Genomic DNA, 114819 nt, shown 5'->3' with positions numbered 1-114819 from the left:
GAGCCCTACGCCCGCGTGCGGAAGAAGACTTCCGTCACCTTCGCGAGCCGGTAGGGGTCCTCCACGCCGCAAAGTTCACGGGCGGAGTGCATCGAGAGCAGGGGCACGCCGACGTCGACCGTCCTGATGCCGAGCCGGGTCGCGGTGAGCGGCCCGATCGTCGAACCGCAGGGCATCACGTTGTTGGAGACGAACTCCTGGTACGGGATGCCGGCGTCCGCACACAGCCGCGCCCAGAGGGCGGCGCCGGTGGCGTCCGTGGCGTAGCGCTGGTTGGCGTTGATCTTCAGCAGCGGGCCGCCGTTCAACACCGGCCGGTTGGCCGGATCGTGCCGCTCGGCGTAGTTGGGATGGACGGCGTGCCCGGCGTCGGCGGAGACACAGAACGACGCCGCGAACGCCTGCCGCCGCTGGCTCGCCGAGGCGCCCAGGCCGTCGGAAATTCGCACCAGCATGTCCTCGAGGATGGGTCCGCTCGCGCCGGAACGGGAGGCCGAGCCGATCTCCTCGTGGTCGAACGCGGCCAGCACGGCGATCGGAGCCCCGGCCGGCAGGGGCCCGGCGGCATGGTTGATCAGAGCGGCAAGCCCGGCGTGGGTTGCCGAGAGGTTGTCCAGCCGGCCGGAGGCGAAGAACTCGCCCTTCGCGCCGAACACGGCGGGGGCCTGGGTGTCCGCGATGACGACGTCGTAGCCGCCGATCTGCGCTGCGTCCACGTCCGCGCCCGCAACCCGGTCCGCCAGCAGCCCCAGCAGGTCCTCGCCCGCCGGATCCCCGAGCCCGTAAACCGGGTTCATGTGCTGCTGCTTGTCCAGGGCCAGCCCCTCGTTCACGGCGCGGTCCAGGTGGATGGCCAACTGCGGGAACCGCAGCAGCGGCCCCGTGGCGGTCAGGTGCTGGGTGCCGTCCCGCATCACCAGACGCCCGGCGAGCTGCAGTTCGCGGTCCAGCCAGGAGTTGAGCAGCGGACCGCCGTACACCTCGACGCCGGCCTGCAGCCAGCCGAACTTGCCGGTGGTGGGTTTGGGTTTGAGCTTGAACGACGGCGAATCCGTGTGGGCGCCCAGGATGTGGAAACCGGTGGTGGGACCGGCCGACGGCGGCGTCACCCAGGCGATGATCGCGCCGTCGCGGATCACGTAGAACTTCCCGCCGCCGTCGGCCGTGCCCCAGGGCTGCAGTTCATCGAGGGCGGTAAATCCTGCCCCGTCGAGCCGGCGGGCGGCCTCGTGGACGGCATGGAAGCTCGACGGCGACGCGGTGACGTACGCGCCGAGGTCCTGGATGTGGGCTGCGGCGCTGGGCTGTGAAGGCATGGCTCCGAGTCTAGCGCCGTGCCGCTGGCCGGTAGATCCCTACACGGTGACGTTGAGTCCGGCCGTGTACCCGCCGGACGCTGATCCGGTCATCGCGGCGAGCTGGTGGATGCCGCCGTCGTCGCGGAACACATTGTCCGACTTCAGCGTGGTCCGGGGGAAGTTCCGGGCGCTGGCTTCGTATCCGGCCGAGGCGTAGACGTCTTTGCAGGCGACGTCCGTCAGCGCGATCTGGGACACCGCGAGGACCTGGCCGGCCGCCGTCGCGTTGTCCATCGACTCGAAGACCTCGAAGTGGATGTGCGGCCAGCGCCCACTGTACGCGCCTGGAAAAACCGTCCGGAAGGTGACCTGGCCGTTGGCGTCGGCCTCCTGCACGCCGCGGAGGTAGTTCTCGTTCTTCAGCCCGGCGTCGTACATGGAGTATTTGCCGTCCTTGTCGCAGTGCCAGGCGTACACGGCGGCCCCGGCCAGGGGTGCGCAGCCACTGGCGTTGTCGAGCAGGGTCAGGGTGACGGTGAGCGGCACGCCGTCGGCCGTGGTGCTGGAGGTCCCGAAGCTGGAGGTGATGTCCTGCCGGACCACGCCCGAGGCGGCCAGCACATTGGGGCCGTTGGAGCCGTCGCCGGGATACGGTCCGGCGGTCTCTTGGGGGATTTCCACGCCGCACTCGGCGATCGCGCGGGTCAGCGTGGGCGAGGCGGAGGGTGTGCCCGTAGCCACCGCGCTGCCGGAGGCTGCCGGCGTCGATCCCTCCGTCGCCGCGGCCGTCGCAGACGCGGCGCCCGTGGACGAGCCGCCCGGGGTGCAGGCCGCGAGGGCGGCGGCCGTGCCGGCACCGAGGAACATGCCCAGCGAGCGGCGGCTCATGAGGGTGGAGAGGTCGAATTCGAGGCCGCGGTCGTGGTTGGGGTGTGGTTCGTGCGGCGGCTGCGGAGTAGAGGTCATGCGTCCATGGAACCGCGGCGCACTATGCCCTGGCTAGGGCCTTCCTGTGAGGGCGCTGTGGTTGGAGCGGGAGCAGTCCCAGCCGCCGGCCGGTCGCGGGACATGCCCTCCCCTGGCAGCGGCGAACGGACATAGTGGCATTCTGTCCAACGCTCCGCGGCAGGAATGGGCATGTCCCGCGGTGCGCCGGACGGTGCCTCCGGAAGCTACGACGCCGGTCCGGCACCCACGGTGGCGTCCTCGGCCGGTGCTTCCGCGGGAGACCCGGCGGGCGCCCCGGTTTCGCCGGTCTTGGTCCCGTTCTTGCGGTACCGCCAGAGGCCGACACCCACCACGACGGCGGCGAGGGCCAGGGAGAGCAGCAGCGATTCGCGGGTGGAATCCAGGACCAGCATGCCGACCAGCAGCGCGACGATGCTGACGATCGCCACCCAGGTCAGGTACGGGAAGAGCCACATCTTGAGCTGGAGGTCCTTGGCCGCGGCGCCCATGCGGCGGCGCAGAATCAGTTGCGAGCTGGCGATCACGAGCCATACGAACAGGGCGATGGCCCCTGAGGTGTTTACCAGGAACAGGAACACAGTGTCCGGGGCGATGTAGTTCAGGCCGACCGTAATGAAGCCCACCACGGTGGAGGCCAGGACGGCGGCAGCCGGAACGCCCCGTTTGGAGATCCGCATCCAGGACTTCGGCGCGTCACCGCGGAGGGAGAGCGAGAACAGCATCCGGCTGGCGGTGTACAGGCCCGAGTTGAGGCAGGACAGCACGGAGGTCAGCACCACGATGTCCATGATGGTGCCGGCGCCGGGGATGCCGTAGAGCTCGATCACGGCAACGTACGGGCTCTTGGCCACGGAAGCGGAGTTCCAGGGCAGGAGGGTGACCACGATCGCGATGGAGCCGATGTAGAAGACGAGGATGCGCCAGACGGTCGATTTCACGGCCTTCTTGACAGCGTCGACGGGGTTCTCGGATTCACCGGCGGCGATGGTGGCGATCTCGGCGCCGAAGAAGGAGAAGACAACTACGAGGATGCCCGCCAGTACCGCACCCGGACCGTTGGGCATAAAGCCGCCGTTTTCCAGCAGGTTGCTCACTCCAGGGGCAGGAACGCCGGGGATGAAGCCCAGGATTGCGGCGACGCCGAAGAGCAGGAACAGCACGATCGCCGCGACCTTGATGGAGGCGAACCAGAACTCGAACTCGCCGAAGGACTTCACCGAGCCCAGGTTGGTCAGGGTCAGCAGCACCATCAGGAGCAACGCCCAGACCCATTGGTCGATCCCCGGAACCCAGCGGTGCATGATCGCCGCCCCCGCGGTGGCCTCGATGCCCAGCACGATGATCCAGAACCAGGCGTACAGCCAGCCGATGCTGAACCCCGCCCAGCGGCCCAGGGCCTTGTCCGCGTAGGTCGAGAACGATCCTGTTTCCGGGTTGGCCGCGGCCATCTCACCCAGCATCCGCATGACCAGGATGACGACGAGTCCCGCCGCCGTGTACGCGACCAGAATGCCCGGGCCCGCCTGCTGGATCGCCGCGCCGGAGCCGACGAACAGTCCGGCGCCAATCACGCCGGCGATGGCGATCATGGACAGATGCCGGGGTTTCAGGGATTTGGAGAGCTGTGGGTCAGCCTGCATGAAGCGCCGTCCTTCGTGGATTGTTCGGCCCGCGGTGGCTCGTGGAAAAGTTGTGCGGCGGACCACATTGACGTTTCACACTAGACCGGGCCGGGAAGCGCCCGTTCTGTGCAATCCCACAAATGACGGACGGGCTATCCGGGCACAGCTCCAGGAACAGGGCCTAGGAGACAAGAAAAGTTGCCTCATAGGCAATTCGGCAATGTGCCTGAAACCACTCTTTCAGGCTCTCCGCCCTGGCAAGCCGTCCTCGCCGGCCCTCGAATCAGTAGTCCGGATTGCTGGGCACCACCAGGCCGGTCTCGTATGCGTACACCACGGCCTGGACCCGGTCGCGCAGGTGCAGTTTGTTGAGGATCCGACGCACGTGTGTCTTCACGGTGGCTTCGGAGAGGAAGTAGCGGTGCGCGATCTCGGCGTTGGAGAGCCCCTCCGCCATCGCTCCGAGCATCTCGGTTTCGCGCGGGGTCAGGTCCTCCAGCAGCGGATCCCCTGCCGGCCGGGCCCTGCCGGACGATGCGGGCGATCCCTGGCCCGTGGCGCCACCGGGTGCTGCCCCTGCACGGCCGCTCCGGACGTACGTTTCCAGCAGCCGGCGGGTGATCCGGGGCGCCACCACCGCGTCGCCACTCGCCACCACCCTGACGGCGCTGATCAGTTCGGCAGGCGCCACATCTTTGAGCAGGAAGGCCGAGGCGCCGGCCTGGAGCCCGGCGAACGCGTATTCGTCGAGGTCAAAGGTGGTCAGGATAATGACCTTTGCCCGGGCACCGGAGGCGGTGAGGGCGCGCGTGGCCTCGATCCCGTCCAGCACCGGCATCCGCACATCCATCAGGACGACGTCGGGCGCGAGCAGCCGGACCTGGCGCACCGCCTCGGCGCCGTCGGACGCCTCGCCCACAATCTCCAGATCATCCTCGCCCTCCAGGATCAGGCGGAAGCCCATCCTCAGCAGCGGCTGGTCATCCACCAGCAGGATACGGACCGGTCCGGTCCCGCTCAGCGGTTCCGAATGACTCATGTGCCCTCGCTTTCGTTGTCGCCGTTCCAGTGCAGGACGGCGTGGACGCGCCAGCCGCGGTCGGAGCTGCGTCCGGCCTCGACGGTTCCCGCGTAGATCCGGGCCCGCTCCAGCATGCCGGCCAGGCCCCGGCCGGAGCCCACGGACCTGGAGGAATCCCGCACCGGCGCCGCTGATCCGCCCGTGTCTACGGAGCCCCTGCCGTCGTCGACGACGTCGATGGTGACTGTGGACCCTTCCCGGGCAACGGCCACATCCACCCGGCCCAGGGAACGTCCGTAGCGCAGCACGTTGGTCAGCGACTCCTGCAGTATCCGGTACACCGTCAGCTGGAACGCGGCGTCGTCCGGCAGCGACGGTCCGGTGTGGGTGTAATGGAGCGGCAGCCCCGCGGCGCGGAAGCCTTCCAGCAGTTTGCCCAGATTGTCCCCGGCCACGAGCGGTTCGCGCGGGGCCCGGCCGGGGGCCGCGTCGTCGCGCAGCACGCCGAGGACGCGCCGCATGTCCGCCAGCGCGGTGCGGCCGGTGCGGGAGAGTTCCCCGAGGACTTCCGCAGCCCGCACCGGGTCCTTCTTGACCACGACGGCGGCCCCGTCCGAAAGGCTGACCATCACCGTCAGTGAATGCGACACGATGTCGTGCATTTCCCGGGCGATTCGGTTGCGTTCCGTGACCGACCCGAGTTGGGCGGCCCTCGCGGCCCAGGCGGCAATCTCATGCTCATGTTCGCGCCGCTGCCGGACCGAGATACCAATCCCCGTGGCGATGATGTTGGAGAGGGTGATGCTCACGGCGGCCGCAATGCTGCTGATGAGCTGGAAGTTCTCCGGCGTGCTCACTCCCATGTCCGGCAGCCGGCCATCCAGCGGACCAACAGCCAGCTGGAGGTACAGAAAAAGCAGCGGGGCCGTGGCCGCGGCCATGGTCACCAGCGCGAAACGCCGGCTCCGCACCACCGCTACGGCGTAGAGCGCAAACCACAACCCGGCGGAGACGTTGGAGCCCCACGGGTGAAGCAGCGTCACGCCCACCTCGAGTAGCGTCACCACGGCCACCACGGGCACGGGATGGCTCCGCCGGAACGACAGCGCCGCCGCGGCCGCCGCGAGCAGCACGGCGACCAGCCAGACGCCGTCGCGCATTGATTCCGCCGCGGTGGGGGTGACCAGCAGCAAGTAGATGGCCACGACGACGGCATCCATGGCACGCGGGTGCTGGAACAGGTAGCGCCGGATCCGGCCCCGGTGCCGGGCGGTGATTTCAGCGAAGGACGCGTCAGCCTGGCCGGCTGGCGCGTCCTTCACTTCAACTGCATCGGTCATGCTCTGAGCCTAGACGGTGGTCCCGATGGGCTTAGACGTCCCGCTTCTTCAGCAGCACGGCGGCCAGGACCACCGGAATAACGACCCAGGCGCCCAGCACGAGGGCGGCCTGCCAGGCCTCCAGCGTGTCCGGAACGTGCTGCACGGCCGTCATCGGTTCGACAGTGTTCCCGGGCAGGTACTTGCGGGCCTCGACGAAGAAGTCGCCGGGGATCAGCTGGAAGGCGATCGGTGCCACGAAGAACAGCCCGACCAGGCTCATGATGCCGCCAGCGGAGTTGCGGATCAGCGAGCCCAGGGCCATGCCGATGGCGGCAACGGCGGCGACGTAGAGGCTGTTGACCAGCAGCATTTTCACCGACTGCGAGCTGGCCAGGTCCAGGTTCAGGTTGTAGTTGTCCAGAATCGGCAGCGACACAAGGCCGGCCAGGTACACGGAGGCCGCGGTGAGGACAAACGCCGTCACCATGACCACGAGCAGCTTGGCGGCGAACGCCGGAATCCGCTTGGGGACGGCCGCGAAGGTGGAGCGGGCCATGCCCGTGGTGAACTCGGAACTCATCAGCAGCACGCCCAGGGATCCCAGGATCAGCTGGGCGAACGCGATGCCGGACGTGGGGACGCCGACGGCGAGGTCCCCGCCCTGCGCGGCGAACGCGGCGGCGGCCTGCGGGTCGGATGCCGCGGCTTCGGCGAACTGTCCCGTGCCCCAGGCCGAGAGGGCTCCGAAGCCCACAACGACCAGGACGGTGCAGCCGAGCAGAATCAGCGTGGACAGAAGGGTGCGGAACTTGATGAATTCCGAGTTCAGCACCCGCAGGAAGCTGGGTCCCGGGCCGGTGCTGAGGCTGTCGCCGGCAGGGGTACCGGCGTGGGCGCCGCGGCGGGAGGGTTCGAGGGTGGTGGAGCTCATGGCTAGTTGCCTCCGGTCTGGGCGGGGGCGGCAGCGCCCGTGGTGATCAGCGAGTGGTATTCGACCTCATCCTTGGTCAGTTCCATGTAGGCCTCCTCGAGGCTGGCCTGGAGCGGGGTGAGTTCGTAGAGCATGACGTGGCTGTCCAGGGCAGCGCGGGCGATCTGGCGCGGATCCAGGCCGGTGACCTCGAGCAGTTCGTGCTCCTGGAGCTCCACGGACACGCCGTCGCCGGCGAGCAGGTGCATCAGCTGGTCCGGCTGGTCGGTGCGGACGCGGGTGCGGATCCGGCCCTTGCCGTTGATGATGTCCTGGATCGGCGCATCGGCGATGATCCTGCCGCGGCCGATCACAATCAGGTGGTCCGCGGTCACGGCCATCTCGCTCATCAGGTGGCTGGAGAGGAACACCGTGCGCCCCTCGGAGGCCAGATACTTGACGAGGTTGCGGACCCAGACGACGCCTTCCGGGTCCAGGCCGTTAACGGGCTCGTCCAGGATGACGGTCTGCGGGTCGCCGAGCAGCGCCGCGGCGATCCCGAGCCGCTGGCCCATGCCGAGCGAGAAGCCGCCGACCTTTTTCCTGGCCACATCGGCCAGGCCCGTCATCTCGATGACTTCTTGCACGCGCTTCTTGGGAATGCTGTGCGTGGCGGCCATGGCCAGGAGGTGGTTGTACGCCGAGCGGCTGGTGTGGACGGCCTTGGCGTCGAGCAGCGCGCCGACGTCGCGCAGCGGCGCCGCGTGCCGGGCGAACGGTGCGCCGTTGACGGTGACGGTTCCCGACGTCGGCCGGTCCAGTCCCATGATCATGCGCATGGTCGTGGACTTGCCGGCCCCGTTCGGACCCAGGAAACCGGTGACCCGGCCGGCTTCGACAGTGAAGTTGACTCCGGCGACGGCGGTCTTTTCGCCGTAAACCTTGGTCAGGCCTCGTGCTTCGATCATGGAAGCGTTCCTTTACCTAGCAGTGGGGTGTGTACACACCACGCTACCGAGGTGGAAGGCGGAATTCGCCGGTCTCAGGGATGATTCAGGGTCGAATCAGGGTAGTCCGGGAGGATGACGGCGCAGGCAGTCAGGATGCGGGCGAGTAATACGTCAGCGCGCCCGGCAGAACGGAGAACTCAACGCTGCGGACCCCGGGCATGACCTCGCCGTCCACCGCCAGGACCATGGTGGTATCCCCCGGTTCCACGCGGATACTGCTTCTTTCGCTGAGGTGGGTGATCCGGGAGGTGGCAACGGTTCCGGTCAGCACGGACCAGAGCAGCCGGAGCCGGGCGAAGGATTCATCCGCCGTGATCAGCCGGAGGTCGAAGACACCGTCGTCCAGGACGGGCCGGACCAGCGGGGCATGGTCGCGGGGGTAGTACCTTCCGCGGCCGACGTAGAGGATCCAGAGTTTGTGCCGCACCCCGTCGACGATCAGGGTGGTGGGTGTCCCGGCGGCAAAGGTCCGGAACATCGCGATCACACCGGCCACGGGTTTGCCCAGCGATGGCTGCAGCAGTTCGCGCCGGCGCACCAGGTTCGGATAGAGGCCGATGCTTGCCGTGTTGAGCATGGTCAGATGCAATACCTCGGGGCTGTCGGGGAGTCCGCGCTCCACGGCCACCAGGCCAAGATCCGCCCGTGCCGCTTCGCCGCGGGTCGCGGCGGCAACAGCGGACGTGAGGCTGGGGGTTCCGGCATCCCGGGCGAAGTGGTTCAGGGTCCCGCCCGGCAGGACCAGGAGCGGGAGGGAGTGCTCGACGGCGGTCGCAGCGGCGGTGCCGACCGTGCCGTCGCCTCCCCAGACGCCCAGGGCCACGACACCGGGCCTCGTGGCGACCCGCGAGATTTCGGCGGCCAGGTCCCCGTCCTGGCCGACCTCCTTTATATACGCTTTGGGGAATATTTTTTGAAGGGCGTCGGTCGTTTCCTCGGCGTAGGAGCCGCCGAGGGTGTTGACCACAATGGCCAGACCTTCGCCCTCTGGCAGCTCTGCGGCTTCCACGGGGGTCCGCCGGACCTCGGGGAAGGGCGGCCGCACAGGCCACCACCTGCGGGTCGCCATGGCCGCCCCCGCCCCGATCGCCGATCCGAAGAAGACATCCGAAGGCCAGTGCGCTCCCGTGTGGACCCGGGAGTAGGCGACGCCCGCCGCGAGCGGGGCCAAGGCGGCGCCGAGGGCAGGCCGCACCAGCCCGACGCCGAGGGCGAACGCCACGGCAGAGGCGGAGTGCCCTGAGGGCATGGAGGAGCTGGTGGGCTGGGGATGGACGAACCTGAACGCAGGAAGGTGCTCCGGCAGTGGGCGCGCCCGCGGAAGCAGGGTCTTGAAGCCGAGGTTCGTAACGGCGGAGGCCACGGCCTGTGCCAACAGCCCGTGGAGGGCGGCCCGCCGCGTCCTCCCGGGGAAAAGTGCCAGGGCGGCCGCGATGCCGATCCAGAGCTTGCCATTGTTCGCCGCGGCGGACAGCCGCCGGAAGAACTCGTCGTGGCTGCCCGCGGGGAGGCTGGACACGGCGCGCACCAGCTTCCGGTCGAGTCTCTCGAACCGGCCCGGCGCCTTCCTTAGAATGCTACGCATCCGACCACCTTACTGCCGGCGCGGGCGGGTACGCAGTCACATGAGGGAGGGGTGTCGGGGATGGTGCGGCGGCGGGTTCCGGCGGGGGCCGGGCGGCCCGGTTGGCTAGGATGGGGCAATGACCCGAGTGCTGGACCCTCAGCGATTGTCAACGGGCCGCGTGCTCGCGGCCAGCACCGCACTGCTCACTCTGGGCGTGGTCTTGGGAGGGCTCCTGGTGGCCGACGTCAGCCTGCCTCCCTTCCAGGGCCTGGACGAAGGCTGGGCCCGCTGGATCACTTCGCTGCGCAGCCCGTTCTGGGACGGAATCAACGGCTCCCTCAACGTGGCCGGCTACCGGGGTGTCCTGGTGGTCCACGGGCTGCTGGTCGTGGCGCTGCTGCTGCGGAGACGCCCGCAGACTGCCATCTTCGCCGCTGCTGCCGGCGTCGCCGTCCTGGTTTTCACCCAGATCCTCAAGGCCGGGATTCTCCGGGACCGGCCGGAGAACACGATTGTCCTGACCGACACCGGGTCCTTCCCCTCGGGGCATGTGGCCAGCACCGCGGCGTTCCTGGTGGTGGTGGCCCTGCTTGTGGGGCGCGCCTGGGTATGGGTCCTTGCCGGACTTGGCGTGCTCGTAATGATGGTAAGCCGCACGTACCTGTCCGCCCACTGGCTGGTGGACACGGTTGGCAGCGTATGTCTTGCCGTTCCGGTGGTGCTCCTGCTCTGGCTGTACTTCCAGAACATATGCATCCAGGAGAATGCAGACGCCCGGCGGCTGCTTACCTGGCGTGCAAGGGCTTCGCGGCGCCGGCGAGCAGCAGCGCACCCAGAATCGGAATCATAATGGCCAGCAGCGCCAGCCGGATTCCGATCAGGTCACCGAGGTAGCCCAGCAGCGGCGGACCGGCCAGGAATGCGATGTATCCGATCGTGGAGACCACCGACACGCGCGCGGCCGCGTACTTCGGGTCATCGGCTGCCGCCGACATCCCCATCGGGAACGCGAGGGCGGCCCCTGCTCCCCAGAGCACCGCGCCGGCCGTGGCCACCCAGAGGTCATCGGCCAGGACGAAGAGCCCCAGCCCTGCGGCCGCGGCGGCCATGCTGGTGCGCAGCACAGCCACCCGGCCGTAGGCGTCGATTGCCCGGCCGCCGAAGAAGCGCACTGCGGTCATTGCCAGCACAAAGGCGGCAAACAGCAGCGCGCCGGTGGACTCCGTGGCGTCCAGTCCGTCCACCGCGGCCTTGGCGATCCAGTCGTTGCCGGCACCTTCGGTGAGCGTGGCACCCAGCACCACGACGCCGATCAGCAGCGTGCGTCCGTCCGTCCAGGCCGAGCGGCCCTTGGTTTCCTTCGATTCTCCGGCCGCGGGAGCGGGGGCCGGGGCGTGCGGCAGGAAGTAGCGCGGCGCGACAAAGGTCAGAACGGCAACGATGCCGGCGATCACCAGCAGGTGCGCCGGGAGCCCGACGCCGAGTCCCGCCAGGCCCGCGCCGATCAGGGCGCCAAGGAACGCACCGCCGCTGAAGGCGGCATGGAACTGCGGCATGATGGTGCGCCCGAGTTTGTGTTCCACGTCAGCGCCCTCAATATTCTGGGACACGTCCCAGAGCCCGATCCCCATGCCGAAGAAGAACAGTGCGACGCCGGTCCCGGGGACGGACTCCGCCAGCAGCGCCAGCGCCACACCGACGCCGGCCACGGCGGCGACCAGGCCGGCGGCCCGGACAGCATTCGCCGTCCCGATGCGGCCCACCACGTGGCCGGCGGTGGGCAGGGCTATCAGGGAGCCCCCCGCCACGCACAGCAGCAAGGTACCCATCTGCCCCGAGGAGATATGCAGGATCTCCGTCACGGCAGGGATCCGGGCGGCCCAACTGGCGAACACGAGCCCGTTGATTCCGAAAATCAGGAAGGTCGCCGCGGCGGCGGCATTAAGTTGCGGGCGAGTTGCCGTCTTGGTCATACGATCACTACTTCCACCGAGTGTTGGGCGAGCTGGGCAAGTTCTTCGGGACTCAGGTGCTTGTCTGTGACGAGGACGTCCACGGCGGCCAAGGAAGCGACAAGCGCAACGGCGCTGGCGTTCCATTTGCCTGCGGAGCAGGCAACGATCACCCTGCCGGCGGATTCCAGGCCGGCACGTTTGACGGCCGCATCGTCGAGGTCGTGGGCCAACAGTCCGTCCCGGGGGTCGAACGCGCAGGGCGTCACGACAGCCGTATCAAACCGCAGCGAGCGGATGTTGGATTCCGTCATGGGCCCGCGGAAGGACAGTTCCCCGGGGGTCAGGGTCCCGCCCGGCAACAGCAGTTCGGGACGCCGGCCGCCAGCCGCGCCGCCGTCAGCAATCGCGTTGACGGCCTGCAGCGACATCGGCATCAGGGTCATTTCCCGTTGCCGCAACTGGCGGGCGACCTCGGTGGCCGTGGTGCCGCTGTCCAGCCAGACATGGGAGCGGTCCTTGAGCAGCGCGGCGACGCCGGCCGCAATCCGAACCTTGACGGCATGGTCCTCGAGTTCGCGCTGGCCGTACTCGGGATTCCCGCCCCGCAGCACCAGGCTCCGGGCGCCGCCGTGGACGCGGCGGAGAACGCCGTGGAGCGCCAGTACGTCCAGGTCACGCCGGATCGTGGCACCCGAGGCACCACATTCGGCCATGAGCTCATCGACCGTCACGTGCTCCTGGTGACGCAGCAGCTCACCGATGCGGCGGTGGCGCTCTTCAGTACTCATGAACAAATGCTAACGCAGAATGCTCATTTAATCATTCCGCTGCGCATCAAACCCCTGGATAGTACCGGGACCGAGCGAACGGCCCGTCGCTCCCTCACATTTCGCACGAAAAACGCCAACGCTCCCTCACCGGATGAGGGAGCGTCGGCGTCAAACGTGCCGGATGTGAGGGAGGGACGGCCTAGCGGGCGCGCTCCACGCGCTTCTCGTCCCAGACCGGCTCGGCCGACTCGTAGACCTTGCCGTCTGAGCCGAAGACCAGGAAACGGTCGAAGGTCCGGGCGAACCAGCGGTCGTGTGTGACGGCCAGGACCGTTCCTTCGAAGTGGTCGATGGCCAGTTCCAGCGCCTCGGCCGAGTGCAGGTCGAGGTTGTCCGTGGGCTCGTCGAGCAGCAGCAAGGTGGCGCCGGAGAGCTGAAGGAGCAGGATCTGGAACCGGGCCTGCTGGCCGCCGGAGAGGGATTCGTACTTCTGCTCCGACTGCGAGGCCAAACCGTACCCGTCCAGGGCGCCGGCCGCAGCCTCGCGTCCCAGCCCGGAGCGGTGTTCGTCGCCCCGGTGCAGGATTTCCAGCAGGGTCTTGCCGAGAAGATCGGGCCGGACATGGGTCTGGGCGAAGAAGCCGGGCCGGATGCGGGCGCCGAGTTTCACGGTGCCCTCGTGCGGCACCTCGGCGATCTCGACGTCGGACACCGGCAGGTGCTCCCGTTCCGGGTCGGTGCCGCCGGTGGCGAGCAGCCGCAGGAAATGGCTCTTGCCGGAGCCGTTGGAGCCGAGCACCCCGACCCGGTCCCCGAACCAGACCTCGGTCGAGAACGGCTTCATCAGCCCGGTGAGCTCCAGCTTTTCGGCGACGACGGCGCGCTTGGCGGTGCGGCCGCCCTTGAGCCGCATCTGCACATTCTGCTCGATCGGCAGCGCCTCGGGCGGGCCGGCCTCGAGGAACTTCGCGAGCCGGGTCTGCGCCGCATGGTACCGGTTGGCCATGTCGGAGCGGAACGCGGCCTTGTTCTTGTACATGTTGACGAGTTCCTTGAGCTTCACGTGCTCCTCGTCCCAGCGCTTGCGCAGCTCCTCAAAGCGGGCGTTGCGGTCCGCCCGGGCATCCACGTAGGTGCCGAAGCCGCCGCCGTGGATCCAGGCGCCGGCGCCGTTGATGCCCGGCTCGAGGGTAACGATGCGGCCTGCGGCGTTGTTGAGCAGCTCGCGGTCGTGGCTGATGAAGAACACGGTCTTCTTCGACTCGTTCAGCTTCGACTCAAGCCAGCGTTTGCCCGGCACGTCGAGGTAGTTGTCCGGCTCGTCGAGGAGCAGGAGCTGGTCGGGGCCGGCGAACAGCGCCTCGAGCACCAGGCGCTTCTGCTCGCCGCCGGAGAGGCTCGACGCCGGACGGTGCTGCGCGCGGTCGAAGGGCAGGCCCAGGGCGGCCATGCAGACCTCGTCCCACACGGTCTCGACGTCGTAGCCGCCAGCGTCGCCCCAGTCGACGATCGCCTGCGCGTACTTCATCTGGGTGGGCTCGTCGTCGTGCTCCATCATGGCCAGTTCGGCCTCGTCCACGGCGCGGGCGGCGGCGGCGAGGGCGGGCGGGGCGGCGGAAACGAGGAGGTCACGGACCGTGGACTCGTCCCGGACCTGGCCGACGAACTGGCGCATGATGCCCATGTTGCCGGAGCGCCCGATCACTCCTTCGTCCGCGATGAGGTCGCCCGAAATGATCCTGAACAGCGTTGTCTTGCCGGTTCCGTTGGGCCCGATCAGTGCTGTTTTGGAGCCGTCCGGGACCTTAAAGGTCACGCCGTTAAGCAGCTGGGTGCCGTCGGAGAGGAAGTAATCAATATTGGAAACGTCAATATGAGCCACACTTCCATCCTCCCACGGCCGGGCCGCCCGGCCGTGGGCGCGGGGTGGTGTCAGCCTGCAGCGGTGAGGAATTCCTTGAGCAGCGGCCCGGACACGGTRGCGCCGAGCCCGCCTTCCTCGACGAACACGGCGACCGCCAGGTCCCCGTGCACGGCCACGATCCAGGCGTGCGTCTTGGGCGGGTTGTCGGAACCGAACTCGGCTGTTCCCGTCTTCGCGGCCACCGGGGCGCCCGGGACGGAGGCAAGGAACCCGGTGTGGCCGGAGGTCACCACGGCGCGCATCATGTCCGCCAGGGCGGCGGCCTCCGCTGCGGCGACCGGCGTGCCGGAGGTCGCCGCCGGAGCGGGGGCGGCTGACGACGGCGAACCGGCTGGCGCGGCAGCCGACGCCGTCGAACCCGCCGACGGGGTGGCTGCGGCGCCGGCGGCTGCACCCTCATCGGCCCCGGGGTTCAGGACGAGCTGCGGCGCCACGGGCGAGCCTTTGGCGACGGAGCCGGCCATGATGGCGGCGGCCAGCGGGGACATAAGCACCTTGCCCTGGCCGATCATCGAGGCGGCGTGCTCGGTCCCTGACGCGTCGCCCGGAACCGAGCCGAGGAATGCGCCGGCCCCCAGCGCGGGAGCCTCCACGGCGATACCAAGGGACGTGGCAGCGGATTCCAGCTGGGCCTGGCTGACCTTGTCCCGTGCATTGATGAAGGCGGTGTTGCAGGAGTGCGCGAAGGCATCGCGCAGCGTCACGGAGCCCAGCGAGGAGGCCGGGTAGCCTTCGGCGTTCTTGAAGGTACGGCCGTCGACGGTCAGGGTTGCGGGGCAGTCCACCGTGGAATCCGGGGTCATTCCGTTGCGGATCATGGCCAGGGAGTCCACGATCTTGAAGATGGATCCGGGGGCGTACTGGCCCAGCAGCGCAGTGTCGTAGCCGTTGCTGCCCGGGCCCGAGGCGGCGGCGAGGACGGCGCCGCTGGAGGGCCGGAGCGCGACGATGGCCGAGGCCGGGCCGACCTTGGCGAGAATGTTCTCGGCCAGCTGCTGGAGGTTGGGATCCAGGGTGGTCTGCAGCGGAGTTCCGACCTTCATCTCAACCTGGAAGAGGACCCGGCGTCCGCCGTTGAGCAGGGCCTGGCGTTCCTCGGCGGTGAGGCCGGCCTTTTCGGCGAAGACCTGGGTTCCGTCGCTGCCGCGGAGCTGCGCATCGTATTGCTGCTGGAGCCCGCCGCTGCCCGTTGTGTCCCCGGTCCTCAGCGCTCCGCCGGACTTCTCGATCTGTTCGGCGTTGGCCTCGGCCGCGGTGCCCAGCAGGGCGCGGGCGAAGGTGCGGGTGGGGGCCAGGGGGAGGAAGTCGCGGATGGCGCGGGCGCCGGGAATCTCACCGATCTGGCTGTCGGAGATGGTCCTGCCCTCCTCGCGCAGCGTGATGGCGGTGACAAAAGCCTCGGGACCGGCCGCCTGGACCTGCTGGGCGTAGGCCGCGGGGTCCACTCCCACGAGTCCGGCGAGCTGCGTGGCGGACGCCGCCGGATCGGCGGCAGCCAGGAGCGGTTTGTCGATGCCGACGTTCACGACGGGCCGGTAGGTGACCAGCTTGGCGCCACCGGCACCCAGGATCTCCGCCCGTTGCGGGGACTGGGACGAGGTCCCAAGGACTTCACCCTCGGCCAGTTCGGGAACCAGCGTCGCCGGGTTCCAGATGGTCAGCCACTTGTCGCCGGACTTCTTCAGCTCGGCGTAGGTGGTGTATTTCCACTCGCCGGAGCCGACCTTCCAGCTGTAGTTCAGCGGGACTGTGGCGGTGTCCTTCTCCAGTGTCAGTTCGCCGCTTTCGACCACGGGTTTGACCGGGTCCAGTGCCTTAAAGACCGCTTTGAGCTGCTCATTGGCCGCTCCGGAGTCCTTGCCTTCGAACGCGACGGAGCCGACGTCGACCGCCGCGACAGCGGACGCCAGTTGCTTCGCCGCGTCCTGCGCGCCGGCGCGGCCGTCGGAGCAGCCCACCAACGAGCCGCCGATTATGAGCCCAACCAGGGCAAGTGAAAGTTTTGATGAGTTCCCCATCGCGCCATTATGCACCGGCCACCGGACAATTCCGTTGTCACAATTGTTCAGCAGGTTGCACGGCTGGCACCGGGCAACCGGGAAGGAGCGCTGCGGCCGGGTCACGAAGGCGGCTCAGAAGCGCCGGATGATCCTGCGCTGCGTCGCCACGGAGATGGCGGCCGTGCGGTTGTCCACCCCGAGCTTGCCGTAGATATGCACGAGATGGGTCTTCACCGTCGCCTCGGAGATGAACAGCTGCTTGGCAATGGCCCGGTTCCCCAAGCCGGTTGCGGATTGCGGATCCGGCCCATTAGACGGGCGGCCACCTCCGGGGCCAGCGCGGTCTGGCCTGCCGCGGCGGAGAGCACCGCCTGGCGGATCTGTTCCGGCGGCGCGTCCTTGAGCATGTAGCCGCTGGCCCCGGCTTCGACCGCGGCGAGGATGTCTGCGTCGGAATCATAGGTGGTGAGGATGAGCACCGGCGGGGCGGGCTGTCCGGCCTCGCCGGCCTTGATCCTGCCTGTCGCCGTGACGCCGTCCATGCCGGCGCCCATCTGCAGGTCCATAAGCACGACGTCGGCCGGCTCGCCGAGGGCATGGAGCCGGGAGAGCTCGGCGATCGCCGCGCCGCCGTCGGACGCCTCGGCGGCAACCGTGATGCCCTCGAAGTCGCCCAGCATGGCCTGCAGTCCGGCCCGGACCACCGGGTGGTCATCGACCAGGAGCACGCGGATGTCGTTCACGGGTCGTTCCTTGCCGCTGGATCCCCGAGCGGGAGCCGGATAGCCACTACCGTTCCCTCGCCGGGTGCGGATTCGATGTCCAGGCTGCCGGCCAGCGCCGTCACCCGCTCCTGGAGCGACTTGAGCCCGTATCCCGAGCCGTCGGGGCGGCCGGCAGGGGCCGTGACCGCCGCGGGATGGAACCCCGCGCCGTCGTCAAAAATATCCATCGCCACTTCGCTGCCGAGGAAGGACAGGGTTACGACGGCGGTGTCCGCCTTGGCGTGCACCCACACGTTGGCGAGGCTTGCCTGCGCGGCCCGCAGCAGGGTGGTCCGGTACGGGTTGGGCAGTTCCACCGGGATCCCCTCCAGGTCGAAGCGGCAGTGCAGCCGGGCGCCGCGGGCGGCTGCTTCGGTTTCGGTCTTTTCACAGAGCCGGCGCAGGCTGTTCACCAGCGGATCCTCCGGTGAGGTGCCCTCCGGATTCTCTGCGTTTTCCGAAAGGGCGGGGGGCTGCAGGCCGCGGACGAAGCTGCGGGCCTCGGCCAGATTGGCCGACGCGGTCTCCTGGACGGTCCGGAGCCGGTGGCGGGCCGTGGCGGTATCCCCGTCGTCGAGCGCTTTCTCCGCCGAACGGCCCATCAGCACGATGCTGGAGAAGCCCTGGGCCAGCGTGTCGTGGATCTCGCGTGCCAGCCTGGCCCGCTCGGCGAGCGTCCCGGCGTCGTGCTGGCTGCGGGCAAGTTCGGCGCGGGTGCGGCGAAGTTCCTCGGCCGCGAGCCGCTGGCTTTCGGCTTCCAGATAGAGCGCCCGGTACGCCAGCCCCGTGATCACGGCAAAGGCTGCCCCGAATGCCGGCCCCAGCACCATGGGCAGCTGCAGGGCACCCCCGTCCGCTCCGGTGTTGTGGAACCACAGGGCAACGATGACCAGCACCGTGCTCAGCGTGATCGCCGGCAGCGTCAGCCGCAGCGGCAATATGTGCAGCTGCAGGAAGAAGATCGGGAACGCCAGCCACACGAAGTCGGCGCTGGTCCAGATCAACAGCAGCCAGAGCAGGCAGACGGCCCCCAGCCACAGCGGCGAGTACGGCCGGGGATCGAAGTGGGATGGATCCGTGGAGTGGCGTTTCTCCAGGACGGTGCCCAGCAGGTAGACAGCGGCGAGCACCAGCGCAAGTCCCAGGCTGAGCCAGTCCGCGCCCCGGAGTCCCGGGCCTGCCAGCCGCGCAACAGCGACGAGCAGGAGCACGGCGAAGCCGCTGTGGAGGCACACCCGGAGGACGCGCAAGATCACGGCAGCATTCCTCGTGCCGCCCGGGGCGGCCTCCGCCGGCGCGCTGTGAGCCTTGTCCTCCATGCCTTCAGCGTAGTGCCGGGCCGGGCCGGCACCGCCGGAAATCCCCGCTGCGGCGCCACTATCAACCATTTGATTGACCCGCCCGTCAACCACTCCACCCGGAAGTCCCGGTCATGCGGCCGATGCCTGCCCCGCACCGCGGCGGAAGGCTTGAGGCAAGGCCACAACCCGTTGAAAAGGACTCTTATGTATCTCGCTCTCCGCGACCTCCGCTTCGCCAAAGGACGTTTCCTTTTGATGGGCGGTGTCGTCGCGCTCATCACCCTGCTGCTGGTGCTGCTCTCCGGACTCACCGCCGGTCTGGGCAACCAGTCGACGTCGGCCCTCGCCGCGCTGCCGGCGGACCAGATCGTCTTCGGGGCTCCCGCCGGGGACACCGCCAAGGCATCGTTCACCGAGTCCGAGGTCACCCGCGGTCAGCTGTCGGAGTGGGCAGCCCGCGACGGTGTCGCGCACGCAGAACTGCTCGGCATCAGCCAAAGCCGTTTCCAGGCGGTTGGCCCCGACGGAACCCCCTCCGGGACGGCCAGCGTGGCAGTCTTCGGAACCGACAGGACCGACGCCACCGACGGGTCCGGTGCGGCCGGCCTGGCGCCCCGTCCCGTGGCCGAAGGAACGGTGGTGATCGGCGCCAGCCTCGCCGAGGACCTCGGCCTGCACACCGGCAGCCGCGCCACCGTCGGCGGAACCGAACTGACGGTGTCCGGCGTCGTCCCGGACCAGTGGCATTCCCATACCGGCGTCGTCTGGACCACACTCGGCGACTGGCGGACGCTGGCGCATATCAGCGGGAACGACGCCGCCGCCACCGTCATCGCGGTGACCTCCGACGGCGGGCACACGCTCGACGACGACGCCGCCAACGCGGCCGCAGGGACGGTCAGCACCACCCGGGACGGGTCGTTTCAGGCCCTCGGGTCCTACAAGAGCGAAAATGGCTCCCTGTTGCTGATGCAGGCATTCCTGTACGGGATCTCGGCCCTGGTCATCGTGGCCTTCCTGACGGTATGGACCGTACAGCGCACGCGGGACGTCGCCGTCCTGAAAGCCCTGGGCGGCTCCTCCGGATACATCCTCAAGGACGCCATGGTGCAGGCGGCGATCGTGCTCCTCGCCGGGGCGCTGGCCGGGGGCGCTGCCGGCATGGCCGGCGGCGCCCTCGCCGGCAGCGCCGTGCCGTTCCTGCTGACCCCGCAGACCACGCTCCTGCCGGTCGGGGGCATCGTCATCCTGGGCCTCGCCGGGGCTGCCCTGGCGGTGCGGAGCATCACCCGGGTGGATCCGCTCCTGGCCCTCGGCGGCAACTAGCGCCCTGCACACCCCATCAACATTCCTGGAAAGGCATACACAATGAACACCGCCCTCAACCTCGTCAACGTCACCCTCGAATACCCCGACGGCGACGGCAGCCTCAAAGCGCTCGATGACGTCAACCTGAGACTCGCTGCCGGGGAATTCCTGTCCCTTGTCGGACCGTCCGGCTCGGGAAAATCCTCCCTCCTGGCCGTCGCTTCCACGCTCGTCAGGCCCACCGCAGGCCTCGTGCTGATCGGCGGGACCGATGCCGGCGGGCTGTCCGAGGCGGACCGCACCTCTCTGCGCCGGGAAAGGATCGGCATCATCTTCCAGCAGCCCAACCTGCTGCCGTCCCTCACAGCATTGGAACAACTGATGATAGGTGACCACCTGCGGGGCAAATCTGCGCGGGAGGCCGCCAGCCGCGCTGCAGCGCTCCTGGACCTCGTTGGCCTGGGCCCGGCGGCCGACAAACGGCCCCACCAGCTCTCCGGAGGCCAGCGGCAGCGGGTCAATATTGCCCGTGCCCTGATGGGGGATCCTGCGGTGCTGCTGGTGGACGAACCAACGGCCGCCCTGGACCAGGAACGCAGCGGGGCCATCGTGCGGCTGCTGCGCCAGGTCACGGACGAGTTCCGGGTGGCGACGGTCATGGTCACCCACGACACCGGTTTCGTCCCGCTCACCGACACGGTGGCCAGCATGCGCGACGGCAGGCTCTCCGCGCTGCAGCCGGTCAGCCCGGCCCTCGCCTGAAGGCAGGCCCGTTGCGGTGCCGCGGAGCCCCTACATTCCGAGGTGAGGCACCGCGAGGCCGAATATGTCCTTCAAGGCATATCTTGCGGCGTGGAATCCCGGCATGCCGGTCACGCCCGGGCCCGGCGGTGTGGAGGAGGAACACAGGTAGACGCCGGGCAGGGGTGTCCGCCAGGGGACCGGGCCCAGCACAGGCCGCCGGATGATCCCCCGCAGGTCCATCAGGCCCGCGCTGAAGTCCCCGCCGACGTAGTTTTCGTTGTACTCGCCCAGTTCAGCGGCCGTCGTGACGCGATGACTGACCACCAGGTCCCGGAACCCCGGGGCGAAGCGCTCCAGCTGGGCGATCACGGCCCCGGCCATGTCCACGGTGGACCCGGCCGGTACGTGGCAGTAGCTCCAGAGGATATGCCGGCCCCCGGGCGCCCGTCCGGCGTCGAAGCGCGAAGGCTGGGAGACCAGGACGTAGGGCCGGTCCGGGTGCATGCCCGCGGCAACGAGGTTTTCTGCCGCGGCCATCTCCGCCCGGGTGCCGCCCACGTGGACGGTGCCGGCGTCGGCCAGTCCGGACGCCGCCCACGGGACCGGACCGGAAAGGATGAAGTCGACCTTGCAGGCCGCGTTTCCGAACCGGAACGACTCGAGCGCGCGGCGGTAGCGGTCGGGGAGCGTGCCGCCGGCCAGTCTCAACAGGCCGGGTGGTGCCACGTCCAGCAGCGTGGCGCGGACCGGAGGCAGCTCGGCCAGGGATCCGATCCGGGCCCCGGTTTCCACGGCCCCGCCGTGCGCTTCAATGTCCGCCACCATGGCCTCGGCGATCGCCGCGGAGCCTCCTGCCGGGACGGGCCAGCCGACAGTGTGGGCCAACGTCCCCAGCATGAGGCCTGCTCCGGCCGCGGCGGGGGCCGGCAGTTGCGACACGGCGTGCGCGGCGACCCCGGCCAGCAGCGCGGGCGCCAGCTCCTCCCGGAACCTCAGACCCCATAGCGGTGAGCCCTGCTCCAGGACCCGGGCACCGAACAGGGCGGCCGCCACCGGGTCCTGCGGAATGCGCAGGAGCTGGTTCAGCGTCAGGTCGGCGATGCCGTCCGCGCGCTGCACGAGGGGGGCCATCAGCCGTCCGAAGGCGCCGCCGTCGCGCCCGAGATCCGCAACTGTCCGCTCGAGGGAGCGGTACGCCAGCGCAGCCCGCCCGCCGTCGAGCGGTGTGCCGTAGGAGACCTCGGGGACCTCCAGCCTGATCCGCCGGGACAGCTCGAACTGCCGGAAGAACGGCGAGGCCAGGGCCATCGGGTGGACCGCCGAGCACACATCGTGGAAGTGGCCGGGCTCGATGAGTTCGGCGGTGCGGAGCCCGCCGCCGGGGGTGGGCGCGGCCTCGTAGACGTGCACCTTCAGTCCGGCGCGGGCCAGGGTCACCGCCGCGGCGAGCCCGTTCGGTCCGGATCCGACGACGGCGACATCAGGCATCCGCGGCCGCCCGGCGCCAGGGCAGCACGGAAGCCGAGGGGCGCCGCAGGTCCACCCGCAACCGGTCCGGAACGCCTTCGAACGGCCCGCCCTGGGGATCATCCATCCCGTGCCGGCGGACCACATCATAGGTGGGGTCCCAGATGTCCCAGACCACCCGGGCCATCAGGTAACCGGTGGCGATCATGTGGAACACCACGGCGAGGACGTAGTAGGGCATATCAATATTGTGCTGGGCCACCCCGCCGCTCGTCACCTGCCCGAGGTACATCCAGACGGCCGCCCAGTGCAGCGCTTCGAAGGTCTGCCAGACCAGGAAGTCCCGCCAGCGCGGGCGGGCCAAGGCAAGCAGCGGAATGAGCCAGATGACGAACTGCGGCGAGTAGACCTTGTTCGTCAGGATGAACGCGGCGACGATCAGGAAGGCGAGCTGCGCAAGCCGCGGCCGGCGGGGCGCTGCCAGGGCAAGGACCCCGATCAGCACGCAGGCCAGCACGAACAGGTTCATTGCCAGGGTGTTGATCGCTTCGGGCTGCAAAGGGAACCAGCCCAGCCGCCCGGCGACTAGGTTGTAGGCAAACCAGGGTGAGCTGTAGCCGGCGGGCCGGTCCTCGGTGAACTGGTAGAAGTACTTCCAGCCCTCCGGATTCGCGGCGGCAACTGGGAGGTTGACGGCCAGCCATGCGGCGGCGGCGGCACCGGCAGTGACCAGGATGCCCCGGATCCGTCCGGTGCGCAGGGCAAGGAGCAGGACCGCACCAAGGACCAGCACCGGGTAGAGCTTGGTTGCGGTGCCCAGCCCGATGAAGATCCCGGCCAGCACGAGTTTGTTCCGGGAGAAGCAGTACATGCCCAGCGCCAGCAGCCCGACAGCCCACATGTCCCAGTTGATGGTGCCTGCCAGGATGATGCCGGGGGCCAAGGCCACCATGGCCGCGTCCCACGTGCGGCGCCGGGCCATGCGTGCCGTGGCAAGCACCGTGACGATCCAGACGGCCAGGATCAGGGCGGCGTTGATGTCGAAGTAGGCCAGGATGCGGGTGGCCGAGACGCCCTCACCGGGAACCAGCAGGGCCGTCGCGCCGGCAATGAACCCCATGAGGACGGGATATTCGAAGAACGTCCCCGGCGTGATGAAGGGGAAGGCGCCGTCACCGAGGCCGCGATTCTTGAACAGCTCCGGGAAGTCCGAATAACACGTCGCATAGAACTGGCCCGGGGTTTCCCAGCCCTTCGTGCGGCAATAAGACTTGAGGAGGATTCCGATCACGGAGGCCAGGACGGTGAGCAGGATCAGGACGCGTTCCACGGTGAAAAATCCCGGGGCGACGACGCCGGGGGCGGAGCGGTGGCCCAAGGGTCCGCCGATCAGCTCTGTGAAGTTCCTCAACAAGGGGTCGCTGCGGCTCGGGATGACCAGTCGGACGCGTCTGCGGTGCTCCGGCGGCTTTGTCTCCTGCATGTCCCCGAGCTTACCGGGGCAGCTGCGGCCAGCCGTGCCGCGCCGGGCCGGCGGCTCAGCAGGCGCTGAAGACGGCGCTTAAACGGGGGAGCCCACGCGTCGCCGCGTGGGCTCCTTGCGGATCAATTCCGGGATCAGTCATCAGTACTTCCTTCGATGGCCGGGACGTGCCTCAGCGGATGAGGCCCATCTGGTGCATAACGACGTAGACGTCTTCACGCTTCTGGTCGAGGAGTTGTCCGTTGAACAGCGTCGTGTGCCGTGGGGCCGGCTTGAGGCTCAGGCGCAGGAGCGACTGGAGTTTCTGTTTCATGGTGATCACCTCCCGTCGGCGTCTCGTGCCGCGTGCTCGGGGTGTGGTGCTGGCAATAGTCACGGTGGACCTTTCGTTGGTGCTAATGGGAACGGGAAGTAATTGGGCATGCCAATTAAGGCCTCTGTGAATTGAGGAAGAAAAGGCCTAAATTGGGCATAAGAATGCCCGGCGCTAATTAAACGATTTCGCAAAAGCGAAAGGATGGCCCCTGGACGCGAGAGTGCCGCAACCCCAACAAGAAGCTGGGTTCCGAACTTTGGGGATGCTGCGCAACCGCGTGGTTCCGCCTGGGTCAGTCCGCTGTTACGGAACTCCCGGGAAGGGGAGTGCCGGCATCGCCGTGGCTCCGGGCCTTAGGTTAGAAAACCAGGACGCGGGCTGAAGGGTCAGGAGGCAGTCGGGCCGAAATTTGGGCGCGGTTCAGCGACAGAGGCCGGGGTGGCGGCGGTGCTATACATCCATCCGCTAGTCAAAGTAATCATTTTTCCCAACCTCCTTTTCTGTTTTGACGTGGCTCCGGCTGACTGGCCGGGCGACGCGCGCCTCGACCCCGGCAAGACGCTCTGGGGTCAGAAATAAAAATACACCACAAATGCCGCACTTGACTACAGCATTCATAAACTTTCTTGAAGTTATTTTCTAAACCGCATTCACAGGCCCCAGCGGACAACTGCCGGGGTCTTCTTATCCCAGCCCAGCGTGCACACTTTCGCGGTTCCCAGGACGAAATGCCGGCCCTCGTGGGGATCGAGCCCCAGCCACCGGGCGGTGAGGATCCGGGAGAAGTGGCCATGGGCTACGACCAGCACGTTGTCCAGGCCCGATTCCAGCACCCGTGCCACGATCTTGTCCGCGCGCGCGGCGACGTCGTCGAGGGCTTCGCCGTTCGGCACGCCGTGGGTCCAGATCAGGTATTCCGGATTGTCCTTGCGGATGAGGTCCGAGCTGATGCCCTCGTAGTCGCCGTAATCCCACTCGACCGCGAGCGGCTCCAGCTGGGCGTCGGGGAAGCCGGCCAGTTCCGCGGTCCGTCGGGCCCGCCGCAGCGGGGACGTCAGCACCAGGTCAAAGTCGACGGCGTCGAGCACCTTGCGTGCCTCCACGGCCTGCTGCTCACCCTCCACGGTGAGGGGGAGATCGGTGAGGCCGGTGTACTGGCCGCTCTTGGACCATTCAGTTTCGCCGTGCCGCAGGATCCACAGCTGCGGGCGGGGGGCGTTGGTAGGTGCAATCACTTAGGACTCCTCAGTTGAGAGCGGAGCGGCGGACTCGGGCTGTGCCGCCCACCATTCGTGCAGTTTGGCTTCGGCCTGGGCGGGATCCAGCGGGCCATGCTCCATCCGTTCCTCCAGGAGGAACTTGTAGGCACGTCCGACGACGGGTCCGGGCTTGAGGCCCAGGAGTTCCATGATCCGGCCGCCGTCGAGGTCCGGGCGGACGGCCTCCAGCGATTCCTGCTCACGCAGGGCCGCGATCCGCGCCTCGAGGTCGTCGTAGGCGAAGGCGAGCCGCTCGGCCTTGCGCTGGTTCCGGGTGGTCACGTCCGAGCGGGTCAGCCGGTGCAGCCGCTCCAGCAGCGGGCCGGCGTCGGTGACATAGCGGCGGACGGCGGAATCGCTCCAGCCCGCGTCGCCGTAGCCGTAGAAGCGCATGTGCAGTTCCACCAGCTTGGCCACGGCCTTGGTGGTCTCGTTGTCGAAGCGGAGCGCCTTCATCCGTTTGGACGTCAGCTTCGACCCGACCATGTCATGGTGCCGGAAGCTCACGGCGCCGCCCGGCTCGAAGCGGCGCGTGGCGGGCTTCCCGACGTCGTGCATCAACGCCGCGAACCGCAGCACGAAGTCCGGTCCCGGCACGGCGCCGTCGGCATCCGTTTCGAGGGCACCGGCCTGCTCCAGGACCTGGAGCGAATGCTGGTAGACGTCCTTGTGACGGTGGTGTTCATCCGATTCAAGGCGCAGGGCGGAGACCTCGGGCAGCACGAAGTCGGCCAGCCCGGTGTCCACGAGCAGGTCCACGCCGGCGCGGGGGTGCGCCGCGCAGATGAGCTTGACCAGCTCCTCGCGGACGCGCTCCGCGGAGATCATGGTGATCCGTTCCGCCATCCGGGACATCGCGGCGCGGACGTCCTCGTGCACCGTGATGCCCAGCTGGGCGGCGAAGCGGGCGGCGCGCATCATCCGCAGCGGATCGTCGGAGAACGAGGATTCCGGGGCGCCCGGGGTGGCCAGGACGGAAGCGTGCAGGTCGCGGACACCGCCGAACGGATCCACGAGCTCCAGCGCGGGGAGCCGCAGTGCCATGGCGTTGATCGTGAAGTCGCGGCGCAGCAGGTCATCCGTCAGCGACTTCCCGAACGCAACCACCGGTTTACGGGAGTCGGGATCGTACGCCTCGGCGCGATAGGTGGTGATTTCGATCTGGAAACCGGCCTTGCGCATCCCGATGGTGCCAAAGGCGCGCCCGATCTCCCAGTAGTTGTCAGCCCACTTCCTGATCAGGGAAACCGTCTGGTCCGGTGTGGCGTCGGTGGTGAAGTCCAGATCGGGGGATACCCGGCCCAGGAAGAGATCACGCACCGGCCCGCCCACAAGGGAGAGTTCATGGCCGGCGTCGACGAACCGCTGCCCCAGCTCCAGAACCACAGGGTCTACCTGGAAATCAACGGTGTGCGAGTCAGTCTCGTGATGTACGTGCGCCATAGTTTCTTAAGCTTGTCAGAAATCCCGGCCAGCACCACACCGAATCCCCCGAAGTCCGGCCGTTGTCACCCGAACGCGGGGGCGGCGCGGGCGATCCACTTTCCCGGCCGTCCACTTTCCTGCCATGTTTAGGTCATCAAGTGCAGACAAGAGTCGTTAGAGTGGACTTCATGGCCCATCCCGTACCGAGCGCTCCCGGCAGGAGGACAAACGCACCGTTGCCGTCGGCAATAGGTGCCAACGTCGCGCCGGTGCAGCACTCCGGACAGGCCTCCCTCCCCACCGTGGAGGAAGTCTCCGCCGGCGGCGTCGTGGTTGACACGTCCGACGCCGAGCTCCGGGTTGCGATCATCGCCCGACTCAATCGCGGCGGACGGCTCGAATGGTGCCTGCCGAAGGGCCATCCGGAGGGAAAAGAAAGCAACGAGGAAGCCGCCGTCCGCGAAATCGCGGAGGAAACCGGCATCGAAGGCAAGATCCTCGCGCCGCTGGGAAGCATCGACTACTGGTTTACGGTCAGCGGACACCGCGTCCACAAGACCGTCCATCACTACCTGCTCCAGGCCACCGGCGGCGAACTGACGATCGAGAATGATCCCGACAAGGAAGCTGTCGACGTCGCCTGGATCCCCATCAATGAGCTCGCCCGTAAGCTCTCCTTCCCGAATGAGCGCCGCATTGCAGACCTCGCCAAGGAAGTCCTGCCCGATCACCGCTAGGGCCACGCAGGCCCCCTTAATCGACCCCGATGGCGCCTTAAGCAGTGCCCGGGTGAGACGATGAAGACGATGTCATCAGCCAAACCCACCCCAGCGCACTCCGGCCCCGCCGATTCCAATGCTGTCCAATCCGGAGAGGTCCGTTCCAGCGCCATCATGGCCGCGGGAACGCTGGTCTCGCGTTTCCTGGGATTCGCCAAAACCTGGATGCTGGCGGCCGCCCTCGGGTTGGGCTCCACCGTCAACGACACGTTCATCAACGCGAACAACCTGCCGAACCTGATCTTCCTGCTCGTGGCGGGCGGCGTCTTCAACGCGGTCCTGGTGCCCCAGATCATCAAGGCAAGCAAGGCTCCGGATGCGGGAGCGGACTACATCAGCCGGCTGCTGACGCTTGCGGTGCTGGTGCTGCTGACCCTCACGCTGGCGGTGACGCTGCTGGCGCCGTGGGTCATCGAGCTGACGACGCAGGGCTACTCCCCGGAGCAGAAGGCCCTCGCTGTGTCGTTCGCGTTCTGGTGCCTTCCGCAGATCTTCTTCTACGGGCTGTATGCCCTGCTGACCCAGGTGCTCAACGCCCACGGCGCGTTCGGGCCCGCGATGTGGGCGCCGATCCTGAATAACATTGTCGCCATTACCGGCCTCGGCATGTTTATCTGGGCCTTCGGCGCCAACGCGACCAACCCCCACACCCTCGACACCTGGGGTTCGACCCAGACCTTCCTGGTGGCCGGATTCTCGACCATCGGTGTGATTGCCCAGACCGCGATCCTCTTGATCCCGGTGTTCAGGCTCCGGCTCGGCCTGCGCCCACGCTTCGGCTGGCGCGGGGTCGGACTGGGCCAGGCCGCCAAGCTGAGCGTCTGGACCCTGGCGACGGCCGCCGTCGGACAGTTGGCATTCCTTTATGTCATGCGCATCGCCACGATTCCGGGTGCGGAGCGGCTCCGCCTGGAACAGGCGGGGGATCCGGCCGCGGACACGATGCCGGGCAACGCCGTGCTGGAGGTCGCGAGCCAGCTTTACCTGCTCCCACACTCCATCATTGCGCTGTCGCTGGCCACGGTGCTGTTCAACCGGATGACCCGGGCCTCGCAGGCTGGGGACCGGGCTGCGCTGCGCAGCGCGCTGTCCCACGGGTTGCGGACCATGGCTGTGGCCACGGTGTTCGGGGCGCTGGCCTTGTTTGCGCTGGCCGGACCGCTGGGTATGTTCTTCTCCGGCGGAGTGAAGCAGGACGGCGCCATGCTGGCCCAGACCCTCACCATCCTGGCCCTCAGCACGCCCTTTATGAGCGCCAACTTCATGATGTCCCGCGTGTTCTACGCCAACGAGGATGCCCGGACGCCGTTCTTCATCCAGCTGGTGCTGGCCACGGTGAATGTGGTTGCCGCCTTCACCATCCAGTTCCTGCCTTTCGACCAGATCATTTTCGCCATCGCCACCCTCTACACCGGCGGCAATATCCTCTCGGTGATTGTCAGTGCGGTCTTCCTGCGCCGGCTCCTGGGACACCTGGACGGCCCGCGGATTGCCAACTCCTATATCCGGATGGGTTACGCCGCGCTGGGTTCGGCCCTGGCCGGGGCGGGGGCTTTGTGGCTGCTGGGAAGCTACAGCCCGGACGGCTTTGCCTGGAGCACGCCGATCGCGGCACTGGTGACGATCGTCGTCGTCGGGCCCGTCATGCTGGCGGCGTACCTGCTCCTGCTCAAGCTGTTCCGGGTGACCGAACTGAGCGACCTGCTGCAGCCGCTGCTGGGCCGCCTGCGCCGGCGGGGGGCTGCCGGGCCTGCGGCCGGGGGCGGTCCGGAAGGTCCAGCCGTGCCCCGCACAAGGCCGGAACGTGCCACGGTCTCGGTGGACACCGGACTCATTCCGAGAATTTCGGGGGAATTCGACGCCGCCTCCTTCCGTGCTGGGCCGGACCTTGGAGAACAGGACGAGCGGGCCGGACGCGTCGGACCGGAGGGCGGCTACCTGCCTGCCGAGGATCTGCCCAGCACCGCTGAGGGCGGCTTGGGCCGGGGGGATGTCCCGCTGCCCGGGCGCCGAACGTACCAAGGACCGGCCGGGCACAATCCCCATTTTCCGTTTGGCGGCAAGAAGAAAAAATAGCATCCGGCAGGGTTAGCAGCGCCGTGTTTCCGCGGCGCGGACACTGCATCGGCTAGGATCGAAGACTAACAAGGGGAGTTGCAGACCAGGGGTCCACCGGCTTACCGGAGGACCTGTGGTCACTGATGAAGTGATCAGTTCGGCAACTCCCGGACAGTCTAGGAGGAGCCCGTGTCCCACCCGATCGATGTCGGATCAGTACTAGGTGGCCGTTACAAGGTCACTGCCACCGTACTGACCTCACATGACCAGGATCTGGTGCTGGACGGTGTGGACCAGGTACTGAACCGTGCCGTGAGCATCCTCGTGGCCGGACCCGGCAACGCGGATCAAGTGGCGCAGAGTGCCAGGGAAGTCGCCACCGGTGAGCGTCCCGGCAACGTGCAGATCCTCGACCTTGGGGTCAGTGAGGCGACGACTTACCTCATCACTAACCACACCTCGGCCGCCGACCTGCTGGACCTAGTTGTGTCCTCCAACCCGCCCTACATCGAACCGTTCTTCACGGACACACTGGGCAGCGAAATCTTCGGCCAGGCGCGTTCCCAGGAACCCGAAACCTACGACGGCCTCTACGACGAGGAAGAAGTCGACGCCGACTACATCAACTACGGACGGAACCAGCCCGCCGCCCCTGCATCCGGTGCCGCTCCGGCTGCACAGCCGGCTTCGCCCGCACGCGTGCCTTCGCGTCCGGGGACCTCACCCGCTGCCGGTGCGGCTGGCGTGGCTGCCGCCGCTGGCGCCGGTGCTGCTGCAGCGGCGGCGTCCTCGAAGGCAAAGTCCCCCGAGACTGCACCCCAGGAAGCCACCCCCCATGTGACGGCGCCCCAGCCGGTGCAGGGAGGTACCTCCGGTTCCGGTGCAGCCGTCTCCGGGCCGCCGGCTCCCGCCGAATCGCCCAAGGTTTCACTGTGGTCCGACGACGACTACGGTCACACGGACGACGAAGACCGGCAGACCTCGCACCAGGGCCATACCACCAAGTCCGCCGCCCTGGCCGGTGCCGGCGCCGCGGACCGGGCCCCGGGATTCTTCCCTGGTCCGGCCCGAAGCGGCGACTCCGCGGAGGATGACGAGTACTACGGCAAGGATGACGAGCCCCGGCGCGAGCCCCGCTCCATGCGCTGGCTGGTGGGCGGTCTCCTGGCGGCGGTCCTCGTGGTGGGCCTGGTTCTTGCTGTCACCAATCTTGGCAGTCTCTTCAAGGCCACGCCGCAGCCCAACGCCGGCGGCAACACCTCCACCAGTGCCCCCGGTGCGACTTCGGCAGAGCCGTCCGCGACCGGCAGCCCTGCGCCGGTCACCGGTCCGCCCGCCATTGAGGGCGTCACGCGACTTGGCGACTTCGATTTTGCCGGAACCTACGACGGCGATCTAGTCAAGACCTTCGACGGCAACGCCGCCAGCTATTGGTCGGACATGGAATTCGCCAATGAAAACTGGGGTGGCTTTGCCCCCGAGGGTGTCCCGCTGGTGGTCAAACTGAAGACACCGGCCGAGATTTCCTCGGTGACCCTGAGCCAGTTGGGGGCCTCGGGCGGCAGCATCAGTGTGTTCACCAACGACCGCCCGTCCCTGGACGGCGCCAAGCAGGTGGGCAGCAACAGCTTCACCTCCCCGGATCTGACGATGCCCCTGCCGGAAGCCGTCAAAGCGCAGTATGTCATCGTCCAGATCAAGAGCCTGCCCAAGCTGGCGGCGCCGAAGACGCGCTTCGGATTTGGCTTGCGTCTGGCCGAAATCAAGGTCCAGTAGCTGGCCCGTAACCCAGGCAGTAACCCCGCAGTCCTCGGTGCCAAAACGGTACCCTGAGTGGTGGCGTCCTCCCGTGACGCCCCGTCCGACCGGAATATTCAGCGCCGTACAGTAGTTGTGCCATGTGGCCGGCTACCACAGGCGGGCGCATCGACAAAGGAAGAGGTTCACCGTTCAGTGAGCAACGCAGAAAACACCGCGTCCGAAGTACGTGATGTCATCATCGTCGGCTCCGGCCCCGCGGGCTACACGGCCGCGGTGTACACGGCACGCGCCAATCTGAAGCCGCTGATGCTGGCCGGATCGGTAACCGCCGGCGGCGAGCTGATGAACACGACCGACGTCGAGAACTACCCGGGATTCCCGGATGGCATCATGGGCCCGGACCTGATGGAGAACTTCGAGAAGCAGGCCGCCCGGTTCGGCACGGAAATCCAGTTTGAGGACGTCACCGACCTGGATCTCGACGGCGACATCAAGACGGTCACGATCGGCTCGGGGGAGACATTCCAAGCCCGGTCCATCATTCTGTCGACAGGTTCTGCCTACCGCGAGCTCGGCCTGCCCAACGAGAAGCGCCTCTCCGGCCACGGCGTCAGCTGGTGCGCAACCTGCGACGGTTTCTTCTTCAAGGATCAGGACATCGTCGTAATCGGCGGCGGTGACTCCGCGATGGAGGAGGCACTCTTCCTCACCAAGTTCGCGAAGAGTGTCACGGTCGTCCACCGCCGCGATTCCCTTCGTGCCTCCAAGATCATGGCCGACCGCGCCCTGGCGCACGAGAAGATCAACTTCATCTGGAACAGCGGCGTCGAGGACGTCCTTGGACAGGACAAGGTCACCGGACTCCGGCTGAAAAACCTGGTGGACGGCACCGAGACCGAACTCGCCGTCACGGGCGTCTTCGTGGCGATCGGCAACGATCCCCGCACCGAACTCGTCAAGGGCAAGCTGGACTTGACCCCTGAGGGGACGATCGCCGTCGACGGCCGCACCTCCAAAACCAGCGTGCAGGGTGTCTTCGCCGCCGGTGACGTTATCGACCCCACCTACCGCCAGGCCATCACCGCGTCGGGCTCCGGCTGTGTAGCCGCCCTCGACGTTGAGCACTACCTCGCAGATTTCCACGCCTAAATCGGCGCGCAGCAACCAACCGAAGAGAGAGACAGGGCTATGAGCAACGCAAAAGACGTAACAGACGCTAGTTTCAGCACTGATGTACTGGCATCCGCCAAGCCGGTCATCGTGGACTTCTGGGCCGAATGGTGCGGCCCGTGCCGCAAGCTCGGGCCGATCCTCGACGAGATCTCCGTGGAGTACAGCGAGAAGGTGGACGTCGTCAAGGTAAACGTTGACGACAACCCCGCGATCGCGGCGCAGTACGGCATCACCTCCATCCCCGCCGTCTACTTGTTCGAAGGCGGAGAAGTGAAGGGCACCGTCATCGGCGCCCGCCCCAAGCAGTTCTTCGAGAAGGAATTCGCGGACGTCCTGTCCTAAGTTCCTCTATTGGTCAGCGGGCAACCGCTAATACCGACTTTGGGTGGCCTCACTTCCTGACCAGGAAGTGGGGCCACCTTTTTCGTGCGTAGTGTTCTGTCGGCCGGCACGCAGGACCGATGGTCCTAAGAGTCGTGGGTCGGCCGCGGAGCACGGGTCACAGTCGAACACGGTTGTTTTAGGCACTTGAATTGCCCTCTCCGGATCTGGTCGCATTGGCCAACTCACGATCGCACGGGCAGGGGAGACCCACAGCGGCTCACGCTCAGCGCCCGGCTCGCTTGGGGTCCTCGAAGACAGACGCCGCAGGAAGCGGTTGAGACCCCACGGGGGCCGGCCGATCTGCGTGCCTGTTTCACGTGAAACGACACCGTCTCTTTTCTGGCGATCCCCGCCTTGGCCGGAAGGCCAGGCAGATCGGGGGTTCTCTGTGTTTCACGTGAAACATTGCTGTCGCCGTTCGCCTCAGCGGACCAGCGCAGAAGCCGCCTCACAGCCGAAAAGACTAGTGGCCGCTTGGCCGCTCGTCTAATAGAACCGGGCTCGTTAGTCACCGGCTGCACAGCTCTGTTCTGGATCGGTCGTTGACAATTCAGGGTCAGCACAGATGCCGTCAACCGGAAAAGGCATACTTTAATGCAAACTCACTTGTTGCCAGACGTGTTTCAGGATATCGCAAGGACCTCCAACCGTGAGCGACCAGGATTCCCGCACAACATGTCGCATCTCACTCTGGAGTCACCGCGCATCCCTGATCGGGCCGTCGCGTGCCAAAGGAAGCTGCCAGCTGGGGGAGCTGCACCCAGCCAGTGAGGCCAGCATCAGGGCAGTGGGGCAATGTCCGCCGCCACAGCCCCCTAACTCGCATCGGCTCTCTAAGATGTCTTGCAGCAGCCGCCAAGCCCCAAGCCGCAAGCCGCATGAAATCGATCACTGACACATGACTGCTCCGGCGGCTCGTCCGCAATGACACAAACACACGCGCCATGTTTCACGTGAAACTGCCACTCACGCGCGGGGGAAGGTAGAAGACCCAGGAATCGTGAACTCTGGACGAAGTCGGAATTTCGGTTCGATATATGAACCTTCTGTCCGCCGCCGCCGGGTAAATCAACCCAACATTCAGTCGTGTTTCACGTGAAACGGCGTCGACGGAAGCGATGCTCCTGAAAGCGCGGTTTGAGTAGGGAACTCTCAGAAGCAAGGCAGTGATGCGATACTGAACTCTCAGATATGGTCTTCTCATCCCAAGGTGAAATATCCGGAGGGGGCGCTACGCGCAATCCGTTAGTCTGGGGCCCTAGAGTCAGTTGCCGCAGACGCGAACCGTGCACGGTCCAAGCGTCCGCGGGCCGCCGTTCATCCGATACTTCATGCAGCCCACTCGGCTTATGGATAGGCCTCCCAGGGGCGCCGGACGTGTCAGTGTTTCACGTGAAACACAACCGAAAGCCCCAACGGCACCGTGCTAGCCACGACGTAGACTACGTTCCTGTTGGGATCCATGAGCCAACCAGTTCATAACTAGCCGCATCGAGGCCGCGATGGACTTTAGCGGCAGCACGTTGCAACCAGTCAAATGAACCGCTAAAGAAAGTAGTGAGGTTTGGGGGGCACGCGGAGCCGGTAAGCCATCAGCACGAAGATTCCGCAGCCTATACCGACAGGTAGCGCCCGCCACCCGGCCCAGCTGGCCACAGCCGGGCACACGGCACACACGACTCACCGGAGCGACCGCTCCGACGGAGCGCGAGGCAGCCCTGTCGTTGGCCCTAAACAGCGCACAACTACGCACTACATAGACACCTCCGCGGTCGGGCACTCCAGAACGCAGCCCGCTAGTCGGGTACACCGAACCGACACGTATCCCAACTAGGGACGGCATGTGCACTTGCATGCTTCTTCTGCAATGTTGGTAAGCGGCCAAAGGAAGCTGTTTGCCACCGCCTCGAGGGCGGACCACAGAGGCTGCATCCACGGCTCCTACGCGCAGTACCCTGAGGCGCAACGGCAGCCTGAAGGGCCGGCCGGGAAGGGGACGGGGCAGGTAGGGGAACAGAGGGTGCTCCACCGAGAGTTGGGCGGCGGCCTTTCGAAAGCACCGCCTTCCGTTCAGCGTGCTGTCTGCCGCCCGCATTTTGTGCCAGCCACCAGGTTCGAAAGCGCGGTCCCAGAACGCGCTTCGCATCCCAGCAGCAGATTCGGCCCCGCCTCAGGATCCAACATCCGGCTGCCTGGTGCTTGGTGCTTGGTGCCCACTCTCAGCAGCCACAACCCTCAAGATCCAGTCGTTCGCGTGATGCCGAGCGTGCTGGATCCACAGCATCTGCCGGCCCTCGCATGCGAGTCGGACTCCAAGAAGCAAATGGGCGCACCAGACAGTTGGAACGTATGACGCCCGGGCGTTGTCGCTGCCATCCCGCTAGCGTCGACTCTGGCTCCTTTATCACCGAACTGCAGCCATTCGATGACCGCCATCGGTTCGACCGAAAGCTCCCCTCTCCGTACCAGCGGGACAGTTTCCACAGGGTTCTCCACAGAAGTTATTCACATAGTTATCCACAGACAGTGAGGGATTCCTCACAGCTGAATATTTGGGTCGGGCGATGTGCACAGGGCAGGGATATTGTCCTCGCTCCGATGCACAGCTCAAGTCCGCCACTGACTTCAGTGGCCACCACCTGAGCCCGTGCCTGACTGCATCAGGTCTGGTCCACGAATTCGGTGATTTTCGACGCATAATTAACCAGCAACGGGGGATTTATGAAGCACGGGCGGGTGTGAATCAATTCACTGAAAGAGCATCGAAATTGTTCCACGTGAAACGGTGTGGGCGCGAACGGTAGGGCGGGTGCTGGCGTCATCGTCCCGGCAGCGACATCGTCGGAGGTCAGTGACGTACGCGGCGTCCATCCACAAAGTAATCCACAAAGTTATCCACAGCGATATCCACCGGTCTATCCACCGGCCGTCATGACATCCTGCTAACGCCGGATCGGATGCTAGCGGACGAAGCGGGTCAAAGCAGCACCCCGAATCAAGACGAGCTTCGAACCGGGAGTCCCACAGTGGCGGACGAAGACTTGGTTCAATCCTCGATCTCGGACACCCAAACAGGCAGAGTCCCTGGCCCATCCTGCGCAGCACCGCTTCCGCTGGCGAAGGCGGAGTCCCACTGCGTCCCGGGTTCCCAACAGGAGGCGCCAGCCGGGCAACGCCGATGACTGGATGCGGGGGAGCACCCAGGGAGCACCAGTCTCGCCAGCGCGACAATTCCCAAGCTCGGCCTGTGTGACTGATGCCTGACTCGATGATCTGCCGCAGAATGAGCGCCAGCTACCCCATCCGGAGCAGGAGACACAGGTGGGGGGACAGGTGCCACTTTCGATCGACGATGGCCGAGCCCGGAGGCGGGGAGTTCCGCTGCTTCCAGGAACGCGAGGGAAGGTTCCGCTGCTTCTCGGAACGGGAGGAAGATTCCGCTGCTCCCAGGAACGGAAGCAAGATCCCGCAGCTTCCCAGAACGAACGGAGGCATATTCAGTCGTCTCTAAAATCCGATCGCAACGTGGATGCAAACGCCGCCCCGGCCGCGGCGATGTTCTGCCGTGTGGGGGCTGCAGCCGAGACCCTCACACTGTTCCCTTCACTACCAGCAATAAACACCACGTGAAGCCTAGTCCACTGACGGGCCGGCAGAACAGCGGTGACTACTCGCCCTCACTGCCCGGGAATCCCGCCTGCAGCACCCAGTTTGAAGCGGCTGATGTCCCTCGGCGCCGGCACAGTCCCAGTGCCCAGTGTCCTCATCTCTACTTCGGGCGAAGTCCGCCAACAGGAGGAGCAGGACTCATTGGAAAGATGCTACGCCCGGTGCATGCGCTGTGGTGTTCCCCGTTCCATATTCTGCGGCCCATGGAAGTCGGCACCACGGGCCTCCAAAGTGTTGGTTGCCGTACCTAACCCGTATTGCCTATTGCCGACCAAGAGTGACCGCGCTGTTCAGGCTGCTGGGCCAGCCCCGTCTACCGGCTGGGCTGCCAACGCGATCTAGAACGGGGGATTCCGTAGCCTGGAGGCGTTCTGTCAGTCCCTGGGGGGACCAGACGGCTCCTGCCCCCTCCTGATGCCAATAGCTGGCAGGCTGAGCCCTGTACGGCGTGACAGCCCTTGGAGGCCTGGAACAGTCTGCTGCGCTGTCCGTGGGCGTCCCATTGCAGGCGTCGACGCAGTTTGGAACCCGGACATCAGAAGCGAGGAAGCCTCGGAGCGGGCCGGGACCATCTCACCGAAGCCTGAATGTTTCACGTGAAACCGCACCGTTCATCCATACAGAATCCACGACCCCCTCCGTCGCCGGCGGATAGCACGCGAATCCGCGGACAACTCCTGCCCGGACCATTCAAGGGGCGACTCTCCTCAGCACGTGAATCCCATTGACCGTTGCATCAGGATGAGAGGAAAGGCGTGGGAACTCCATGAGTCGGGGCAGTGCGGGCTTTGGACCTCTCGCAATGGCCCGCAGATTGCGGCCGCGGAGCTATCCATAACGGAAAGACATCCAACTCAGGTGATTTTGCTGTATCTGCCTCCTCGTTCCACACTCTTCAGGTCGGACCCGAGGGGCGGGGGTTTCACGTGAAACACTGACTCTATGCTGTCTGTCCGGCAACGGTTGGCTCCCTTGTAGGTCCGGGTAAGCCCAGGCCAGGAATAGAATACACGGACCCGTTGACCGCGATTGCCCCGCTTTTAGGCCTAGACGGCCCTAAAAGTGCCATGGGCGACATCGTTGGCCTCCGATAGGGTCCAGCATGGAGGCCCTGACTTGAGCCATACCCATAGGGCGACTGAAAGAGCCAAGAGGCCCCGGGGCCCCGGGCCCGGTCTGTGTGGTGTACACCCTCGAATGTCGCCGGCCCAGCCCTCAGGAATACCACATGGCGATCCCGTCTCGGCCTTTGCACGCTAATCGCGGCCGAGAACCTACCGAGTGCTGCCCTTACAAGGTGTCAGCAGAACCCGGAAGGAGGATCCGGGAGGGCATCTCACCTGCAGCTCATCTATGTGCGCAGGCAATCCGAGCAGATCCGCGCGAATTCAACGCCGGATGAAGTCACGCATGTCCAATACAGCCGCATGCAATGTGTCTCTGAACCAGAGATATCAACCAGCTCCAAAGCGGAAAACAACAAAAGAAGGGGCCCGTTTCACGTGAAACGGGCCCTTCTAAACTCTGGTGACGCTAGTTGGGCGACCCGGGCGTCAGCACATCCATGATCCGGTTAAGATCTTCCACGCTCGCGAACTCGATGCTCACACGTCCCTTGCGCGCGCCAAGGGAAATCTTGACGTTGGTATCGAGCCGGTCGGAGAGGGACGATGCCAGGTAATCCAGGCGTTCGTGCCGTGCACCGGGCCGCGGGATGTTGTTCTTCTGCGCTGCGGCAGGGTTCTGGTAGAGCGTCACTGCTTCTTCTGTCGCCCGAACCGACATGCCTTCAGCAACAATCTTCTGGGCGAGGCGTTCCATGGCAGCAGCGTCCGGGAGTGCCAGCAGGGCACGGGCGTGGCCGGCAGAGATGACACTTGCAGCGACACGGCGCTGGACCAGCGGCGGCAGCTTGAGCAGACGGAGGGTGTTGGACACCTGGGGACGCGAGCGTCCGATACGGTCAGCCAGTTGTTCGTGGGTGGTGCCGAAGTCCTCGAGCAGCTGCTGGTAGGCGGCGGCCTCTTCGAGTGGATTCAGCTGGCTTCGGTGCAGGTTTTCCAGCAGGGCGTCGCGAAGGAGGTCATCATCGGTGGTGTCACGGACGATTGCGGGGATGGTTTCGAGGCCAGCGGCCTGAACTGCCCGCCACCGACGCTCACCCATGACGAGCTCGTAGGGTTCGCCACCCTTTTCAGTTGAAGTCCGGACCACAATTGGCTGGAGGACGCCGATTTCGCGCACTGAGTGAACCAGCTCTGCCATGTCGTCCTCGTCGAAGACTGAACGCGGCTGCTTGCGGTTGGGGTGAATGTCGGTGACCAGGATTTCCGCGAAACGGACGCCCGGCACCTCAACGAGTTCAACTCCCTGATCATCCTCGTCGGGAGCGGCCACGGGTTCTACTTCGGACACTGTGCCGGACGAAGGCTTGGGCGCGGGAACCGGGGGCACGGCTTTGGCGGCAGGGGCCTTTCTCGCCGGAGCCTTCTTCGCGGCAGAGGCACTCTTCGAGTCCGGGGCGTCTGCTGGCGCAGCAGACTTCGGCGACGGCGCCTGCGACTCTGCAGCGACATCCTCGTCAGGGGCGACAACGGTCTCTTCCGTTTCAGGCATCTCGGCAGCAGGCGTCCGCTTCCGGGCTTCAGGGAAGAACAGATCCACGGGACGGGACGGCGCTGAACCGTTTCCGGACGCCGCGGCGGAACTTGGAATGAGTGCCCCAAGTCCACGGCCGAGGCCGCGTCGCTTATCGCTCATGGATAAATCCCTCCATTGGAAGAGCCTGGCATCACCGGACTCTAGCTAGTGCAATTCTTGAAAAGATTCTAACGTTCCGCGATTTCGGCTGCGGCTTCCAGGTAGGACAGTGCCCCGCTGGATGAGGGATCGTAGGTCATCACCGTCTGCTGGTAGCTGGGAGCCTCGGAAATGCGGACCGAACGGGGAACCACCGCTCCGAGGACCTGCTCCGGGAAGTGTTCCCGTACTTCGGCGGCAACCTGGGCGGCAAGGTTGGTGCGGCCGTCGTACATGGTGAGGAGGATGGTGGAGACAACGAGATCGGCGTTCAAGTGCTTCTGGATCATTTCGATGTTCTTGAGCAGCTGGCTCAGTCCTTCGAGGGCGTAGTACTCGCACTGGATCGGAATGAGCACCTCGTTGGCCGCGCAGAACGCGTTGACGGTCAGCAGACCCAGGCTCGGAGGGCAGTCGATGAAGATGTAGTCCAGCCGCTCCTCACCGTTCTTGGCGCGTTCCTTGGCGTACACGTCGATGGCGCGGCGGAGACGCTGCTCGCGGGCGACGAGACTGACCAGTTCAATTTCTGCGCCGGCGAGGTGGATCGTGGCCGGCGCGCAGATCAGGTTGTCGATGTCCGGGCAAGGTGCCACAACATCCTGCAACGGAATGTCGTTGATGAGCACGTCATAGATGCTGTCAACGTCGGCGTGGTGTTCGATTCCGAGGGCCGTCGAGGCATTGCCCTGCGGATCGATGTCGATGACCAGCACGTTCAAGCCGGCGGCCGCCAGGGCAGCGGCAATGTTGACCGTGGTGGTTGTCTTGCCGACCCCGCCCTTCTGGTTGGAGACGGTGAAGATGCGGGTCTTCTCCGGTTTCGGCAGCTCACGCCCCAGGAGCCGTTCGCGCCGCTTATTCTCATGGGCGAGCTCGCGGGCGATGGGACTGGAATCGTCGATGGAGTCCAGCACATTTCCGCTGGAGACAACAGATGTTTCACGTGAAACGCTTGCCATACCGGTTGTCTTCGCAACTGCAGCCGTGTGATTTCCGGAGTATTCGTGAGCGATGACAGGCGCAACAAAGGCCCGCGCGGACCCCAGGGACACAAACGGGGGGATCCGTTGTGTGGAGGCTTCGCTACTGGTCACTGTGACACACTCACTCTCGTTCGGCTCTTGCTGCCGGTTACTAGCCTAACCTCTTACCCTTGGACTCCGAGGGCACCGGGCTGATGCTAGGCAATCTTTTGAGGCTTATTCACAACGATTCGGACTACGGTGGTGGGTTCCTCAAGGAGGTCCTCGCCCACCAGGACGACAGACGTCTGGGTGCCGCCGAGCTTGCGGATAACCTTGGCGGCTTTTTCGATTTCCTCGCCTGCACTGCGTCCCTTGATGGCGACTACTTCACCCTTGCCCGCCAGGAGCGGAATGGTCAGTCCGGCGAGGTTGGAAAGTGCTGACACGGCACGTGCCGTCACGACGTCGGCGTTGACCATACCAACCGCGAGCTCAGCGCGGGTGCGCATGATCGTCACATTCTCGAGTCCGAGGTCGTCCACGACTTCCTGGAGCCAGATGACCCGGCGTTCCAGCGGTTCGATCAGGGTCAGTTCCAGATCGGGCCGGGCAATGGCCAGGCACAGGCCGGGCAGTCCGGCACCGCTGCCGACGTCGGCCACGTGGCTTCCCTCGGCAATCTGGCTTTCGATCACTGCGCAGTTCAGGACGTGGCGGCTCCACAGCCGCGGAATTTCGCGGGGACCAATGAGGCCCCGCTCCGTTCCTGAGGTGGCCAGGTGCTCCACATAGCGCTCCGCCAGGTCCAAGCGGTCGCCAAAGATCTTCTGTGCTGCCTGCAGTTCGGTAGCGGTGATTTCAACCATCAAGCTATCCGGCGGTTCAGTCTGCGGAAACGACGATGTGGCGGTCAGCGCCTTCGCCTTCGGACTCGCTGATGAGTCCCAGGTCAGCTACGGCGTCGTGCACGATCTTCCGCTCGTAGGCGCTCATCGGCGCCAATGCCACGGTCTCGCCGGATTCCTTGACGGAAGCGACGGCGTCCTCTGCTATCTTCTGCAGCTCGCCGGCCCGCTCTGAGCGGTAGCCGTTGATGTCCAGCACCAGCCGGGAGCGGTTTTCCGTTGCGGACAACACGGCCAGGCGGGTCAGCTCCTGAAGCGCTTCGAGGACTTCGCCGTCCTTGCCCACCAGGTTCTCGAGACCGGCTGCTTCTTCCTCAGCGACGATCGAGATGTAGGTGCGGCCGTTGCGGACCTCAATGTCGATGTCGCCGTCGATGTCGGCAATGTCCAGAAGTTCCTCGAGGTAGTCGGCAGCGACGTCACCCTCCTCTTCCAGGCGGCTAGCTGACGTGCCCTTGCCCTCCGAGTCCTCGGAGCCTTCTTCAGGGTCCTGGCCGGCGTCCTGGACCGCCGTCAAGGCGCCGTCCTGGTCCTCGATGGCTTCGGCGGAAATAGCGTTTTCGGTGCTCTCGGCGGACATTACTTCCTCTTCCTGTTCTTACGTTGTGGCTGGACGCGCTGGCTCTTGGCCACGATGGCGGCAGCGGCAGCAGCTTCGGCGGCTTCGGCCTCAGCCTTCTTAGCTCCCGTCAGGGGCAGGGCCGGCAGGCCTTTCGCGGCGCGGCGCTCAGCCAGGGCCTTGGCAGCGGGGGATCCCGGCGTCGGCATGCGGCGGATGACAAAGAACTGCTGCGCCATGGTCCAGAGGTTGGTGGTGGTCCAGTAAATCAGAACACCGATCGGGAAGTTGATGCCACCCACACCGAAGACGATCGGCAGGATGTAGAGCATCATCTTCTGCTGGCGCATGAACGGGCTGGCCATCGCCTCTTCAGACATGTTCTTGGCCATGATCTGCTTCTGCGTGATGAACTGTGAGGCCGTCATGGCCAGGATCATCACAATCGACAGGATCCACACGGCCACGACGTTGCCGCCGGGAGGCGTACCGTGCAGCAGGGTCGCGGAGAGCGGGGCACCGAAGATGCTCGACTCGTCAAACTGCACCACCTGCTCGTGGCTCATAGCGCCGATGCTCTTGCCGCTGTTGGCCGCCGTCGTAATGCCGGAGAGGACCTGGAAGAGGGCGAAGAAGAACGGCATCTGGATCAGCATGGGCAAACACGCCGAGAACGGGTTGGTGCCGTGCTTCTTGTACATGGCCATCTGTTCCTGCGCCATGGCCTGGCGGGACAGCTGGTCGGTCTTTCCCTTGTACTTGTCCTGAAGCTTCTTTAGATCAGGCTGCAGGAGCTGCATGCCTCGCTGGGCCTTGATCTGCTTGACGAACACGGGAATCAGGGCGGCCCGGATCACCAGCACCAGCCCGATGATGGACAGGGTCCACGTCCAGCCATTGGCGGCGGGCATGCCGATGGCGCTCAGGCCATCGTGGAAGACCACCATAATGGCGGACACAAGCCACTTGAACGGAAACATGATTGTTTCAAAGAAGTCCATACGATATCCCTATTCGTCAGGCCGCAGAGCGGCCTTCTCCATCAGTCTGAGCAACCAGGTACTTGTCCGGGTTGTTCAGCACAACAATTGTGGGGGTGCGGTCCGAGGGCCACTCGCATTTGCCGGCGGGGACATGGTCCACACCACCGGCGTTCCAGGGATGGCAGCGCAGCAGGCGCTTGGCCGCCAGCCAGCTTCCCTTGACCGCGCCGTGGACCGTGATGGCCTCAAGCGCATAGGCGGAACAGCTGGGAAAGAAGCGGCAGACCTGGCCGTACAGCGGTGAGATCACCTTGCGGTAGGCCAGAAGCAGCAGAATGAGGATATTGCGGGGCAAGTTCCAGACTGCCCGGCCCAACCAAACGGCTGCGGATCTTGCAGGAGGGACGACGGCGGCAGCAGAGTTATGCACGCGGGGTCCCTTCCTGTGGTGTCTCGTAAGAAACTGAAGAACCAGCCTTAGGAAGGCGGCTGCCCAGCCTTTTCATGTTGCTTTCAAGCGCGGCGTCATAGTCAGATCGCAACTGATCAAAGCTGGCACCGGCCGAGGCGGGCAGGGCCCGGACCACGATCGCGAAACCGCTGCCATATTTCTGCAATGACAACGCGCCGACTTCTCTCAGTCTCCTCTTAACGAGGTTCCTGACAACAGCGTTCCCGACACTCTTGGAAACGATGAATCCGATCCGGCTTGGTTCATCGGCAGCGAGAGCTGCCGTATATAACACTACGTTCCGGCGTCCATTGCGGACACCGGAACGTACAGTTGTTGAAAAATCGGTTGATGTCCTCAGACGGTTGCGGGTGGCCAGCACCGTTAAACTCGCACAGGGATGTGGACCGACGAGTCAGTATTTAAGCCGACAGTTCGGTGCGGCCCTTGCCACGACGGGCTGCCAGGATGGCACGGCCGGCACGGGTACGCATACGAAGGCGGAAGCCGTGCTTCTTGGCTCGACGGCGGTTATTCGGCTGAAAAGTCCGCTTGCTCACGTTAGTTACTCCAGTGGGATCAAAGGGGCGCCCACCCGATCAAGGGGAAGAACTGGTCGACGCTAAGTTTTGTATGTGCCGCTTCCCTCGACTCGCACGACGCAGGGCATCGGGAAAGATTCAAATGAGGCGAAAAGCGTACACATGGGACTTCACAACGTTAGGGCTTGCCGCCCTCCTGAGTCAAACCGGGGGTCGCCCCACACACTTTCCCCAGCTGTGGCTAACTGCCGCCGCAGCCTGTGGATGAAGTGGGTCACGTGGCCCGATTCCGAACTACAACCGTGTGATTATCCACAGGACAGATCCCAGCTATCTTCTGCTCTTTTCATCCCCTAGAGTGTCCCAGTAGCCGATTATCCACGGACTGTGCATAACCCTGTGGATTAAGCCGGGGCCAGCACACTGGTTCAGGACTTGTGGCTGCACGTAATGCAGGCAAGCAAGTTTGAGGAACTGATTGATGACAGTAGACGAAGCCAACCAAGCCAACACTGTCGGAAGTTCCTGGCGCCGGGTTGTGAGCCTGCTGGAAAACGACCACCGTGTATCACCGCGGCAGCGTGGCTTCGTCATCCTCGCCCAGGCCCAGGGCCTCATCGGTTCCACCCTGCTGGTGGCCGTGCCGAATGAACTCACCCGTGAAGTGCTGCAGACGCAGGTGAAGGAAGCCCTCGACGACGCCCTCCGGAACGTCTTTTCCGACGAAATCCGCTGCGCGATCGATGTCGATACCGATCTGGTGCCGCTCCACACGGAGCCGGAACCCGCCGTCGAGCTGTCCCTCGTGGCAGATCCCTCGGTCGAACTGAAGCCGCAGCCGATGCTGCCGAGCACATCCCACGAATTCGGCCGCCTCAACCCAAAGTACGTCTTCGACACCTTCGTGATCGGCTCCTCCAACCGCTTCGCCCACGCCGCCGCCGTCGCCGTCGCCGAAGCGCCGGCCAAGGCCTACAACCCGCTGTTCATCTACGGCGACTCGGGACTCGGCAAGACCCACCTGCTCCACGCGATCGGACACTACGCCCGCCGGCTCTACAGCGGCATCCGGGTCCGCTACGTCAATTCCGAGGAATTCACCAACGACTTCATCAACTCCATCCGTGACGATGAAGGCACCAGCTTCAAGACGACGTACCGCAACGTCGACGTCCTGCTGATCGATGACATCCAGTTCCTGGCCGGCAAGGACCGGACCCTGGAAGAGTTCTTCCACACCTTCAACGCCCTGCACAACAACAACAAGCAGGTGGTCATCACCTCCGATCAGCCGCCCAAGCTGCTCGCCGGCTTCGAGGACCGGATGAAGTCACGGTTCGAGTGGGGCCTGCTGACCGATATCCAGCCGCCGGAACTTGAGACCCGGATCGCGATCCTCCGGAAGAAGGCCCTCAGCGAGGGCCTGTCCGCCCCTGATGACGCCCTCGAGTACATCGCGTCGAAGATCTCAAGCAACATCCGCGAACTCGAGGGTGCCCTGATCCGTGTCACGGCCTTCGCCAGCCTCAACCGCCAGCCGGTCGACGTTGCCCTGGCCGAGATGGTGCTCAAGGACCTCATCACCGATGACGGGGCCCAGGAGATCACTTCCGCGCAGATCCTGACCCAGACTGCCGACTACTTCAAGCTCAGCATGGAAGAGCTCTGCAGCAAGTCACGGACCAGGACCCTGGTGACTGCCCGGCAGATCGCCATGTACCTGTGCCGCGAGCTGACGGACATGTCCCTTCCCAAGATCGGGCAGGAACTCGGCGGCCGCGACCACACCACGGTCATCCACGCGGATCGCAAGATCCGTGAGCTGATGGCCGAACGCCGCGTGATCTACAACCAGGTGACCGAGCTGACCAACCGGATCAAGCAGCAGCAACGCAATTCCTGAGCTGTTCCTGACCTGACCGGACGCGCACTCTTACCTTATTAACAGGCACCTGTGGACAAGCCTGTGGATAGTTAAGGGGACAACCACGGTTAATGGGCTTAAAACCCTTAAGGCATCTGTGGATCGGCGGAACGGCCAAAAATGTTATCCCCATCCACACCCTGTTTAAAACCTCCTCCGCCCACAGTCCATGAACAGGGCTTAACCGCGGAATCGCACCGCCAAACAGGGTTATCCACAGTATCCACAGCAGTTATTAACACTACTAATCCCTAGAAAATGAAATTCCCTCAAATAACAACTTCCCTCCGCACTCCGCACACAGCCCAGGACCGTCCCGGCCCCGGCCGGAAAGCGGCACTGGGCCGGGACGGCCGAACCACACGGATGTAAGCCGGGGATGGGAGAATCACACTTCTTGCGGCTAAGCTGTCTGCAGTGTGTCCGTCCTGGACACTTTTGTAATTCCTTGCCGGGCCGGTGGCCCGGCCACCAGCGATGACAGCAGCAATGAAAGGCGGCACCCTTCCGTGAAGTTCAGAGTCGAACGGGACGTCCTGGCAGAGGCCGTGACCTGGGCCGCCCGGTCGTTGTCTCCGCGGCCGCCAGTACCCGTACTTTCCGGCCTGCTCCTCAAGGCTGAAGCCGGTACCGTCAGCCTCTCGAGCTTCGACTACGAGACCTCCGCCAGGCTCGAAATCCCTGCTGACATCACCACCGAAGGCACGATCCTGGTCTCCGGACGCCTGCTTGCCGACATCTGCCGCAGCCTGCCCTCCGCACCGGTCGACATCGAGACCGACGGCAACAAAGTCACCCTCACCTGCCGCCGAAGCAGCTTCCACTTGGCCACCATGCCGGAAGCCGAATACCCGCCCCTGCCCGCTTTGCCCCCCATCAGCGGAACCGTCCAGGGCGATTCCTTCGCCCAGGCCGTCTCCCAGGTGATCATCGCGGCGAGCAAGGACGACACCCTGCCCATCCTCACTGGCGTGCGGATGGAGATCGAGGACGACCTCATCACGCTGCTGGCCACCGACCGCTACCGTCTGGCCATGCGCGAAGTCCCCTGGAAACCCGTCACTCCCGGCGTCTCCACCAGCGCACTGGTCAAGGCCAAAACCCTCAACGAGGTCGCCAAGACCCTCGGCGGCAGCGGCGACATCAACCTTGCCCTCGCCGACGACGACAGCCGGCTCATCGGCTTCGAAAGCGGCGGCCGCACCACGACGTCGCTCCTGGTCGACGGCGACTACCCCAAGATCCGCTCGCTCTTCCCCGAGTCCACACCGATCCACGCGACCGTGCAGACGTCCGAACTCGTCGAAGCGGTGCGCCGTGTCTCGCTCGTGGCTGAACGCAACACACCGGTCCGGCTCGCTTTCACCCAGGGCCAGCTGCACCTCGACGCCGGCACCGGCGAAGATGCCCAGGCTTCGGAAGAGCTCGAGGCCCAGCTCACCGGCGAGGACATCACCGTCGCCTTCAACCCGCACTACCTGATCGAGGGCCTGAGCGTCATCGAGACGAAGTTCGTGCGGTTCTCGTTCACCAGTGCGCCGAAACCGGCAATGATCACGGCACAGAACGACGCCGACGGCGAGGACCAGGGCGACTACCGCTACCTGGTCATGCCTGTCCGCCTGCCCAACTAGTCCCCACCGCCACCCTCGCCTCGCAAGCTCGGCCAGGGAACCCTGGCGGCGTGGGCCCACCCCGAAATCCCAGCGCAGAAAAGAGTTCATACCGTGCACATCGGACTAATCGGCCTTGGAAAAATGGGTTTCAACATGCGCGAGCGGCTGCGCAAGGGTGGAATCGAGGTCACCGGTTTCGACCGTAATCCGGACATCACCGACGTCGCGAGCGTGGACGAACTGATTGCCGCCGTGCCCTCACCGCGGCTGATCTGGGTGATGGTCCCCTCCGGCGACATCACCGACGCCGTCATCACCGAACTTGGCACCAAGCTCGACGCCGGTGACCTCGTGATCGACGGCGGCAACTCCCGTTTCACAGAGGACCAGAAACACGGCGCCGCGCTGGCTGAGAAGAACATCCGTTTCGCTGACTGCGGTGTATCCGGCGGGGTCTGGGGCCTGCAGAACGGCTATGGCCTTATGGCCGGCGGGGATGCCGCCGACATCGACCGCGCCATGCCCGTCTTTGACGCGCTCCGTCCCGAGGGCGACCGTGCGGACAGCTTCGTCCACGTCGGAGGGATCGGCGCAGGCCACTACGCCAAGATGGTCCACAACGGCATCGAGTACGGGCTCATGCAGGCCTACGCCGAAGGCTACGAACTCCTGGCCGCAAAGGACATCGTCACCGATCTTCCCGGCACCTTCCGCGCCTGGCAGAAGGGAACCGTGGTCCGGTCCTGGCTCCTGGATCTTATGGTCAAGGCCCTGGACGAAGATCCCGGACTGGAATCGATCGACGACTACGTCGAGGATTCCGGTGAAGGCCGGTGGACCGTCGAAGAGGCTATCGCCAACGCCGTGCCCGCTCCGGCCATCACGGCGGCACTTTTTGCCCGCTTCTCCTCCCGCGAAGACAATTCCCCGGCGATGAAGATGGTTTCCGCGTTGCGCCACCAGTTCGGCGGGCATGCGACCCGGCCGGCCAAATAGTCCTGCCCTGAAATCCTGAACCCGGCGTGTACCTAGAACAACTTTCGCTCACTGATTTCCGCAGTTATGCCCAGGTGGAACTGAGTTTCGAGCCCGGCGTCACCGTGCTGGTCGGTTCCAACGGCATCGGCAAGACCAACCTGATGGAAGCCATCGGCTACCTGGCCTCTCTGAGCTCCCACCGGGTCAGCTCCGATGCCCCGCTGCTGCGCTTCGGCAGCGAACGGGCCCTGATCCGCGCCAAACTTGTCCGGGGCGAGCAGTCCACGGTGCTCGAACTCGAAATCAGCAGCTCGCGCGCGAATCGCGCCCGGATCAACCGCAGCAACCCGGTCCGGGCCCGGGACATCCTTGGCATCTGCCAGACCGTGTTGTTCGCCCCGGAGGACCTGGCCCTGGTCAAAGGCGATCCGTCCAGCCGGCGCCGTTTCCTCGACGAGCTCCTGGTCAGCCTTATGCCGCGGCACGCGGCCACCCGGAGCGACTACGACCGGGTGCTGAAGCAGCGCAATGCGCTGCTCAAGTCCGCCCGCGCCGGCAAATTCACGAGCGGCCACGAAGCCACCCTGGACGTCTGGGACCAGCACATGGCACGGGCGGGGGCCGAGCTGCTGCATGCCCGGCTCGAACTGGTGGAACGGCTCCGCCCCCACCTCAACAGCGCCTACGCGCAGCTCACTGACGGTTCCAAGGAAGCGGGGGCCATTTACCGCTCCACGCTGCAGGGAGCGCTGGAGGACGACGGCGGCATGCCGGCTGCCGATTCAGCTCCGGGCGACGGGCCGGCCGAGGACCTGCGCCAGCTCTCCGTTGACGAGCTCACCGAGCGCTACGTGAAGGCCTTCGCAGTGTCACGCCGCAAGGAACTGGAACGCGGGATCTCCCTCGTAGGCCCGCACCGTGACGAACTTGAACTCATCCTCGGCGCGGCCCCCGCGAAGGGTTACGCCTCGCACGGTGAAACCTGGTCCATGTGCCTGTCCCTGCGCCTGGCCTCGTACTACGTGATGCTCGATGATGCCCGTACCGGCGGATCCGCACCCATCCTGATCCTGGACGACGTCTTTGCCGAGCTTGACGTCCAGCGGCGGCGTAAACTGGCGGCAATAGTATCCGGCGCCGAGCAGGTGCTCGTGACTGCCGCCGTCGAGGATGATATCCCGGTGGAACTGGCCGGGCGGCGGGTGAAGGTTATCCCCGGAGGGATCGACGAGGAATCGATGAGCGGGAAGGTCGATGAATAAGGATACCGACGGCGGCCTGCAACCGGGACGCGATCCCGACGACATCGATGCTGCCCAGTCGGCCCTGAACAGGATGCGTGAGGCGGCCGCTTCCCGCGGTGAAATCCGGCGCAAGGCCCCGCCGCGTCCTGGCGCCACTCCGCAGAAGACCGGCCGGAGCACCAGCAGTACCCGCGGCTTCGGACAGTTTCACGGCACCGGCCGGGACCCGATGGGTCTTGGCAAAGTGGTCGGACGACTCGTCGCGGAACGCGGCTGGAGCTCTCCCGTGGCAGTCGGCTCGGTGATGGCGGAATGGGCAACCCTCGTGGGCCCGGAGATTTCCGCCCACTGCACGCCGGAAAGCTTCACCGACACCACCCTCCACGTCCGCTGTGATTCCACCGCCTGGGCAACTCAGCTCCGCCTGCTCAGCATCAGCCTGCTGGAGAAGTTCCGCACCGAACTCGGCGACGGCGTCGTGACCAAGATCCAGGTCCTCGGCCCTGCGGCGCCGAGCTGGCGCAAGGGCGGCCGGACCGTCAACGGACGGGGACCGCGGGATACGTACGGATAACTCCGGCGGCCCGGGAATCACTGGATCTGAAGCACTCCTTGCAAAACTCTTGAAAAATCTGCGAACGGCATGTAGGGCGCTCAGACAGCCGGGGGCCGTATAGGAACCTCATCCCGGTACCCCTGGAGCCTTGCAGGTGGAGTCTGTGGCCTCCCAGCGGCACTTTCCTTCCCGTTTAGGCCTCCAGAATGCGGGTTTCCCCCCTATAACACGGTAGAATCGTGGAAGATAACTGGGCGCCGGTGAAACGTTGACTGAGTCCGTTTCCGACGCAACATCCGCGTGCGGTAGACGGATCCTCGAGCCAGCAGCACCACCGGTGTCATCAGTGACGTGCCCGTTGGCAGTGGCTGTTTCCTCCGGGAAGCGGCAACGGCCGGCCTTTAGCGAAAAAGAGGAGTCGAAAGCGCCTGTGGCTAACGACAATGCAGAGATCCCGGCAGTGGACCCAGTAGAGGCAGAAGCGGCGGTCACCCCGCCGGAGGCCGCGACTCCCCACGGCTACGGCGCCAGCGACATCACGGTGCTCGAAGGCCTGGAGGCTGTCCGGAAACGTCCCGGCATGTACATCGGCTCCACCGGTCCGCGTGGTTTGCACCACCTGGTCTATGAAGTGGTGGACAACTCGGTTGACGAGGCCCTGGCCGGGTACTGCACCCACATCGAGATTGTTTTGCAGGCCGACGGCGGGGTCAAAGTGGTCGACGACGGCCGCGGCATTCCGGTCGACATGCACCCGACGGAGCACAAGCCCACCGTGGAGGTCGTGATGACCATCCTGCACGCCGGCGGCAAGTTCGGCGGCGGCGGCTACGCCGTGTCAGGCGGCCTGCACGGCGTGGGCATCTCCGTGGTCAACGCGCTCTCGAGCCGGGTCGACACCGAGGTCCGCCGGCAGGGCCACGTCTGGCGGATGTCCTTCGCCGACGGCGGCAAGCCGCAGGGCAGCCTGGTCAAGGGCGAGGAGACCGCCGAGACCGGCACCACCCAGACGTTCTACCCCGATGCCGGCATCTTCGAAGAGACGGCTTTCGACTTCGAAACGCTCCGCGCCCGCTTCCAGCAGATGGCCTTCCTGAACAAGGGCCTGCGCATCACGCTCACCGATGAAAGGCAAGCGGCGGAGGAACCGTCCGAGGACGGTGACCTCGATCTCGACGTCGTCCGCACCGAAGGTGAAGTCCCCGCAGAGTTCCACACGGTGGTTTACCAGTACGACAACGGACTGCTGGACTACGTGCAGCACCTGAACTCCGGCAAGAAGGTCGATGTGGTCCACGAGGACGTCATCGCTTTCGAAACCGAGGACACGGAACGGCACATTGCCCTGGAAATGGCGATGCAGTGGACCAACGCGTACTCCGAGAGTGTCCACACTTACGCCAACACCATCAACACCCACGAAGGCGGCACCCACGAAGAGGGTTTCCGCGCCGCGATGACCTCGCTCATCAACCGCTATGCGCGGGAGAAGAGCATCATCAAGGAAAAGGATGACAACCTCACTGGCGACGACATCCGTGAAGGCCTGACGGCCGTCATTTCGGTCAAGCTGTCCGAACCGCAGTTCGAGGGCCAGACCAAGACCAAGCTCGGCAACTCCGAGGTCAAGGGCTTCGTCCAGCGCGTCGTTACGGATGGACTCGGCGACTGGCTGGAGCGCAATCCGGGCCCGGCCCGCGACGTCATCCGCAAAGCCATCTCCGCAGCCCAGGCCCGGATGGCAGCCCGGAAGGCCCGCGACAACGCGCGCCGCAAGAGCCCGCTGGAGTCCTTCGGCATGCCGGGCAAGCTCTCGGACTGCTCGTCGAAGAACCCGGAAAAGTGCGAGGTCTACATCGTGGAGGGCGACTCCGCCGGCGGTTCCGCCAAGCGCGGCCGCAACCCCGAGACCCAGGCCATCCTCCCGCTGCGCGGCAAGATCCTGAACGTGGAGCGGGCCCGGCTGGACAAGGCGCTGGGCAACGCCGAAGTCCAGTCCATGATTACCGCGTTCGGCACGGGAATCGGCGAGGACTTCGACCTGAGCAAACTGCGGTATCACAAGATCGTTCTGATGGCCGACGCCGACGTCGACGGCCAGCACATCACCACCCTCCTGATGACGCTGCTGTTCCGCTACATGCGCCCGCTGATCGAGAACGGCTACGTCTACCTCGCGCAGCCGCCGCTGTACCGGATCAAATGGTCCAACGCCCCGCACGACTACGTGTACAGCGACCGGGAACGCGATGCTCGGCTGCTCTCCGGCCAGGCCGCCGGCCGCCGTATCCCGAAGGACAACGGCATCCAGCGCTACAAGGGACTCGGCGAAATGGACTACACCGAGCTGTGGGACACCACCATGGACCCGGATCACCGCACCCTGCTGCAAGTCACCATGGACGACGCCCTGGCCGCGGACCAGACCTTCTCCACCCTGATGGGCGAGGACGTTGAATCGCGCCGAAACTTCATTCAGCAGAACGCCAAGGACGTTCGGTTCCTGGATATCTGACAGCCGCCAGACGGCTTAATATTCCCGGACTGATATATACCTGAAACGGAAAATATAGACTATGAGTGACGAAACACCAGAAGTTCCGGCCGGACCGGCCGACGGCGAGACCGTAGTTGAGGGCACCGTACTGGACACCGATGTGCTGACCGACCGGGTGGAACAGGTTGACCTGCAGACGGAAATGCAACGCTCGTACCTCGACTACGCGATGGCCGTCATCGTGGGCCGCGCCCTTCCGGATGTCCGCGATGGGCTCAAGCCCGTCCACCGCCGTGTGCTGTATGCGATGTTCGACGGCGGCTACCGCCCGGAGCGCTCCTTCAACAAGTGCGCCCGTGTGGTCGGCGAAGTCATGGGCCAGTACCACCCGCACGGTGACACCGCCATCTACGATGCGCTGGTCCGCCTGATCCAGGACTGGACCATGCGCTACCCGCTGGCGCTGGGCCAGGGCAACTTCGGTTCTCCCGGCAACGACGGGGCAGCAGCACCGCGGTACACCGAAACGAAGATGGCGCCGCTGGCCATGGAGATGGTCCGCGACATCGACGAGGAAACCGTCGATTTCCAGGACAACTACGACGGCAAGAACCAGGAACCCACCATCCTGCCGGCCCGTTTTCCGAACCTCCTGGTGAACGGTTCCTCCGGCATCGCCGTCGGCATGGCCACCAACATCCCGCCGCACAACCTCCGTGAGGTTGCCGACGGCGTCCAGTGGTACTTGGCCAACCCCACGGTTAGCCGCGAGGAATTGCTCGAAGAACTGATCGTGCGCATTAAGGGGCCCGACTTCCCGACCGGTGCCACCATCCTGGGCCACAAGGGGATCGAGGACGCGTACCGCACCGGCCGTGGCTCGATCACCATGCGCGCCGTGGTCAACGTCGAGGAACTCCAGGGCCGCACGTGCCTGGTGGTCACCGAGCTGCCGTACCAGGCCAACCCGGACAACCTGGCGATCAAGATCGCCGAGCTGGTCAAGGACGGGAAGATTTCGGGCATCGCCGACCTGCGCGATGAAACCTCGGGACGCACCGGCCAGCGCCTGGTGATCGTGCTTAAGCGCGATGCCGTCGCCAAGGTGGTGCTGAACAACCTCTACAAGCACACCCAGTTGCAGGACAACTTCGCCGCGAATATGCTGGCAATCGTTGACGGCGTTCCTCGCACGCTGAGCCTGGATGCGTTCATCCGGCACTGGGTTACCCACCAGATGGACGTCATCGCGCGACGGACCCGCTACCGCCTGCGCAAGGCCGAGGAAGAAGCGCACATCCTGCGCGCCCTCCTCAAGGCACTGGATGCCTTGGATGAAGTGATTGCGCTCATCCGCGCCTCGAGCACCACCGAAGCCGCGCGCGACGGCCTGATCGAACTGTTGGACATTGACGAGCTCCAGGCCCGCGCCATCCTGGACATGCAGCTGCGCCGGCTCGCCGCCCTGGAACGCCAGAAAATCCAGGACAAGCACGCCGAACTAGAAGCTGCGATTGCGGAATACAACTCGATCCTCGCCTCCGAGGAACGCCAGCGCCAGATCATCAGCACCGAACTGGCCGAGATTGTCGACAAGCACGGGGACGACCGCCGCACCAAGGTCCTGCTGGGCTTCGACGGCGACATGTCGATGGAAGACCTGATTCCGGAAGAGGAAATGGTCGTCACCATCACCCGGGGCGGCTACGTCAAGCGCACCCGCAGCGACAACTACCGCTCGCAGCAGCGCGGCGGCAAGGGCATCAAGGGCGCACAGCTGCGCGGCGACGACGTCGTTGAGCACTTCTTCGTGACCACCACCCACCACTGGCTGCTGTTCTTCACCAACCTTGGCCGGGTGTACCGTGCGAAAGCGTATGAACTCGTCGAAGCCGGCCGCGACGCCAAGGGCCAGCACGTGGCGAACCTCCTCGCGTTCCAGCCGGACGAGCACATCGCCCAGGTGCTGGACCTGCGGGACTACCAGCAATCGCCGTACCTGGTGCTGGCCACCAAGCGCGGCCTGGTGAAGAAGACCCGTCTGGAGGACTACGACACCAACCGCTCCGCGGGAGTCATCGCAATCAACCTTCGCGACAGCGACGAGCTGGTCTCCGCCCAGCTGGTCTCGGAGACGGATGACTTGATGCTCGTCTCCCGCATGGGCCAGTCGATCCGCTTCACGGCCACCGACGAGGCGCTGCGCCCGATGGGCAGGGCCACCTCCGGCGTCACGGGAATGAAGTTCCGCGAGGACGACGAACTGCTGGCTGCCGACGTCGTCACTGACGGTTCCTTCGTGTTTATCGTCACCGAGGGCGGCTATGCCAAGCGCACCGCCGTCGAGGAATACCGCCTCCAGGGCCGCGGCGGCCTCGGCATCAAGGTGGGCAAGTACCAGGAGGAGCGCGGCCACTTGGTGGGTGCGCTGATCGTGCAGGAGGAAGACGAGGTCCTGGTGGTTATGGAAGGCGGCAAGGTGGTGCGGTCATCCGTGGCCGGAGTGCCGGCCAAGGGCCGCGACACCATGGGGGTTATCTTCGCCAAGCCGGATAAGAACGACCGCATCATCGAGGTGGCGCGCAACAGCGAACGGGGCCTCGAAACCGACGAAGTACCCGAAGAGGATGGCGCCGAAAGCCAGTCATCGGCGGCTGATGACGTAACGTTGGCTGAAGAAACCGGATCCTTCGAGGGGTCCGCAGCGGAAGAATCAGCACCGGCCCCGGAGTCAGATGAGTCATCAGGCAATGCCGAGCTGGACGAAGACAACACCGGAGGTAACGCGTGAGTAATTCCGACTCATATCCCAAGCCGAACACCGGCGTTCCCGGCGGAGTGCGGCAACCTGCCGCCGCACCGCGGGTCAGCGCCCCGTCCCGCCCCGAGCAGCGCCCGGGTGTAGCGGGCGGCGCCAACGGTGCGGCCCAGCGGCCTCAGGTGCCGGGACAGCGTCCCGTACAGGGACGCCCGGCGGCTCCGGGCCAGCGCCCGGCAACCCCGGGACAGCGTCCTGACCAGAGCCGTCCGGGCCAGAGCACCGCAGGGCTGATCAAGCCGGCACCGAAGGCCAAGGTCCGCCGTGCCCGCCTGCTGGTGAGCAAGGTCGACCCCTGGTCCGTCCTGAAGATGGCCTTCCTGCTTTCCGTGGCCCTGGGTATCGTGACCGTCGTGGCCGCGATCGTGCTGTGGACGGTTCTGGACCTGACCGGAATCTTCGATCAGGTCGATGGCCTCCTGGGAACCCTGGCCGGTTCCGAGGGCGGCGGCTTCGAATTGAAGAAGGTCGCCTCGCTGGGGCAGGTGGCATCCTTTGCCACCATCATCGCCGTCATCAACGTGGTTCTGCTGACGGCGCTGTCGATGCTCTCCGCGGTGTTGTACAACATCTCGGCCACCCTCGTGGGCGGCATCGGCGTCACCCTGACGGACGACTAAATCCCGTAGTTTTCCCGGAATTTTCCCGGGGAAATGCCTCGATTTGAGATCGGGCCGGGATGTGCTGTAAAGTCGTATCTCGGCCCGATGAGGCATCGGGGCGTATAGCTCAGGCGGTTAGAGCGCTTCGCTGATAACGAAGAGGTCCCAGGTTCAAGTCCTGGTACGCCCACGGAATCTGTACTGATTCAAGTGGAGGTTCGGTTGATATTTGTTTATCGCTGAACCGGAACGGGGTGCATGTGAAGAAGTTGCTCGTTGTTGCAGCTACGATCGCAGGCGTCCTGCTCTACAAAAAAGTGCAGGAATCCGAAGCCCGGAAAACGGTCTGGAGCGAATCAACCGATACGGTTGACTAGCCCGGATTCCCCGGATCGGCAGTTGGAAAACAGCCCGTCGAACTAGGGTATGATTGTCGGGTTGCTTCTTATGGGGGCATGGCGCAATTGGTAGCGCACCTGCTTTGCAAGCAGGGGGTTCGGGGTTCGAGTCCCCGTGCCTCCACCATAGGAAAGGCCCCGGATCGCAGAAATGCGGTCCGGGGCCTTTTGCATGCCCGGCCCGGACTGCCGGGCAGCGGCTTCTCATTCCTTGGGTTTGGCGTAGTCATCCATGCCCTGCCAGTCGATGAAAACGTATGGCTCGTCACCGACGACCCAGGCGTCGTGCCCCGGCGGGATGAAGCCGTAGTCGCCCGGGCCATACTCCGTCTCCTCGCCGTCGTCCATAACGACCTTGAGCCGGCCTGAAATCGTGTAACCCTTGTGGGCAATCATGCAGCTGTCGGTCTGGGCGATCGGCTTGACGTGCTGCGACCACTTCCAACCGGGCAGGAACGTCGCACGTGCCACGGCGCCGGCGTCGAGGTTCACAAGCTCTACCTGGCCCATCCCGTCCTTGACGGGACGGGTTTCCTCCGGATTGTCCAGGCTCTTGCGGATGGTTGAAGCCATGATGGTCTCCTTTGCGGATGGTGGTGAGACCGGATTTAAGACTGGCACCGCCATATTTCGCCGTCAAGAACCCCTCTTCCGCCGAGCGCGCCAAAGCCCCACTACTGTGGGATCGTGAACTTCTTCCTTGCCGCCGTGGGCGTCCTAGGTGTGGCCTCCTCCGGGCCGCTTATCGCCGCTACCTTGGGGGCAACCTCCGTCAGCGCCCTGGCAATCGCCTTTTGGCGCAATGCGATCGGGTCGGTCGTCATGGCCGGACCCGTGCTGGTCCGGGACCCGCGCCAGTTCGGCAGGGTCACCGGCCGGGAGTTCCGCTGGTCACTGGCGGCAGCCGTCGCCCTGGCACTGCACTTCGCCTGCTTCATCACCTCCCTGCAACTGACTTCCGTCGCGGCAGCCACTGCCCTCGTCTGTCTGCAGTCCGGCTGGATCGCCATCTTCCAGCTCTTCCGGGGCGTCAGGCACCGCTGGCCGGTCCTGGCCGGGCTGGGGATAGCTTTCGGCGGCGTCATTGCGATCACCGGATTCGACATGGGCACCTCCCCGGATGCGCTGCTTGGTGACCTCCTGGCGCTGGCGGGCGGCGCCCTGGCGGGCATCTACACCCTGGCCGGCGGCCAGGCACGGCAGACCATGGGCACGGGCGTTTACACGACCCTCTGCTACGGGATGTGTGCGGCCGTGGTCGCCATCCTGGCGCTGTTCTCGCAGCAGCCCCTCGCGGGCTTTGAAGCCGCCGGCTGGGTCGGAATCCTGGCGATTACGGTGTGCGCGCAGCTGATCGGGCACACCGCCTTCAACCACCTGCTCGCGACGATGAGCCCGCTGCTGGTATCCATGATCATCCTGCTCGAGATTCCCGGTGCGGCGCTGCTCGCTGCTGCGTTCCTGTCAGAGACCCTGCCGGCCGGGACCTACGCCGGGCTGGCGATGATCCTGGTGGGGCTCGCCGTCGTCGTCGTGGGACAGCGGGGCTCCCGCTCCGTACGACGCGGTGCGCCCCCTCTGGCCGAGCTCGGGACGGATTGACGACGGCGCCAGCGGGCGCCGTGCGCTACTGGCCGCCGCGGCGGGCGGGCTGGGCCGTGTTGACCGTGTGGATCGCGCGCAGCAGCTTGGCCGGGAAGTACACGGAGAAGAACACCACCATGGGGGCCTTGAGCGCCATCTTCTTGACGTTGTGTGCCTTGTACGTGCGGTCGAAGCGCGTCACGTAGTACCGGTAGTCGCGGGGGGAATCTTCCAGGCGGCGTGCGGACATGCCGGAGACCATCTGCGGCCAGTACTGGATTCGGAGCTCATTCTCGGCCAGGTGCAGGGACAAATCGATGTCCTCATGCATCTCATCCTTCTCATCCCGGCACGTCTCCAGGCGGATGATCTCCCAGGCGGAGCGGCGGAGGGCCATGTTGGACCCGAAGAGGAAGTGGTACTGGTGCTTGGCCAGCCTGAGCATCAGCTGGCGCATCTTGTCGTCGGCCTTCAGGCCGAAACGCCGCATGGGCATGTCGTAGTAGACCACCGGACCCGTCGCGGCATGGACGGACCTGTCCCGGAAGGCTTTCTGCACCTGTTCGACCCAGTCGGGCTCCAGCACGGAGTCGGCGTCGATCCGGCCGAGGATGTCTCCGGTGGCGTGGTCGAGGCCAAAGTTGCGGGTGGGGATCAGGCCCTGTTCCAGATCCTGGCTGAGCAGGATGATGGGGCTCTCCGGATATTCCAGTTGCATCTGCCGGACGATGTCGGCCGTGCGGTCCTTCGACATGTTGTCGACGACGATGATCTCGTGGGCCGGGACAGACTGGTACACGGCTGCGATGAGGCACTGCCGGATGACACTTTCCTCGTTATACGCCGGGATGACGATAGACACAGCCGGCATCTGCACAGCATCGTGTAAGGCATCCTCAGAGGATTTTTCGGGTGACATCCCCCCAAATTTAGCATCACACGGGTTTTTTCTGTCCGATACCGGGCAACGGACCGGATACGAACTGGTAAACATCGCGCGCAAAAAAGGGAGGGATCCCGCCTGTGGCGGAATCCCTCCCTCAATGGCTGACTGAAGCCGTGGGCGCAAGCTGCTTAGGCGCCGGTGTTTTTGTCCGACCCGTTGTTCAGGCTCGCAGCGATGTTGCGGACTGCGGTCTTCGCGTCGGTGGCAACCTTGGCGGAAGCGTCTTTGATGTCCTCGGCAGCGTCCTTGGCCGCGTGCTTGGCCTTGTCGGCGGCGTCCCCGGCGGACTCGGCGACATCAGCCGAGGCGTCCGCAGCAGCGTCGGCGGCGGCAACTGCGGCCGCGCCAGCCTTGGCGGCAGTCGCCTGTACGGAATCCTTGACATCGTTGACGGTGGTGGCCGGCACCGGGGCCGGCGTCACCGGAGCCGGTGTCTTCCAGGGATCCTCGACCGGTTTGGAAGCCTTCCATGCGGCAGCAGCGGCGGCCGCGGCCGCGGCAATGATGCCGAGGATCAGCCACCCGCGGTGCTTGGACTTCTGCGGTTTGGCTACCTCTATATTGACGGCCTTGCCGGCCTTCCTCGCAGCTACCTTTACGTGCCCTCCGGCGGTCTTTGCCTGCTCCTGGACGGCGTGGATGATTCCAGCGTCACTGAGCCTCTGCGCAACCGCGTCGACGTGGGCCGGAGCACTCTCGAGCGTACGGTGCACGGCGTCGGACGCCTGGCCGAGCTGGGTGGAAAGCCTCGGCAGGTATTCGACGACGACCCGGTCCCGCGCGTTGGCGATGACCGGGGTGGCCTTGTCCACGGCCTCATGCAGGCGCGGGGTGGCTCCCTCAACGGCGTCGCTGATTTTCGGGGCGAGGTGCGCCAGGCTGTCCTGGAGACGCGGAGTTACCGTCGCGACGCCGTCGGCAAGGTTGTAGGCCGCGGACTTGAGGCCTTCCTGGATCTTGGGAGAAGCGGTATCCAGGCCCTGCTGCAGACGCGGAACGGCCCAGCTGACTGCTGCCTCAACCCGGGGGGTTGCCCAGTCTTTGGCGTTCTCTACTCCGGTGCTGACGGAATTCTCAAGCTCCCGGGCAATACGATCCGTTTTCTTCACAACTACCTCCCGATTAATGTGACGGTTCTGGAGTTAGCCTACGTGTCCCAGACCTCACCGGCTATTCTTCGAGGCTGATTTTAGGGGGATTTCACCCAGCGCGGAACTGGCGGAGGGGCCACGTGCGCAGGGGCGCGCCGTGGAAGAATGGGGCCTATGACTGCCATCGCAACCGCAAAAGCAACCATCCACACGAGCATGGGCGACATTGTCGTCAACCTCTTCGGCAACCACGCCCCCAAGACGGTCGAGAATTTCACCGGACTGGCCACGGGCGAGAAGGCCTGGACCCACCCGGAGTCCGGCGAGGACAAGACCGGTACGCCCCTGTATGACGGCACCATCTTCCACCGCATCATCAAGGACTTCATGATCCAGGCCGGCGACCCCCTGGGCCGCGGCGTCGGCGGACCGGGCTACAAGTTCGACGACGAAATCCACCCGGAACTGACCTTCAACGAGCCCTACAAGCTGGCCATGGCGAACGCCGGCATCCAGATGGGCCGCGGCACCAACGGCTCGCAGTTCTTCATCACGACCATCCCCACCGGCTGGCTGCAGGGCAAGCACAGCATCTTCGGTGAGGTGGCGGACGAGGAATCCAAGAAGGTTGTCGATTCCATCGAGGGTGTCCGCACCGGTATGGGTGACCGCCCGGTCGAGGACGTCACCATCAACAGCATTGATGTAGAAAAGCTCTAAGCCAAGCGCATGAGCTACGGAATTCCGGCGGCAGAGCCGTCCGCGCAGATCCCGGTGTGCCCGCGGCACCCGGACCGGCCCGCCTACGTGCGCTGCCAGCGTTGCGGGCGCCCTGCGTGCCCCGACTGCCAGCGGGCGGCCGCCGTCGGATTCCAATGTGTTGACTGCGTCAACGAGACAAAACGCACGACGCCGGACATCAAGACCGTCTACGGCGGCGCCGTGACCACCGGAAAACCCTTGGTCACCTACTTCATCATTGGGCTCTGTGCCCTGGTCTTTGTACTCCAGTGGCTGGTCCCGAACGACGGGATCTACCGGAACCTGGCGTTCGCCACGGTCTATGCCTCCCCGGAGTACGGGGTCTTCGAACCCTGGCGGATGGTGACGTCCGCATTCCTCCATTCCCAGGGGTTCATCCTCCATATCGTGCTCAACATGTACATGCTGTGGATATTCGGTCAGGCACTCGAACCCCTTCTGGGCCGGATCCGCTTCCTGGCCGTCTACCTGTTGTCCGCTTTTGGCGGATCCGTGGGCTACCTCCTGCTGACTCCGGGCTATGTCCCGGGCCAGCCGCTGAGTGGCGTTGTGGGAGCTTCCGGCGCCATCTTCGGCCTGTTCGGCGCCATGCTGGTGGTCCAGCGACGCCGCGGTGGCGAGACCAAGCAACTCTGGGTGCTGATCCTCATCAACGGCGCCATCGGCTTCATTGTCCCGTCGATTGCCTGGCAAGCCCACCTCGGTGGTGCTGTCACGGGTGCCCTATGTGCCGCCGTCATTGCGTACACGCCCCGCGGCCCGCGGCAGGGTCTGCTACAGGCCGGCGGCCTCGTCCTGGTGCTCGCCCTGCTGATTGCCATCTCCGCCCTCCGGGTGGCCAGCTAGCCCACCCGTCCCCGCTTCCGGGGCAGCTGACCCGGGGCGCTTCCGGGACGGCCAGTTGGCCCGGCCCCACTTCCCGGTACGGCCAGTTCGCCCCGTTGACTCCGTTATCCTTCCCTGCCGATGAATGACGCGGCACTCGAAGGAGACGCTCCAGCCCGGTTCCCCCGTGCCTGACTACGTCTCCGCGTCCTGGAACCGCGGGTTTCCGCGGGTGCGCCGGCGTGGAGCAGGAAGTAACTGGGCAGGAGCGTCGCGCATGAGCCGGTCTGCGGTGCCGAGCTGTCCTCCTGCTTGCCAGCGCCGGAGCCCGGCCTGCAGTGCCGAGCCGTCCTCCTGCTTGCCAGCGCCCGAGCCGGGCTCCTCTTATTTGCCAGGACCGAAGCGGCACCCGACGGAGACGCTCCAGCCCAGTTACTCCGTGTTTAAACCGGGTCCACCGTCCTCTAACGGCGGGATTCCGCGGGTGTGCCGGCGTGGAGCAGTAAGTAACTGGGCAGGAGCGTCGCGGCTTCACGGAGCCTTCTCCCAATGGCCCTCTAAACAGACCCAGGCGCGACCTGGAGCGTCGCGGTGGGAGGGTTTCCCACAGCATTTCCCCGTTTTCCACAGCTCGTCCTGCGCGGGGCACCCTTTTGCGTTGCAGTAATTGCGGCCCTCCCCGCCCCAAGGGGGTTGCCGGGCACGGGCCCGTGGAAGTTGTCCACAGGAGTTATCCACACTGTTGGTAACTTACAGCGCTGTAGTTCACACCGGAGTGCTGGATCTGAGGGCCACAACTGGCGATTTTGCACCGAAGGTCTTGAGAATTTCCACAATTGTGGATAACTCCTGTGGGTGGTCCTGTGGTTAAGTGGACAACCCTGCCGGTAACGCGGTGAAATGACAGTTCTAAGCGGGCGTGAACGCTCACTGCAGCGAGGCTCAGCGCTCTACAGCGACACCGAGGACCTGTTCAAATCTGATTTCAACAGGGTTATTCACAGCGTTAATAACGGCGCCCTCGATGTGATCCGCGAAGAATGCCCGCCACGGGGCGCCAGGGCTGCGAAATCAAGGCTCGGATCGTGCACTTATCCCCAGCTGTGGATAAGTTGTGGGTACCGGGGTGTTGCTAAGTGGATAACCCGGCCGCGGCGCCCGGCGGACCGAGAGTGACCCCGCAATTGCGTGCTCCGGCCTCGGATTTCAGCTCCGGGGGCCAGAACAGGGCCAATCAGTTCACTTATCCACAGTCAATCCACACTGTTAATAACTCACACGCATGTAATTCAGCCGGGATGGCCGGGTGGAGCGTGCTTCTGAGGGCCACAGGGCACGGGGATGGTGGCAAGCCCGGTGGGAGCCCCGGGGAGTTATCAACAGTGTGGATAACTCCCCGCGGAGTTGTGCACAGCGGACGCCGTCAGCGGGGCCAGATTCCTGAGGCTCCGCGGCGGTGGCTGTCCAGCAGATGAGTATCGATCATGCCGATCGCTTCCATCAGGGCATACATCGTTGTGGGGCCGACAAACGCGAAACCCCGCTTCCGCAGCGCCTTGGACAGGGCGACCGACTCTGCCGACGTAGTGGGGATCTCCTCGTGGGAGGTCGGCTCAGGAGTGGAATCGGGCTGGAAGGCCCAAACGAAGTCAACCAGTCCGCCGTCGTCCCTCAGCGCAATCGTGGCCTGGGCGTTCGTGATGGCGGCCCTGATTTTGAGCCGGTTGCGGACGATCCCGGCGTCCAGGAGGAGGCGCTCAACATCGGCTTCGGTGAACGCGGCCACGGTCTCGGGATGGAAGTCATGGAAGGCAGCCCGGAACGCTGGCCTTTTCCGGAGAATCGTGGCCCAGGAGAGTCCGGCCTGGAAGGCCTCGAGGCTGATGCGCTCGTACAGGCCCTGCTCGTCGCGTACCGGAAGCCCCCACTCGGTGTCGTAGTACTCGCGCAGCAGCGGATCCACGGCCGCCCACGGTGGCCGGGCCAGGCCGTCGTCGCCGATCACTGAGCCGATTACTGCCGCTGCCATCCGGTTTCCTTCCCTCGCGTTGTCCTCCGTTCCAGCATTATCGGTCCCCGGTCCGACATCCCGTTAACGCGAAAGACCGGTACACAGGGTGTACCGGTCTTTCGAGGGTTGCGGCGGGCCCTAGGAACGCCAGCGGGTGGTCATTAGGAAGCCGATGATGGCGATGCCAAAGCCGGCGATGATGTTCCCGGATCCCCAGGCTGCTACCGGAAGGGTGCCTTCGCTGATGTAGAAAGTGATGATCCACAGGAGGCCAATGATCATCAGGCCGAACATCACCGGCTTGAACCAGACGGGGTTGGGCTTATAGGCCTGGGCGGAGGTCTGCGGCGTTGCGTCGCTGGTCCTCTTACGGCGCTTTGACTCGGGCACGGGTCCTCCTGGGCGGCTGGAACAGGAGCGGGACCGTGGCTTGATATCCTGCAAGAAGGAATACACCGGCGGTCAGCGCGCTCTTGGTCATGTATGAGTTCTTATTCGGAGCCAATTCTAGCTGGAGTTCAGGCCACAGTGGTGTCCGCCGCGAACGTCCGGGAGGAGAAGCCACGTGCTGCAGCTGCAGGAATGATTCCGGGTGTTGATGGTTCAGTTCCTTTTTCCCTGGATGGCACAATTCACCCAGTTCAGCGATTCAACGATTGGTTCAGCAAGGCATCCATGAGCACAACCAAGATCCTCGTCGTCGACAACTACGACAGCTTTGTCTACACCCTGGTGGGTTATCTCCAGGAACTCGGCGCGGAGACCACCGTGGTCCGCAACGACGACGTCACCCTGGCCGAGGCGATCGAGCTCGCGGAAGCGCGCGACGGCGTCCTCATCTCCCCGGGTCCCGGAAACCCCGCCGGGGCAGGAGTCTGCATCGAGCTGATCAAGTGGTGCGGCAGCCATAACAAGCCGATGCTGGGCGTCTGCCTCGGCCACCAGGCGCTGGCGGAGGCCTACGGGGGAACCGTGACGCATGCGCCCGAGCTGATGCATGGCAAGACTTCCCTCGTGGAGCATCACGGCGACAGTGTGTTTACCGGGCTGCCTTCGCCCTTCACGGCGACCCGCTACCATTCCCTCGCCGCCGTCCGGGAGAGCATCCCGGAGGTCCTGGAGATCACCGCGGAGACGGCCACCGGAGTGGTCATGGGGCTCCAGCACCGCACCGCGCCCCTCTGCGGGGTGCAGTTCCACCCGGAGTCCGTGCTCACCGAAGGCGGCTATCAGATGCTCGGCAACTGGCTCGAATCCCTCGGCATGGCCGGTGCGGCGCAGCGGGCCGCGGCGCTAAGCCCGCTCATTAAGCACTAGCGGGAGAACCCGCCCAGGAGCGATCCGCCTTCCTTTGCGCCCTTGCTCGACGTCGGGGTCGGAGTCGGCGTGGGACTCGGCGGCGGCGCGGGGGCCTTCGCGACGGTGACGCCGACCGTCTTGCCCTGTTCGACCAGGGCCTCCGCGGCGTCAGTTTGCCCGGTGACCTTGCCCGGTTCCACCTGGGAGTTTTCGACTTCAGTGACATTCATGCCAAGGCCCAGGGCCTTCAGCGCGGCCTCAGCCTCGGCGACGGGGAGGCCGACGAGCTGAGGGACCGCCACCTTCCCGGTGGACACGATGATTTCCACCGTGCTTCCCGCCGCAACGTTCTGCCCCGGCGCCGGGTTTGTGGTGATCACGATTCCGGCCGGGACCGTGGCACTGTTGGCCATGGTGGTGCCAGGTGCTCCGGCAAGACCCTTCTGGCGCAACACATCCCGGGCGGCAGCCTCCGTCCGCCCGGGAAGGTCCGCGGGGATGGTGATGACGCTGGGCCCCTCGGAGATATTGAGGGTGATGTCCGAATTCGGGTCCAGTGAGGCCCCCGTTGCCGGCACAGTGCCGACGGCGATGCCCTTGGCGATGGTCTCGTGCTGCATCCGGCTGAGTTGGGGTTTGAGCCCCGCGTTGTAGAGCTTCTGGAGGGCTTCACTCTCGGTCAGTGACGTCACCGAGGGCACCAGGACCTTTGCCACGGGAGGCGGAGCCTGGTTCATCATGTTGTAAAGCCACAGGCCGCCGCCTGCCAGCACGAGGACCGTGAGGATCACCAGTGTCGTTATCCATGTCCGACGGCGGGACTTCTGTCCCGGCGTGTGTTCGCGCTCCGGGGGCAGGACCAAAGGCAGGCTGCCGGTATCCGCCGCGTCATAGGCGACACCTTCGGCCGCCAGGGCGTCGTCGTCATCAGCCGATGAATCCAGCGGCGGCCGGAGCCTGCCGGTGGGGGTCTCATCAAGGAACTTGGCGCCGGTGACCGAGAAAGCGGCTGTCGGTGTGCTGTCCGGAGTCGGGATGGTGTTCTGAGGGTCGGTGGCAGCTTCGCTCGCAGCCGGAGGGACCACTCCGACTCCGCTCCGCGCCGCCCGGAGGGCCCGGCGGAATGCAGCGGCGTCCTGGAATCGGTCCGCACGGTTTTTCTGCAAAGCCTTCATCAGCACGCTGTCCAGCGCCTCTGAGACGTCCGGATTCAAGCTGCTGGCAAGTTCGGGGATTTCGCGCACGTGCTGGTAGGCCACGGAAACAGGGCTGTCGCCGATGAACGGCGGCCGGCCGGCCAGCATCTCGTACAGCAAACATCCGGCGGAGTACAGATCGCTCCGGGCGTCCACGGTCTCCCCGCGCGCCTGTTCCGGTGAGAGGTACTGGGCGGTCCCCACCACGGCCTGGGTCTGCGTCATGGTCGCCGCAGAGTCAGCCATGGCGCGGGCAATCCCGAAGTCCATGACTTTCACGCTGTTGGAATCCGGGCAGAACATCACATTGGCCGGCTTGATGTCGCGGTGGACGATCCCGGCCTTGTGGCTGTAATCCAGGGCAGCGAGGACGCCCAGGGTGAAGTCGATCGCCTGGTCGATGCTGACGTCCTTGGCCCTGATCAGGTCCCGGATCGTCTTCCCGGAGACGAACTCCATGACGATGTACGGCACCCGGACCGTGTCCTCGTGGTCACCGGGCACGGCATGGTCGCCGGTGTCATAGATGGCAACGATTGAGGGATGGTTCAGGGCGGCCACCGACTGCGCCTCGCGCTTGAACCTGGCCTGGAACTGGGGGTCCCTGGCCAGGTCCGGACGCAGCAGCTTGACAGCAACGGTGCGTCCCAGGCGGGTGTCGACGCCTCGGAAGACATCGGCCATGCCGCCGCGGCCGATCAGCTCACCCAGCTCATAACGCCCACTGAGGACGCGCTGCGTGTTCACGGGGCCGCGGTCCTCCCGGTGTGATGGGGTGCGGGGTGAATTGGACATGGTGGCCTACGTTCCCGTGGGGCTCGGGGTGGAGGTTGAAGCAGCTGCGGCGGCTTTGGCCAGGTGGTAGGTCACGAGGGAACCGGCAGGCACCTTGCTGCCGGACGCGGGCTCGGAGCTGACGAAGGTGCCGGCCTTTTCTTTCTTATTGGTGGGGTCGACAGGATCGCCCTTGGCCCAGCGGAGACCGGCACCCTCGATGGCCTGCTGGACGGCGGCTTCGCTTGCGCCGGACTGTATTGACGGGACCGTCACTGATTCCGGGCCCTTGGAGTACGACACGGTAATAGTCGTGCCGGGCTGGACCCGGCCGGCCGGGTCGATGTTGGTAACCGTTCCGGGCGCGGAAGCGTCGAAGACTTCTGCTCCGGTGACGCCCAGGCCAAGGCCGATCAGTTCGCTGCGGACATCGTTGTAAGGCCGGCCCAAGTAGCTTTCCGGGACCAGGTTGATGGCCGCCGGGGTGGACTGGGTCGGGGTCGCGGAGCTGCTGGTGGGGCTGGCGCTTGTGGACGTCGGCGAGGCCTTGGTGGTGGTCGGCGCGCTGGTGGTGGCGGCACTGCTCGCCGGTGTCTCCGGGAACAGGATTCCGGCCTGGGTGAGCACGACGCCCACCAGTGAGAACAGCACCAGCAGAATCAGGGCGATCAGGGGCCAGGTCCAGGGGCTGCGGCCGCGGCGTTCCGGCTCATCGACGGGCTCGTCGTAGTCGTCGTCCTCCTCCTGGACCCACGTGCGTTCCGCGGCGAGGGCATCGGCGCGCGAGAGCGTGTTGCGGGCGCCATAAGCACTGGCCGCGGCCGCTCCGGCAGCCAGCCCTGCCGCGGCGCCCGCGCCGGCGGCCCCCACAACAGGCAAAGCCGACGTGGCCGACGTCGTACGGTCTGCCGCGCCGATGACACCAGTCGCGGCCGTGGGCAGGTCCACTGGCGCGGTGATGGGACCGGTTGTCTGCTCGAAGAGCAGCATGCCCGGAACGGCGGCGTGCGCTGCGGCGATGTCGCCGTTGCGGATGGCTTCGGCGGCCTCGGAGAGTTTGAGGGCGTCGGCCGGGCGGTTCTTGGGATCCTTGGCCAGCATGGACATCAGCAGGGCCCGAACCGGCTTGGGCAGAGTCTCCGGCAGAGGCGGCGGCGCGTCGTTGACCTGGGCCAGCGCGATGGCGATCTGGGACTCGCCGGAGAACGGGCGGTGCCCGGTGAGGCACTCATAGCCGATCACGCCGAGGGCGTAGATGTCCGAGGCGCCGGTGGCCAGCTGGCCGGTGGCCTGTTCCGGAGCGAGGTACTGGGCAGTGCCCATCACCTGCCCGGTCTGGGTGAGCGGGACCTGGTCCGCGAGGCGGGCGATGCCGAAGTCCGTGACCTTGACGCGGCCGTCCGGCGTGATCAGCAGGTTGCCCGGCTTGATGTCGCGGTGGACCAGGCCCTGGGCGTGGGCCACCGACAGAGCGCGCGCCGTCTGGGCGATCATGGACAGCGTCCGGTCCGGGGAGAGCACCTGTTCGTGCTCGATGATGCTGCTCAGCGGCTGGCCCGGAACCAACTCCATGACGAGGTAGGCGGAGCCCTCTTCCTCGCCGTAGTCAAAGACGTTGGCGATGCCCACGTGGTTCAGGAGCGCAGTGTGGCGTGCCTCTGCCCGGAACCGCTGGAGGAAACCGGGGTCGCCCGTGTACTCCTCTTTGAGCACCTTGATGGCGACGATGCGGCCAAGGATCAGGTCTTTGGCTTTCCAGACTTCTCCCATGCCGCCGATTGCAATACGGGTGGTCAGCTGAAACCTGCCGCCGAGGGTGATTCCTGATGAAGGCCTCACTTATTCAACACCGCCTCAAAAATCTTCTTCGCATTCGGACTGGTTAGCTTTGCGCCGGTGGTGATGTCTACGCCTTCAATGACGATGGTGACAGCCACTTGCGGGTCATTCGCCGGGGCAAACCCGGTAAACCATGAGTTGTTCAGGCCGTTGCCGAGTTCCGCGGTACCGGTCTTGCCGGCCACCTTGACGCCGGGCACCGCCGCCTTGCTGGCGATGCCGTCGTCGACAACGCTGACCATCCACTCGTTGATCTGCCGGGCAATGTCAGGCGTGGTGGAGGTCCGCAGGGCCCGGGGTTTGGGCTCGCTGATCGGCCGCAGGTCCGGGGAACGCACAGCCTTGATCAGGTTCGGCTGCATCTGCACACCGTTGTTGGCGATCGCAGCGGTCATCTGGTTGATCTGCAGCGGGGTGGCCCGGACGTCCCGCTGGCCAATCGACGACTGGGCGAGGCTGGCGTCATCCAGTTTTTCGGTCGGGAAGAAACTCGCCGCGGAGTCCAGCTTCAGGTCCTTACCCCAGTCCTCCCCGAAGCCGAACTTCTCGGCCTCGTCCGCTATTGCCTGCTGTCCCAGGTCCAGGGCGATGCTGGCAAACGGGGTATTGCAGGATTGCTGCAGGGCGAAGGCAAAAGTCGCGGTGTCGCGGGTGTAGCAGTTGCCGCCGGCGTAGTTGGGCAGCGTGTACTGGATTCCCGGGAAGGTCATCTCCGCCGGGTTGGGCAGGATGCTGTCCTTGTTGTACTTTCCGGATTTCAGCGCCGCGGATGTGTCGATGAGCTTGAAGACTGACCCCGGGGCCAGCAGTTCCCCGGTGGGTCCGCTGACGTTCTGGTTCAGGTTGATCCCGGGAATCTTGTTCAGCTCCGCGAAGTTGGCGGCCTCAGCCACCGGGTCCTGGGTGGCGATCAGGTTGGGATCGTAGGAAGGCTTGGACACCATGGCGATGATCGCGCCGGTCTTCGGGTTAGTCACCACGATTGATCCGCGCTGGCCGTCCGGGATGAGGTCGAAGGCGAGCTGCTGGATTTTGGGGTCGAGGGTGAGTTCCACCGAGGCGCCCTTGGGCTGGTTGCCCAGGAAGAGCTGGCCCACACGGTCCAGGAACTGCTGGTCCGAGCTGCCCGCAAGCTCCTTGTTCATTGTGCTCTCCAGCCCGGTCACGCCGAAGCTCCTGGAGAAGTAGCCGGTGATCCCGGCGTAAGGCTCGGGCTGCGTGTAGGTGCGCTGGAATTTGCAGCTCTCCGAGGCTGGCACGGACTCGGCCACGGGGGTGCCGCCAACGATGATAGCGCCGCGGTCGTTGCAGTAGTTCTGCAGGAGCGTGCGCTTGTTCCAGGCGTTGGCCTCGAGGGCGTCGGCGCCGATCACTTGGACGTAGCTGAGGGCGCCGAAGATCAGCACAAACATGGCGATTGAGGCTATCCAGGCATTGCGGATGGCTTGGTTCACAGCTTCACCGCCTCGGTGGGAGCGTCCGGACTGTTCCGTCCGCCGCCGGGAAGGGCGGCCGGCTTCGAAGGCATGGCAGGAGTGGCTTTCTGTGCGTCGGGTTCTTCGCCGGGGGCCAGCGGGGTGGTATCCACCGGGCCGCGCGCCGAGTGCGAGATCATCAGCAGCAGACCGACGATGATCCAGTTGGCCAGCAGCGATGAACCGCCCGCGGCCAGGAACGGGGTGGTGAGGCCGGTGAGTGGAATAAGCCGGGTGACGCCGCCGATCACGACGAAGCACTGCAGGGCTATGGCGAAGGAGAGCCCGGTGGCCAGGAGCTTCCCGAACGCGTCCCGGGTGCCGAGTGCCGCGCGGAAGCCCCGGGTGAAGAGCAACAGGTACATCAGGACGATCGCGAACAGACCAATCAGGCCCAGTTCCTCACCAAAGGAGGCAATGATCATGTCGCTGTTGGCGAAGGGCACCAGATTGGGGCGTCCCTGGCCGAGGCCGGTGCCCACCAGTCCGCCGTTTGCCATGCCGAACAGTCCTTCGACGATCTGCAGGCTGCCGCCGAACTCCCGTCCGTAGACCTCGTCGGTGAATGCGTTGATCCAGCCGTCAATCCGGAGCGCCACGTGGGAGAAGACGCGGGAGGCGACGAATCCGCCGACAGCGATGAGGCCGACGCCGATGATCACCCAGCTGATGCGGCTCGTGGCGACGTAGATCATCACCAGGAAAAGGCCGAAGAACAGGATCGAGGAACCCAGGTCGCGCTGGAAGATCAGGACGCCGATGCTCACCAGCCAGGCGGCGAGCATCGGGCCCATGTCCTTGAACCGCGGGAATTGGATGGGTCCGACTTTCCGGCCGGCCAGCAGGATGAGATCCCGGTTGGAGGAAAGATACCCGGCAAAGAATATAGCGAGCGTGATCTTGGCTATTTCACCGGGCTGGAAGGTCATGGATCCGAACTTGATCCAGACCCGCGCCCCCAGGATTTCACCGGCCGAAATTCCGGGTACCAGCGGCAGGATCAGCAGGACCGCACTGACGGCAAGGGAAATATAGGTGAAACGACGGAGAACGCGGTGGTCCTTGAGGAACCATATGACGGCGATCGAGACAGCCATCGCCACCAGGGTCCAACGCAGCTGGTTGTTGCCCGTGTCTTCCCCGACCCGGTCCAACCGGTGGATCATCGCCAGCCCGAGGCCGTTGAGGGCCACCACCAGTGGAAGTATTACCGGGTCGGCATATTTTGCGCGCAGGCGCAGCACCATGTGGAACGCCAGGGCGGCCGCGGCCAGCAGGCTCGACTGGAACCAGAAATCGGTATCGAAGGCCTTCTGCTTGTCGACGCCCACCAGGGCGTTGGCGCCGATGCCGACGGCGAGGGCCAGCACCAGCAGGAGCAGCTCGATATTGCGCCGCGGCTTGGGAGTGGGGTCGATGGGGGTCACTGGCCCACCCCGCAGAACGGAGCAGAGGCTGAAGGTGTGGAAGTGCCGGCTGCCCCGGGGCTCGCCGTGGCACCCGGGCTCGCTGTCGCGGCGGGCGTGGCGGGGGTCGGGGAGGGAGTGATGCACTCGTCCGCCGGGGCGGTGGTGCCGGTGCGCTCGAGGTTCTTGACGATCCGCTGGGCGTCATAGAGGTCGCGGGCCGGGACGGTCTGGCGCACCCGCTGCTGGGAGAATTCGGGGAGATCTGACATCCGGATTTCGGTCTCCGCTTCGAGGGTTGAAAGCTGGATGGGTCCCAGGCGCTGGGAGACCCCGTTGAAGATGGCCACGTGCTGGTTGTGCTCCCCGATGTAGTACCGCGTCTGGGTCCACGCATAGCCGAGCCACAGACCCACCGTCAGTAGTGCCACGATGGCGGCGGCAATGGAGACCGTCACCCAGCGGCGGGGCCGGCCGGCCGGGCTGTACTCCTCAGCCTCTTCCTTCGCCTGCTCCGACTTGTGGGTCAGGACGGTGGCTGCCCGGCGCGCCATGGTCCGTCCCGCGATGGTGGGGATGGAACCGGACTCCGCGGCAGACGCAGCGGCGCCCACGAGTTCGTGGGGGCGGCCGGACAGTTCCTCGCGGAGCACTTCGGCGGACAGGTGCTCACCCAGGTGCGGATCAGTGGAAGTCGCCGGTTCGCCCTTGCCGGCGGCACCGCCATTCGGATTTTCTCCCGCCGGGCCGGCCTCGGTTGGAGCGTCCGGTGCTGTGCGCGGGACAGTGGCTGTTGCTTCGCCGCCTTCGGAGGTCTTGAGCGGTGCTTCAACAGTCTTCGCTGCCCCAAAGGTGCTTCCGGTCCGCCGCGGGGCGTCCCCGGACACCGTCGCGGTCACGGTGGAGGCCGGCGTGGCGGGGACAATTTCGACGGCGGCGGTGCGGACGTCGTCGATCGTCTGTTCGGCGATTTCCAGCATCACAACGGTGACGTTGTCCGGGGCGCCGGCCTCGAGGGTGAGATCAACCAGCAGTTCGACGCATTCGCGCAGGTTCCTGGTCTCCCGGACGGTGCGCTCCACGACGTGGCCGGCCACGTAGTTCAGGCCGTCGGAACAGAGCAGCCAGCGCTCACCCGCTTCGACGTCGAGGGTATCCAGGTCCAGTTCCGGGCTTGCGTCGACGTCGCCGAGGACGCGCATCAGGACGTTCTTGTGCGGATGTGTTTCCGCCTCTTCGGGCCGGAGCCGGCCTTCGTCGATGAGGCGCTGGACGAACGTGTGGTCCACGCTTACCTGTTCGAATTCGCCGTTCCGCAGGCGGTACGCGCGGGAGTCGCCAATGTGGGCGAAGTGCAGCTTGCCTTCGGCCAGGAGGAGGGCCGTGACGGTGGTGCCCATGCCCGCCAGCTTGGGATTGATGTGCACGAGCTCGGAGAGCAGCGAATTGGCGGTCTGGATCTCGTCGGCCAGGACGGTGCCGGCGTCGCCGTCGTAGTCGTCGTTGTCGAGATGGATCATGTCGAGCACCGTGGCGGCCGAGGCGACATCGCCGCCGGCGTGTCCGCCCATGCCGTCGGCAACGACGGCGAGGTGGCGGCCGACATACGCGGAGTCGTCGTTTTTCGCACGCACACGGCCGACGTCGGAACGCGCGGCGTAACGCATGATGAGCGGCCGCGACGGGGCAGTTGGTTTGCCTTCGGCCCTGTCCGCGGGAAGATCCGGGGCAGCCATGGCTACGGCCTCAATTCGATGACCGTCTTGCCGATTCTCACGGGGACACCGAGCTCAACGGGCAGTGCCCTGGTGAGCTGCTGATCGGCCAGGTAGGTGCCGTTGGTGGAGCCAAGATCCTCGATGAACCAGCGGCTGCCCTGCGGGAACAGGCGGGCGTGGCGTCCCGAGGCGTAGTCATCCTCCAACACGAGGGTGGCTTCCTGGGCGCGGCCGAGCAGGATGGGGCTGGCTGCCAGCGGGATCGTGGTGCCCTTGAGGGGACCTTCGGTCACCACCAGCTGGCGCGGCTGCTGCCTAACGGGGGCGGCCGGTTCGGCCAGCGCGGGGTTCTTGCGGACCTGCCGCGCCGTGGGGGCGCCCGCTGCTGCCTTGCGGCCGACCATGAGGTCGCGTCGCATAGCGGCAACAATGCTGAAGATCAGGACCCACAGGAGCAGGAGGAAACCGAAGCGCAGGGCGGTGATTGTCAGTTCGCTCACTGGCGGCCGCCTGGGCTGGCGGGCAAAAGGCGGTAGATAATCTTGGTCCGTCCCATTGTGATCGTGGAGCCGTCGGTGAGTTCCGAGGACCCCACGATCTTGTGGCCGTTGACGTAGCTGCCGTTCGTGGAACCCAGGTCGACGGCCTGCGCAGTGCCCGGCCCCGTCCGGATTTCCAGATGGCGGCGGGAAACGCCGGTGTCGTCAATGAGGATGTCTGCGTCGGAGGAGCGGCCGAGGACGATCGAGGGCGCGTTCAGCGAATAGCGCTGGCCGTCGATGTCCAACACCGGCTGCATCCGTGAGGGCTGGCGCGTCGGCGCGGCAGGCATCCCGCCGTGTGCCGGCTGGGCCGGTGCGGACGGGGAGGAGGACTTTTCGGTTCGCGACTTGATCTCGAAATCTCCGGCGCGGCGTTCCTCATCGCGGCGGAAGCTGATCCGGACGGGACCCTGGAGAGTGTAGCCCTGGCTGCGCACGTGGTTGATGACGACGTCGCACAGTTCCTCGGCCAGCGGGGTGCCCCATTCCTGGGCCCGCTGGAAATCGTCCTCGCTGAGGAGGACGTCGAAGACGTTGGGTGCCAAGGTGCGTCCCGCGGCGATAGTGATGGCCTTGTTGTCCACCTCGCGGCGGAGGTGGCTCGCGATCTCGACAGGCTCAACCTGGGCACGAGAACCGGTGGAGAAGACTCCGCGGACGGCCTTTTCGATGCCGCGCTCGACTTTGTCCAGCAATCCCATGGTCCTTCTCCTTTCGTGACGGCTGCAGGGCAGCATTCGTTCCGGAACTCGGTTTCCCACATCTGCGGGAGCCCGCTGGTAACGGGCACTCCTACATCAGATACTACTGGGCGAGTCTGGGAATGGCCTTAATGAGCGTCGCCACTCCGTGCCGGAAAATTACGTCGGACCGGCCCTGACATGCGCTGACGGCGCTGCGCTCCGCCGGTCCGGGCAGGCCTTCATCCGGTCTGGGCGGGGTCCGCCCGCCCACCCTTTACTGCCCCTCCGGGGGCCGATTGGTGTTTTCCCGCGGTTGTCCGTTATGCTTGATCTCGCTGCTTTTACGAGGTTGACGGTCCGGATTCCGGGCCAATAATTGAGTGGAAGAAGTTGCGCGCGAGTGGCGGAACGGCAGACGCGCTGGCTTCAGGTGCCAGTGTCCGAAAGGGCGTGGGGGTTCAAATCCCCCCTCGCGCACGCATTAGAACCCCGGTCTTCGGACCGGGGTTCTTTCATTTAACACCGGGCCGCCGAGCTGGCCGGGCATGGCCGCCGGCTTACCCGCGCAGGGCCCCGAATCCGGTAATGAGCGCCTCCAGACCGAGTTCAAAGGCAACGTCGGCCTGGTTTTCGTACCCCTGGTCGCCCAGGCGCGCCACGGCGGCCGTGAAGTTCGGCGTCGATTCCGCCATGCTTCCGGAGTCGAAGATGTCCGCCGGAGCGGTGACGTCGTAGGCCGAGCCGAAGATGAAGGACTCCAGGGCCACGATCGCCGAAATGATGCGCTCCTGGGGGAAGCCGGCCCGGCTGAATCCGGCGCTGACAGCCTCGTACATGGCCAGCGTCTTCGGCGCATCGGTCACCGGCAGCACGGCGATGACCGGGATCAGCGGCGTGTGCTTGGAAAAAACGTCGCGGTAGCTCCAGGCCCAGCTGCGCACCGCCTGGTCCCACGGTTCGGCGTCGAACGCGGACACATCCACGAAGGACGTCAGGTGGTCCTGGACCAGGACCAGGACGTCCCGCTTGGACGAGACATGGTTGTACAGGGCCGACGGCGCCACGTTCAGCGTCCGCGCCAGGGCCGCCATGGTGAACCCGTCATAACCGCTCTTTCCGATGAGCTGCAGCGTCGCCGAAGTAATGCCGTCCTGGTCGAGAACGGCGGCGGGCGGCCGGCCCACCCTGCGGCGCGGCTTCGCGTCGTGCCGGTGCGGATCTGCAGGGGCGCTGGTTGATGCCGGCATTGCTCTGCCCTTTCTGGCGTCGCTGGGGTGGTCCCATTCTGCCCCTACTTTACGGGCACTTTTACGGCGAAATTTTCTTGCGCAGGGGGTCTTCCCTGATGCATCCGAAGAGTTGTATAGTCAATTCTAAATGAACGGCATTCATTTAGTGGTCCGCATCACTTTCGCGGACGCAGAGAGGACATCATGCTGGAACTTGACCGCGACGTCGTCATCGTCGGAGCAGGCCCCTCCGGGCTGACCGCTGCCCGCGAACTGAAGAAGGCCGGCCTGAGCGTCGCCGTCCTGGAGGCCCGCGACCGCGTCGGCGGCCGCACCTGGACCGACACGATCGACGGCGCCATGCTGGAAATCGGCGGCCAGTGGGTCTCCCCGGACCAGACCGAGCTGCTGGCGCTCCTCGACGAACTCGGCCTGAAGACCTACTCCCGCTACCGCGACGGCGAATCCGTCTATGTCGGCGCCGACGGCAAGCGCACCCTGTACACGGGCGACTCCTTCCCGGTCGGCGAAACCACCGCAGCGGAAATGGACAAGCTCACCGCCCTGCTGGATTCCCTCGCCGCCGAGATCGGCCCCGCGGAGCCGTGGGCGCACCCCAAGGCCCGCGAACTGGACACCATTTCCTTCCACCACTGGCTGCGCGAGAACTCCCCGGACGAGGAGGCCTGCAACAACATCGGCCTCTTCATCGCCGGCGGGATGCTGACCAAGCCCGCCCACGCCTTTTCCGCCCTGCAGGCAGTGCTGATGGCAGCCTCCGCCGGATCGTTCTCACACCTCACCGACGAGGACTTCATCCTCGACAAGCGGGTCATCGGCGGCATGCAGCAGGTCTCCCTGCTGATCGCCGAAGAACTGGGAGACGACGTCGTGCTGGACAGCCCGGTGCGCACCATCAACTGGCGCGCGGCCGCGCCAGGGGACAACGCGGGGGGCCACACCGTGACCGCCGTGTCGGAACGCGCCACGGTGAACGCACGCTTCGTGATCATGGCCGTGCCGCCGAACCTCTACTCCCGGGTCTCCTTCAACCCGCCGCTGCCGCGCCGCCAGCACCAGATGCACCAGCACCAGTCACTCGGCCTGGTCATCAAGGTCCACGCCGTCTACAGCAGCCCGTTCTGGCGCGAGGACGGCCTCTCCGGAACCTGCTTCGGTGCCGGCGCCCTCGTCCAGGAGGTTTACGACAACACCAACCACGAGGACGAGCGCGGGACGCTGGTCGGCTTCGTGTCGGATGAAAAGGCCGATGCCATGTTCGAACTCAGCGCCGAGGACCGCCGCCGGGCCATCCTCGAATCGATTGCCGGGTTCCTGGGGGACAAGGCCCTCGAACCGGAGGTCTACTACGAATCCGACTGGGGGTCGGAGGAATGGACCCGTGGCGCCTATGCCGCCAGCTACGATCTCGGCGGCCTGCACCGCTACGGCAAGGACCAGCACGCGCCGGTCGGCCCCATCTACTGGTCCTGCTCCGACCTCGCTGCCGAGGGCTACCAGCACGTTGACGGCGCGGTCCGGATGGGTCGCCACACAGCGGCCCGGATCGTCGCAGCGGCCGACCGTACTTCCGTGGCGTCCAACTAGCCCGGCGCTTCCAGACAATCCACCTAAAGTTCAGAAAGGACCGGCCAGATGCGTTACGTAGTGGGGTATTCAGCCAATGCCAGAGGCCATGATGCCGTCAATCTGGCCGTGGCCCTGGCGCGCGGCCGCGGTGCCAGCCTGGACCTCGTATTGGTGGTCCCTGAAGTGCAGCAGTTCGGCGCGGCGCACGCACCCAAAGCCGGTTTCGAGACCGTCCTGAACGAGCAGGCACGTGAATGGCTCGACGAGGCCCTCAAACTCGTTCCGGCCGACGTCCCCGCGAAGGCGCATATCCGCAGCGGCGACTCCGACTCGCACGCGCTGATCGAGGCGGCCGAGGAACTAGGGGCGGACGTCCTGGTCATCGGGGCAACCAGCAACGGGCTGTTCAAGCGGTTCACCATCGGTTCGGTGGCCAGCGCGCTGCTCCACGCGTCCACCGTGCCTGTGGCACTGGCTCCCCACGGCTACCACCGCACGGAGGCCCTGACCCGGATCAGCTGCGGCTTGGGAACCAGGGCAGGGGCCGAGAAGCTGCTCGATTTCGCGATCGGCATGGCGGCGAACCGGAAGGTCCCGTTGCGGGTGGTGTCCCTGCTCGCGCTCGACGGCGGCAACGTAACCGATGCGGCCGAGGCCGCCCGCGAGTATGCGGAGAAGGCCCTCGCCGCAGCCGCGCCGGTCGACCCGTCCGGCGTCCAGTTGGCGGCAAAGACGGACGTCGCCGTCGCACATGGCCGGAGCATCGAAGAGTCCGTGGACGACCTCGACTGGGAAGACGGCGAAGTCCTGGTGATCGGCTCCAGCCGCCTCGCCCAGGCCCGCTCCATCTTCCTGGGCAGCACCGCGAACCGGATCCTGCGCGCCCTCCCGGTGCCGATGCTCGTGGTTCCCAGCGGCTACGAACTCAAGCACCAGAACCACCCAACGTCGAATGACACGTCCGGAGAGGCACACCAATGAGCACTGAACACGTGACGGCCAAAGCCTCGCACGACACCCACGCAGGACTGAGCGCCAAGGGCCTCAAAGCCGGATCGGTAGGCCTGATCGGCGCCGTCGTCATCGGTGTGTCCTGTATTGCTCCCGCCTATACGCTGACCGCGGCCCTGGGCCCCACCGTCGCCGAAGTCGGCGTCCAGCTGCCGGCCATCTTCCTGGTGGGCTTCATTCCGATGCTGCTGGTTGCCTTCGGCTACCGGGAACTGAACAACGCCATGCCCGACGCCGGAACCTCCTTCACCTGGGCATCACGCGCCTTCGGCCCCTGGATCGGCTGGATGGGCGGCTGGGGACTGATCGCAGCGACGATCATTGTGCTCTCCAACCTGGCGGCAGTGGCCGTGGACTTCTTCTACCTCATGCTGGCCCAGCTGTTCGGCAACCCCGAACTGGCGGACCTGACGCTGAACCTGCCGCTGAACATCGCCACCACGCTGGTGTTCATCGCGTTGGCCTGCTGGATCTCCTACCGCGGCATGGAAACCACGAAGGGTGTGCAGTATGTGCTGGTCGCGTTCCAGCTTCTGGTGCTCGGCTGGTTCGCTGTCGCCGCATTCAGCCACGTCGCCAACGGCACGGCCTTCGATGCCACGGCGATCACGCCCGAGTGGTTCAACCCGTTCGCCGTCCAGTCCTTCTCGGCCTTTGCCGCGGGCGTCTCCCTCTCGATCTTCATCTACTGGGGCTGGGACGTCACCCTGACCATGAACGAGGAAACCCGCAACCCGGAGAAGACCCCGGGCCGTGCGGCTACCGTCACCGTGCTGGTCATCGTGGTCATCTACATGACCGTCGCACTGGCCACGCTGGCGTACGCCGGCATCGGCCAGGAAGGCCTGGGGGCCGGAAACCCGGAAAACCAGGGCAGCATCTTTGCCGTCCTCGCCGGGCCGGTCATGGGCCCCTTCGCCATCCTGATGTCCTTGTCCATCCTGAGCAGCTCGGCCGCGTCCCTGCAGTCGACCTTCGTCTCACCGGCCCGGACGCTGCTGTCGATGGGGCACTACAAGGCGCTGCCGGCCCAGTTCGGCAAGATCAGCCCTACGTTCAAGTCCCCGAGCTACGCCACCATCGCCGCTGCCATCGCCGCCGCCGCGTTCTACGTCATCACCCGGACCACCTCCGAGAACGCTTTGTGGGACACCATCACCGCTCTCGGCATGATGATCTGCTTCTACTACGGCGTCACCGCCCTGGCCTGCGTCTGGTTCTTCCGGGCCGAGGCCTTCAGCGGGGCGCGGGCGTTCTTCTTCAAGTTCCTCTCCCCGCTCCTGGGCGGCGTCATCCTGCTGGTGATGTTCTTCAAGACCGCCTATGACTCCATGGACCCGGCCTACGGGTCCGGATCCTCCGTCGGCGGGATTGGCCTCGTGTTCGTCCTGGGCATGGGAGTGATCTTGCTCGGCGTGGTGCTCATGCTGGTCATGTACAAGATCCGCCCGGAGTTCTTCAAGGGCAAGGTTCTGGCAAGGGGTTAGTCGGCTCCCGCCGCCCTGCACCGGAAGGTCCTCCTACCGCCGCCATTGGAAAGTAAGCAAACTTACCAATAGGCTGACGGGAGGGGGACCTTCCCCCGTTCGGAACCAGAACGAGGTGGCAGCATGTCGAACGCAGAGAACATCAGCAAAGTCACGGACATCATCAACGATTCAAGGATCGGGATGTTCACCACCGTCAACGAAGAAGGCGCGCTGGTCAGCCGGCCGCTGGCCGTCCAAAAGGTGCTGGACGACGGCGATATGTGGTTCTTCACCTCCGCCACCACCTCGCAGGTGGCCCATGTCCAAGCAAACCCGCGCGTCAACGTGTCCTTCGGGAAGCGGACGGAGTGGGTGTCGGTGGCTGGGACGGCTCAGGTCGTCGCCGACCGCCAGAAGATCCATGAGCTGTGGAACCAGACGGTGGAGGCCTGGTTCCCGGACGGCCCCGACACCCCCGAGGTGGTGCTGCTGCACGTCGATTCGGATTCCGCCGAATACTGGACCAGCCCGGGAGGAACCGCCGCGACCGTGCTGCAGTGGGTCAAGTCCAAGGTCACGAACAGCCGGATGAGCGTCGGCGAAAGTGGCACGGTCGAGCTCTAAGTGCCGCACCCCGGCGGGTCCCTATCCGCCGGGCACTTATCCGCCCGACCCGGGGGCATCCCTGCGTCGGCCTAGTCGATGATCTTCAGCCCGGTCGTCCAGTTGAAATCCGCGTACGCGGGGTTGGCCTGCAGGGCCATCACAAGGAGCTGGAATCCCTCCAGCTCCCGCGCATGCCTCAACCCGCCCACCCGCAGCGGCCGGAGACCGGCGGCTGCAGCGAACGACGCGACCGTGTTGGCTGCGTCCTCGGAGTCCGAGGCGATGAAGACATCCAATGGCATCCCGCCCGTGACGCCGGCTGTCAGCGGGGCGGCGAATGTGGTGTTGAAGGCCTTGACCACTGCTGCGCCCGGAAGCAGCGCGGCGATTTCCTCGGCGGCCGAGGAACCCGGTTCGACGATGAGGGAATCGAAGGTCTCCGGGTCAGTCGGGTTGCTGATCTCCACGACGGTCTTGCCGCTGAGGGTGTCGCCGTAGTGCGTCGCGACTTCCTTGGCCGGTCCGAAGTACAGGGCCAGCACCACGATGTCCCCTTCCGGGATATCGCCGAGTCCTCCGGAGGCGGTGTCAGCGCCCAGCCCGGCCGCGAGTTCGGCAGCGTGTTCCGGGGACCGGCTGAGGATCTGGAGCGAGCGTCCGGCTGCCACGGCCCGGGTTCCGATCGCCCGGGCCATGTTGCCGCTGCCGATGATGGTGATGTCTGTCATGGGGCTTCCTTCCGGGGCTGACTGTGAAATACAGGGGCGTGGAGCTCAGCGCTTGGGGTGCGCGGTGTCAGCCGAGTGCCGGACCCGCAGTGGGAAGTCCGGCGGGCCGGGTCGGGGTGTCGTGCCGGACGCCCGCAGCCCGTTCGGCGTCGGCGAGGGCCTGTTCCAGCCGGTCGACGGCCGGGGCATAGGCGGCGTCCGAGCCGCCGCGGAGCTGCTCCGCGGCCTTCATTGCCCGGATCAAGGCGGCGGTCTCCGGCTGGCGCGCGTCACTCATGGCCGGGTAGTCGATGCTGTGCGCGGGGTCCAGTTCGTAGCGCTGCCATCGGGCCAGGACGCTGCGGTGCCGGGCCGCGGCAGCCTCGTTGCTGGCGGCGATGTCCCGAGAAGCGCGCCGGGCCTCCTGCCGGCTGAAGACCCGTGGCGACCAGAAGTAGGAAGCGGCAGCGGCAGCGGCGGCAAGAACCCCCAGCAGCAGGCCGGCCCACGGTGCTGCCAGGGCGGGAAGGACCACGGCCGGCGCCACGATGGCGAGTCCGGCAAAACCATCCCAGAACACCGAGTCCGGCAGGCCGTCGTTACCATCGGCCGAATGCTTCCGGATGAGATACACCGAAGCTCCGGAAGCGCACACAACGATGACAGCCAGGGCAAACAATTGCCACAGCGGGAATGGGGCGGGCTCGAACAAGAACGGCATTCCAACACCTCCAGGGATCCGCCCCGGGCGGGCGCGGTTCCGCTGATTCCATTGGAATCCATTGGAGGCGGGCCGTCAATGGCCCCGGAACTGTGCGAAGCCCCGTGCGGTGGGTTCGGTTCACAGCCGGGTCCGTCGCGGCGTAGCCTAGGGCCCATGCGACTGAAAATGTGCAGTATCCACGTCAAGGACCCCGCCGCCGCCTTCGAGTTCTACACCGGAATCCTGGGCTTCGAGAGCCTTCTGGCTATGCCGGAGCACAACCTGTTCATCGTGAAAGACCCGGCCGGGTCCGGCAGCGGATCAGCCGGGCTCCTGCTGGAACCCAGCGACAACCCGATCGGGGCCGCCTATATGAACGGCTGCCACGACGCCGGGATGCCCGCGATTGTCCTGGGCGTACCCGACGTCCGGGCCGAGTTCAAGCGGCTTACGGCTAAGGGCGTGATTTTCCAGGGCGAGCCCTCCGACGGTCCCGGCGGCACCACTGCGGTGTTCGACGACGGGTGCGGGAACTTCGTCCAACTCCACCAGGACTAGCCGGCCAAGGATCGCGCCGGCCGGGAGCCGGGCCGTGCCCCGGGCAGGGCGGCAGCGGCTACTCGGCCGCGGCGCGTGCCTTCTTGGCGTCCTTCTTCGCAGCCTCGTCCTTGACCCGCTGGGCCTCGGCGCGGACGGCGGCGTGGGTGGAACGCTCGGCGACCAGCCAGGCCGGGGGAGCCTGCAGCAGCGCGGTGATTTCCGCCGTCGTGAGCGCTTCCTCAACGCCGCCGCGGGCCAGGCCGCTGATGGAGACGTTGAGCTTCTGGGCGACTACCGGGCGGGGGTGCGGGCCGTTGCGCCGCAGTTCCGCCAGCCACTCCGGCGGGTTGGCCTGGAGCTCGGCGAAATCGGCGCGCGTGATGACCGAATCCTGGAACTCCTGGGGTGTTGCGGGCAGGTAGATGCCAAGCTTCTTGGCAACGGTGGCCGGCTTCATGGACTGGGAGTTTGCAGAGGTCATGCTTCAAGGGTATCCGGCCAGAGGCTGGCTGGGCACCGGCACTGAGCCCTGACACCCGCCGTGCACCGGGCCGGGCGGTACTGTGAACATGTGTCCGCAGCAGAAGAAGCACCCCAGACCCCCGACGAAACCGCCGCAGAACCGGCCGAAGCAGCCGTGCGGGAGCTGCGTTTTGCTTACGTCGCCGGCGTCACCCCGGGCAAATGGGTCCGGCGCTGGGAAGAGCGGATGCTGGATGTTCCGCTGCGCTCCTTTATGTCCGACGACGGCGCGCAGCTCACGGTCCTGCGCGACGGGTCCGCGGACCTGAGCTTCGTCCGGCTCCCGGTGGAGCGCGAGGGCCTGAGCGTCATCCCGCTGTACGAAGAACAGCCCGTGGTGGTGGCGCCCAAGGGACACGAGATCTCCGTGTTCGAAGAGGTAGCCCTGGCAGACCTGTCCAAGGAGACGTTCCTGGACGTGGCTGAACTCGGCGGACCGGAGATGGCCCTGCAGGTGGTGGCCACGGGCGCCGGTCTGGTGATCCTGCCGATGTCCGTCGCAAGGCACTTCAACGTCAAGGACACCGTGGCGCGGAAGCTCACCGGCGCACCCACGACCCAGATCGCCCTGGCGTGGCCCAGTGACAGCACGGATGAGGTGATCGAGGAGTTCATCGGGATCGTCCGCGGGCGCACCGCCGCGAGCTCCCGGCAGCCCTCCTCCCAGCAGGAAAAGCCCAAGAAGGAACCGAAGCCGGACCGTCGCGGTCCCGCCGTCAAGAAACCCAAGGTGGCGCAGCGCTACGCGCCGAACCCGGACAAGGGCCGCGGCAAGGGCTCCCGGAAGAAGGGCAAGCGTTAAGCGACCCCCGGATCGCTGGCGCTACTTGGCGCAGGCGTCCTGGAGGGCCTTGACGGAGTCGCCCGGAACCTGGTCGCCGGAGTCGGCGATCTGGCGCAGCGGCGTGGTGATCTCGGCGGGAACACCTGCGGTCTCCGCACCGGCGACGAGGCCGCCCAGCAGTTCCTTGTCCTTGACGCTGACCAGCCCGTCCTCGACGAGCGTGCAGGCCTGCTTCTTCACTTCACTGCCGGCCGCCGTGGCAACCTGGGATGCGCCGTCGCTGACTGCCTTGTTCGCGGCATCCTGCACCTGGCCGCAGCCCGTCAGGGCAATCAGAAGGGTGGCAGCGGCAAGGGCGGCGAGGCGAAGTTTCATTCGACCAGCGTAACAAGCGCGCAACTCGTGCCGGGTTCAAGGGATGCCCGTGGGCAGAGGAACCGCCGGCTGGTGCCGGCGGTTCCTCTGCTGACAGCTCCCTGGCTGATCAGTCAGCGGCGTGGGTTGCGCCCAACAGGTCACGGACCCGCGCTGCGATACGGACGAAGTCCGGGTTCTCCATGGTTTCTCCGTAGTCGCGGTCGTTGCCGAACGGGACGTCGATCGTCTCGAGGATGCGGCCCGGGCGGGGGCTCATGACGACCACCCGGTTGGCAAGGAACACGGCTTCCGCCACGGAGTGGGTCACCAAGATCACGGTGGTCCCGGTTTCGCGCCAGATCCGGTGAAGTTCGATGTTCATCCGTTCCCGCGTCAGCGCATCAAGGGCACCGAACGGTTCATCCATGAGCAGCACGTCGGGCTCGTGGAGCAGGGCCCGGCACAGTGAGACGCGTTGTTGCATGCCGCCGGACAATTCATGTGGCATCGAATTTTCGAATCCGGCCAGGCCGGTCATCTCGATGAGTTCATCCGCCCGCCGGGCCGCCTTCGCCCGGTCCATTCCCCGCATCTCTGCCTGGAGCAGAATGTTTCCGCGCACATTGCGCCATTCCAGGAGTGCGGCACGCTGGAACACGTAGCCGATATCCCGCCGCGGCCCCTTCACTTGCTGGCCGCGGAGTTCCACCGTGCCGCCGCTGGCCCGGGTCAGGCCTGCGACGACTTTCAGCAGTGTTGATTTGCCGCAGCCGGAAGGCCCTGCGATCGACAGGAATTCGCCGGGCGCGACTGACAGGTTGATTCCTTCAAGGGCAGTCACTGTTCCGCGCTTTGAGGAAAAGGTGACATTCATGTTCTCGATCCCGACTACGGGCGATGTGCCCGTGGCGAGGATGTCCGGAACGGTCGCGGTCATATCGTCCCCCTACTTCGGCTGGTACTGCGCGTCGTAATACTTGGCGGCGTCGCCGGCGCTACCGAGCAGTCCCGCGCCATTGAGCGTGCTGATGGTCGCGGCCCAGTCGGCCGGATCATTCACCCCCGGCTTCTTGCCTGAGGTCGCCGGTGTGTGGAGCAGCTTGATGGTTTCCGTCCACTGCGCCAGGACGACGGAGGCCGGCGGAATCTGAGGATCCTTGCCTTCCATCGATTTCGCGGCTGCCTCAGGGTTCTTCACTGCAGCTTCAAAGGATTCCGAGACGGCCGCCATCATTTCGGTGGCCAGGTCCTTGTTCTTCGACAGGTAGGAGTCGGACGAGATCAGTCCGTTTGAGTAGAAGTTCACGCCTGCGTCGGCGTACTTGAGGTACGTCATCTCTTTGCCGCTCTTGTTTGCGATTGTGGGGCCCTGATCGTGGGCGAAGCCGATCAGTCCGTCCACTTTGCCCGAAAGCACGGAGGCAACCTTGCCGGCAGCATCCAGGTTCTGCTGTTTCACGTCGTCCGGGGCCAGGCCTGCCGCCTTGAGGAAGATTGGAAAGGTGACCGTCGGAGCGTCACCGGCTGAGACGGCGATTGTCTTGCCTTTGAGGTCCGCAGGCGTCTTGATTCCTGAGTCGCTAAAGACCTGAACGGCCGAAGGGGTGGTCTGCAGGTAGACGCCCAGACTCTTGACCTTGACGCCCTTATCCACGTTCGCCAGCACGGCGGGTGTATCGGCCCACCCGAAGTCCACCTGACCCTGCCCGGTCGCCTGAACTGTTTTGGTGGAACCCTGTCCGGCCTTGATGGTCAGGTCGATGCCGTGCTTCTTGAAGATGCCTTGTTCCACGCCGTAGTAGAAGGCGGCATGTTCGCCGTACGGGTACCAGTTGAGCATCAGCGTCACCGGCTTGCTCTCTCCGGCGGCAACGGATCCTGCTCCTGCCGCACCGGGGGAGGCGCCCGCTCCGCCCCCACAGGCTGAGAGCGCTACGGCTGCGGCTGCGATGCCGGCAGTCAGAATTGATCTGCGAACGACGTTCATGTTGGTTCCTTAATACTAGGAGCAAGCAAGGGCTGGGAAGACTAGGAAGTAACGGTGGAGGACCCGAGGGACCGCCGCGAAGCGTGCCACGGGATGAGGAACCATTCGGCGATTTGAATTACTGCGAACAGGAGTACTCCGAGCAGCGACATGATGATCAATGCGGCAAAAAGCATGGCCGTGTCGATGTTCCCGTTGGCCTGCAGGATCACGTAGCCCAGTCCCTCGTTGGCACCGACAAACTCACCGACGACGGCGCCGGTTACTGCCAAGGTGGCGGCCACCTTCAGCCCGGAGAGCAGCTGGGGCAGGGACGCGGGGAGCCGGATCTTCCAGAAGGTCTTCAGCGGGTTCGCGCCCATCGTTGAAGCCAGCTCGAGGATCTCCGGGTCCACGGACTTGAGCCCTGCCATGCCGGAAATCACGATGGGGAAGAAGGCCATCAGCACGGCGACAAACACTTTCGGTTCGAGCCCGAATCCGAGCCAGACGACGAAGAGCGGAGCAATGGCGATCTTGGGGACGACCTGGGCGAAGAGGATCAGCGGGTACATGGTCTTTTCCAAAGACTTGGAGTAGATCATCAGTACCGCCACCAATTCGCCGACGATGAATGCGATGACGAACCCGAGGACTGTCTCCAGTGTTGTCACCCCGGTGTGCTGGAGGAGGTATGCCGAGTGCTCAACCGCCGTGTCCACGGTCGCCTGCGGACTCGGAAGGATGAAGGGCGGGACCAGTTCCTGCGCGGTCACCCACCACCAGGCAGACAACAGTGCGAGCACGAACACCGCGGGCCGCCAAAATTCGGACAGCAACTTGGCCGTGGTGGCTGAGGTGCTGCGGCGGGGACGGGCCTGCCGGGTCGGCGGCCCGGACGATCCAGTGCTGGGCTGAATCTCGTTTACAACAACTGTCATGCTGGCTCCGCATCATTGCTGGATGGCTGTTGGTTGGGAAGCGTGGACCCATCTGGGAATGCGCTTTCCGCCTCGGTCCAAGCTAAGGTGTCCTTCATCACATGTCAACCCGGCGCCGTCGCAAAGTCGTGACACTCACTGGATGGCATCTCACGGCCGGGGGGACGCCGGGGGTAGGGGCCAGGGCCGAGTGGCGAGGGGCGCTTCGGGACCCCGGCTGGCAGCATTGCTCCCGGATCCCGCGACGGGCCGCCCTGCGCTCTAGCTTTGGGCTGAGGGCGACGCTTGGGTGCTGCGGCGCAGGGTCACCTGGCCGGCGATGGCGGCGCTGCCGTTCATGTCGTCGGCTCCGGTCCACCCGGTGGTGCCGCCCAGGGCAGCGAGCCTGCCGATCTCCTCGAGGGGCAGGCGGACCGTCGATAGGGGAGGGCGGAAGTCCCGCAATGTTTCGATGTCGTCGAATCCTGCGATCAGGGCATCGCGGGGAATCCGTAATCCCTGGGCGCGGAGGGCCGCCACGGCGCCTATGGCCATGACGTCGTTCGCGGCAAAGATGCACGGCCGCGATTCTTCGCCGGCTGGCGTTCCACCGCCCTTTCGCGCATCGATGATTCGCTTGGCGAGCGTGGTGCCGGCCTCGTAGCCGCCGGTGCGGTCAAAGCCGGCGCGGAGGATCTCGGCGGGCGGCAGGCCGGCTGCTTCCAGGCCGGTCTGGTACCCGCGGATGCGGTCGTCGGAGGTGAGCAGACCCTCAGGGCCGCCCAGGATGACGAATTCCCCGCTGTGGACCTGGGCCAGTGCCCCGGCAAGCTCGGCCGCCAGCTCCTCGTTGGGGACCGCCACAACGTGATACCCCTCGTGGGCCGACGCTCCAACGATGCCGTGCCCCAGCACGCCCACCCTCCCGCCGTTTCGGCAGTATCGGTCGAGTTCGGCCGCGAGTTCGGCATTGCTGTTCTGGTCGCCGGGCCGGCTGGAGCGGGAGCCGGCAATCACGATCGAATCCGCCCGGCGGGCCGCGAAGGCTGTTACAGCGGCATGCTCGTCGGCCGGTGTTCCCCCGGTTGTCGCCAGCAGAAGCATCTTTCCTTGCTCCTGGGCGGCCGCCTGAACGCCGCGGGCAATGGCGGCGAAGTAGGGGTCGGCGATGTCGTGCACAATCAGCCCGATGAGCCCGGACGTGGACCTCGCCAATCCCTGCGCCTGAGCGTTCGCAACGTAGCCGAGGGAGGCCGCGGCCTGCCTGACGCGGTCCGCTACGTCTGGGCCGGGCTTCCTGGCGGAACCATTGAGAACGCGGGATGCGGTGGCCGGCGAAACCCCGGCCAGCCGGGCTACTTGGGCGAGCGTGCTTGCGGCCACGGAAACTCCTGTTCTAACGGCTCTGTTTCGGGCGGATTGAAGGCCGCCCGGTCTCCCCAGCTTACGCAAGTGCTGGAATGCGCTTGCCATGCCGGGCCCGACAATGCATCATAAACGGAGTGGGAATGCGCTTTCCCAAATACGCCACTGGCTTTATGCCAAGAACCGTGGAGGACCCGTGGGCACCGAAAAGAAGACGATCCGAATCGCCATGAACGGCATTACCGGCCGAATGGGCTACCGCCAGCACTTGCTGCGCTCCATACTTCCGATTCGCGAAGCCGGGGGGTTCACCCTTGAGGACGGAACAAAGGTCGAGGTTGAGCCCATCCTGGTGGGCCGCAATGAGGCCAAGATCCGCGAGCTCGCGGAGTTGCACAAGATCTCCGAATGGACCACGGACCTTGAGTCCGTCATCGATGACCCCACCGTTGACGTCATCTTCGACGCCTCCATGACCAGCCTGCGGGCCGCCACGCTGAAGCGGGCCATGCACGCCGGGAAGCATATCTTTACCGAAAAGCCGACCGCGGAAACCCTGGAGGAAGCCATCGAGCTGGCCCGCATCGGCAAGGGAGCCGGAATCACCGCGGGCGTGGTGCACGACAAGCTGTACCTCCCGGGTCTGGTCAAGCTCCGCAGACTGGTGGAGGAAGGCTTCTTCGGACGCATCCTCTCCATCCGGGGCGAGTTCGGCTACTGGGTCTTCGAAGGCGACATCCAGGCCGCGCAGCGTCCCTCCTGGAACTACCGCAAGGAAGACGGCGGCGGCATGACCACGGACATGTTCTGCCACTGGAACTACGTCCTGGAAGGCATCATCGGCAAGGTCAAGAGCGTCAACGCCAAGACGACCACCCACATCCCCGCCCGCTGGGACGAGGCCGGCAAGGAGTACCAGGCCACGGCTGACGATGCGGCGTACGGCATTTTCGAACTCGAGACTCCGGGCGGTGACGACGTTATCGGCCAGATCAACTCGTCCTGGGCCGTCCGCGTCTACCGCGACGAACTGGTCGAGTTCCAGATTGACGGAACACACGGCTCGGCAGTTGCCGGCCTGAACAAATGCGTCGCGCAGCAGCGCGCCCACACACCCAAGCCCGTCTGGAACCCGGACCTCCCGGTCACCGAATCCTTCCGGAGCCAGTGGCAGGAAGTCCCCGCGAACGCGGAGCTGGACAATGGCTTCAAACTGCAGTGGGAAGAATTCCTGCGCGACGTCGTTGCCGGCCGCGAACACCGCTTCGGCCTGCTCTCCGCCGCCCGCGGGGTCCAGCTGGCAGAGCTCGGACTGCAGTCCTCGGCGGAACGCCGCACCTTCGATGTTCCGGAGATCACGCTCTGATGACCTCCTTAATCCTTCCCACCGCCGACGGCGGAACCCGCCAGTACCGCCTCAGTCCAGCCCCCCGCTGGACCAAGCCCGCCACCCCCATCACCTCCCGCCGGGCCTACGCCGCTGCGCACGTCATCCCCGAAGTCACCGCCGACAACACACCCGGCGCACCCGCTCAGCTCGATTGGGACGCCACGATGGCTTACCGGCACGAACTCTGGTCCTACGGCCTGGGCGTCGCCGATGCGATGGATACCGCCCAGCGCGGCATGGGCCTGGACTGGGCCGCCACCCAGCAACTCATCAAGCGCACCGGCGTCGAGGCAGCCTCGGTCGCAGCCGGAGGGAACGCCGCTACCGCCGGGCGCTCCGTCCGGGACCTCGTTTCCTGCGGCGCCGGAACCGACCAGCTGGACATCGATTCCCTGCCCTCCGGGGCAGCCGGTGTGCAGGCCGTCCTGCATGCCTACCGGGAGCAGATCGCCGTTGTCAGCGAAGCCGGACCCAAGGTGATTCTGATGTCATCACGCGCCCTGGCAAAGGTGGCAAGTGGTCCGGACGACTACCTGCACGTCTACTCCACACTGCTCCGGGAAGTCGACCAACCCGTCATCCTGCACTGGCTGGGCACCATGTTCGACCCTGCCCTGGCCGGCTACTGGGGATCCGATGACATCACCCAGGCCACCGAGACGTTCCTCACCCTGATCCGCGAGAACGCTGACAAGGTGGACGGGGTCAAGGTTTCGCTGCTGGACGCTGCGCATGAAGTCTCACTTCGGGCGGCGCTGCCGGACGGCGTCCGGCTCTATACCGGCGATGATTTCAACTATCCGGAGCTCATCGACGGGGACGGCACGCGCCACTCCGACGCGTTGCTGGGCATCTTCGCGGCGATCTATCCGGCCGCTTCGGCCGCCCTGCAGGCCTACGACGACGGCGAAGCCGCCAAAGGCCGTGCCATCCTGGACTCCACCCGCGAACTGGGCAAGCACATCTTCAGTGCGCCCACGTTCTACTACAAGACCGGAATCGCCTTTCTGTCCTGGCTGAACGGACATCAACAGGGCTTCCAAATGGTTGGCGGGCTGCATTCGGGCCGCTCGGTGGTCCACTTGGCCCAAACTTTCGAACTGGCAGACCGGGCCGGATTGCTCAAGAATCCTGACCACGCCGCGTTCCGGATGTCCGATTTCCTTCGTATTAATGGAGTAGCAACATGAGCGACTTTTCACGGTTGTCCCTGAACTCGGCCACCACCAAGAAGTGGACCCTCGCAGAGGCTGTCGACGGGTGTGTCCGGGCCGGCATCCCTTCGATCGGGCCCTGGCGCGACATCGTCGCCGACGCCGGGCTGGACAAAGCGGCCCGGCTCATCAGCGACGCCGGACTCCAGGTGTCCTCGCTGTGCCGGGGAGGGTTCCTCACCGCGGTCGACCCGGCCGGTCAGGCAGCAGCCCTCGCCGACAACCGGGCCGCCGTTCTGGAGGCGGCGGCGCTCGGCACCTCCGAACTTTTCCTGGTGGTCGGTGGTCTGGCGCCGGGGGAGAAGGATGTCGTCGCGGCCCGCCGCCGCGTGGCCGATCGTCTGGAGGATCTGGTGCCGTTCGCCGTCGAACACGGCGTGCGGCTGGTGCTGGAGCCTCTGCACCCAATGTATGCGGCGGACCGTGCCCTGATTTCCACCCTGGGGCAGGCCCTCGATCTGGCGGCACCCTACGATGCGGCGGCTGTAGGCGTCGCCGTCGACACCTTCCACGTCTGGTGGGACCCCGAGCTGAAGGCACAGATCGAACGCGCCGGCCGCGAGAACCGGATCGCGTCCTACCAAGTGTGCGATTTCAACCTCCCCATAGCGGCGGACGCCCTGCTGTCCCGCGGCATGATGGGCGACGGCGTCATCGACTTCGCGACCATCGGCACCTGGGTCCGCGACGCCGGGTACACCGGTGCCATCGAAGTCGAAATCTTCAATCAGGAGATCTGGGACGCCGACGGCGACAGCACCCTGGCCACGATGAAAGCCCGGTACGCGGAACTGGTTCTGCCCTACGCCTGACCGGCGGCGTCAGCCCTCGCCGACGGCGTCTGCCGGGCCTACCCGGAGGACGCCGTCGCTGACGCTTCTGCGGCCGTCCGCGCATACGACGCCGAGACCCGGCGGTAGACCGGGGTCAGGAAGGCCAGCAACGCGGCCACGATCATGATGATCCCGGCCACCAGGAACACCAGGGCGATGCCGCGGGAGGTGCCCTCGCCCAGCAGCGGGGCCAGCTGGGCGGCACCCTCAGGGGAACGCGCGAACGGGATGATCCAGACCTGGGCGATCGGCGCGATAAGGAACGCGGTGATCGGTGCCGCCGCTGACTCGAACGCCATGGCGAATCCGAAGACCCGGCCCTGCCGGTTCAGGGGCACCACCTGTTGGATGACCGTCTGCTCGGCGGCCTCCACGAAGGGGACCAGGACGAGGTACAGCCAGATGCCGGCAATGTAGAGCCAGGCCCACTCACGCAGCGTGAACACCGCACCGAGGACCCCCATCAGGACTACCGCGATGAGCATGGTGCGCAATGGGTTGGACCCGAGCCCGAACTTGCCGATCAGCGCGCCGCCCACGATGAACCCGGTGGCGCCCACCGCGAAGTACGTCCCCCACAGCTCCACGGGGAACATCTCCAGGCCGTAGGGATCCATCAGCGCCATGTAGACGCCACCGATGAAGTTGTTGAACGTCGAGAAGACGATCAGCGCAAACAGTCCGGAAATGGCCAGCACGGCCGCGAAGGAGCCGCGCAGGTCGAATCCGCCGTGCGCGTCCGTGGCGGCAGCGCGCACTTCCTCGGGCATTCGCAGCGTGAGCAGGTGCGCGAATGCCAGCACCGTGAGCACCACGGCGACGGCGACCGTCCAGCCCATGCCCAGCAGCCCGACCGAGAGTCCGGAGAGCACCGAGGTGACGATGAACATCAGTCCCTGCACCATGCCCACCAGCCCGTTCGCGTTGGCCCGGCGATCCGGTTCGATCAGGATGGTGACCGTCGTGGAGAGAGCAATGTTGCGCATGTTTTCCACCACCGCGCCGACCAGGATGATCAGGGCGAAGACCCAGAACCAGGGCTGTGCCAAGTCCAGTAGCCAGGCCGTGGGGGTCAGCAGGAACATCACCCCGGCGAGCACAAACATCACAAGGGTGAACCCGGCGGCAAAGCGCATCACTGCCAGCTTGCGGTAGCGGTCCACGAAGGTGCCGAAGCTGATGCTGGAAAGGGCGATCAACAGCATGTACGCCCCGCCGATTACCCCGGTGGCGATCACATTGCGCGTCTCCAGGTACACCCAGAACGTCAAGGCGAACCACAGGTAGCTGGTGGTGATGTTGGCCAGCGCGGTGTTCACCAGGATCCCGGCAAAGGTGCGGGACCGCTCCGCAGGACTGCGCAACGTCGTGTCGATGGCGGCCGGCAGGGGGCTGCCGGCCACGTCCTCGCGGAGGTCAACGTTGTGGTCGGGAGCCGCAGCGGCCCCTGGCAGGGCCGGTTCCTGCTCGGTCATGCGACCCAGTGTACTGACAACTGCCGGGCACGGAAACGGCCGCCGGCCGGTCGGGCAGTGAGCAGGCCGGCACGAGTTTGTGACATAAGGAAACCTGCAGGAAACGTTGCCCGTCTACGCTGGCAACACCGCGGCGCCGCCAGGCCCCGCGACCGCCGGTGTGAAGGGATTCCGTCATGCATCTGCTGCCCCGTGAGCAGGAAAAGCTCATGATCGTGGTCGCGGCCGACCTTGCCCGCCGCCGCCAGTCGCGCGGACTGAAACTGAACTTCCCGGAGGCGGTGGCCATCATCAGCTACGAACTGATCGAGGGGGCCCGGGACGGCCGGACCGTCGCGGACCTGATGAGCCACGGCACCACGTTGCTCGGCCGCGAGGACGTCATGGAGGGCGTGCCGGAGATGATCCACGACGTCCAGATTGAAGCCACGTTCCCGGACGGCACCAAACTCGTCACCGTCCACGATCCGATCCGTTAGGAGCCCACCATGATTCCCGGAGAGTACGTTCTCGGCGCGGAGCCTGTGCCGGTCAATGCGGGGCGTGAGGCGATCGACGTCGTGGTGACGAACACCGGTGACCGTCCCGTGCAGGTGGGCTCGCACTTCCACTTTTCCGAAGCGAATGCCGCCCTGTCGTTCGACCGCCGTGCCGCCTACGGCCGGCGCCTGGACATCCCGGCGGGCACGGCAGCCCGTTTCGAGCCGGGGGACAGCAAGACCGTCCGGCTGATCGAACTGGCCGGCCGGCGCGAGGTCTACGGCCTCAGTAACGCGGTCAACGGCCGATTGTCCCCGATAGAGAGCGCACGCAGATGAGTTTCGAATTGTCCCGGAGGCAGTACGCGGACCTGTACGGCCCGACGACGGGCGACGCCATCCGACTGGCCGACACTGATCTTTTCCTCGAGATCGAGAAGGACCTGACCGTGTACGGCGAGGAGGTCGTGTTCGGCGGCGGCAAGGTGATTCGGGACGGCATGGGCCAGAACGGCCAGCTGACGCGGGACGGGGACGGGAGCAGTGATCCCGGCGGTATCGGATCCGGCAGTATCGGTTCCGGCGGCGGGTTGCCGGACACCGTCATCACCAACGTCGTGATCCTCGACTACACCGGCATCTACAAGGCCGACGTGGCGCTCCGGGACGGCCACATCTTTCGGATCGGCAAGGCCGGCAACCCGCAGATCACCGACGGCGTGGACATCGTGATCGGGGCCAGCACCGAAATCATTGCCGGCGAGCGGAAGATCCTGACCGCCGGCGGCGTCGACTCCCACATCCACTTCATCTCCCCGGACCAGGTTCCCGCCGCCCTGTGCAGCGGAGTGACCACCATGATCGGCGGCGGCACCGGCCCGGCCGAGGGCACGAAGGCCACCACCGTCACACCCGGCAAATGGCACATCCAGCGGATGCTGCAGGCCGCCGAAGGGCTCCCCATCAACATCGGCCTGTTCGGCAAGGGGCACGCGTCCGCCGTCGAGCCTTTGGCTGAGCAGATCCGCGCCGGTGCGATCGGGCTGAAGGTGCATGAGGACTGGGGCTCCACGACGTCCTCGATCGACACCTCGCTCAAGGTAGCGGACTTATTTGACGTCCAGGTGGCCATCCACACCGACACCCTGAACGAGTGCGGCTTCGTGGAGGACACCATCCGGGCCATCGACGGCCGCGTGATCCACACCTTCCACACCGAGGGCGCCGGCGGCGGGCACGCCCCGGACATCATCAAAATCGCCGGGCTGCCCAACGTCCTGCCGGCCTCCACCAACCCGACGCTGCCGTACACCCGGAACACCATCGAAGAGCACCTGGACATGCTTATGGTCTGCCACCACCTCAACCCGGACATCCCGGAGGACGTGGCCTTCGCGGACTCCCGCATCCGCGCCGAAACCATCGCCGCCGAGGACGTGCTGCAGGACCTGGGGATCTTCGCGATCACTTCCTCGGACTCCCAGGCCATGGGCCGGGTGGGCGAAGTAGTGATCCGCACGTGGCAGGTGGCCGACAAAATGAAGCGGCAGCGGGGTGTCTTGAAGGACCCGGACGGCGGCGTGCACGGGGCGGAGTCAGGCCTGGGCGCAGAGAGCGACAACTTCCGCCTGAAACGCTACGTGGCGAAATACACCATCAACCCCGCCATCGCGCAGGGCATGGCGGACTCCATCGGCTCGGTGGAGGTGGGAAAGTTCGCGGACCTGGTGCTCTGGGATCCGGCGTTCTTCGGCGTCAAGCCGGAACTGGTGCTCAAAGGCGGGCAGATCGCCTACGCGCTGATGGGGGACGCCAACGCCTCCATCCCCACCCCGCAGCCGCGAACCATGCGGCCCATGTTTGCCGCCTACGGCAAGGCCCTGCAGCAGTCCTCCATCACGTTCCTCTCCCAGGCCGCCATCGACGCCGGGGTCCCGGCGGAGCTGGGACTCGAGAAGGTCATCCGGCCCGTGTCCGGCATCCGCGGCCTCACGAAGGCGGACCTCAAGTACAACGGCGCCACCCCGGAGATCGAGGTGGACCCGGAAACGTACCGGGTGACGGTCGACGGCGAGGACGTCACCTGCGAACCGTCCGACGTGCTGCCCATGGCGCAGCGCTACTTCCTTTTCTAGGCTCCCGGAGGAGACAGGCATGATCATCGAAAAGGTCCTCGGCAACACCCACGACCTTCCCCCCGGTCCTGACCCCTACTTCGGGCTGCACCGGGAAAAAGTGGTGCTGCCCAGCGCCCAGCTGGTCAAACGCGTCCAGCGCGTCACCACCGACCACGGCAAGGACCTCGGCATCCGCCTCCCCTCCGGTTCCGGGGACCTGCGCGACGGCGACATCCTGCACTTAGCGGAGACCAACATGATCGTGGTGTCGGTGCTGCCTACCGATGTCCTCGTGATCGCGCCGCGCTCCATCCACGAGATGGGGGTGGTGGCGCATTCGCTCGGCAACCGGCACCTGCAGGCCCAGTTCTTCGACCACTCCTCGGAGTATGGGGCAGCGGTGATGGTCTGCCAGTACGACCACACAGTGGAGGACTACCTGAAACACGTCGGAGCGCCCTATGACCGCCAGGAGCGCGTACTGCCCGTCCCCTTCCGCCATGCCGAACACTCGCACTAGCCCGGCGTCCTACCAGCTCGCGCTGCAGCAGCTGACGGATTCTGCGCTGCCCACCGGGGCCTTTGCCCACTCGCTCGGGTTTGAGACTTACATCGAGCGCGGCCTGGTGCGGGATGAAGCGTCTTTCGGGGTGTGGCTGGCCTCATTCATGTCGCAGCAGCTCACGTACTCGGACGCCTTGGCGATCCGGTTCCTCTACGAGGGTGACGCGCCAGCGGAGCTGGATTCGCTGCTGACAGCACAGCTGTTGCCGCGGCAGCTGCGCGAGGCAAGCATCAAGATGGGTGGCCGGCTGCTGGAGATCGGCGCCGGGATCTTTCCGTCCGCTGAGCTGGCCGAGTACCGGCAGCTGGTGGGTTCCGGCCGCGCCGCCGGCCATCAGCCGCTGGCGTTCGCCGTCGTCGCGCGGTCCCTGGGTGTCCCGTTCCCCGAGGCCCTGGCCGCCTACCTGTTCGCCACGGCCACGACATTGACGCAGAACGCCGTCCGGGCGATCCCGCTGGGCCAGAACGCCGGCCAACGGCTGCTGCGGAAAGCGTCCGACGACGTCGCTGCCGCGGTGGAACGCGCCGGGCAGCTGGACCGGTCCGACTTTGGCGCGGTCAGTCCCGGACTCGAAATTTCGCAGATGCGGCACGAGCGACAGCGTGCCCGCATGTTCATGAGCTAACCGCACACCTTAGAAATATGTCTGGAGAAGAATATGTCTGAACCCATCAAAATCGGCATCGGCGGCCCGGTGGGTGCCGGCAAGACGCAGCTCGTGGAGCGCCTTACCCGCCACATGAGCCGGGAAATCTCCATGGCCGCCATCACCAACGACATTTACACCATCGAGGACGCCAAGATCCTCGCGGCGAACGGGATCCTCCCGATCGACCGGATCATCGGCGTGGAAACCGGCGGCTGCCCGCACACCGCCATCCGCGAGGACACGTCCATGAATACCGCGGCCATCGAGGAGCTGAAGAAACGGCACCCGGACCTGCAGGTGATCTTCGTGGAATCCGGCGGGGACAACCTCTCTGCAACGTTCAGCCCCGAACTGGTGGACTTCTCCATCTACATCATCGACGTGGCCCAGGGCGAGAAGATCCCGCGGAAGGCCGGCCAGGGCATGATCAAGTCCGACCTCTTCATCATCAACAAGACCGATCTCGCGCCGCACGTCGGCGCGGACCTCTCCGTCATGGAGCGGGACTCCAAGGAATTCCGGGGCGGGAAGCCGTTCTGCTTCACGAACCTCAAGACCGACGAAGGGCTGGAGCGCGTCATCGAATGGGTGCGGCGCGATGTCCTGATGCTCGACCTGGCGTCATGAGCGCCGTACGGCTGAGTCCGGCGGCTGCGCCGGATTTGGGGCCGTGCCCGCTTCGCGGTGCCCGCCACGCCGCGGCCCCAAAATCCGGCCTCGCCGCCTCAGCGGTTAAGTCGCCGATGGGGGAGCTCCAGCTCGTCGTCACTGACCGGGCAGGAAAGTCGGTGGCGTCGCAGCAGTTTCATCAAGGCGCCTTGCGGGTTTTGCGGCCGCATTATCTGGATGATTCCGGGCAGGTTTGTTATGTGGTGGTGAATCCCGGCGGGGCGTATCTGGGGGCCGACCTCTATGTCATTGATGTGGAGGTGGCGGAGGGTGCGAAGCTGCTGCTGACCACACAGTCGGCCACCAAGATCTACCGGACGCCGGGTTCGTTTGCCGAGCAGCGGATGCGCCTGCGGCTGGGGTCGGGGGCGCAGCTGGAGCTGGCTCCGGACCAGGTGATCGCCTACCGGGAGGCCAGCTACCGGCAGAACACGCACATCACCCTGCACCCGACGTCGAGCCTGGTCATGTCCGAGGTCATTACCCCCGGCTGGTCGCCGGACGGGGCGTCATTCCGCTACGAGGAATTGCGGCTCCGGACCGAAATCCGCATCGAATCCGGCGGGCTGCTGGCGCTCGACAACCTGCTGATCCGGCCGCCGCAGCACGACGTCACCGGCCTGGGGTTCATGGAGGGCTTCAGCCATGTGGGATCGCTGATTGTTGTCGATCGCCGCGTCGACCAGGCACTCGCCGACGAACTGCATGTGCTGACCGACGGGCATGACGCCTACACAGGAGTCTCCCTGACTGCCACAGTTGATGGCATCAGCGGCCTTGTTCTCCGGTCCCTCTCGAACAGCACCGAAGAACTAAACAGGCTGCTGGGCGCGTGCAGCGCCCTGCTCCGTCGGCGGTGGCATGGCACGGCGCCCCTGGACCTAAGGAAATACTGATGACGACGTTGACCGAGTTCGCCGCCATGTACCGTCAGCGCGAGCAGCTCCCGCTGCGGACCAGGTTGCTGGTGACCTTCGGCGCCGTCGTTGCCCTGCACGCGGCCGCCGTCGTGCTTCTCCTGGCCGGTCTGGTGACGGCGGGGGAGCCGCTGGCTCTTGGCCTGGTGCTGACTGCCTATATGGCCGGCATCAAGCACAGCTACGACTGGGACCACCTCGCCGCCATCGACAATTCGACCCGGAAGTTCGTGGCCCAGCGGAAGGACCCGGTGAGCGTCGGCTTCGCGTTCAGCCTGGGCCACAGTTCGGTGGTGATCCTGGCCGGGCTCCTTGTGGTGGGCGGCGCCGCAATGGTGGGACAGTTTATGGAGGACGGCACCACAGGAAACCTTGTGCTGGGACTGATCGGCAGCGGCGTCTCCGGGATTTTCCTGCTTGCCATGGGGCTGTTCAACGGATCCGCCTTCCTCCGGGCCGCGAGGGCCTACCGGAGCGTGCAGGCCGGCGGAGACGTGCGGGACCACGACCTTGAGGCCGGGGGATTCGTTGCCCGGCTGCTGGCGAAGCCCCTGGCCGGGGTCCAGCGGCCCCGGAACATCTACGTCCTTGGGTTCCTTTTCGGCCTGGGGTTCGACACCGCCACCACCATCGGGCTGCTGGTCATGGCGACGGCGGCCTCCCTGGCAGGGGTTTCCCCGCTGGCCCTCCTGGCGCTTCCGCTGGCATTCACCGCGGCCATGACACTGTGCGACACCACCAACGGCGTTGCCATGATGCGGATGTACAGCTCCGCCATCCACAACCCCCAACGGCGCCTGGGCTTCAACGCACTGATCACCGGCATCTCCGCGATGTCGGCCCTGTTTATTTCGTTCATCACCTTGGGTGGCTTCTTTAACGCAGCATTCGGGCTCGAGGATCCGGTCACCACCTGGCTGGGCGGGATCGACCTGGGCGAGGCAGGTCTCTTGCTGGTCGCCTGCCTGCTGATGGTCTGGGGTTTGGCCTCCGTGCGCGGGCGGCTGCCCGCCTCACGCCGGGGAAACTAGCCAGCCGGCGGCCAGGCCCGCTGCGAGCGAAGCCGCCACGACGGCGACCCGCTCCTGCCAGTCCGAGCCGGGCGGGGCTGAGACCTTCAGGCCGCGGTACGGCGGAGCTGGGGAACCGGGGCGCTGCAGAACGGCGGCAAAGTCACGGATCCGCGCCGCGGTGAGGAGGGAAGCGTGCGCCACTGGCGCAGGCGGGAGGTGGACATCGTCCCAGGCCGGACCGAAGGCCGTGTCCACCGGGGCGCATCCGGACAGGACTGCGCCGGCCAGTACTCCGGCCTCCAAAGCCAGCCGGGCATGCCGAACCGGCGCAGCAGCGTCGCGCTGTTCTATGACCGAACGGGCCCAGTTCACGGCGAGTCCGGTCCCCGCCCCGGCGGCCAGCGTCGCCGAGATCTCGTCTTCCAACGGGAGGAACCCCTTGATGCCGGGCCCGTGGCCGCCCGCCGCGTCGCAGTGCTCCAGGACAAGCCGGGCGCCGTCCCAGCGGTAGCCTGCCAGTTCAGCCAGTGATGTGCGGAGCGCCCCGGCGTCGGCCCCCCGTCCAGCGGCGTCCGGGCGGGGCGAACTGAAGATGTGGACCGCGGTCACGGCCTGCCGTCCGGCGGCGTCGTTCAACCGCCGGACCGCGTCGGCTGCCCGGAAGGCGTTCCGCAGGGCCTTTTTTCTGCCGGTTCGATCGGTGGACGCCAGGCCGACGGCGGGGTCCCGCGCCATGCTGTCCATGGTGTCCGGAATCGTGGTGAGGGTGAACTGCAGGCGGGGCGGGAGCTGCGGCACAGACGCCAGGAAGCCGGCACTGTCGTGACGGTGCAATCCGTCGCCGTAGAAGGGGATTTCGAGGCCGCCCACTCCGGGAAGGGCGGAGACTGCGGCGAGATAGGCGGTCTCGGTGGCCGGGTCGCAGGCATCAAGGGCCGGGGCTGCGTTGTAGGCGCTGAGGACCAGACCAGTGGGCGGCCCGGGGGATCCCGTCACCGGGTCCGGCGCCCAGGGCGGGACGTGACGGGATTCGTCAGGACCCCGACGCCGGGAATGTCCACTGTGACAATATCGCCCGGGCGGAGTTCCAGGCCGGATTCGTCGGCTGCGAAGGGTGTGCCGGTGAGGATGACATCGCCAGGGTAGAGCGTCATAAAACGGGAGCAGAAAATGATGAGCTCTGCCACCGGGAACACCATGTCCGCGGTGGGTGCGTCCTGGACCGCTGCCCCGTTGATCCGCGTGATGATCCGCAGTTCCTGCAGATCGGGCAGCTCATCGAGGGTGACGAGGTCCGGTCCCAGCGGGCAGAAGGAGTCCAGGCTCTTGCCACGTGTGGACTGGACATCCGCGGCCTGGAGGTCCCTGGCGGACACGTCGTTGGCCACGGTCACGCCGGCCACGGCGGACAGGGCGTCCTCCGGGCCGGCCGCGTCCCTGAGTGTCCGTCCCATCACCACGGCCAGTTCCCCTTCTGCCACCACTGTGGCCGAAAGGTCCGGGTCCAGCATGATTTCCTGCCCGTCGGCGGCGAGGCTGCCCGGAAACTTGCCGAAAACCAGGGGGATCCGGTCCCGGGACCGCCGGTACGGGGCGGTGCCTCCGGCGGTCCCGGGCCAGAAGTTCTCCCCGATCCCGATCAGCTGGCCCGGCAGCTGCACGCCCGGGAGGGCGTCACAGCTCAGGAACGGCCGGACGTCCGGACGCGCGGACCCGTGCGGGTGTCCACTGGAAGCCGCACGGGCCGCCGTCGTCGTCAGGGAGAACGGGTAGCGTGCCACTTAGTGGCTCAAATGCGAGGCGTAGACGCGGAGCCGCGGGTGCTGGAAGACCTCTTCCGGCGGCCCTTCCGCGACGATCCCGCCGTGTTCCATGAAGATCACCCGGTCTGCCACTTCCCGGGCGAATTTCATTTCGTGCGTCACGATCACCATGGTCATGCCGCTGCGGGCGAGCTTGGCCATGATGTCCAAGACCTCGTTGACCAGTTCGGGGTCAAGGGCCGAGGTTGGCTCGTCGAAGAGGATGGCCTTGGGATCCATCATGAGGGCCCGGCAGATGGCCACGCGCTGCTGCTGTCCGCCGGAGAGGTCCGCCGGGTAGGCATCGGCCTTTTCCTCGAGGCCCACGGAGCGGAGCTTCTCCAGGGCGCGGGGCTCGGCGTCGGCCCTCTTCTGGCGTTTGGAAATGACCGGCCCTTCCAGCAGGTTCTCCAACACTGTCCGGTGCGGCCAGAGGTTGAACTGCTGGAACACCATGGAGATTTCCCGGCGCAGCCAGGTCAGCCGGAACTGGTCCAGCACACCCAGCTTCCCGCGCGCATTGGGCGTGTAGAACACCTGCCGGCCGTCCACGTGGATGCGCCCGGAGTCGGGAACCTCCAGCATGTTGATGCACCGCAGCAGGGTGCTCTTGCCGGCGCCGCTGGGGCCGATGATGGCCACCACCTCGCCCGGCAGGATCCGCAGGTCAACGTCCTTGAGCACTTCCTTGGAGCCGTAGCTCTTGGTCAATCCGGTGATGCTGATCATGCCATGCTCCCTACAGCCTCGCGCAGTGATTTTGTGGTGCCCATCTTGCGGCCGGTCTTCTTCTCAATGACGACCTGCAGGGCCATGAGGAGGCTGGTCATCACGAGGTACATCGCGGCGACTACGCCCAGTGTTTCCATCACGTTGTAGGTGGAGTTGTACGCCTTCTGGCCCTGGAGCATGAGGTCCGGCACGGTGATGACGGAGATCTGCGCCGATTCCTTGAGCATGATGATGCAGTTGTTGATGTAGGGCGGCGTCATGAGCCGGATCCCTTCGGGGCCGGTGACGCGCAGGAATTTCTGGACGGGATTCATGCCGACGGAGTCCGCGGCCTCCAGATGTCCGGTGTTGACCGATTTGAGCCCGGCCCTGATGATTTCCGAGAAGAACGACGCCGAGTTCAGGCTCATGGCGATCAGGCCCGCGGTGAACGCGTCCAGGGTCAGCCCGAACGGTTTGGTGTAGTAGAAGAAGAACAGCGACAACATCAGCGGCAGGCCGCGGAAGAACCAGACGTAGGCTGCTGCGAAGATCCGCAGGCCCCGGATCCGGGAGAGCCGCAGAGTCGCGATCACGTAGCCGAGGACCGTGGCGCAGACTATGGCTGCCGCCACGATGCCCAGGGTGGTGAGGGCGCCGCTCAGGAAGATCGGGAAGTATTCGGCGGCAACAGCGCCGGGCTCAGAGACGTTCATGGCGCTGGTTACCCCGCCGGGATTTCGACCGTGAAGCCGAACCACTTCTGGTTCAGTTTCGCCAGGGTTCCGTCAGCCTTGAGTTCGGCGATGATCTTGTCCACCTTCGGCTTCATCTCGGTGTCGTTCTTCGGCAGGCCGACGCCGGCGGCCTTGGTTCCGTAGACGTCCCCGACGATCTTCAGCTCCGAGGCCGTGGGCGAGTTCTTCATGAAGTTCTCGGCTGCGATCCGGCCGGTGGCAAAGACGTCGATGCGGCCGGCGGCTACGTCGGAGAAGCCTTCGGGGGCGCCCGGGTAGGCCTTCAGCTCGCTGAAGCCGCCGATGCCCTTGACGTCGGATTCGGTGCCGGAGCCGCCGATTGCCCCCACCTTGAGGCCGTCGAGCTTGCTCACGTCCTGGACGGTGGAGTTGCTTTTGGAGACGACAGCGACGGCGCCGTCTGCGAGGTACGGGGTGGAGAACGTGATGGACTGCTTGCGCGGTTCGGTCATGGTGAGGCCAGACATGACGGCATCGAATTTTCCGCTGTTGAGGCCCGGGAGCAGCCCCGACAGCTGGCCCTCGACGAACTCCGCCTCCATGCCCAGCTTGTCGGCGATCAGTGTCCCGACCTCGATGTCGAACCCGGTCAGCTTGCCGCTTTCGGAGAAGGTGATGGGGCGGAACGTGCCGCTGGTGGCGATGGTGAACTTCTCTTTGGCTGTTGAGTCAGCGGCGGCGCTGGTGCTGGCGGAGCAGCCCGTCGCGGACAGGGCCAGTGCGGCCAACGCTGCTGCCAGGGCGGCCTTGCTCTTGGGTGAAAACATGCGGTGCGTCCCACTTTCAGTGATCTCGGTGCCAGTGATGTTGGCCTGACGAGTAAGACGCTATGGCTCCTGTGTGTCGGGAAACCGCCTGCTTCGTTTCCGGTTTGTAAATTGTGAATTCTGTAGACAGTCTTACGATCGGAGATACTGCCAGGGCTTGCAGACGCCGCGGTCAGAGCCCGAGGATTTCCAGCTGCGCGGCGAACTCCAGGGCCGATAGCTCGCCGCCGGGTCCGGTCACAACCTGTACCGACAACGGCCAGCCTTCGGCGGAGAGCGCCACCGGCAGCGACACGGCGGGGCAGCCGGTCAGGGTGACGGCGCGGCAGTGTCCCATTATTTCCCAGCCCTCCACGGCCCGGCCGTCGATGTCCAGCTGCCCGTCCGGGTCCGAGGCGGGCCCGCCGGCCACGGGCAGCAGGACGACGTCGAAGGCCGTGATGTGATGGACGGCGGCGGCCCGGGCCGCCTGCGCTGCGCGCCAGGCCTGCTCCACGTCCGCCTGGGGCGCCGCCAGGGATGCAGTGATGGTCTGCAGGTTTGCCGCTGTGATCTTGTGTTCGAGGCCCGTGACCGCGGCCGCGTGGTCCAGCATCGGATCGACCGCCCGCAGGGTGTTGTAGCTGGGCAGGCAGTCGGCGAGCAGTTCAGGGGTGTGGTGGACGTCGTGGCCTTCCGCAGCCAGCCGGGCGGCGAGCCGTTCCATGAGGGCCGCGACCTCCCGGCGCACCGGCCCCAGCACGGCGGCGTCGGTCCAGGCGATGCGGAGTTTGCGCGTGCCGGGCTGCCCGGAAGCGGTGACCGTCCCGGCGTCGGGCAGCCCGGACATCACCAGAAAAGCCGTGCGGAGGTCACGAACAGAGCGTGCCATGGGTCCGATGGTCTGGAAGGCTCCCTGCATTCCGGGGCCGGCGGCCGGCACGGTCCCGTCCGTGCCGAAGTTTCCGCCTGCGCCAGGTACCTGGCCGTCGCCGGGAATCGTGTCCAGTCCGGGGCGCAGGGCGGCAACGCCAACGCATTGTGCCGGCCAGCGCACGGACCCGCCAAAGTCCGTGCCGACACCGAGGGCGGAGATGCCGGCCGCAAGGGAGGCCGCTTCGCCGCCGCTGGATCCTCCCGGGGTGGTTTCCGGGAAGCGCGGATTGGTGGTCCGGCCCAGAAGCGGGCTGTCGCAGGTCATACCGAACGCAAACTCGGGGCAGTTCGTTTTGCCGAGAATGATCGCGTCGGCGTCCAGCAGGCGCTGCACCGCGGGCGCCGTCGTTGTGGCCACCGTCTTGGCGAACGCCGGGCTGGCTGCCGTCACCGGTAGCCCGGCCACGGCAATCACGTCTTTGACGCTGAACGGAACGCCGGCCAGGGGGCCGAGCGCTTCGCCGGCAGCACGGCGTCGGTCGAGGTCCGCGGCAGCGGCTTCCGCCGCGTCCCAGTCCTCCGTGATGAAGGCGTTGAGCGCTGATGCGCGGGCGGACGCGGCGCGGGCCTCGGCCAGAACGTCGACGGCGGTGCGGGAGCCGCCGCGCACAGCGTCGGCGATCGCCGTGGCGTCGGGGAAGCCAGTGTTCAGCGCTGCCAGGAGCGGGGCCGTCATGCGCTGGCCGCCGGGGTGCCGCCTGCTACCGCGTTCCGGTCCAGGTAGTCCCGCTCGCCATGTTCCGCGAATTCCCGCCGGATCCGGTCGGCGTCGCCGGTGCGTAAGCACTCCAGCAGGGCGGCGTGCCGGTCGCAGCCCTTGGTCAAATCGCCTTTGGTGCGGGCCTCGCTGCGCACGTTCGCCGCCATGCTCAGCTGCATCTGGAGCATAAGGGTCCGGTATGCGTCGGTCAGCCGCCCATGCCCGGCCGCCTCAACGATTCCGGTGTGGAACTGGACATTGGCCTGGACGACGCCGGCGCTGTCGCCGCGCGTTGCGGCCGCGCGCATGGTGGCCATGATCGGGTCCAGGGCGTCGAAGGAGGCCGCGTCGTGCTGGGCCAGCAGCAGGTCGAGGGCGAACATCTCCAGTGCCCGCCGCAGCGAGTAGATCTCCTCGACGTCGGCGTCGGTCATTGCTACTACGCGGTAGCCGCGGCGGGGGGTCTGCTCCAGGAGGCGTTCGCTTTCGAGCACCCGGAGGGCTTCGCGCAGCGGCGGCCGGGAGATGCCCAGGCGCTCGGCGAGGGGAGGTTCGTTCAGTTTGTCGCCCGGGCCCAGTTCCCCGCTGACGATCAGCTTCCGGATCTCATTTGCGGCGAGGGAGACGAGGCTTTCCTGCAGGATCATCGTTAAAGACTACTGTCTACAGATTCACCCGGTAGCTGTTAGGTCCGGATTTTACCCAAGGTTTACACATTTCGTCTTTTTGTATAAGTGTCTACAGTATTCTTAGTTGCACTTGTCGATCCGAAGGAAACCTGATGAATGCTGTTCGACGCGCGGCGGGCTGGTTCCGCCGCCGGTTCTCCTGGCTGGATCCGTTTGTAGTTGCGCTCTTGCTGACGCTGCTCGCTGCGTCACTGCTGCCCCCGAACGCCGCCGCCCAGGGGGTCCTCTCCGTGGCGGGAACGGCGGCGATAGCCGTCCAGTTCTTCATCAGCGGACTGCGGCTTTCGACGGCTGAGGCGGTGGGCGGGCTGCGGGTCTGGCGGCTCCATCTGCTGATCGCGGGGTTCTCCTTTGTCTTCTTCCCCTTGCTGGGACTGGGTGTGGCCGCCGGGTCATCCTGGTATTTGACGCAGGAACTCGTCGCGGGCCTGCTGTTTCTGACGATGCTGCCGACAGCCGTCCAGACCGCCGTCACGTTCACCACGATTGCCCGGGGAAACACCGCCGCTGCGGTGTGCGCCGCCTCGATCTCCAATCTGCTGGGCATCGTGGTGACGCCCCTGCTCGTGGCGCTGTTCCTCGGCTCCTTCAGTGGCATGAATGCCGCATCGGCCCTCCGGATCGTGCTGCAGATCGTGGTGCCGTTCCTCCTGGGCCAGCTGCTGAACCGGCGGTTGGGCCGCTGGGCCGAGCGCCGGTCCGCGCCCCTGAAGCTGGTGGACCGCGGGGCCATTCTCCTGGTGGTGTATGCGGCCTTTGGTACTGCGGTGGCCAACGGCGTCTGGGACCGGTTGCCGCGGCACCAGCTGGTCGTGGCAGCCGGAATCTGTGCGCTGATGCTGGGCCTGATGCTGGCTCTCACGTTCTTCGTGGCGCGAAAGATGCGCTTCGACCGGGCGGATGCCACCGCGATCATGTTCGGCGGCTCCGAGAAGAGCCTCGCCGCGGGACTGCCCATCTCGGCGATCCTCTTCCCTGGTCCGCTGGCCGGCGTCGTGATCCTGCCCGTGATCATGTATCACGCCATGCAGCTGGTGCTCTGTGCCGTCATTGCGCGGCGGATGGCGAAACGTGCGGCGCCGGTTCCGGATGCGGCGGCTGCCCTGGAGCCGGGCAAAGTGGCGGCCTGACGCCCCATGCGGCAGCCGCCGTCGGGCAGCCAACGGACACGGCCCGGACCCACCCCACGAGGGGCGGGCCCGGGCCGCGTCCCTGCGCCCTGCCGCTAGCGGACGGCGGAATCCTCCGACCGGCCAGCGGCGACGGCGACCGGCTCGCCGGCGATGATGGCGTCGACTTCAGCCTTTTCCTTGGCGCCCCAGGTTTCGCGGGTGTTCAGCACGCCGATCAAGCCGATGACACCCACCAGGACGTACAGCGAGGCGCCGCCGGCCCAGCCGAAGACCGAGGCCAGGAGCACGGCCAGGAAGGGCGCGAATCCGGAGATCGACGCGGCGACCTGGTATCCGATGGAGGCGCCGGACGTCCTGGTGTTGGTCCGGAACAGCTCCGCGAACCAGGCGCCCTGCGTGCCGGTGAACGTCGCGTGGATGATGCCGATGCCGATCACAAACGCCAGGACGATCAGGAACGGGTTGCCGGTGTTGCTGAGCAGGAACATCGGGAAACCGAAGGCAATGACGGCAATGGTTCCGCCGAGGTAGAGCTTGCGGCGGCCGATCCGGTCGGTCAGTGCGCCGGCGATCAGTGTGACGGGGATGGCAAGGAGGCTGGCGATCACAATGCCGGTGAGGCCGATGGCCCGGTCGTCGGGGTTGTTCTTCGCGATGTAGGACAGCAGGAAAGTGGCCGTCACGTAGTACGCGCAGCTCTCCACGATCCGCAGTGAGATCACCCGCAGGATGTTCTGCCAGTCGTTCTTGATCACGGTGGTCAGCGGGTTCTTGACGATCGCGCCCATGGCCTTGGTGTGTTCGAACTCGGGGGATTCCTCGAGCTTCATCCGGACAACCAGGCCGACGACGATCAGGACGGAACTGGCGAGGAACGGCAGCCGCCAGGCCCAGTCGGTCTGCAGGGAGGCGGAGAGCAGGAACGCGGCGTTGGCCAAGGTGATGCCCAGCGGGTTGCCCGCCTGCGGGATGGCGGCGAAACGGCCGCGCTGCTTCCACGGTGCGTGCTCGAACGTCATCATGACGGCGCCGCCCCATTCAGCGCCGAAGGCGAGGCCCTGGATCATCCGGATGATGACCAGCAGAATGGGCGCAGCGATGCCGACCTGGGCGTAGGTGGGGAGGCAGCCGATCAGGACGGTGGCGATGCCCATGGTCAGCAGCGCGCCGACGAGCACTGGCTTGCGGCCGTACTTGTCGCCGAGGTATCCGCCGACGGCTCCGCCGATGGGCCGCATCAGGAATCCCACCGCCAAGGTGGCGAAGGCCAGGAGCGTTCCGACCACGGGGTCCGTGTTGGGGAAGAAGACCTTGCCGAAGTACAGGGCCGCGGCCGTGCCGTAAGCGACAAAGTCGTAGTTTTCCACGCACGTACCGGCGGCCGAAGCCATCGCGGTCTTGATCTTTCCGGGGGAACCGTGGGCGGCCTGGCGCGGCCGATCGGTGATTTCTGCCGTCATGTTCTATATCTCCTTTGATATTGCTGGACAGCCCTGGGCAGTGTGCCGAAGGCCAGGTATACGTTTGTCGTGCAGACCGGTCGGTCAGATTTCGGCGGCCAGTTCCCGTGCTCCCTCGAGTTCCATTTCGCGCAGCTTCTGGACCCGCCGGATGGTGTCCTCGTCGTTGTCGAACTTCGCGTCGAGGAAGGACTGGAGGACTTCTTTGGCGGTGGCCCGGCCGATCAGCCAGGCGCCCATGGCGATGGCGTTCGCGTCGTCGTGTTCCACGCTCTGGTGGGCGGAGTAGACATCGTGGCCCAGTGCGCAGCGGATCCCCGGGATCTTGTTCGCCGCCATGACGGCACCGACGCCGGTCCCGCAGACGAGGACTGCCCGCTCCGCCTCGCCGGAGCGGACCAGATCGCAGGTGGCGCGGGTGATGTCCGGGAAGTCGACGGGGGCTTCGCTGGGGGCCCCGCAGTCGATGACCTCGTGGCCGAGGTCCTCCAGGACTGACTGGACAAACGCCTTCAGGGGGAAGCCGGCGTGATCGTTGCCGAGTGCGATTTTCATGGGTCTCCTTAGTTCGGGACGACGAGGCTGGGCATTGCGGGGAGCGGCGCGGACGCCTGTACTTCACGACGCCATGGAATCGATTCCATAGCGCCGTTGCGCGTGACTGCGAGAGCCGAAGCGCGGGTGGCGTGAACCATTGCGGCAGGCAGTCCGCGGGGGTCGCCGGCCAGGGACGCGGCGAGGTAGCCCACGAACGTGTCGCCGGCTCCCGTGGTGTCCTTGGCGGCCACCTCCGTCGCCGGGACGTGCACAGGGTTGCCGTCGAGGACCGTATGGGAGCCTTCTGCGCCGGCGGTGCAGATGATGGCCGGACCAAGGATTGGCGGGAGCGTCCGGACGAGGTCCAGGTGGCTCCCGCGTATCCCGGCGAGGCCCGCCAGGACTTCGATTTCCTGTTCGTTCACCACCAGGAGGTCGACGTCGTCGAGCAGTCCGTCGATCTCCCGGGGAGCGGGGGCGGCGTTGAGGATGACGAACGCCCCGCGGCCCTTCGCGGTCCGCGCGGCCTGCCGGACCAGCGCCGCCGGGATCTCCAGTTGAAGGACCAGGACGTCGCCGGCGCGCACGGCGGCGAGTCCGGCTTCGACGTCGCCGGCGGTGACCCCGGAGTTTGCGCCGGGACTGACGATGATCTGGTTTTCGCCCTGGTCGTCGACCGCAATGACGGCTGTTCCCGTGGCGGCGGTGCCGCTGACCCGCACATGGCCGGTGTCGATGCGGGCCTCGGAGAGGACCTCGAGGATCCGGCGGCCGTGGGCATCATCGCCCACTGCGCCGGTGAATTTCACCGTGGCGCCGGCCCTGGCCGCGGCGACGGCCTGATTGCCGCCCTTGCCGCCGGGGCTAAACGTTGCGTCCGATCCCGGGACGGTTTCGCCCGCCCGGGGCAGGGCTCGCACGCGGATGTTCTGGTCGATATTGAGGCTGCCGACCACAAAAACCGTGTTCATTAGACCTGCTCCTTCGGTGGTGATGGATGGTGCCCCAAGGGCAAAACCAGAGGCGCTGAACGGAAAGGTGCTGCTGCTGTCACGGCTGTCCCAGGGTGGGGTCCGCAGTGCCCGAGGAGGCACGGACAATGAGTTCGCTCGGGAGGACGACCGATTCGGGCCTCCGTCCGTCGATGACCTCGAGCAGCAGCCTCACAGCGGTTCGGCCCATCGCCTCCACATCATGGGAGATGACGGTCAGCGGGGGATCCAGGAGCGAGAACCATTCGATGTCGTCGAAGGCAATGAGGGCCATGTCCCGGCCGATCCGCAGCCCTTTCCGGTTCAAAGTGGCCAGGGCTCCGACGGCCATGGGGCTGTCGGCGGCCAGTAGCGCGGTCGGCGGCTGCGTGAGGCCCAGCAGGTGGTGCGCGCCGGCGGAGCCGCTGGCGGACTGGAAGTCGCCAAAATACGTCAGGGCCGGGTCCGTGCTGAGCCCGAAGTCCAGGGCCGCGCGGGAGAAGGACTTGAGTCGGTCCCGACCGGTGGATGTGGTTTGAGGCCCTGCGATGTACCCGACGCGTTCGTGGCCCTGCCGGACGAGGTGCTCGACGGCCTGGCGGATTCCGGAGTCGCTGTCTGTGGTCACGCTCGGGACGTCGACGCCGTCGACGGTCCGGTCAACGAACACGGTGGGGATGTCCCGTTCCAGCAGCGCGCGAAGGCTGGAACTTCCTTCGCCCTGGGGTGCGGCGATTACGCCGTCAACACGCTGTGAGATGAAGGTATCCAGGTACCGGTCCTGCTGCGGAATGCTCTCGTTGGCGTTTCCCAGCAGGGTGACGAGTCCCTCGGCGAGGGCGGCCTGCTCGGCTGCATGGGCAAGGTCGGCGAAGAACGGGTTGCGCACATCGGACACGAGCAGTCCGATGACATTGGTTCTGGTGGAACGGAGGGCGCGCGCCTGGGCGTTGGGGTGGAAATCGAGCTCAGTGACGGCTGCGGCCACTTTCTGCCTGGACTGCGGCGACGTGGCCGGGTTTCCGGACAGCACCCTTGACGCCGTGGCAGGCGAGACGCCGGCGAGTGCCGCCACGTCCTTGATGGTGATGGATGGTCCTGTCACTGCTGCGCACCTCGTTGTGGGACTGCCTTTGAAACTGCTCATGGAATCGATTCCATGGAATCGGTTCCACAATTATGTGACGGGTATTACGTTCTGTCAATGATGGGGAGTCTTCGGCTGGATTTTTGACGTGGGCCGGTCGTGAAGGCGGGGGCCGCGGACCTCGCATCGCCGGCGCCGATCCGGCGCGCTCAGTCCCCGTGGACGGCTTTCTGCTTCGCCTCCGAGCGGTCCAGGTAGGCCAGCAGCAGGTCCCCGGCGCGGTCCAGGTCGCCGGCTTCCAGGGCCGCGCAGATCTCCTCGTTGTCGTCGAGGTAGCCGCGGTAGAAGTGCGCATCCAGCGTGGCCTTGTGGAAGAACAGGCGCATCTCGGCGAGGACCTGGGACATGATCGTGTCCAGCCGGCGGCTTTCCGCCAGCGCCACAATGGCGCCATGGAAGTGCTGGTTCGCGGTACCCAGGGCTTCCTCGTCGCCGGCCGCCGCCGCAGCCCGGCCTTCCTCGACCGCGGCACGGACGGCTGCCACCCGCTCCGGACTGCCGCCGCTCCGGATCGCACTGACCTCGACGGCGCGGCGCACGGTGTAGACGTCATGGACGTCCCCCGGTCCCAGGCTGGCAACGAACACGCCACGGTTGGGCAGCCGGACCACCAGCCGCTCCGCCGCCAGTTCGGCAAAGGCTTCCCGGACGGTGTTGCGGGACACGCCGAGCTCCTCCGCGATGGTCGATTCGGTCAGTCTCGCGCCAGGCAGAAGGACCCCTTCCGCCAGTTGCAGGCGAAGCTCCGCCGCCACCCGGTCCGCCACCGAGGGAACCGTCACGCGCAGCCGCGCCGCCGATGCAGCCTGCGCTGCTGCCTGGGCGCGGGTTCCCGCGTCGGAAGTCGTCATGGGGCCGAATCTACACGATTGTTCCAAGATTTAATTGTCGGATTGTTGAACAATCGGTGAAAGTGATGCATCCTTAGTAGGGGGCTATCATGAGACGAGGATCACAAATGGCAACCATTGACCTGAACAGCGACGTCGGCGAGTCCTTCGGACGCTGGACCTTGGGTGACGACACAGCGATGTTCCGTTCGGTGTCCAGCGCAAACGTGGCTTGCGGATTCCACGCGGGAGACCCCAGCGTCATCCGCCAGACCTGCCGGGAGGCAGTGGGCGCCAACGTCGTGATCGGCGCCCACGTCGGCTACCGCGACCTCGCCGGCTTTGGCCGCCGCTTCCTGGACATCGATCCGAAAGAACTGGCCGACGACGTCGTCTACCAGATCGGCGCGCTGCAGGCACTGGCCGCCGTAGAGGGCGGCGCGGTCCGGTACGTGAAGCCGCACGGCGGCCTCTACAACGCGATCGTGTCGCATACCGCCCAGGCGCAGGCCGTCGTCGACGCCGTGAAGTCAGTGGACCCGAACCTGCCGATCATGGGCCTGCCGGGCTCTGAAGTGTTGCGCCGCGCCGAGGCCGCCGGCCTCCGCGCGGTCCCCGAAGCCTTCGCCGACCGCGCCTACAACCCGGACGGCACCCTCGTATCCCGTACGCTCCCCGGAGCCGTGCTGGAGGACCCCGCTCTCGTCACTGAGCATGTCCTCCGGATGGCCACCGATTCCGCCGTCCGCACCATCGACGGCTCCATCCTGAAGATCAGCGCCGAAAGCATCTGCGTCCACGGGGACTCCCCGGGAGCCGTCACCATGGCCGCGGCCGTCCGCAAGGCGCTCACCGCCGCGGGCATCACCACCGCCGCGTTCGTCTAGGCAGCTCCACCGCTTCACACCCGGCTCCACACCGGGCTCTTTCCGTACGAACACCCGAGCACAGGCAGCACCACGCACCCTGGAGGAAAATCATGTCCGCACCGCACCAGGCCACTCCGGCCGCCAGCAAGAGGAAGGTGCCGCCCGGTGCCCTCAAGGCCTACGTGGCGAGCCTCACCGGCACTTCGCTGGAGTACTACGACTTCGCGATCTACTCCGTGGCCTCGGCCCTGGTGTTTCCCAAGGTCTTCTTCCCGGGCAACGACGAATACGTCGGGCTGCTGCTGTCCTTCTCGACCTTTGCGGTGGGCTACCTCGCCCGTCCCATCGGCGGCGTGATCTTCGGCCGGCTCGGTGACAAGATCGGCCGCAAGCACGTCCTCGTGACCACCCTGCTGCTGATCGGCATCGCAACGGTGGTGATCGGCGCGCTCCCGGGCTATGCCACCATCGGTATAGCCGCACCCATCATCCTCGTGTTGCTGCGCCTGGCGCAGGGCATCGGCGTCGGCGGCGAGTGGGGCGGTGCCGTCCTGCTCTCGAGCGAATTCGGCGATGCCAAGCGTCGCGGCTTCTGGTCTTCCGCCGCGCAGATCGGCCCGCCCGCCGGCAACCTGATGGCCAACGGCGTCCTGGCCGTGCTCGCCGCGACGCTCAGCAACGAAGACTTCCTCTCCTGGGGCTGGCGCGTGGCCTTCCTCGCCTCGGCCCTGTTGGTGGGCTTCGGCCTGCTGATCCGGCTCAAGCTCGAGGAAACCCCCGTCTTCAAGGCCATCCAGGCCCAGGGCGAACAGCCCAAGGCCCCCATCAAGGAGGTCTTCACCAAGGAGCCGCGCGCCCTCGTGTCCGCCGCCCTGTCCCGCATCAGCCCGGACGTGCTGTACTCCCTGCTCACCGTCTTTATGGCCGTCTACGCCACCAAGGAACTGGGCATGAGCACCAGCAACGTACTGACCGCCATCCTGATCGGCTCCGCCTTCCAGCTGGTCCTGATCCCCGCGGCGGGCGCCCTCACCGACCGCGTCAACCGCCGCCTCGTCTACGGCATCGCAGCCGTCGGAACAGCCGTGTACATCCCGCTGTTCTTCGTCATGATCCAGGACAAGTCGGTCCTCACGCTGACCATCGGCATCGTGATCGGGCTGGCCTTCCACGCCTTCATGTACGGCCCCCAGGCTGCTTACATCACCGAACAGTTCCCGGCCCGGCTGCGCTACGCCGGCAGCTCGCTGGCCTACACGCTGGCCGGCGTGATCGGCGGCGCCATCGCACCGTTGGTCTTCACCGCCCTCTTCGCTGCCAGCGGCAACTGGTTCCTGATCGCCGGCTACCTCGCGGTCGCCTCGATCGTGACGGTGATCGGGCTGGCCATCGGGCGCAACCCGCATACCGACGAAGAAGAGCGCCTCCTGCAGGAAGCCCGCGCCTGAGCGGCGCGGATCCAATTCGAGGCACCGGCAACGATGAAGGCAGCTGATGATTGAGACAGCGGGGGAAACCCTGGCAGTACACAAGGTCCGCTCCGTGCGGCCGGTGGGAACTCGCGCGGTACTCGCCGAGCTCTCCGGAACCCAGGACGTGCTGGCACTTCAGGCGCTGCTGCTCGAGAACCCGCTGCCGGGCCAGCTGGACGTCCTCGCAGCGGCCGAGACCGTCCTGGTCACGGCGGACTCGTCGGCTGCCGCCCGGCGGTTCGCCGCGCTCCTGCTCCAACTCGACCTCACCGCCCCCGTGCAGCGGGACGGCGAGCTGGTGGTCATAGACACTGTGTACGACGGCGAGGACCTCGCCGAAGTGGGGGAGCTGACCGGCCTCGGCGCCGAGGGCGTGATCGAGGCCCACACCGGCCAGATCTGGACCGTGGCCTTCGCCGGCTTCGCCCCGGGCTTTGGCTACATGGTGGGGGAAAGCCAGGCCCTCGAGGTGCCGCGGCGCAGCTCGCCCCGCACCGCCGTCCCTGCGGGTTCGGTGGCGCTGGCCGGGAACTATTCGGCCGTGTACCCGCGCCGTTCGCCCGGCGGCTGGCAGCTGATCGGCCGGACCGGCGCCAGGATGTGGGACCTGGACCGGGAGCAGCCCGCACTGGCCGCCCCGGGCCACCGGGTGCAGTTCCGCGCCGTCCGGGACGTGGTGACGCTGGCGCCGGAACACCCGGCACACGCTCTGGAGGTC

General features: G+C 65.9%; 101 protein-coding genes, 3 tRNA genes and 2 pseudogenes (1 of these 106 cut by a window edge). 45 read left to right on the top strand and 61 right to left on the bottom strand.

Annotation, left to right across the window (positions count from 1 at the left end; all coding sequences use genetic code 11):
- Positions 1-5: 5 nt before the first annotated feature.
- The 8 genes from AC1DC5_RS05515 to AC1DC5_RS05480 all read right to left on the bottom strand — a co-directional run bounded on the left by AC1DC5_RS05515 (position 6) and on the right by AC1DC5_RS05480 (position 9737).
- Positions 6-1316: a M18 family aminopeptidase gene (locus AC1DC5_RS05515; RefSeq protein WP_476864464.1), complete on the bottom strand. Its 1311-nt coding sequence runs from the start codon at positions 1314-1316 to the stop codon at positions 6-8.
- Between the two features lie 39 nt (positions 1317-1355).
- Positions 1356-2264: an intradiol ring-cleavage dioxygenase gene (locus AC1DC5_RS05510; protein WP_476864463.1), complete on the bottom strand. Its 909-nt coding sequence runs from the start codon at positions 2262-2264 to the stop codon at positions 1356-1358.
- Between the two features lie 206 nt (positions 2265-2470).
- The gene (locus AC1DC5_RS05505) at positions 2471-3907 is read right to left on the bottom strand and encodes an amino acid permease (protein ID WP_476864462.1); all 1437 of its coding nucleotides are present in this window, start codon (positions 3905-3907) and stop codon (positions 2471-2473) included.
- Between the two features lie 265 nt (positions 3908-4172).
- Positions 4173-4928, bottom strand: a complete 756-nt coding sequence (locus tag AC1DC5_RS05500; RefSeq protein WP_476864461.1) for a response regulator — start codon at positions 4926-4928, stop codon at positions 4173-4175.
- On the bottom strand, positions 4925-6250 hold the full coding sequence (locus AC1DC5_RS05495) for a sensor histidine kinase (protein ID WP_476864460.1): 1326 nt from the start codon (positions 6248-6250) through the stop codon (positions 4925-4927). Before AC1DC5_RS05495 ends, AC1DC5_RS05500 begins: the two co-directional genes overlap by 4 nt.
- 31 nt (positions 6251-6281) lie before the next feature.
- The gene (locus AC1DC5_RS05490; protein WP_441404719.1) at positions 6282-7163 is read right to left on the bottom strand and encodes an ABC transporter permease; all 882 of its coding nucleotides are present in this window, start codon (positions 7161-7163) and stop codon (positions 6282-6284) included.
- 2 nt (positions 7164-7165) lie between these two features.
- Entirely contained in the window at positions 7166-8110 is a 945-nt protein-coding gene (locus tag AC1DC5_RS05485) for an ABC transporter ATP-binding protein (RefSeq protein ID WP_476864459.1), read from the bottom strand.
- 130 nt (positions 8111-8240) lie between these two features.
- Positions 8241-9737, bottom strand: a complete 1497-nt coding sequence (locus AC1DC5_RS05480) for a phosphatase PAP2 family protein (protein WP_476864458.1) — start codon at positions 9735-9737, stop codon at positions 8241-8243.
- 118 nt (positions 9738-9855) lie between these two features.
- Here AC1DC5_RS05480 and AC1DC5_RS05475 point away from each other — a divergent pair, with 118 nt between their 5' ends.
- Complete coding sequence (locus AC1DC5_RS05475) at positions 9856-10569, top strand: phosphatase PAP2 family protein (protein ID WP_476864457.1); 714 nt, start codon at positions 9856-9858, stop codon at positions 10567-10569.
- Here AC1DC5_RS05475 and AC1DC5_RS05470 read toward each other — a convergent pair.
- The 6 genes and pseudogenes from AC1DC5_RS05470 to AC1DC5_RS05445 form a co-directional block, all read right to left on the bottom strand.
- Positions 10505-11818 carry an MFS transporter gene (locus AC1DC5_RS05470; protein WP_476864456.1) on the bottom strand — a complete coding sequence of 438 codons (1314 nt, stop codon included), beginning with the start codon at positions 11816-11818 and terminating at the stop codon, positions 10505-10507. The two genes, AC1DC5_RS05475 and AC1DC5_RS05470, sit on opposite strands and share 65 nt — an antisense overlap.
- Positions 11764-12462, bottom strand: a pseudogene (locus AC1DC5_RS05465) (DeoR/GlpR family DNA-binding transcription regulator); the annotation flags it as partial. The gene AC1DC5_RS05470 and the pseudogene AC1DC5_RS05465, both read right to left, overlap by 55 nt.
- A 181-nt stretch (positions 12463-12643) precedes the next feature.
- Complete coding sequence (locus AC1DC5_RS05460) at positions 12644-14326, bottom strand: ABC-F family ATP-binding cassette domain-containing protein (RefSeq protein WP_476864455.1); 1683 nt, start codon at positions 14324-14326, stop codon at positions 12644-12646.
- A gap of 50 nt (positions 14327-14376) precedes the next feature.
- Positions 14377-16386 (bottom strand): penicillin-binding transpeptidase domain-containing protein, encoded by a 2010-nt coding sequence (locus tag AC1DC5_RS05455; protein WP_476864454.1) that lies wholly within the window; start codon positions 16384-16386, stop codon positions 14377-14379.
- A 114-nt stretch (positions 16387-16500) separates the two neighbouring features.
- Positions 16501-17111 (bottom strand): annotated as a pseudogene (locus AC1DC5_RS05450) (response regulator).
- A complete protein-coding gene (locus AC1DC5_RS05445; protein WP_476864453.1) occupies positions 17108-18451 on the bottom strand; it encodes a sensor histidine kinase in 1344 nt (447 codons plus the stop codon). The pseudogene AC1DC5_RS05450 and the gene AC1DC5_RS05445 overlap by 4 nt, the downstream one beginning before the upstream one ends.
- 186 nt (positions 18452-18637) lie before the next feature.
- Between AC1DC5_RS05445 and AC1DC5_RS05440 the strand changes: the two genes are divergently transcribed.
- Positions 18638-19759 (top strand): ABC transporter permease, encoded by a 1122-nt coding sequence (locus AC1DC5_RS05440; RefSeq protein WP_441404728.1) that lies wholly within the window; start codon positions 18638-18640, stop codon positions 19757-19759.
- Between the two features lie 42 nt (positions 19760-19801).
- Positions 19802-20503 carry an ABC transporter ATP-binding protein gene (locus AC1DC5_RS05435; RefSeq protein ID WP_441404729.1) on the top strand — a complete coding sequence of 234 codons (702 nt, stop codon included), beginning with the start codon at positions 19802-19804 and terminating at the stop codon, positions 20501-20503.
- Positions 20504-20533: 30 nt separating this feature from the next.
- Here AC1DC5_RS05435 and AC1DC5_RS05430 read toward each other — a convergent pair whose 3' ends face one another.
- The 5 genes from AC1DC5_RS05430 to AC1DC5_RS05410 all read right to left on the bottom strand — a co-directional run bounded on the left by AC1DC5_RS05430 (position 20534) and on the right by AC1DC5_RS05410 (position 26453).
- Positions 20534-21973, bottom strand: a complete 1440-nt coding sequence (locus AC1DC5_RS05430) for a phytoene desaturase family protein (protein ID WP_441404730.1) — start codon at positions 21971-21973, stop codon at positions 20534-20536.
- Positions 21966-23435, bottom strand: a complete 1470-nt coding sequence (locus AC1DC5_RS05425) for a glycosyltransferase family 87 protein (protein WP_441404731.1) — start codon at positions 23433-23435, stop codon at positions 21966-21968. Before AC1DC5_RS05425 ends, AC1DC5_RS05430 begins: the two co-directional genes overlap by 8 nt.
- Positions 23436-23607: 172 nt before the next feature.
- Positions 23608-23748 (bottom strand): hypothetical protein, encoded by a 141-nt coding sequence (locus AC1DC5_RS05420; protein WP_346925904.1) that lies wholly within the window; start codon positions 23746-23748, stop codon positions 23608-23610.
- 653 nt (positions 23749-24401) lie between these two features.
- Positions 24402-24986 carry a histidine phosphatase family protein gene (locus AC1DC5_RS05415; RefSeq protein ID WP_441404732.1) on the bottom strand — a complete coding sequence of 195 codons (585 nt, stop codon included), beginning with the start codon at positions 24984-24986 and terminating at the stop codon, positions 24402-24404.
- Entirely contained in the window at positions 24987-26453 is a 1467-nt protein-coding gene (locus AC1DC5_RS05410) for a CCA tRNA nucleotidyltransferase (RefSeq protein ID WP_441404733.1), read from the bottom strand.
- 170 nt (positions 26454-26623) lie between these two features.
- Here AC1DC5_RS05410 and AC1DC5_RS05405 point away from each other — a divergent pair, with 170 nt between their 5' ends.
- The 5 genes from AC1DC5_RS05405 to trxA all read left to right on the top strand — a co-directional run bounded on the left by AC1DC5_RS05405 (position 26624) and on the right by trxA (position 32548).
- On the top strand, positions 26624-27172 hold the full coding sequence (locus tag AC1DC5_RS05405; protein ID WP_441404734.1) for an NUDIX hydrolase: 549 nt from the start codon (positions 26624-26626) through the stop codon (positions 27170-27172).
- A 69-nt stretch (positions 27173-27241) separates the two neighbouring features.
- Positions 27242-29290 (top strand): murein biosynthesis integral membrane protein MurJ, encoded by a 2049-nt coding sequence (gene murJ, locus AC1DC5_RS05400; RefSeq protein ID WP_441404735.1) that lies wholly within the window; start codon positions 27242-27244, stop codon positions 29288-29290.
- 171 nt (positions 29291-29461) lie between these two features.
- A complete protein-coding gene (locus tag AC1DC5_RS05395; protein WP_441404736.1) occupies positions 29462-31048 on the top strand; it encodes a protein kinase family protein in 1587 nt (528 codons plus the stop codon).
- 177 nt (positions 31049-31225) lie between these two features.
- The gene (gene trxB, locus AC1DC5_RS05390; RefSeq protein ID WP_441404737.1) at positions 31226-32182 is read left to right on the top strand and encodes a thioredoxin-disulfide reductase; all 957 of its coding nucleotides are present in this window, start codon (positions 31226-31228) and stop codon (positions 32180-32182) included.
- 39 nt (positions 32183-32221) lie between these two features.
- Positions 32222-32548, top strand: coding sequence for a thioredoxin (trxA, locus tag AC1DC5_RS05385; RefSeq protein WP_224048054.1), 327 nt, complete (start codon positions 32222-32224; stop codon positions 32546-32548).
- 5244 nt (positions 32549-37792) lie between these two features.
- Here the strand turns inward: trxA and AC1DC5_RS05380 are convergent.
- The 8 genes from AC1DC5_RS05380 to rpmH form a co-directional block, all read right to left on the bottom strand.
- On the bottom strand, positions 37793-39019 hold the full coding sequence (locus AC1DC5_RS05380) for a ParB/RepB/Spo0J family partition protein (RefSeq protein ID WP_441404738.1): 1227 nt from the start codon (positions 39017-39019) through the stop codon (positions 37793-37795).
- A 68-nt stretch (positions 39020-39087) separates the two neighbouring features.
- A complete protein-coding gene (locus AC1DC5_RS05375; protein WP_441404739.1) occupies positions 39088-40155 on the bottom strand; it encodes a ParA family protein in 1068 nt (355 codons plus the stop codon).
- Positions 40156-40241: 86 nt separating this feature from the next.
- Positions 40242-40892: a 16S rRNA (guanine(527)-N(7))-methyltransferase RsmG gene (rsmG, locus tag AC1DC5_RS05370; RefSeq protein WP_441404740.1), complete on the bottom strand. Its 651-nt coding sequence runs from the start codon at positions 40890-40892 to the stop codon at positions 40242-40244.
- A gap of 16 nt (positions 40893-40908) precedes the next feature.
- Complete coding sequence (locus AC1DC5_RS05365; RefSeq protein ID WP_441404741.1) at positions 40909-41511, bottom strand: Jag family protein; 603 nt, start codon at positions 41509-41511, stop codon at positions 40909-40911.
- Positions 41511-42491, bottom strand: a complete 981-nt coding sequence (gene yidC / locus AC1DC5_RS05360; RefSeq protein WP_441404742.1) for a membrane protein insertase YidC — start codon at positions 42489-42491, stop codon at positions 41511-41513. Before yidC ends, AC1DC5_RS05365 begins: the two co-directional genes overlap by 1 nt.
- 16 nt (positions 42492-42507) lie before the next feature.
- Complete coding sequence (gene yidD, locus AC1DC5_RS05355; RefSeq protein ID WP_441404743.1) at positions 42508-42903, bottom strand: membrane protein insertion efficiency factor YidD; 396 nt, start codon at positions 42901-42903, stop codon at positions 42508-42510.
- Positions 42896-43306, bottom strand: a complete 411-nt coding sequence (rnpA, locus tag AC1DC5_RS05350) for a ribonuclease P protein component (RefSeq protein WP_441404744.1) — start codon at positions 43304-43306, stop codon at positions 42896-42898. The genes yidD and rnpA overlap by 8 nt, the downstream gene beginning before the upstream one ends.
- A 40-nt stretch (positions 43307-43346) precedes the next feature.
- Positions 43347-43484 (bottom strand): 50S ribosomal protein L34, encoded by a 138-nt coding sequence (rpmH, locus tag AC1DC5_RS05345; RefSeq protein ID WP_003800212.1) that lies wholly within the window; start codon positions 43482-43484, stop codon positions 43347-43349.
- A gap of 463 nt (positions 43485-43947) precedes the next feature.
- On the opposite strand from rpmH, the gene dnaA reads away from it, so the two are divergent.
- The 11 genes from dnaA to AC1DC5_RS05290 all read left to right on the top strand — a co-directional run bounded on the left by dnaA (position 43948) and on the right by AC1DC5_RS05290 (position 56226).
- Entirely contained in the window at positions 43948-45369 is a 1422-nt protein-coding gene (gene dnaA, locus AC1DC5_RS05340; RefSeq protein ID WP_056428740.1) for a chromosomal replication initiator protein DnaA, read from the top strand.
- A 530-nt stretch (positions 45370-45899) separates the two neighbouring features.
- Positions 45900-47024 (top strand): DNA polymerase III subunit beta, encoded by a 1125-nt coding sequence (gene dnaN, locus AC1DC5_RS05335; RefSeq protein ID WP_441404745.1) that lies wholly within the window; start codon positions 45900-45902, stop codon positions 47022-47024.
- A gap of 93 nt (positions 47025-47117) precedes the next feature.
- The gene (gene gnd / locus AC1DC5_RS05330; RefSeq protein WP_441404746.1) at positions 47118-48002 is read left to right on the top strand and encodes a phosphogluconate dehydrogenase (NAD(+)-dependent, decarboxylating); all 885 of its coding nucleotides are present in this window, start codon (positions 47118-47120) and stop codon (positions 48000-48002) included.
- Positions 48003-48028: 26 nt separating this feature from the next.
- Positions 48029-49246: a DNA replication/repair protein RecF gene (gene recF, locus AC1DC5_RS05325; RefSeq protein ID WP_441404747.1), complete on the top strand. Its 1218-nt coding sequence runs from the start codon at positions 48029-48031 to the stop codon at positions 49244-49246.
- Complete coding sequence (locus AC1DC5_RS05320) at positions 49239-49802, top strand: DciA family protein (protein WP_441404748.1); 564 nt, start codon at positions 49239-49241, stop codon at positions 49800-49802. The genes recF and AC1DC5_RS05320 overlap by 8 nt, the downstream gene beginning before the upstream one ends.
- Positions 49803-50214: 412 nt before the next feature.
- Positions 50215-52299 (top strand): DNA topoisomerase (ATP-hydrolyzing) subunit B, encoded by a 2085-nt coding sequence (gene gyrB / locus AC1DC5_RS05315; RefSeq protein ID WP_476864452.1) that lies wholly within the window; start codon positions 50215-50217, stop codon positions 52297-52299.
- Positions 52300-52360: 61 nt separating this feature from the next.
- Positions 52361-55072, top strand: a complete 2712-nt coding sequence (gyrA, locus tag AC1DC5_RS05310; RefSeq protein WP_441404750.1) for a DNA gyrase subunit A — start codon at positions 52361-52363, stop codon at positions 55070-55072.
- Complete coding sequence (locus AC1DC5_RS05305; RefSeq protein ID WP_476864451.1) at positions 55069-55719, top strand: DUF3566 domain-containing protein; 651 nt, start codon at positions 55069-55071, stop codon at positions 55717-55719. Before gyrA ends, AC1DC5_RS05305 begins: the two co-directional genes overlap by 4 nt.
- A gap of 98 nt (positions 55720-55817) precedes the next feature.
- A tRNA-Ile gene (locus tag AC1DC5_RS05300) sits at positions 55818-55891 on the top strand.
- A 64-nt stretch (positions 55892-55955) separates the two neighbouring features.
- Positions 55956-56078 (top strand): DLW-39 family protein, encoded by a 123-nt coding sequence (locus tag AC1DC5_RS05295; RefSeq protein WP_442853887.1) that lies wholly within the window; start codon positions 55956-55958, stop codon positions 56076-56078.
- Between the two features lie 72 nt (positions 56079-56150).
- Positions 56151-56226, top strand: a tRNA-Ala gene (locus AC1DC5_RS05290).
- A gap of 77 nt (positions 56227-56303) precedes the next feature.
- Here AC1DC5_RS05290 and AC1DC5_RS05285 read toward each other — a convergent pair.
- A complete protein-coding gene (locus AC1DC5_RS05285; protein WP_441404752.1) occupies positions 56304-56672 on the bottom strand; it encodes a cupin domain-containing protein in 369 nt (122 codons plus the stop codon).
- Between the two features lie 114 nt (positions 56673-56786).
- Here AC1DC5_RS05285 and AC1DC5_RS05280 point away from each other — a divergent pair, with 114 nt between their 5' ends.
- Positions 56787-57701 carry a DMT family transporter gene (locus AC1DC5_RS05280; protein WP_441404753.1) on the top strand — a complete coding sequence of 305 codons (915 nt, stop codon included), beginning with the start codon at positions 56787-56789 and terminating at the stop codon, positions 57699-57701.
- 25 nt (positions 57702-57726) lie between these two features.
- Here the strand turns inward: AC1DC5_RS05280 and AC1DC5_RS05275 are convergent, their stop codons facing one another.
- Complete coding sequence (locus AC1DC5_RS05275; RefSeq protein ID WP_476864450.1) at positions 57727-58602, bottom strand: glycosyltransferase family 2 protein; 876 nt, start codon at positions 58600-58602, stop codon at positions 57727-57729.
- Positions 58603-58757: 155 nt separating this feature from the next.
- Positions 58758-59738 carry a hypothetical protein gene (locus AC1DC5_RS05270; RefSeq protein ID WP_476864449.1) on the bottom strand — a complete coding sequence of 327 codons (981 nt, stop codon included), beginning with the start codon at positions 59736-59738 and terminating at the stop codon, positions 58758-58760.
- Positions 59739-59894: 156 nt separating this feature from the next.
- On the opposite strand from AC1DC5_RS05270, the gene AC1DC5_RS05265 reads away from it, so the two are divergent.
- Together AC1DC5_RS05265 and AC1DC5_RS05260 are read left to right on the top strand one after the other, a co-directional pair.
- Positions 59895-60440: a peptidylprolyl isomerase gene (locus AC1DC5_RS05265; protein ID WP_441404756.1), complete on the top strand. Its 546-nt coding sequence runs from the start codon at positions 59895-59897 to the stop codon at positions 60438-60440.
- A gap of 9 nt (positions 60441-60449) precedes the next feature.
- Positions 60450-61328: a rhomboid family intramembrane serine protease gene (locus AC1DC5_RS05260; RefSeq protein ID WP_476864448.1), complete on the top strand. Its 879-nt coding sequence runs from the start codon at positions 60450-60452 to the stop codon at positions 61326-61328.
- A gap of 1402 nt (positions 61329-62730) precedes the next feature.
- Here AC1DC5_RS05260 and AC1DC5_RS05255 read toward each other — a convergent pair.
- Together AC1DC5_RS05255 and AC1DC5_RS05250 are read right to left on the bottom strand one after the other, a co-directional pair.
- Positions 62731-63336, bottom strand: a complete 606-nt coding sequence (locus tag AC1DC5_RS05255; RefSeq protein WP_441404758.1) for a DNA-3-methyladenine glycosylase I — start codon at positions 63334-63336, stop codon at positions 62731-62733.
- A 120-nt stretch (positions 63337-63456) separates the two neighbouring features.
- Positions 63457-63708: a cell division protein CrgA gene (locus AC1DC5_RS05250; protein WP_441404759.1), complete on the bottom strand. Its 252-nt coding sequence runs from the start codon at positions 63706-63708 to the stop codon at positions 63457-63459.
- Between the two features lie 285 nt (positions 63709-63993).
- On the opposite strand from AC1DC5_RS05250, the gene AC1DC5_RS05245 reads away from it, so the two are divergent.
- Positions 63994-64635, top strand: a complete 642-nt coding sequence (locus tag AC1DC5_RS05245) for an aminodeoxychorismate/anthranilate synthase component II (RefSeq protein WP_441404760.1) — start codon at positions 63994-63996, stop codon at positions 64633-64635.
- Here the strand turns inward: AC1DC5_RS05245 and pknB are convergent.
- From pknB to AC1DC5_RS05210, 7 genes are read right to left on the bottom strand one after another with little or no spacing between them, the layout of a single operon-like run.
- Entirely contained in the window at positions 64632-66608 is a 1977-nt protein-coding gene (gene pknB / locus AC1DC5_RS05240) for a Stk1 family PASTA domain-containing Ser/Thr kinase (RefSeq protein ID WP_476864447.1), read from the bottom strand. The genes AC1DC5_RS05245 and pknB overlap by 4 nt on opposite strands.
- A 6-nt stretch (positions 66609-66614) precedes the next feature.
- Positions 66615-68426 carry a protein kinase domain-containing protein gene (locus AC1DC5_RS05235; protein ID WP_476864446.1) on the bottom strand — a complete coding sequence of 604 codons (1812 nt, stop codon included), beginning with the start codon at positions 68424-68426 and terminating at the stop codon, positions 66615-66617.
- Positions 68423-69880, bottom strand: coding sequence for a peptidoglycan D,D-transpeptidase FtsI family protein (locus tag AC1DC5_RS05230; RefSeq protein ID WP_476864445.1), 1458 nt, complete (start codon positions 69878-69880; stop codon positions 68423-68425). The genes AC1DC5_RS05235 and AC1DC5_RS05230 overlap by 4 nt, the downstream gene beginning before the upstream one ends.
- Positions 69877-71328, bottom strand: a complete 1452-nt coding sequence (locus AC1DC5_RS05225; RefSeq protein WP_476864444.1) for an FtsW/RodA/SpoVE family cell cycle protein — start codon at positions 71326-71328, stop codon at positions 69877-69879. Before AC1DC5_RS05225 ends, AC1DC5_RS05230 begins: the two co-directional genes overlap by 4 nt.
- On the bottom strand, positions 71325-73043 hold the full coding sequence (locus AC1DC5_RS05220; RefSeq protein ID WP_476864443.1) for a PP2C family protein-serine/threonine phosphatase: 1719 nt from the start codon (positions 73041-73043) through the stop codon (positions 71325-71327). The genes AC1DC5_RS05225 and AC1DC5_RS05220 overlap by 4 nt, the downstream gene beginning before the upstream one ends.
- 2 nt (positions 73044-73045) lie before the next feature.
- Positions 73046-73525: an FHA domain-containing protein FhaB/FipA gene (locus AC1DC5_RS05215; protein ID WP_441404766.1), complete on the bottom strand. Its 480-nt coding sequence runs from the start codon at positions 73523-73525 to the stop codon at positions 73046-73048.
- Entirely contained in the window at positions 73522-74268 is a 747-nt protein-coding gene (locus AC1DC5_RS05210; RefSeq protein ID WP_441404767.1) for an FhaA domain-containing protein, read from the bottom strand. The genes AC1DC5_RS05215 and AC1DC5_RS05210 overlap by 4 nt, the downstream gene beginning before the upstream one ends.
- Before the next feature lie 376 nt (positions 74269-74644).
- Here AC1DC5_RS05210 and AC1DC5_RS05205 point away from each other — a divergent pair.
- Positions 74645-74727 (top strand) — tRNA-Leu (locus AC1DC5_RS05205).
- A gap of 80 nt (positions 74728-74807) precedes the next feature.
- Here AC1DC5_RS05205 and AC1DC5_RS05200 read toward each other — a convergent pair.
- Positions 74808-75497, bottom strand: a complete 690-nt coding sequence (locus AC1DC5_RS05200; protein WP_441404768.1) for a TetR/AcrR family transcriptional regulator — start codon at positions 75495-75497, stop codon at positions 74808-74810.
- Between the two features lie 186 nt (positions 75498-75683).
- On the opposite strand from AC1DC5_RS05200, the gene AC1DC5_RS05195 reads away from it, so the two are divergent.
- The 4 genes from AC1DC5_RS05195 (at position 75684) to AC1DC5_RS05180 (ending at position 80173) form a co-directional block, all read left to right on the top strand.
- Entirely contained in the window at positions 75684-77087 is a 1404-nt protein-coding gene (locus tag AC1DC5_RS05195) for a flavin monoamine oxidase family protein (protein ID WP_441404769.1), read from the top strand.
- 48 nt (positions 77088-77135) lie between these two features.
- A complete protein-coding gene (locus tag AC1DC5_RS05190; RefSeq protein ID WP_476864442.1) occupies positions 77136-78050 on the top strand; it encodes a universal stress protein in 915 nt (304 codons plus the stop codon).
- Complete coding sequence (locus tag AC1DC5_RS05185) at positions 78047-79567, top strand: APC family permease (protein WP_441404771.1); 1521 nt, start codon at positions 78047-78049, stop codon at positions 79565-79567. Before AC1DC5_RS05190 ends, AC1DC5_RS05185 begins: the two co-directional genes overlap by 4 nt.
- A 123-nt stretch (positions 79568-79690) precedes the next feature.
- A complete protein-coding gene (locus AC1DC5_RS05180; protein WP_441404772.1) occupies positions 79691-80173 on the top strand; it encodes a pyridoxamine 5'-phosphate oxidase family protein in 483 nt (160 codons plus the stop codon).
- Positions 80174-80244: 71 nt separating this feature from the next.
- Here the strand turns inward: AC1DC5_RS05180 and AC1DC5_RS05175 are convergent, their stop codons facing one another.
- A complete protein-coding gene (locus tag AC1DC5_RS05175) occupies positions 80245-80883 on the bottom strand; it encodes an NADPH-dependent F420 reductase (RefSeq protein WP_441404773.1) in 639 nt (212 codons plus the stop codon).
- A gap of 67 nt (positions 80884-80950) precedes the next feature.
- Positions 80951-81583: a hypothetical protein gene (locus tag AC1DC5_RS05170; protein ID WP_441404774.1), complete on the bottom strand. Its 633-nt coding sequence runs from the start codon at positions 81581-81583 to the stop codon at positions 80951-80953.
- Between the two features lie 156 nt (positions 81584-81739).
- Here AC1DC5_RS05170 and AC1DC5_RS05165 point away from each other — a divergent pair, with 156 nt between their 5' ends.
- Positions 81740-82123: a VOC family protein gene (locus AC1DC5_RS05165; RefSeq protein ID WP_441404775.1), complete on the top strand. Its 384-nt coding sequence runs from the start codon at positions 81740-81742 to the stop codon at positions 82121-82123.
- Positions 82124-82181: 58 nt separating this feature from the next.
- Here the strand turns inward: AC1DC5_RS05165 and AC1DC5_RS05160 are convergent, their stop codons facing one another.
- Positions 82182-82586 (bottom strand): DUF5997 family protein, encoded by a 405-nt coding sequence (locus AC1DC5_RS05160; protein WP_441404776.1) that lies wholly within the window; start codon positions 82584-82586, stop codon positions 82182-82184.
- Between the two features lie 90 nt (positions 82587-82676).
- Between AC1DC5_RS05160 and AC1DC5_RS05155 the strand changes: the two genes are divergently transcribed.
- Positions 82677-83429 carry a LysR substrate-binding domain-containing protein gene (locus tag AC1DC5_RS05155; RefSeq protein WP_476864441.1) on the top strand — a complete coding sequence of 251 codons (753 nt, stop codon included), beginning with the start codon at positions 82677-82679 and terminating at the stop codon, positions 83427-83429.
- A gap of 21 nt (positions 83430-83450) precedes the next feature.
- Here AC1DC5_RS05155 and AC1DC5_RS05150 read toward each other — a convergent pair whose 3' ends face one another.
- The 5 genes from AC1DC5_RS05150 to AC1DC5_RS05130 all read right to left on the bottom strand — a co-directional run bounded on the left by AC1DC5_RS05150 (position 83451) and on the right by AC1DC5_RS05130 (position 88037).
- Entirely contained in the window at positions 83451-83786 is a 336-nt protein-coding gene (locus AC1DC5_RS05150) for a hypothetical protein (protein ID WP_441404778.1), read from the bottom strand.
- A 109-nt stretch (positions 83787-83895) separates the two neighbouring features.
- The gene (locus tag AC1DC5_RS05145; RefSeq protein ID WP_441404779.1) at positions 83896-84705 is read right to left on the bottom strand and encodes an ABC transporter ATP-binding protein; all 810 of its coding nucleotides are present in this window, start codon (positions 84703-84705) and stop codon (positions 83896-83898) included.
- Between the two features lie 9 nt (positions 84706-84714).
- Entirely contained in the window at positions 84715-85755 is a 1041-nt protein-coding gene (locus AC1DC5_RS05140; RefSeq protein WP_476864440.1) for an ABC transporter substrate-binding protein, read from the bottom strand.
- Positions 85756-85796: 41 nt separating this feature from the next.
- Positions 85797-86675, bottom strand: coding sequence for an ABC transporter permease (locus tag AC1DC5_RS05135; RefSeq protein ID WP_441404781.1), 879 nt, complete (start codon positions 86673-86675; stop codon positions 85797-85799).
- A gap of 261 nt (positions 86676-86936) precedes the next feature.
- Positions 86937-88037: a LacI family DNA-binding transcriptional regulator gene (locus tag AC1DC5_RS05130; RefSeq protein ID WP_441404782.1), complete on the bottom strand. Its 1101-nt coding sequence runs from the start codon at positions 88035-88037 to the stop codon at positions 86937-86939.
- A 178-nt stretch (positions 88038-88215) separates the two neighbouring features.
- Here AC1DC5_RS05130 and AC1DC5_RS05125 point away from each other — a divergent pair, with 178 nt between their 5' ends.
- The 3 genes from AC1DC5_RS05125 to AC1DC5_RS05115 are packed head-to-tail and all read left to right on the top strand — an operon-like array spanning position 88216 to position 91435.
- Positions 88216-89385: a Gfo/Idh/MocA family protein gene (locus AC1DC5_RS05125; RefSeq protein ID WP_476864439.1), complete on the top strand. Its 1170-nt coding sequence runs from the start codon at positions 88216-88218 to the stop codon at positions 89383-89385.
- Positions 89385-90599 carry a dihydrodipicolinate synthase family protein gene (locus AC1DC5_RS05120; protein ID WP_476864438.1) on the top strand — a complete coding sequence of 405 codons (1215 nt, stop codon included), beginning with the start codon at positions 89385-89387 and terminating at the stop codon, positions 90597-90599. The genes AC1DC5_RS05125 and AC1DC5_RS05120 overlap by 1 nt, the downstream gene beginning before the upstream one ends.
- Positions 90596-91435, top strand: a complete 840-nt coding sequence (locus AC1DC5_RS05115) for a sugar phosphate isomerase/epimerase family protein (RefSeq protein WP_476864437.1) — start codon at positions 90596-90598, stop codon at positions 91433-91435. The genes AC1DC5_RS05120 and AC1DC5_RS05115 overlap by 4 nt, the downstream gene beginning before the upstream one ends.
- Positions 91436-91473: 38 nt before the next feature.
- On the opposite strand, the gene AC1DC5_RS05110 is transcribed toward AC1DC5_RS05115, so the two are convergent.
- Positions 91474-92931 (bottom strand): MFS transporter, encoded by a 1458-nt coding sequence (locus tag AC1DC5_RS05110; protein ID WP_476864436.1) that lies wholly within the window; start codon positions 92929-92931, stop codon positions 91474-91476.
- Positions 92932-93107: 176 nt separating this feature from the next.
- On the opposite strand from AC1DC5_RS05110, the gene AC1DC5_RS05105 reads away from it, so the two are divergent.
- The 8 genes from AC1DC5_RS05105 (at position 93108) to AC1DC5_RS05070 (ending at position 99358) form a co-directional block, all read left to right on the top strand.
- Positions 93108-93410, top strand: coding sequence for an urease subunit gamma (locus tag AC1DC5_RS05105; protein ID WP_476864435.1), 303 nt, complete (start codon positions 93108-93110; stop codon positions 93408-93410).
- A 9-nt stretch (positions 93411-93419) separates the two neighbouring features.
- On the top strand, positions 93420-93749 hold the full coding sequence (locus tag AC1DC5_RS05100; RefSeq protein ID WP_476864434.1) for an urease subunit beta: 330 nt from the start codon (positions 93420-93422) through the stop codon (positions 93747-93749).
- A complete protein-coding gene (gene ureC / locus AC1DC5_RS05095; protein WP_476864433.1) occupies positions 93746-95545 on the top strand; it encodes an urease subunit alpha in 1800 nt (599 codons plus the stop codon). Before AC1DC5_RS05100 ends, ureC begins: the two co-directional genes overlap by 4 nt.
- 19 nt (positions 95546-95564) lie before the next feature.
- The gene (gene ureE / locus AC1DC5_RS05090) at positions 95565-96047 is read left to right on the top strand and encodes an urease accessory protein UreE (protein ID WP_476864432.1); all 483 of its coding nucleotides are present in this window, start codon (positions 95565-95567) and stop codon (positions 96045-96047) included.
- A complete protein-coding gene (locus tag AC1DC5_RS05085; protein WP_441404791.1) occupies positions 96028-96717 on the top strand; it encodes an urease accessory protein UreF in 690 nt (229 codons plus the stop codon). The genes ureE and AC1DC5_RS05085 overlap by 20 nt, the downstream gene beginning before the upstream one ends.
- 33 nt (positions 96718-96750) lie before the next feature.
- Positions 96751-97368 carry an urease accessory protein UreG gene (gene ureG / locus AC1DC5_RS05080; protein ID WP_441404792.1) on the top strand — a complete coding sequence of 206 codons (618 nt, stop codon included), beginning with the start codon at positions 96751-96753 and terminating at the stop codon, positions 97366-97368.
- Positions 97369-97484: 116 nt separating this feature from the next.
- Positions 97485-98306 carry an urease accessory protein UreD gene (locus tag AC1DC5_RS05075; protein ID WP_476864478.1) on the top strand — a complete coding sequence of 274 codons (822 nt, stop codon included), beginning with the start codon at positions 97485-97487 and terminating at the stop codon, positions 98304-98306.
- Positions 98306-99358 (top strand): HoxN/HupN/NixA family nickel/cobalt transporter, encoded by a 1053-nt coding sequence (locus AC1DC5_RS05070; protein ID WP_476864431.1) that lies wholly within the window; start codon positions 98306-98308, stop codon positions 99356-99358. The genes AC1DC5_RS05075 and AC1DC5_RS05070 overlap by 1 nt, the downstream gene beginning before the upstream one ends.
- Here AC1DC5_RS05070 and AC1DC5_RS05065 read toward each other — a convergent pair.
- The 7 genes from AC1DC5_RS05065 to AC1DC5_RS05035 form a co-directional block, all read right to left on the bottom strand.
- Positions 99341-100336 (bottom strand): DUF4862 family protein, encoded by a 996-nt coding sequence (locus AC1DC5_RS05065; protein ID WP_476864430.1) that lies wholly within the window; start codon positions 100334-100336, stop codon positions 99341-99343. The genes AC1DC5_RS05070 and AC1DC5_RS05065 overlap by 18 nt on opposite strands.
- Positions 100333-101121: a fumarylacetoacetate hydrolase family protein gene (locus AC1DC5_RS05060; protein WP_476864429.1), complete on the bottom strand. Its 789-nt coding sequence runs from the start codon at positions 101119-101121 to the stop codon at positions 100333-100335. The genes AC1DC5_RS05065 and AC1DC5_RS05060 overlap by 4 nt, the downstream gene beginning before the upstream one ends.
- A complete protein-coding gene (locus AC1DC5_RS05055; protein ID WP_476864428.1) occupies positions 101122-101871 on the bottom strand; it encodes an amino acid ABC transporter ATP-binding protein in 750 nt (249 codons plus the stop codon).
- Positions 101868-102569 carry an amino acid ABC transporter permease gene (locus tag AC1DC5_RS05050; protein ID WP_476864427.1) on the bottom strand — a complete coding sequence of 234 codons (702 nt, stop codon included), beginning with the start codon at positions 102567-102569 and terminating at the stop codon, positions 101868-101870. Before AC1DC5_RS05050 ends, AC1DC5_RS05055 begins: the two co-directional genes overlap by 4 nt.
- Before the next feature lie 8 nt (positions 102570-102577).
- On the bottom strand, positions 102578-103378 hold the full coding sequence (locus AC1DC5_RS05045; protein WP_476864426.1) for a transporter substrate-binding domain-containing protein: 801 nt from the start codon (positions 103376-103378) through the stop codon (positions 102578-102580).
- A gap of 172 nt (positions 103379-103550) precedes the next feature.
- The gene (locus AC1DC5_RS05040) at positions 103551-104969 is read right to left on the bottom strand and encodes an amidase (protein ID WP_476864425.1); all 1419 of its coding nucleotides are present in this window, start codon (positions 104967-104969) and stop codon (positions 103551-103553) included.
- Positions 104966-105640: a GntR family transcriptional regulator gene (locus AC1DC5_RS05035; protein ID WP_476864424.1), complete on the bottom strand. Its 675-nt coding sequence runs from the start codon at positions 105638-105640 to the stop codon at positions 104966-104968. The genes AC1DC5_RS05040 and AC1DC5_RS05035 overlap by 4 nt, the downstream gene beginning before the upstream one ends.
- Before the next feature lie 134 nt (positions 105641-105774).
- On the opposite strand from AC1DC5_RS05035, the gene AC1DC5_RS05030 reads away from it, so the two are divergent.
- Positions 105775-106812 (top strand): bile acid:sodium symporter family protein, encoded by a 1038-nt coding sequence (locus AC1DC5_RS05030; protein WP_476864423.1) that lies wholly within the window; start codon positions 105775-105777, stop codon positions 106810-106812.
- A 95-nt stretch (positions 106813-106907) separates the two neighbouring features.
- Here AC1DC5_RS05030 and AC1DC5_RS05025 read toward each other — a convergent pair whose 3' ends face one another.
- The 5 genes from AC1DC5_RS05025 to AC1DC5_RS05005 all read right to left on the bottom strand — a co-directional run bounded on the left by AC1DC5_RS05025 (position 106908) and on the right by AC1DC5_RS05005 (position 111781).
- Positions 106908-108275, bottom strand: a complete 1368-nt coding sequence (locus AC1DC5_RS05025) for an MFS transporter (protein WP_441404803.1) — start codon at positions 108273-108275, stop codon at positions 106908-106910.
- 84 nt (positions 108276-108359) lie between these two features.
- Entirely contained in the window at positions 108360-108830 is a 471-nt protein-coding gene (locus AC1DC5_RS05020) for an RpiB/LacA/LacB family sugar-phosphate isomerase (protein ID WP_476864422.1), read from the bottom strand.
- 8 nt (positions 108831-108838) lie between these two features.
- Entirely contained in the window at positions 108839-109783 is a 945-nt protein-coding gene (locus AC1DC5_RS05015; RefSeq protein ID WP_476864421.1) for a ribokinase, read from the bottom strand.
- A 79-nt stretch (positions 109784-109862) separates the two neighbouring features.
- On the bottom strand, positions 109863-110888 hold the full coding sequence (locus AC1DC5_RS05010; protein WP_441404806.1) for a LacI family DNA-binding transcriptional regulator: 1026 nt from the start codon (positions 110886-110888) through the stop codon (positions 109863-109865).
- 191 nt (positions 110889-111079) lie between these two features.
- Positions 111080-111781 carry a GntR family transcriptional regulator gene (locus AC1DC5_RS05005; protein ID WP_476864420.1) on the bottom strand — a complete coding sequence of 234 codons (702 nt, stop codon included), beginning with the start codon at positions 111779-111781 and terminating at the stop codon, positions 111080-111082.
- A 107-nt stretch (positions 111782-111888) separates the two neighbouring features.
- Here AC1DC5_RS05005 and AC1DC5_RS05000 point away from each other — a divergent pair, with 107 nt between their 5' ends.
- The 3 genes from AC1DC5_RS05000 to AC1DC5_RS04990 all read left to right on the top strand — a co-directional run.
- On the top strand, positions 111889-112647 hold the full coding sequence (locus AC1DC5_RS05000; protein ID WP_476864419.1) for a LamB/YcsF family protein: 759 nt from the start codon (positions 111889-111891) through the stop codon (positions 112645-112647).
- 92 nt (positions 112648-112739) lie between these two features.
- The gene (locus tag AC1DC5_RS04995; protein ID WP_441404809.1) at positions 112740-114077 is read left to right on the top strand and encodes an MFS transporter; all 1338 of its coding nucleotides are present in this window, start codon (positions 112740-112742) and stop codon (positions 114075-114077) included.
- 46 nt (positions 114078-114123) lie between these two features.
- Positions 114124-114819: the 5' portion of a 5-oxoprolinase subunit B/C family protein gene (locus AC1DC5_RS04990; RefSeq protein WP_476864418.1), read on the top strand. Its footprint extends 975 nt past the window's final position; only the first 696 of its 1671 coding nucleotides appear in the window; its start codon is at positions 114124-114126; the stop codon falls past the right edge of the window.

The organism is Arthrobacter sp. 10L424 (genome assembly GCF_056395325.1).
This window is presented reverse-complemented; position numbering and strand designations above follow the sequence as displayed.

Excerpts from the sequence above, each read along its gene's own strand:
- AC1DC5_RS05420 (WP_346925904.1), bottom strand. The coding sequence starts at position 23,748 with ATGAAACAGAAACTCCAGTCGCTCCTGCGCCTGAGCCTCAAGCCGGCC.
- AC1DC5_RS05040 (WP_476864425.1), bottom strand. The coding sequence starts at position 104,969 with ATGACGGCCCCGCTCCTGGCAGCGCTGAACACTGGCTTCCCCGACGCC.
- AC1DC5_RS05285 (WP_441404752.1), bottom strand. The coding sequence starts at position 56,672 with ATGGCTTCAACCATCCGCAAGAGCCTGGACAATCCGGAGGAAACCCGT.
- AC1DC5_RS04995 (WP_441404809.1), top strand. The coding sequence starts at position 112,740 with ATGTCCGCACCGCACCAGGCCACTCCGGCCGCCAGCAAGAGGAAGGTG.
- murJ (WP_441404735.1), top strand. The coding sequence starts at position 27,242 with ATGTCATCAGCCAAACCCACCCCAGCGCACTCCGGCCCCGCCGATTCC.
- AC1DC5_RS05015 (WP_476864421.1), bottom strand. The coding sequence starts at position 109,783 with ATGAACACGGTTTTTGTGGTCGGCAGCCTCAATATCGACCAGAACATC.
- AC1DC5_RS05275 (WP_476864450.1), bottom strand. The coding sequence starts at position 58,602 with ATGTCACCCGAAAAATCCTCTGAGGATGCCTTACACGATGCTGTGCAG.
- AC1DC5_RS05085 (WP_441404791.1), top strand. The coding sequence starts at position 96,028 with ATGCCGAACACTCGCACTAGCCCGGCGTCCTACCAGCTCGCGCTGCAG.
- AC1DC5_RS05510 (WP_476864463.1), bottom strand. The coding sequence starts at position 2,264 with ATGACCTCTACTCCGCAGCCGCCGCACGAACCACACCCCAACCACGAC.
- AC1DC5_RS05405 (WP_441404734.1), top strand. The coding sequence starts at position 26,624 with ATGGCCCATCCCGTACCGAGCGCTCCCGGCAGGAGGACAAACGCACCG.
- yidC (WP_441404742.1), bottom strand. The coding sequence starts at position 42,491 with ATGGACTTCTTTGAAACAATCATGTTTCCGTTCAAGTGGCTTGTGTCC.
- AC1DC5_RS05025 (WP_441404803.1), bottom strand. The coding sequence starts at position 108,275 with ATGACGGCAGAAATCACCGATCGGCCGCGCCAGGCCGCCCACGGTTCC.
- AC1DC5_RS05320 (WP_441404748.1), top strand. The coding sequence starts at position 49,239 with ATGAATAAGGATACCGACGGCGGCCTGCAACCGGGACGCGATCCCGAC.
- AC1DC5_RS05195 (WP_441404769.1), top strand. The coding sequence starts at position 75,684 with ATGCTGGAACTTGACCGCGACGTCGTCATCGTCGGAGCAGGCCCCTCC.
- AC1DC5_RS05515 (WP_476864464.1), bottom strand. The coding sequence starts at position 1,316 with ATGCCTTCACAGCCCAGCGCCGCAGCCCACATCCAGGACCTCGGCGCG.
- AC1DC5_RS05000 (WP_476864419.1), top strand. The coding sequence starts at position 111,889 with ATGGCAACCATTGACCTGAACAGCGACGTCGGCGAGTCCTTCGGACGC.
- AC1DC5_RS05265 (WP_441404756.1), top strand. The coding sequence starts at position 59,895 with ATGACTGCCATCGCAACCGCAAAAGCAACCATCCACACGAGCATGGGC.
- AC1DC5_RS05135 (WP_441404781.1), bottom strand. The coding sequence starts at position 86,675 with ATGACAGTTGTTGTAAACGAGATTCAGCCCAGCACTGGATCGTCCGGG.
- AC1DC5_RS05140 (WP_476864440.1), bottom strand. The coding sequence starts at position 85,755 with ATGAACGTCGTTCGCAGATCAATTCTGACTGCCGGCATCGCAGCCGCA.
- AC1DC5_RS05045 (WP_476864426.1), bottom strand. The coding sequence starts at position 103,378 with ATGTTTTCACCCAAGAGCAAGGCCGCCCTGGCAGCAGCGTTGGCCGCA.
- AC1DC5_RS05470 (WP_476864456.1), bottom strand. The coding sequence starts at position 11,818 with ATGGAACGCCAGCGCCGTTGCGCTTGTCGCTTCCTTGGCCGCCGTGGA.
- AC1DC5_RS05170 (WP_441404774.1), bottom strand. The coding sequence starts at position 81,583 with ATGCCGTTCTTGTTCGAGCCCGCCCCATTCCCGCTGTGGCAATTGTTT.
- AC1DC5_RS05365 (WP_441404741.1), bottom strand. The coding sequence starts at position 41,511 with ATGTCCGCCGAGAGCACCGAAAACGCTATTTCCGCCGAAGCCATCGAG.
- AC1DC5_RS05120 (WP_476864438.1), top strand. The coding sequence starts at position 89,385 with ATGACCTCCTTAATCCTTCCCACCGCCGACGGCGGAACCCGCCAGTAC.
- AC1DC5_RS05255 (WP_441404758.1), bottom strand. The coding sequence starts at position 63,336 with ATGGCAGCGGCAGTAATCGGCTCAGTGATCGGCGACGACGGCCTGGCC.
- AC1DC5_RS05425 (WP_441404731.1), bottom strand. The coding sequence starts at position 23,435 with ATGCAGGAGACAAAGCCGCCGGAGCACCGCAGACGCGTCCGACTGGTC.
- AC1DC5_RS05075 (WP_476864478.1), top strand. The coding sequence starts at position 97,485 with ATGGGGGAGCTCCAGCTCGTCGTCACTGACCGGGCAGGAAAGTCGGTG.
- AC1DC5_RS05180 (WP_441404772.1), top strand. The coding sequence starts at position 79,691 with ATGTCGAACGCAGAGAACATCAGCAAAGTCACGGACATCATCAACGAT.
- AC1DC5_RS05380 (WP_441404738.1), bottom strand. The coding sequence starts at position 39,019 with ATGAGCGATAAGCGACGCGGCCTCGGCCGTGGACTTGGGGCACTCATT.
- AC1DC5_RS05030 (WP_476864423.1), top strand. The coding sequence starts at position 105,775 with ATGAATGCTGTTCGACGCGCGGCGGGCTGGTTCCGCCGCCGGTTCTCC.
- AC1DC5_RS05435 (WP_441404729.1), top strand. The coding sequence starts at position 19,802 with ATGAACACCGCCCTCAACCTCGTCAACGTCACCCTCGAATACCCCGAC.
- AC1DC5_RS05430 (WP_441404730.1), bottom strand. The coding sequence starts at position 21,973 with ATGCCTGATGTCGCCGTCGTCGGATCCGGACCGAACGGGCTCGCCGCG.
- AC1DC5_RS05035 (WP_476864424.1), bottom strand. The coding sequence starts at position 105,640 with ATGATCCTGCAGGAAAGCCTCGTCTCCCTCGCCGCAAATGAGATCCGG.
- AC1DC5_RS05100 (WP_476864434.1), top strand. The coding sequence starts at position 93,420 with ATGATTCCCGGAGAGTACGTTCTCGGCGCGGAGCCTGTGCCGGTCAAT.
- AC1DC5_RS05110 (WP_476864436.1), bottom strand. The coding sequence starts at position 92,931 with ATGACCGAGCAGGAACCGGCCCTGCCAGGGGCCGCTGCGGCTCCCGAC.
- AC1DC5_RS05050 (WP_476864427.1), bottom strand. The coding sequence starts at position 102,569 with ATGAACGTCTCTGAGCCCGGCGCTGTTGCCGCCGAATACTTCCCGATC.
- AC1DC5_RS05115 (WP_476864437.1), top strand. The coding sequence starts at position 90,596 with ATGAGCGACTTTTCACGGTTGTCCCTGAACTCGGCCACCACCAAGAAG.
- AC1DC5_RS05070 (WP_476864431.1), top strand. The coding sequence starts at position 98,306 with ATGACGACGTTGACCGAGTTCGCCGCCATGTACCGTCAGCGCGAGCAG.
- AC1DC5_RS05185 (WP_441404771.1), top strand. The coding sequence starts at position 78,047 with ATGAGCACTGAACACGTGACGGCCAAAGCCTCGCACGACACCCACGCA.
- dnaA (WP_056428740.1), top strand. The coding sequence starts at position 43,948 with ATGACAGTAGACGAAGCCAACCAAGCCAACACTGTCGGAAGTTCCTGG.
- AC1DC5_RS05445 (WP_476864453.1), bottom strand. The coding sequence starts at position 18,451 with ATGGAGGACAAGGCTCACAGCGCGCCGGCGGAGGCCGCCCCGGGCGGC.
- AC1DC5_RS05145 (WP_441404779.1), bottom strand. The coding sequence starts at position 84,705 with ATGACCGCGACCGTTCCGGACATCCTCGCCACGGGCACATCGCCCGTA.
- AC1DC5_RS05500 (WP_476864461.1), bottom strand. The coding sequence starts at position 4,928 with ATGAGTCATTCGGAACCGCTGAGCGGGACCGGACCGGTCCGTATCCTG.
- AC1DC5_RS05490 (WP_441404719.1), bottom strand. The coding sequence starts at position 7,163 with ATGAGCTCCACCACCCTCGAACCCTCCCGCCGCGGCGCCCACGCCGGT.
- ureE (WP_476864432.1), top strand. The coding sequence starts at position 95,565 with ATGATCATCGAAAAGGTCCTCGGCAACACCCACGACCTTCCCCCCGGT.
- AC1DC5_RS05495 (WP_476864460.1), bottom strand. The coding sequence starts at position 6,250 with ATGACCGATGCAGTTGAAGTGAAGGACGCGCCAGCCGGCCAGGCTGAC.
- AC1DC5_RS05150 (WP_441404778.1), bottom strand. The coding sequence starts at position 83,786 with ATGAAACTTCGCCTCGCCGCCCTTGCCGCTGCCACCCTTCTGATTGCC.
- AC1DC5_RS05020 (WP_476864422.1), bottom strand. The coding sequence starts at position 108,830 with ATGAAAATCGCACTCGGCAACGATCACGCCGGCTTCCCCCTGAAGGCG.
- AC1DC5_RS05005 (WP_476864420.1), bottom strand. The coding sequence starts at position 111,781 with ATGACGACTTCCGACGCGGGAACCCGCGCCCAGGCAGCAGCGCAGGCT.
- AC1DC5_RS05210 (WP_441404767.1), bottom strand. The coding sequence starts at position 74,268 with ATGGGATTGCTGGACAAAGTCGAGCGCGGCATCGAAAAGGCCGTCCGC.
- AC1DC5_RS05475 (WP_476864457.1), top strand. The coding sequence starts at position 9,856 with ATGACCCGAGTGCTGGACCCTCAGCGATTGTCAACGGGCCGCGTGCTC.
- AC1DC5_RS05245 (WP_441404760.1), top strand. The coding sequence starts at position 63,994 with ATGAGCACAACCAAGATCCTCGTCGTCGACAACTACGACAGCTTTGTC.
- AC1DC5_RS05160 (WP_441404776.1), bottom strand. The coding sequence starts at position 82,586 with ATGACCTCTGCAAACTCCCAGTCCATGAAGCCGGCCACCGTTGCCAAG.
- AC1DC5_RS05190 (WP_476864442.1), top strand. The coding sequence starts at position 77,136 with ATGCGTTACGTAGTGGGGTATTCAGCCAATGCCAGAGGCCATGATGCC.
- AC1DC5_RS05480 (WP_476864458.1), bottom strand. The coding sequence starts at position 9,737 with ATGCGTAGCATTCTAAGGAAGGCGCCGGGCCGGTTCGAGAGACTCGAC.
- AC1DC5_RS05200 (WP_441404768.1), bottom strand. The coding sequence starts at position 75,497 with ATGCCGGCATCAACCAGCGCCCCTGCAGATCCGCACCGGCACGACGCG.
- pknB (WP_476864447.1), bottom strand. The coding sequence starts at position 66,608 with ATGTCCAATTCACCCCGCACCCCATCACACCGGGAGGACCGCGGCCCC.
- AC1DC5_RS05485 (WP_476864459.1), bottom strand. The coding sequence starts at position 8,110 with ATGATCGAAGCACGAGGCCTGACCAAGGTTTACGGCGAAAAGACCGCC.
- AC1DC5_RS05055 (WP_476864428.1), bottom strand. The coding sequence starts at position 101,871 with ATGATCAGCATCACCGGATTGACCAAGAGCTACGGCTCCAAGGAAGTG.
- AC1DC5_RS05410 (WP_441404733.1), bottom strand. The coding sequence starts at position 26,453 with ATGGCGCACGTACATCACGAGACTGACTCGCACACCGTTGATTTCCAG.
- AC1DC5_RS05165 (WP_441404775.1), top strand. The coding sequence starts at position 81,740 with ATGCGACTGAAAATGTGCAGTATCCACGTCAAGGACCCCGCCGCCGCC.
- gyrA (WP_441404750.1), top strand. The coding sequence starts at position 52,361 with ATGAGTGACGAAACACCAGAAGTTCCGGCCGGACCGGCCGACGGCGAG.
- AC1DC5_RS05105 (WP_476864435.1), top strand. The coding sequence starts at position 93,108 with ATGCATCTGCTGCCCCGTGAGCAGGAAAAGCTCATGATCGTGGTCGCG.
- ureG (WP_441404792.1), top strand. The coding sequence starts at position 96,751 with ATGTCTGAACCCATCAAAATCGGCATCGGCGGCCCGGTGGGTGCCGGC.
- AC1DC5_RS05440 (WP_441404728.1), top strand. The coding sequence starts at position 18,638 with ATGTATCTCGCTCTCCGCGACCTCCGCTTCGCCAAAGGACGTTTCCTT.
- trxA (WP_224048054.1), top strand. The coding sequence starts at position 32,222 with ATGAGCAACGCAAAAGACGTAACAGACGCTAGTTTCAGCACTGATGTA.
- AC1DC5_RS05260 (WP_476864448.1), top strand. The coding sequence starts at position 60,450 with ATGAGCTACGGAATTCCGGCGGCAGAGCCGTCCGCGCAGATCCCGGTG.
- AC1DC5_RS05175 (WP_441404773.1), bottom strand. The coding sequence starts at position 80,883 with ATGACAGACATCACCATCATCGGCAGCGGCAACATGGCCCGGGCGATC.
- ureC (WP_476864433.1), top strand. The coding sequence starts at position 93,746 with ATGAGTTTCGAATTGTCCCGGAGGCAGTACGCGGACCTGTACGGCCCG.
- AC1DC5_RS05220 (WP_476864443.1), bottom strand. The coding sequence starts at position 73,043 with ATGGCTGCCCCGGATCTTCCCGCGGACAGGGCCGAAGGCAAACCAACT.
- rsmG (WP_441404740.1), bottom strand. The coding sequence starts at position 40,892 with ATGGTTGAAATCACCGCTACCGAACTGCAGGCAGCACAGAAGATCTTT.
- AC1DC5_RS05505 (WP_476864462.1), bottom strand. The coding sequence starts at position 3,907 with ATGCAGGCTGACCCACAGCTCTCCAAATCCCTGAAACCCCGGCATCTG.